The organism is Methanoculleus receptaculi, from assembly GCF_033472595.1.
Taxonomy (GTDB): domain Archaea; phylum Halobacteriota; class Methanomicrobia; order Methanomicrobiales; family Methanoculleaceae; genus Methanoculleus; species Methanoculleus receptaculi.
In genome coordinates this window covers 840,832-952,577 of record NZ_CP137642.1, presented here as the reverse complement: position 1 = coordinate 952,577, position 111,746 = coordinate 840,832, and the positions used below count along the sequence as shown (strand labels likewise).

The 111,746-nt window shown below is 59.8% G+C and carries 114 protein-coding genes, 4 tRNA genes and 3 pseudogenes (2 of these 121 only partly in view); 71 read left to right on the top strand and 50 right to left on the bottom strand.

Features of this window, described 5'->3' with window-relative positions; genetic code table 11:
- A protein-coding gene (locus R6Y96_RS04970) for an OBG GTPase family GTP-binding protein (RefSeq protein WP_318622414.1) crosses the window boundary here: on the bottom strand, positions 1-1,017 show its 5' portion. Its footprint begins 99 nt before the window's first position; 1,017 of the gene's 1,116 nt are visible here — the first part of the coding sequence; the start codon lies at positions 1,015-1,017; the stop codon falls past the left edge of the window.
- A gap of 177 nt (positions 1,018-1,194) precedes the next feature.
- Between R6Y96_RS04970 and R6Y96_RS04965 the strand changes: the two genes are divergently transcribed.
- A tRNA-Glu gene (locus R6Y96_RS04965) sits at positions 1,195-1,269 on the top strand.
- A 97-nt stretch (positions 1,270-1,366) separates the two neighbouring features.
- Positions 1,367-2,293 carry a DUF3883 domain-containing protein gene (locus R6Y96_RS04960; RefSeq protein ID WP_318622413.1) on the top strand — a complete coding sequence of 309 codons (927 nt, stop codon included), beginning with the start codon at positions 1,367-1,369 and terminating at the stop codon, positions 2,291-2,293.
- Positions 2,294-2,298: 5 nt separating this feature from the next.
- Here R6Y96_RS04960 and R6Y96_RS04955 read toward each other — a convergent pair whose 3' ends face one another.
- Together R6Y96_RS04955 and R6Y96_RS04950 are read right to left on the bottom strand one after the other, a co-directional pair.
- Positions 2,299-2,931, bottom strand: coding sequence for a hypothetical protein (locus tag R6Y96_RS04955; protein WP_318622412.1), 633 nt, complete (start codon positions 2,929-2,931; stop codon positions 2,299-2,301).
- 104 nt (positions 2,932-3,035) lie between these two features.
- On the bottom strand, positions 3,036-3,977 hold the full coding sequence (locus R6Y96_RS04950; RefSeq protein WP_318622411.1) for a hypothetical protein: 942 nt from the start codon (positions 3,975-3,977) through the stop codon (positions 3,036-3,038).
- Positions 3,978-4,137: 160 nt separating this feature from the next.
- Between R6Y96_RS04950 and R6Y96_RS04945 the strand changes: the two genes are divergently transcribed.
- Positions 4,138-4,326: a DUF1156 domain-containing protein gene (locus tag R6Y96_RS04945; protein WP_318622410.1), complete on the top strand. Its 189-nt coding sequence runs from the start codon at positions 4,138-4,140 to the stop codon at positions 4,324-4,326.
- 28 nt (positions 4,327-4,354) lie between these two features.
- The gene (locus tag R6Y96_RS04940; RefSeq protein ID WP_318622409.1) at positions 4,355-4,549 is read left to right on the top strand and encodes a hypothetical protein; all 195 of its coding nucleotides are present in this window, start codon (positions 4,355-4,357) and stop codon (positions 4,547-4,549) included.
- A gap of 18 nt (positions 4,550-4,567) precedes the next feature.
- Here R6Y96_RS04940 and R6Y96_RS04935 read toward each other — a convergent pair whose 3' ends face one another.
- The 4 genes from R6Y96_RS04935 to R6Y96_RS04920 form a co-directional block, all read right to left on the bottom strand.
- Complete coding sequence (locus R6Y96_RS04935) at positions 4,568-5,008, bottom strand: fasciclin domain-containing protein (protein ID WP_318622408.1); 441 nt, start codon at positions 5,006-5,008, stop codon at positions 4,568-4,570.
- Positions 5,009-5,146: 138 nt separating this feature from the next.
- A complete protein-coding gene (locus tag R6Y96_RS04930) occupies positions 5,147-5,716 on the bottom strand; it encodes a DUF447 domain-containing protein (protein WP_318622407.1) in 570 nt (189 codons plus the stop codon).
- Positions 5,704-6,528, bottom strand: a complete 825-nt coding sequence (locus tag R6Y96_RS04925) for a triphosphoribosyl-dephospho-CoA synthase (protein WP_318622406.1) — start codon at positions 6,526-6,528, stop codon at positions 5,704-5,706. The genes R6Y96_RS04930 and R6Y96_RS04925 overlap by 13 nt, the downstream gene beginning before the upstream one ends.
- Positions 6,497-7,636 (bottom strand): methanogenesis marker 9 domain-containing protein, encoded by a 1,140-nt coding sequence (locus tag R6Y96_RS04920; RefSeq protein WP_318622405.1) that lies wholly within the window; start codon positions 7,634-7,636, stop codon positions 6,497-6,499. The genes R6Y96_RS04925 and R6Y96_RS04920 overlap by 32 nt, the downstream gene beginning before the upstream one ends.
- A 795-nt stretch (positions 7,637-8,431) precedes the next feature.
- On the opposite strand from R6Y96_RS04920, the gene cfbA reads away from it, so the two are divergent.
- The 9 genes from cfbA to R6Y96_RS04875 all read left to right on the top strand — a co-directional run bounded on the left by cfbA (position 8,432) and on the right by R6Y96_RS04875 (position 16,920).
- On the top strand, positions 8,432-8,839 hold the full coding sequence (gene cfbA / locus R6Y96_RS04915) for a sirohydrochlorin nickelochelatase (RefSeq protein ID WP_214022705.1): 408 nt from the start codon (positions 8,432-8,434) through the stop codon (positions 8,837-8,839).
- 6 nt (positions 8,840-8,845) lie between these two features.
- Positions 8,846-10,000, top strand: coding sequence for a coenzyme F430 synthase (gene cfbE, locus R6Y96_RS04910; RefSeq protein WP_318622404.1), 1,155 nt, complete (start codon positions 8,846-8,848; stop codon positions 9,998-10,000).
- Between the two features lie 4 nt (positions 10,001-10,004).
- Positions 10,005-11,069, top strand: a complete 1,065-nt coding sequence (gene cfbD / locus R6Y96_RS04905; protein WP_318622403.1) for a Ni-sirohydrochlorin a,c-diamide reductive cyclase catalytic subunit — start codon at positions 10,005-10,007, stop codon at positions 11,067-11,069.
- On the top strand, positions 11,066-12,439 hold the full coding sequence (cfbB, locus tag R6Y96_RS04900) for a Ni-sirohydrochlorin a,c-diamide synthase (protein WP_318622402.1): 1,374 nt from the start codon (positions 11,066-11,068) through the stop codon (positions 12,437-12,439). The genes cfbD and cfbB overlap by 4 nt, the downstream gene beginning before the upstream one ends.
- A 55-nt stretch (positions 12,440-12,494) precedes the next feature.
- Positions 12,495-13,364, top strand: a complete 870-nt coding sequence (gene ilvE, locus R6Y96_RS04895; RefSeq protein WP_318622401.1) for a branched-chain-amino-acid transaminase — start codon at positions 12,495-12,497, stop codon at positions 13,362-13,364.
- Between the two features lie 97 nt (positions 13,365-13,461).
- A complete protein-coding gene (locus R6Y96_RS04890; RefSeq protein WP_318622400.1) occupies positions 13,462-14,652 on the top strand; it encodes a nitrogenase component 1 in 1,191 nt (396 codons plus the stop codon).
- A gap of 90 nt (positions 14,653-14,742) precedes the next feature.
- Positions 14,743-14,815 (top strand) — tRNA-Glu (locus tag R6Y96_RS04885).
- Between the two features lie 609 nt (positions 14,816-15,424).
- Positions 15,425-16,522: a transposase gene (locus R6Y96_RS04880; RefSeq protein ID WP_318622399.1), complete on the top strand. Its 1,098-nt coding sequence runs from the start codon at positions 15,425-15,427 to the stop codon at positions 16,520-16,522.
- A 325-nt stretch (positions 16,523-16,847) separates the two neighbouring features.
- Positions 16,848-16,920, top strand: a tRNA-Ile gene (locus tag R6Y96_RS04875).
- A 178-nt stretch (positions 16,921-17,098) separates the two neighbouring features.
- Here R6Y96_RS04875 and R6Y96_RS04870 read toward each other — a convergent pair.
- Positions 17,099-18,385, bottom strand: coding sequence for a uracil-xanthine permease family protein (locus tag R6Y96_RS04870; RefSeq protein WP_318622398.1), 1,287 nt, complete (start codon positions 18,383-18,385; stop codon positions 17,099-17,101).
- A 152-nt stretch (positions 18,386-18,537) separates the two neighbouring features.
- Between R6Y96_RS04870 and R6Y96_RS04865 the strand changes: the two genes are divergently transcribed.
- The gene (locus R6Y96_RS04865; RefSeq protein ID WP_318622397.1) at positions 18,538-19,479 is read left to right on the top strand and encodes an ABC transporter ATP-binding protein; all 942 of its coding nucleotides are present in this window, start codon (positions 18,538-18,540) and stop codon (positions 19,477-19,479) included.
- Positions 19,476-20,177 (top strand): ABC transporter permease, encoded by a 702-nt coding sequence (locus tag R6Y96_RS04860; protein WP_318622396.1) that lies wholly within the window; start codon positions 19,476-19,478, stop codon positions 20,175-20,177. The genes R6Y96_RS04865 and R6Y96_RS04860 overlap by 4 nt, the downstream gene beginning before the upstream one ends.
- A 19-nt stretch (positions 20,178-20,196) precedes the next feature.
- Here R6Y96_RS04860 and serS read toward each other — a convergent pair whose 3' ends face one another.
- Positions 20,197-21,474: a serine--tRNA ligase gene (gene serS, locus R6Y96_RS04855; protein WP_318622395.1), complete on the bottom strand. Its 1,278-nt coding sequence runs from the start codon at positions 21,472-21,474 to the stop codon at positions 20,197-20,199.
- A gap of 88 nt (positions 21,475-21,562) precedes the next feature.
- Here serS and R6Y96_RS04850 point away from each other — a divergent pair, with 88 nt between their 5' ends.
- Positions 21,563-22,015, top strand: coding sequence for a hypothetical protein (locus R6Y96_RS04850; protein WP_318622394.1), 453 nt, complete (start codon positions 21,563-21,565; stop codon positions 22,013-22,015).
- Positions 22,016-22,022: 7 nt separating this feature from the next.
- Here the strand turns inward: R6Y96_RS04850 and R6Y96_RS04845 are convergent, their stop codons facing one another.
- From R6Y96_RS04845 to R6Y96_RS04820, 6 genes are all read right to left on the bottom strand, one after another.
- Positions 22,023-22,550 (bottom strand): hypothetical protein, encoded by a 528-nt coding sequence (locus R6Y96_RS04845; protein WP_318622393.1) that lies wholly within the window; start codon positions 22,548-22,550, stop codon positions 22,023-22,025.
- 4 nt (positions 22,551-22,554) lie between these two features.
- The gene (locus R6Y96_RS04840) at positions 22,555-23,391 is read right to left on the bottom strand and encodes a metal ABC transporter permease (RefSeq protein WP_318622487.1); all 837 of its coding nucleotides are present in this window, start codon (positions 23,389-23,391) and stop codon (positions 22,555-22,557) included.
- The gene (locus R6Y96_RS04835; protein ID WP_318622392.1) at positions 23,384-24,148 is read right to left on the bottom strand and encodes a metal ABC transporter ATP-binding protein; all 765 of its coding nucleotides are present in this window, start codon (positions 24,146-24,148) and stop codon (positions 23,384-23,386) included. Before R6Y96_RS04835 ends, R6Y96_RS04840 begins: the two co-directional genes overlap by 8 nt.
- Positions 24,145-25,026, bottom strand: coding sequence for a metal ABC transporter solute-binding protein, Zn/Mn family (locus tag R6Y96_RS04830; RefSeq protein WP_318622391.1), 882 nt, complete (start codon positions 25,024-25,026; stop codon positions 24,145-24,147). Before R6Y96_RS04830 ends, R6Y96_RS04835 begins: the two co-directional genes overlap by 4 nt.
- Positions 25,027-25,063: 37 nt before the next feature.
- The gene (locus tag R6Y96_RS04825; protein WP_318622390.1) at positions 25,064-25,504 is read right to left on the bottom strand and encodes a metal-dependent transcriptional regulator; all 441 of its coding nucleotides are present in this window, start codon (positions 25,502-25,504) and stop codon (positions 25,064-25,066) included.
- Between the two features lie 1,305 nt (positions 25,505-26,809).
- On the bottom strand, positions 26,810-27,991 hold the full coding sequence (locus R6Y96_RS04820; protein ID WP_404810333.1) for a MiaB/RimO family radical SAM methylthiotransferase: 1,182 nt from the start codon (positions 27,989-27,991) through the stop codon (positions 26,810-26,812).
- A gap of 355 nt (positions 27,992-28,346) precedes the next feature.
- On the opposite strand from R6Y96_RS04820, the gene nadX reads away from it, so the two are divergent.
- The 3 genes from nadX to nadC are packed head-to-tail and all read left to right on the top strand — an operon-like array spanning position 28,347 to position 30,865.
- Positions 28,347-29,105 carry an aspartate dehydrogenase gene (gene nadX, locus R6Y96_RS04815; RefSeq protein ID WP_318622389.1) on the top strand — a complete coding sequence of 253 codons (759 nt, stop codon included), beginning with the start codon at positions 28,347-28,349 and terminating at the stop codon, positions 29,103-29,105.
- A gap of 3 nt (positions 29,106-29,108) precedes the next feature.
- Positions 29,109-30,005 carry a quinolinate synthase NadA gene (nadA, locus tag R6Y96_RS04810; RefSeq protein WP_318622388.1) on the top strand — a complete coding sequence of 299 codons (897 nt, stop codon included), beginning with the start codon at positions 29,109-29,111 and terminating at the stop codon, positions 30,003-30,005.
- The gene (gene nadC / locus R6Y96_RS04805; protein ID WP_318622387.1) at positions 30,005-30,865 is read left to right on the top strand and encodes a carboxylating nicotinate-nucleotide diphosphorylase; all 861 of its coding nucleotides are present in this window, start codon (positions 30,005-30,007) and stop codon (positions 30,863-30,865) included. Before nadA ends, nadC begins: the two co-directional genes overlap by 1 nt.
- A gap of 154 nt (positions 30,866-31,019) precedes the next feature.
- On the opposite strand, the gene R6Y96_RS04800 is transcribed toward nadC, so the two are convergent.
- Entirely contained in the window at positions 31,020-31,463 is a 444-nt protein-coding gene (locus R6Y96_RS04800; RefSeq protein ID WP_318622386.1) for a hypothetical protein, read from the bottom strand.
- Between the two features lie 712 nt (positions 31,464-32,175).
- Here R6Y96_RS04800 and R6Y96_RS04795 point away from each other — a divergent pair.
- The 4 genes from R6Y96_RS04795 to budA all read left to right on the top strand — a co-directional run bounded on the left by R6Y96_RS04795 (position 32,176) and on the right by budA (position 34,073).
- The gene (locus R6Y96_RS04795) at positions 32,176-32,712 is read left to right on the top strand and encodes a HEAT repeat domain-containing protein (RefSeq protein WP_318622385.1); all 537 of its coding nucleotides are present in this window, start codon (positions 32,176-32,178) and stop codon (positions 32,710-32,712) included.
- Between the two features lie 141 nt (positions 32,713-32,853).
- Positions 32,854-33,288, top strand: a complete 435-nt coding sequence (locus R6Y96_RS04790; protein WP_318622384.1) for a nucleoside deaminase — start codon at positions 32,854-32,856, stop codon at positions 33,286-33,288.
- Positions 33,289-33,295: 7 nt separating this feature from the next.
- Positions 33,296-33,481: a hypothetical protein gene (locus tag R6Y96_RS04785; RefSeq protein ID WP_318622383.1), complete on the top strand. Its 186-nt coding sequence runs from the start codon at positions 33,296-33,298 to the stop codon at positions 33,479-33,481.
- On the top strand, positions 33,471-34,073 hold the full coding sequence (budA, locus tag R6Y96_RS04780; protein ID WP_318622382.1) for an acetolactate decarboxylase: 603 nt from the start codon (positions 33,471-33,473) through the stop codon (positions 34,071-34,073). Before R6Y96_RS04785 ends, budA begins: the two co-directional genes overlap by 11 nt.
- 14 nt (positions 34,074-34,087) lie before the next feature.
- Here budA and R6Y96_RS04775 read toward each other — a convergent pair whose 3' ends face one another.
- Positions 34,088-34,627, bottom strand: a complete 540-nt coding sequence (locus R6Y96_RS04775) for an archaemetzincin family Zn-dependent metalloprotease (RefSeq protein WP_318622381.1) — start codon at positions 34,625-34,627, stop codon at positions 34,088-34,090.
- A 17-nt stretch (positions 34,628-34,644) separates the two neighbouring features.
- On the opposite strand from R6Y96_RS04775, the gene R6Y96_RS04770 reads away from it, so the two are divergent.
- Positions 34,645-35,052, top strand: a complete 408-nt coding sequence (locus R6Y96_RS04770; protein WP_318622380.1) for a UPF0146 family protein — start codon at positions 34,645-34,647, stop codon at positions 35,050-35,052.
- Here R6Y96_RS04770 and R6Y96_RS04765 read toward each other — a convergent pair.
- Positions 35,049-36,410 carry a replication factor C large subunit gene (locus tag R6Y96_RS04765; protein ID WP_318622379.1) on the bottom strand — a complete coding sequence of 454 codons (1,362 nt, stop codon included), beginning with the start codon at positions 36,408-36,410 and terminating at the stop codon, positions 35,049-35,051. The genes R6Y96_RS04770 and R6Y96_RS04765 overlap by 4 nt on opposite strands.
- Before the next feature lie 219 nt (positions 36,411-36,629).
- Between R6Y96_RS04765 and R6Y96_RS04760 the strand changes: the two genes are divergently transcribed.
- The 3 genes from R6Y96_RS04760 (at position 36,630) to R6Y96_RS04750 (ending at position 38,784) form a co-directional block, all read left to right on the top strand.
- Entirely contained in the window at positions 36,630-37,640 is a 1,011-nt protein-coding gene (locus R6Y96_RS04760; protein WP_318622378.1) for a methanogenesis marker 2 protein, read from the top strand.
- Positions 37,631-38,392, top strand: a complete 762-nt coding sequence (gene mtxX, locus R6Y96_RS04755; protein ID WP_318622377.1) for a methanogenesis marker protein Mmp4/MtxX — start codon at positions 37,631-37,633, stop codon at positions 38,390-38,392. Before R6Y96_RS04760 ends, mtxX begins: the two co-directional genes overlap by 10 nt.
- Before the next feature lie 185 nt (positions 38,393-38,577).
- Positions 38,578-38,784, top strand: coding sequence for a histone family protein (locus tag R6Y96_RS04750; protein ID WP_214022799.1), 207 nt, complete (start codon positions 38,578-38,580; stop codon positions 38,782-38,784).
- A gap of 369 nt (positions 38,785-39,153) precedes the next feature.
- Here R6Y96_RS04750 and hisB read toward each other — a convergent pair whose 3' ends face one another.
- The 17 genes from hisB to R6Y96_RS04665 form a co-directional block, all read right to left on the bottom strand.
- The gene (gene hisB / locus R6Y96_RS04745) at positions 39,154-39,738 is read right to left on the bottom strand and encodes an imidazoleglycerol-phosphate dehydratase HisB (protein WP_318622376.1); all 585 of its coding nucleotides are present in this window, start codon (positions 39,736-39,738) and stop codon (positions 39,154-39,156) included.
- Complete coding sequence (hisA, locus tag R6Y96_RS04740; protein ID WP_318622375.1) at positions 39,725-40,444, bottom strand: 1-(5-phosphoribosyl)-5-[(5-phosphoribosylamino)methylideneamino]imidazole-4-carboxamide isomerase; 720 nt, start codon at positions 40,442-40,444, stop codon at positions 39,725-39,727. Before hisA ends, hisB begins: the two co-directional genes overlap by 14 nt.
- Positions 40,445-40,448: 4 nt before the next feature.
- Entirely contained in the window at positions 40,449-41,345 is an 897-nt protein-coding gene (gene hisG / locus R6Y96_RS04735; protein WP_318622374.1) for an ATP phosphoribosyltransferase, read from the bottom strand.
- Between the two features lie 33 nt (positions 41,346-41,378).
- Positions 41,379-42,581: a methionine adenosyltransferase gene (locus R6Y96_RS04730; protein WP_318622373.1), complete on the bottom strand. Its 1,203-nt coding sequence runs from the start codon at positions 42,579-42,581 to the stop codon at positions 41,379-41,381.
- Between the two features lie 60 nt (positions 42,582-42,641).
- A complete protein-coding gene (locus R6Y96_RS04725) occupies positions 42,642-43,454 on the bottom strand; it encodes a DNA integrity scanning protein DisA nucleotide-binding domain protein (protein WP_318622372.1) in 813 nt (270 codons plus the stop codon).
- Entirely contained in the window at positions 43,451-44,317 is an 867-nt protein-coding gene (gene sucD / locus R6Y96_RS04720) for a succinate--CoA ligase subunit alpha (RefSeq protein WP_318622371.1), read from the bottom strand. The genes R6Y96_RS04725 and sucD overlap by 4 nt, the downstream gene beginning before the upstream one ends.
- Complete coding sequence (locus R6Y96_RS04715; protein ID WP_318622370.1) at positions 44,314-45,399, bottom strand: succinate--CoA ligase subunit beta; 1,086 nt, start codon at positions 45,397-45,399, stop codon at positions 44,314-44,316. The genes sucD and R6Y96_RS04715 overlap by 4 nt, the downstream gene beginning before the upstream one ends.
- Complete coding sequence (locus R6Y96_RS04710) at positions 45,396-45,935, bottom strand: 2-oxoacid:acceptor oxidoreductase family protein (protein WP_318622369.1); 540 nt, start codon at positions 45,933-45,935, stop codon at positions 45,396-45,398. Before R6Y96_RS04710 ends, R6Y96_RS04715 begins: the two co-directional genes overlap by 4 nt.
- Positions 45,932-46,720, bottom strand: coding sequence for a thiamine pyrophosphate-dependent enzyme (locus R6Y96_RS04705; RefSeq protein WP_318622368.1), 789 nt, complete (start codon positions 46,718-46,720; stop codon positions 45,932-45,934). Before R6Y96_RS04705 ends, R6Y96_RS04710 begins: the two co-directional genes overlap by 4 nt.
- Positions 46,717-47,817, bottom strand: coding sequence for a 2-oxoacid:acceptor oxidoreductase subunit alpha (locus R6Y96_RS04700; RefSeq protein ID WP_318622367.1), 1,101 nt, complete (start codon positions 47,815-47,817; stop codon positions 46,717-46,719). The genes R6Y96_RS04705 and R6Y96_RS04700 overlap by 4 nt, the downstream gene beginning before the upstream one ends.
- Entirely contained in the window at positions 47,814-48,086 is a 273-nt protein-coding gene (locus R6Y96_RS04695; protein ID WP_214023184.1) for a 4Fe-4S dicluster domain-containing protein, read from the bottom strand. The genes R6Y96_RS04700 and R6Y96_RS04695 overlap by 4 nt, the downstream gene beginning before the upstream one ends.
- Positions 48,083-48,679, bottom strand: a complete 597-nt coding sequence (locus R6Y96_RS04690) for a FumA C-terminus/TtdB family hydratase beta subunit (RefSeq protein ID WP_318622366.1) — start codon at positions 48,677-48,679, stop codon at positions 48,083-48,085. Before R6Y96_RS04690 ends, R6Y96_RS04695 begins: the two co-directional genes overlap by 4 nt.
- Positions 48,637-49,476, bottom strand: coding sequence for a fumarate hydratase (locus R6Y96_RS04685; RefSeq protein ID WP_318622365.1), 840 nt, complete (start codon positions 49,474-49,476; stop codon positions 48,637-48,639). Before R6Y96_RS04685 ends, R6Y96_RS04690 begins: the two co-directional genes overlap by 43 nt.
- 96 nt (positions 49,477-49,572) lie before the next feature.
- Positions 49,573-50,085 carry a 50S ribosomal protein L16 gene (locus tag R6Y96_RS04680; protein WP_318622364.1) on the bottom strand — a complete coding sequence of 171 codons (513 nt, stop codon included), beginning with the start codon at positions 50,083-50,085 and terminating at the stop codon, positions 49,573-49,575.
- Between the two features lie 61 nt (positions 50,086-50,146).
- The gene (locus R6Y96_RS04675; protein ID WP_318622363.1) at positions 50,147-50,908 is read right to left on the bottom strand and encodes an ABC transporter ATP-binding protein; all 762 of its coding nucleotides are present in this window, start codon (positions 50,906-50,908) and stop codon (positions 50,147-50,149) included.
- Positions 50,905-51,684 carry an ABC transporter permease gene (locus R6Y96_RS04670; protein ID WP_318622362.1) on the bottom strand — a complete coding sequence of 260 codons (780 nt, stop codon included), beginning with the start codon at positions 51,682-51,684 and terminating at the stop codon, positions 50,905-50,907. The genes R6Y96_RS04675 and R6Y96_RS04670 overlap by 4 nt, the downstream gene beginning before the upstream one ends.
- A gap of 138 nt (positions 51,685-51,822) precedes the next feature.
- A complete protein-coding gene (locus R6Y96_RS04665; RefSeq protein WP_318622361.1) occupies positions 51,823-52,803 on the bottom strand; it encodes an ABC transporter substrate-binding protein in 981 nt (326 codons plus the stop codon).
- A gap of 494 nt (positions 52,804-53,297) precedes the next feature.
- Here R6Y96_RS04665 and argH point away from each other — a divergent pair, with 494 nt between their 5' ends.
- From argH to R6Y96_RS04610, 11 genes are all read left to right on the top strand, one after another.
- Complete coding sequence (gene argH, locus R6Y96_RS04660) at positions 53,298-54,776, top strand: argininosuccinate lyase (RefSeq protein ID WP_318622360.1); 1,479 nt, start codon at positions 53,298-53,300, stop codon at positions 54,774-54,776.
- Positions 54,773-56,011 (top strand): Glu-tRNA(Gln) amidotransferase subunit GatD, encoded by a 1,239-nt coding sequence (gene gatD, locus R6Y96_RS04655; protein WP_318622359.1) that lies wholly within the window; start codon positions 54,773-54,775, stop codon positions 56,009-56,011. Before argH ends, gatD begins: the two co-directional genes overlap by 4 nt.
- On the top strand, positions 56,008-57,870 hold the full coding sequence (gene gatE / locus R6Y96_RS04650) for a Glu-tRNA(Gln) amidotransferase subunit GatE (protein WP_318622358.1): 1,863 nt from the start codon (positions 56,008-56,010) through the stop codon (positions 57,868-57,870). Before gatD ends, gatE begins: the two co-directional genes overlap by 4 nt.
- 55 nt (positions 57,871-57,925) lie before the next feature.
- Entirely contained in the window at positions 57,926-58,234 is a 309-nt protein-coding gene (locus R6Y96_RS04645; RefSeq protein ID WP_318622357.1) for a DUF5350 domain-containing protein, read from the top strand.
- A gap of 51 nt (positions 58,235-58,285) precedes the next feature.
- On the top strand, positions 58,286-58,642 hold the full coding sequence (locus R6Y96_RS04640; RefSeq protein WP_214022316.1) for a hypothetical protein: 357 nt from the start codon (positions 58,286-58,288) through the stop codon (positions 58,640-58,642).
- A complete protein-coding gene (locus R6Y96_RS04635) occupies positions 58,629-59,156 on the top strand; it encodes a nitroreductase family protein (protein ID WP_318622356.1) in 528 nt (175 codons plus the stop codon). Before R6Y96_RS04640 ends, R6Y96_RS04635 begins: the two co-directional genes overlap by 14 nt.
- A gap of 26 nt (positions 59,157-59,182) precedes the next feature.
- A complete protein-coding gene (locus R6Y96_RS04630) occupies positions 59,183-59,521 on the top strand; it encodes a DUF555 domain-containing protein (protein ID WP_214022855.1) in 339 nt (112 codons plus the stop codon).
- Positions 59,518-60,408, top strand: a complete 891-nt coding sequence (locus R6Y96_RS04625) for a carbohydrate kinase family protein (protein ID WP_318622355.1) — start codon at positions 59,518-59,520, stop codon at positions 60,406-60,408. The genes R6Y96_RS04630 and R6Y96_RS04625 overlap by 4 nt, the downstream gene beginning before the upstream one ends.
- 86 nt (positions 60,409-60,494) lie before the next feature.
- Positions 60,495-62,234, top strand: coding sequence for a DUF2070 family protein (locus tag R6Y96_RS04620; RefSeq protein WP_318622354.1), 1,740 nt, complete (start codon positions 60,495-60,497; stop codon positions 62,232-62,234).
- A gap of 278 nt (positions 62,235-62,512) precedes the next feature.
- Positions 62,513-63,691 carry an aminotransferase-like domain-containing protein gene (locus R6Y96_RS04615; protein ID WP_318622353.1) on the top strand — a complete coding sequence of 393 codons (1,179 nt, stop codon included), beginning with the start codon at positions 62,513-62,515 and terminating at the stop codon, positions 63,689-63,691.
- A gap of 66 nt (positions 63,692-63,757) precedes the next feature.
- Positions 63,758-63,842, top strand: a tRNA-Leu gene (locus R6Y96_RS04610).
- A gap of 17 nt (positions 63,843-63,859) precedes the next feature.
- Here R6Y96_RS04610 and tnpC read toward each other — a convergent pair.
- The gene (gene tnpC / locus R6Y96_RS04605; RefSeq protein ID WP_318622352.1) at positions 63,860-65,320 is read right to left on the bottom strand and encodes an IS66 family transposase; all 1,461 of its coding nucleotides are present in this window, start codon (positions 65,318-65,320) and stop codon (positions 63,860-63,862) included.
- Between the two features lie 566 nt (positions 65,321-65,886).
- Here tnpC and R6Y96_RS04600 point away from each other — a divergent pair.
- From R6Y96_RS04600 to R6Y96_RS04585, 4 genes are read left to right on the top strand one after another with little or no spacing between them, the layout of a single operon-like run.
- A complete protein-coding gene (locus R6Y96_RS04600) occupies positions 65,887-67,287 on the top strand; it encodes a polysaccharide deacetylase family protein (protein WP_318622351.1) in 1,401 nt (466 codons plus the stop codon).
- A complete protein-coding gene (locus R6Y96_RS04595; RefSeq protein ID WP_318622350.1) occupies positions 67,284-68,435 on the top strand; it encodes a carboxylate--amine ligase in 1,152 nt (383 codons plus the stop codon). Before R6Y96_RS04600 ends, R6Y96_RS04595 begins: the two co-directional genes overlap by 4 nt.
- On the top strand, positions 68,416-69,081 hold the full coding sequence (locus R6Y96_RS04590) for a PHP domain-containing protein (protein WP_318622349.1): 666 nt from the start codon (positions 68,416-68,418) through the stop codon (positions 69,079-69,081). Before R6Y96_RS04595 ends, R6Y96_RS04590 begins: the two co-directional genes overlap by 20 nt.
- Positions 69,081-70,268: a glycosyltransferase family 4 protein gene (locus R6Y96_RS04585; RefSeq protein ID WP_318622348.1), complete on the top strand. Its 1,188-nt coding sequence runs from the start codon at positions 69,081-69,083 to the stop codon at positions 70,266-70,268. The genes R6Y96_RS04590 and R6Y96_RS04585 overlap by 1 nt, the downstream gene beginning before the upstream one ends.
- Here R6Y96_RS04585 and R6Y96_RS04580 read toward each other — a convergent pair.
- Positions 70,239-71,024, bottom strand: a complete 786-nt coding sequence (locus R6Y96_RS04580) for a class I SAM-dependent methyltransferase (protein WP_318622347.1) — start codon at positions 71,022-71,024, stop codon at positions 70,239-70,241. The genes R6Y96_RS04585 and R6Y96_RS04580 overlap by 30 nt on opposite strands.
- An 864-nt stretch (positions 71,025-71,888) precedes the next feature.
- Here R6Y96_RS04580 and R6Y96_RS04575 point away from each other — a divergent pair.
- From R6Y96_RS04575 to R6Y96_RS04540, 8 genes are all read left to right on the top strand, one after another.
- Positions 71,889-72,176: a hypothetical protein gene (locus R6Y96_RS04575; RefSeq protein ID WP_318622346.1), complete on the top strand. Its 288-nt coding sequence runs from the start codon at positions 71,889-71,891 to the stop codon at positions 72,174-72,176.
- 205 nt (positions 72,177-72,381) lie between these two features.
- A complete protein-coding gene (locus tag R6Y96_RS04570; protein WP_318622345.1) occupies positions 72,382-72,858 on the top strand; it encodes a dTDP-4-dehydrorhamnose 3,5-epimerase family protein in 477 nt (158 codons plus the stop codon).
- Positions 72,859-72,872: 14 nt separating this feature from the next.
- Positions 72,873-73,844, top strand: a complete 972-nt coding sequence (gene rfbB, locus R6Y96_RS04565; protein ID WP_318622344.1) for a dTDP-glucose 4,6-dehydratase — start codon at positions 72,873-72,875, stop codon at positions 73,842-73,844.
- A complete protein-coding gene (gene rfbD / locus R6Y96_RS04560; RefSeq protein WP_318622343.1) occupies positions 73,814-74,650 on the top strand; it encodes a dTDP-4-dehydrorhamnose reductase in 837 nt (278 codons plus the stop codon). Before rfbB ends, rfbD begins: the two co-directional genes overlap by 31 nt.
- Positions 74,647-75,429, top strand: coding sequence for a sugar phosphate nucleotidyltransferase (locus R6Y96_RS04555; RefSeq protein WP_318622342.1), 783 nt, complete (start codon positions 74,647-74,649; stop codon positions 75,427-75,429). The genes rfbD and R6Y96_RS04555 overlap by 4 nt, the downstream gene beginning before the upstream one ends.
- A 47-nt stretch (positions 75,430-75,476) precedes the next feature.
- Positions 75,477-76,169 carry a class I SAM-dependent methyltransferase gene (locus R6Y96_RS04550; RefSeq protein WP_318622341.1) on the top strand — a complete coding sequence of 231 codons (693 nt, stop codon included), beginning with the start codon at positions 75,477-75,479 and terminating at the stop codon, positions 76,167-76,169.
- 159 nt (positions 76,170-76,328) lie between these two features.
- Positions 76,329-77,396: a glycosyltransferase family 2 protein gene (locus R6Y96_RS04545; RefSeq protein ID WP_318622340.1), complete on the top strand. Its 1,068-nt coding sequence runs from the start codon at positions 76,329-76,331 to the stop codon at positions 77,394-77,396.
- The gene (locus R6Y96_RS04540) at positions 77,389-78,096 is read left to right on the top strand and encodes an HAD family hydrolase (RefSeq protein WP_318622339.1); all 708 of its coding nucleotides are present in this window, start codon (positions 77,389-77,391) and stop codon (positions 78,094-78,096) included. The genes R6Y96_RS04545 and R6Y96_RS04540 overlap by 8 nt, the downstream gene beginning before the upstream one ends.
- A gap of 164 nt (positions 78,097-78,260) precedes the next feature.
- Here the strand turns inward: R6Y96_RS04540 and R6Y96_RS04535 are convergent, their stop codons facing one another.
- The 3 genes and pseudogenes from R6Y96_RS04535 to hcp all read right to left on the bottom strand — a co-directional run bounded on the left by R6Y96_RS04535 (position 78,261) and on the right by hcp (position 81,004).
- On the bottom strand, positions 78,261-78,503 hold the full coding sequence (locus tag R6Y96_RS04535; RefSeq protein ID WP_318622338.1) for a hypothetical protein: 243 nt from the start codon (positions 78,501-78,503) through the stop codon (positions 78,261-78,263).
- On the bottom strand, positions 78,487-79,089 hold the full coding sequence (locus R6Y96_RS04530; protein WP_318622337.1) for a hypothetical protein: 603 nt from the start codon (positions 79,087-79,089) through the stop codon (positions 78,487-78,489). Before R6Y96_RS04530 ends, R6Y96_RS04535 begins: the two co-directional genes overlap by 17 nt.
- 314 nt (positions 79,090-79,403) lie before the next feature.
- Positions 79,404-81,004: pseudogene (hcp, locus tag R6Y96_RS04525) on the bottom strand (hydroxylamine reductase).
- A gap of 303 nt (positions 81,005-81,307) precedes the next feature.
- Here hcp and R6Y96_RS04520 point away from each other — a divergent pair.
- The 3 genes from R6Y96_RS04520 (at position 81,308) to R6Y96_RS04510 (ending at position 84,431) form a co-directional block, all read left to right on the top strand.
- Positions 81,308-82,684, top strand: coding sequence for an RNA-guided endonuclease InsQ/TnpB family protein (locus R6Y96_RS04520; RefSeq protein ID WP_318622336.1), 1,377 nt, complete (start codon positions 81,308-81,310; stop codon positions 82,682-82,684).
- The gene (locus R6Y96_RS04515; RefSeq protein WP_318622485.1) at positions 82,569-82,868 is read left to right on the top strand and encodes a winged helix-turn-helix transcriptional regulator; all 300 of its coding nucleotides are present in this window, start codon (positions 82,569-82,571) and stop codon (positions 82,866-82,868) included. Before R6Y96_RS04520 ends, R6Y96_RS04515 begins: the two co-directional genes overlap by 116 nt.
- A gap of 273 nt (positions 82,869-83,141) precedes the next feature.
- Positions 83,142-84,431, top strand: a complete 1,290-nt coding sequence (locus R6Y96_RS04510) for an ATP-binding protein (protein WP_318622335.1) — start codon at positions 83,142-83,144, stop codon at positions 84,429-84,431.
- A 142-nt stretch (positions 84,432-84,573) separates the two neighbouring features.
- Here the strand turns inward: R6Y96_RS04510 and R6Y96_RS04505 are convergent, their stop codons facing one another.
- Entirely contained in the window at positions 84,574-84,885 is a 312-nt protein-coding gene (locus R6Y96_RS04505; RefSeq protein ID WP_318622334.1) for a hypothetical protein, read from the bottom strand.
- A gap of 322 nt (positions 84,886-85,207) precedes the next feature.
- On the opposite strand from R6Y96_RS04505, the gene R6Y96_RS04500 reads away from it, so the two are divergent.
- A complete protein-coding gene (locus R6Y96_RS04500) occupies positions 85,208-86,845 on the top strand; it encodes a DUF6398 domain-containing protein (protein ID WP_318622333.1) in 1,638 nt (545 codons plus the stop codon).
- 212 nt (positions 86,846-87,057) lie between these two features.
- Here the strand turns inward: R6Y96_RS04500 and R6Y96_RS04495 are convergent, their stop codons facing one another.
- Genes R6Y96_RS04495 through R6Y96_RS04475 form a run of 5 tightly spaced genes read right to left on the bottom strand, consistent with a single transcriptional unit; the run spans position 87,058 to position 91,742 of the window.
- Positions 87,058-87,282, bottom strand: coding sequence for a hypothetical protein (locus tag R6Y96_RS04495; RefSeq protein WP_014866701.1), 225 nt, complete (start codon positions 87,280-87,282; stop codon positions 87,058-87,060).
- 8 nt (positions 87,283-87,290) lie between these two features.
- Positions 87,291-88,379, bottom strand: a complete 1,089-nt coding sequence (locus R6Y96_RS04490; protein ID WP_318622332.1) for a DNA topoisomerase IV subunit A — start codon at positions 88,377-88,379, stop codon at positions 87,291-87,293.
- Complete coding sequence (locus tag R6Y96_RS04485) at positions 88,372-90,174, bottom strand: DNA topoisomerase VI subunit B (protein WP_318622331.1); 1,803 nt, start codon at positions 90,172-90,174, stop codon at positions 88,372-88,374. The genes R6Y96_RS04490 and R6Y96_RS04485 overlap by 8 nt, the downstream gene beginning before the upstream one ends.
- Positions 90,161-91,393, bottom strand: a complete 1,233-nt coding sequence (hisS, locus tag R6Y96_RS04480) for a histidine--tRNA ligase (protein WP_214022760.1) — start codon at positions 91,391-91,393, stop codon at positions 90,161-90,163. The genes R6Y96_RS04485 and hisS overlap by 14 nt, the downstream gene beginning before the upstream one ends.
- Before the next feature lie 16 nt (positions 91,394-91,409).
- A complete protein-coding gene (locus tag R6Y96_RS04475) occupies positions 91,410-91,742 on the bottom strand; it encodes an ABC transporter permease (RefSeq protein ID WP_318622330.1) in 333 nt (110 codons plus the stop codon).
- 48 nt (positions 91,743-91,790) lie between these two features.
- Between R6Y96_RS04475 and larB the strand changes: the two genes are divergently transcribed.
- From larB to R6Y96_RS04455, 4 genes are all read left to right on the top strand, one after another.
- The gene (larB, locus tag R6Y96_RS04470; protein ID WP_318622329.1) at positions 91,791-92,564 is read left to right on the top strand and encodes a nickel pincer cofactor biosynthesis protein LarB; all 774 of its coding nucleotides are present in this window, start codon (positions 91,791-91,793) and stop codon (positions 92,562-92,564) included.
- Positions 92,561-93,067 (top strand): nicotinamide-nucleotide adenylyltransferase, encoded by a 507-nt coding sequence (locus R6Y96_RS04465; RefSeq protein WP_318622328.1) that lies wholly within the window; start codon positions 92,561-92,563, stop codon positions 93,065-93,067. Before larB ends, R6Y96_RS04465 begins: the two co-directional genes overlap by 4 nt.
- 43 nt (positions 93,068-93,110) lie before the next feature.
- A complete protein-coding gene (locus R6Y96_RS04460) occupies positions 93,111-94,364 on the top strand; it encodes a hypothetical protein (protein WP_318622327.1) in 1,254 nt (417 codons plus the stop codon).
- A 64-nt stretch (positions 94,365-94,428) separates the two neighbouring features.
- On the top strand, positions 94,429-95,277 hold the full coding sequence (locus tag R6Y96_RS04455; RefSeq protein WP_318622326.1) for a hypothetical protein: 849 nt from the start codon (positions 94,429-94,431) through the stop codon (positions 95,275-95,277).
- 412 nt (positions 95,278-95,689) lie between these two features.
- Here the strand turns inward: R6Y96_RS04455 and R6Y96_RS04450 are convergent, their stop codons facing one another.
- On the bottom strand, positions 95,690-96,460 hold the full coding sequence (locus tag R6Y96_RS04450) for a DUF169 domain-containing protein (RefSeq protein WP_318622325.1): 771 nt from the start codon (positions 96,458-96,460) through the stop codon (positions 95,690-95,692).
- A 424-nt stretch (positions 96,461-96,884) separates the two neighbouring features.
- Here R6Y96_RS04450 and R6Y96_RS04445 point away from each other — a divergent pair, with 424 nt between their 5' ends.
- On the top strand, positions 96,885-97,691 hold the full coding sequence (locus tag R6Y96_RS04445; RefSeq protein WP_318622324.1) for an ABC transporter ATP-binding protein: 807 nt from the start codon (positions 96,885-96,887) through the stop codon (positions 97,689-97,691).
- 109 nt (positions 97,692-97,800) lie between these two features.
- On the top strand, positions 97,801-98,220 hold the full coding sequence (locus R6Y96_RS04440) for a pyridoxamine 5'-phosphate oxidase family protein (RefSeq protein WP_318622322.1): 420 nt from the start codon (positions 97,801-97,803) through the stop codon (positions 98,218-98,220).
- Positions 98,221-98,318: 98 nt separating this feature from the next.
- Here the strand turns inward: R6Y96_RS04440 and R6Y96_RS04435 are convergent.
- Positions 98,319-98,987: pseudogene (locus R6Y96_RS04435) on the bottom strand (DUF169 domain-containing protein); the annotation flags it as partial.
- Between the two features lie 425 nt (positions 98,988-99,412).
- On the opposite strand from R6Y96_RS04435, the gene R6Y96_RS04430 reads away from it, so the two are divergent.
- Both R6Y96_RS04430 and R6Y96_RS04425 read left to right on the top strand, forming a co-directional pair.
- Complete coding sequence (locus tag R6Y96_RS04430) at positions 99,413-100,219, top strand: ABC transporter ATP-binding protein (protein WP_318622323.1); 807 nt, start codon at positions 99,413-99,415, stop codon at positions 100,217-100,219.
- Between the two features lie 109 nt (positions 100,220-100,328).
- Entirely contained in the window at positions 100,329-100,748 is a 420-nt protein-coding gene (locus tag R6Y96_RS04425; RefSeq protein WP_318622322.1) for a pyridoxamine 5'-phosphate oxidase family protein, read from the top strand.
- Between the two features lie 101 nt (positions 100,749-100,849).
- On the opposite strand, the pseudogene R6Y96_RS04420 reads toward R6Y96_RS04425, so the two are convergent.
- Positions 100,850-101,515: pseudogene (locus R6Y96_RS04420) on the bottom strand (DUF169 domain-containing protein); the annotation flags it as partial.
- Between the two features lie 424 nt (positions 101,516-101,939).
- Between R6Y96_RS04420 and R6Y96_RS04415 the strand changes: the two are divergent.
- The 4 genes from R6Y96_RS04415 to R6Y96_RS04400 all read left to right on the top strand — a co-directional run bounded on the left by R6Y96_RS04415 (position 101,940) and on the right by R6Y96_RS04400 (position 105,071).
- Positions 101,940-102,746, top strand: coding sequence for an ABC transporter ATP-binding protein (locus R6Y96_RS04415; RefSeq protein ID WP_318622321.1), 807 nt, complete (start codon positions 101,940-101,942; stop codon positions 102,744-102,746).
- 109 nt (positions 102,747-102,855) lie between these two features.
- The gene (locus R6Y96_RS04410; protein ID WP_318622320.1) at positions 102,856-103,275 is read left to right on the top strand and encodes a pyridoxamine 5'-phosphate oxidase family protein; all 420 of its coding nucleotides are present in this window, start codon (positions 102,856-102,858) and stop codon (positions 103,273-103,275) included.
- Positions 103,276-103,313: 38 nt separating this feature from the next.
- Positions 103,314-104,426, top strand: coding sequence for a TIGR04013 family B12-binding domain/radical SAM domain-containing protein (locus R6Y96_RS04405; protein WP_318622319.1), 1,113 nt, complete (start codon positions 103,314-103,316; stop codon positions 104,424-104,426).
- 3 nt (positions 104,427-104,429) lie between these two features.
- Positions 104,430-105,071 carry a metallophosphoesterase family protein gene (locus R6Y96_RS04400; RefSeq protein ID WP_318622318.1) on the top strand — a complete coding sequence of 214 codons (642 nt, stop codon included), beginning with the start codon at positions 104,430-104,432 and terminating at the stop codon, positions 105,069-105,071.
- On the opposite strand, the gene cyaB is transcribed toward R6Y96_RS04400, so the two are convergent.
- Entirely contained in the window at positions 105,061-105,633 is a 573-nt protein-coding gene (gene cyaB, locus R6Y96_RS04395) for a class IV adenylate cyclase (protein ID WP_318622317.1), read from the bottom strand. The genes R6Y96_RS04400 and cyaB overlap by 11 nt on opposite strands.
- A 105-nt stretch (positions 105,634-105,738) precedes the next feature.
- Between cyaB and R6Y96_RS04390 the strand changes: the two genes are divergently transcribed.
- The 5 genes from R6Y96_RS04390 to R6Y96_RS04370 all read left to right on the top strand — a co-directional run.
- Entirely contained in the window at positions 105,739-106,476 is a 738-nt protein-coding gene (locus tag R6Y96_RS04390) for an FKBP-type peptidyl-prolyl cis-trans isomerase (protein ID WP_318622316.1), read from the top strand.
- A gap of 533 nt (positions 106,477-107,009) precedes the next feature.
- A complete protein-coding gene (rqcH, locus tag R6Y96_RS04385) occupies positions 107,010-108,908 on the top strand; it encodes a ribosome rescue protein RqcH (protein WP_318622315.1) in 1,899 nt (632 codons plus the stop codon).
- Positions 108,905-109,933, top strand: coding sequence for an mRNA surveillance protein pelota (locus R6Y96_RS04380; protein WP_318622313.1), 1,029 nt, complete (start codon positions 108,905-108,907; stop codon positions 109,931-109,933). Before rqcH ends, R6Y96_RS04380 begins: the two co-directional genes overlap by 4 nt.
- A 444-nt stretch (positions 109,934-110,377) precedes the next feature.
- Positions 110,378-110,845, top strand: a complete 468-nt coding sequence (locus R6Y96_RS04375) for an EMC6-like membrane protein (RefSeq protein ID WP_318622311.1) — start codon at positions 110,378-110,380, stop codon at positions 110,843-110,845.
- Positions 110,846-110,851: 6 nt separating this feature from the next.
- Positions 110,852-111,746 carry the 5' portion of a ribosome biogenesis/translation initiation ATPase RLI gene (locus tag R6Y96_RS04370; protein ID WP_318622310.1) on the top strand. It continues 875 nt past the right edge of the window, so the window shows 895 of its 1,770 coding nt (coding positions 1-895); it begins with the start codon at positions 110,852-110,854; the stop codon falls past the right edge of the window.

Genomic DNA, 111,746 nt, shown 5'->3' with positions numbered 1-111,746 from the left:
TGCGTAACGGAACTTATCCGCAAAGTCGCGGTGGAGACGGTTGCAGACGTCCTCGACCGTCGCCGGGCTCCGGATGATCAGCGGCTCGTCCAGGTCGGCGGGGCCGCCGACCGGTTTCAGGTAGACGCGCATGAACCGCAGGCTATCAAAGATGGCGTCCCTGAGTTCTTCGATGTTGTAGCCGCTCTGCGCAGAGACCATGATCGGGGGCTCACCGAACCTCTCGGTAAGGTTCTCCTCGATCTCCTGCCGCATCCTCTCGTCGACCAGGTCGACCTTGTTGACCGCGATGAACGCCGGGACGTAGACTCGGTTTCCAATCATCGCATCGATGAAATCGTCCTGGGTGACTCCTTCACGGATCAGGACCTCGGCGTTCATGATCTTGTTCTCGGCCAGGATCGAGCGGATCTCCTCTATATCGAGGTCAACAGCACCGACGGTGTTCAGCCTTATCCCGCCGTTGCCGGTCTTCTTGATGGTTATATCGGGCCTCTCCCGGTTGATCCGGATACCTGCATCGTGGAGTTCGCGGAGGAGGACGTCTGTGTGCTGCTGGTTGAAGACGTCGACCAGTATCAGGATCAGGTCAGCGCTCCGCACGACAGCGATGACCTCCTTCCCGCGGCCCTTCCCCATGGCTGCGCCGGCTATCAGCCCCGGGATATCCAGGATCTGGATCTTTGCGCCCCGGTGCTCCATCAAGCCCGGTATGACGGAGACTGTCGTGAAGGCGTAGGAGGCTGTCTCGCTCAGGTTCTCACCGGTGAGACTGTTGAGCAGCGTGCTCTTACCGACTGACGGGAACCCAACGAGGACAACGGTGGCGTCTCCCGATTTCCTGACGGAGTAGCCCTCCCCCCCTCCGGCGGAGGCCATCGCCCGGGTCACAGCCTCGTCACGGATCTTCGCGACTTTCGCCTTGAGGCGGCCGATGTGTTTGGAGGTCGCCTTGTTGTAGGGAGTTTTCCTGATTTCGTCCTCGATCTCCCGTATCTGCTCTTCGAGACTGCTCATTGCTGCCGGTATAGGTTAGATGGGAAGCTACTTATGGGTGTCTGTGCCAGAAATTGCAAAGAAAGAAGCCCGGATCAGGCTCAGATCGAGTGGTTGCCGTCAGAAATCGGGAGGAGAATGGCGGGACAGGTTTAAATACCATAACAGACAACGTTTTAAGGCACATTGGTGCACTGCGCTGCTATAGTGTAGACCGGCCAATCATGCAGGACTCTCACTCCTGCGACTGGGGTTCAAATCCCCATAGCAGCATACTGACTTTCGGTCTAAATCCGACATCCTTTTTCCCGCCCCGACCGAAGGCATGCGTATGAAATGTGCGCCAACACTTTCAGACAGCTCTTTTCCATTGCATCAAGAGCACAACTCCATCAACCGTGGTCTCGCCAACGGCAGGCTCACCGCGTGTGACGCCGACCTGATCCGCGAGTTCATCGCCGAATCGCAGTCCTGCAACAACATCAGTGCAGGTCGAACAAACAAGATCGTCTTCACCCTCGTCGGGTGGCGGCGGTTTATCGGGCCATACCTGGAGAACAGCATGGCCGACATCTACCAGGGCATCTCCGCCCTCAAGACCGCCATCAGCGCCCGCGGCAAACCCTTCAAGCAGAACACCATCGCCGACCACATCATCCTCAAACGGTTCTATGGGTGGGCGATCGAGAACGGCCACACCGACCTCCCGGACCGAAAGATCCGGCGCCTCAAGATCCCCACCAAAGACACCATGACCAAGGAGGCCGCCGCCCTGGAGACGGTGGCGGCGATGGGGTTGGAGCAGTTTACGATCAAGATGCTGCAGGAGGCGATCGGGCTCTCATACCAGCAGACCTACCGGATTCTCAACGGTTATGCGAGCTGCGGGGCGACCCACTCGGGGCTGCTGGAAAAGTGTCCGGCGGTGAGTTACTTTGATACGATGGTGACGGAGGACGGGGAGGGGTATGCGGTCGAGAGCGTGGAACTTGAAAACCGCGGTTTTGATCAGATCTCCCGGCGGTTCGATCCCGAGAACCCGGGGGTCTCCGTCGATGTCCGCTTTATCGAGGTGAAGGGGCGTGCCGGTACGGGCGATGTGTTCCTGACAGAGAACGAGTACAGGACGGCGACGCGGTTGAAGAACGATTACTGGTTGTATGTGGTGTACAACTGTGCATCTACGCCTGAGGTTCGTCTGATCCGGGATCCGGTCCGGCTGGGATGGAAGCCGGTGGTGACGGTGGAGCACTATCAGGCGGGGAAAGACGCTATTCTGCGGGCGTCTGAGGGGTGATCTGCTTACCCGGTGAAGAAAGACCCCGGTTCTCGAATGGTGATGCCGGGGAGTGTCTCCTCGATTTTCTTGCGGTTGTTCAGAATATGGGTCTTGTCAGCGGTGACGAGACTGACATCCTCCCTTATCCGATTAATCTGTATGAAATATGCGTCCAGTATCACAAGGATGTCTGGTTCGTAGCCGATGGCGGTGATCAGAGCGCTTTTTTGATCCGGGAGATGTGAGTCATAATTCTCGGGGCAGCAGGTGTAACAGACGACCGGGGCTGAAGGGTCGTCGGGACGGCAATCTCTATCCAGTGAATCCAATGCTCCCTTGATGGCGTCGATGATCTCCTGTCTGAAGGTGTCCCGATCTTGTTCTGTTCCCAGGGCACAGTTGCGGAGATCGTCCATGTTCTGCTGCACAAAAGAACCGAGCACATTCTTCTCTTTCTCGTTTTTTAGTGAGAGGGTATGCCGCTCGGTGAGTTTCTGGATGGTCCGATCGAGGGTGAAGGGGTCAGGAGAGACAGGGAGGGATTTTACAAGATAGTTCAGGTATTTTGTTATCGTTCTCCTGAACAGACCAAATACGCCGGTGCATTCCTTATACACCCGCTCGCTCGTATGCCGGAGGAAGCCGTCCTGCTGCATGTATCGGTGAGTGTGATGGTGCTGTCCATCCCATTCGATCCGGGATCCGACAAGGATGTTTGTGTCGAGAAAATGATGGAGGGGGGGCATCGTGGTCGCTCTCTTCAGGAGAGGTAACCCTCGATCAGAGAGGAGAGGATCCTCTTTGAGCGGTCGTTGGCATTCCGGCGGTTTGTAGGGCGGACCGATTCCCGAATGTTTCGGTTAAATGCGTTCACCTCTGAGATCATATTCGAGATGGCCGAACGGTATTCCACTTCCCATTGTTCAAGTTTATTGTCGTAGTACTCGTCGTGTCCTTCGTCCAGAATGCGCACCCCTTTGACAAAGGTGTACCAGATCTCCACAGCGGTCTTACAGGTCGATTCGGTGATCGTGTAGGCGTTATCCTCATTCTTTCTGATGATGTCGAAGGCCTTTCCGGCTCCTGAGACATATGAGGTGAACTCGTCGTTGAACTCTTCGAAGAGCGGTTCCTCGACGAGTTCGGCCTCGCAGTCGTAGATGAGATTTTCCAGGCGGTCGATCTGGGGATTTGTGTCGTCCTCAATGTACCGGTTGAGGGTGGTTTGGCCGACAGGGTGTAATTTGAGGTATTCTTCGAAGAGGTTCAGAAAATCCACTTTATAGAGGGGCATGAACTCGTAGGGAGCATCTTCCCGGTAGATCTGGTTGACGAAAGGTTCGATGTGATAAGGATCGATATTCCTGACGATGCGCTCGACGATGGCAGAGGCCTCTTCAAGCTCATTGAGGGTATCGGTAAGGTTGGTGGTAAGCATGAGGAGGGAGTTGCCCCTGTGCGTCTCCTCCTCTCTGAGGATGCCGTTGACCTTCAGGGTATCGATAGAGGCCTCGACGACCTCTGAATAAGGGCCGTAGTTGTACCAGTAAAACGGGATATTCTTTCTGACCGGGTCGTCTTCGGGGAGGGCCGTCCGCACCTTGAAGAGGATTTTATGTACCGCTCTTTTTGATAACTTGAGATCGGGGCGAGAGTGATAGATCTGCTGGATCAGGTGAGAGACGACTTCGGACTGAAGCATTGTACCATCATATTCATGAAGTAAATATATAGGGATTTCTTATGCGGGGCGAAATTATCAGATCGAATCGACTATACAATAGAGAATACCAGTCTCTCTTCTGAGAGCACGCACTCATCCCCTGGTCCAGCGAGAACCATCCACCTCCGGAGTTATACGAATGATCCACTACCCAAAACGTCTCATCGAAGTCGATCTCCCGATTAAGAAAATATCCGAGCACGCACGGCGGGAGAAGTCCATCCGCCACGGCCATATCTCGACCCTGCATATCTGGTGGGCGCGCCGGCCTCTGGCGGCCTGCAGGGCGGTGCTGTGTGCGGCGCGGGAGGAGATGGACGCCTTTTAGAACGCCCTCGACCGGACGAACCGGGACTGTGCCGATCTGCTCATGCTCCGCATCCGCCCTGATCAACTGCGCCGGTCTGGTCTTTGGCAGCGCCGGTCTGATTCTGGTCTTCCTTGCCGGAAGCAGCCTGGTGTGGGGTCTGGGGGCGATCAACCTGGCGGTCGGGGCGGTCTGCCTCGCAGCCTGGATGATGATTGGAAAACGGGGAGGGACCAGAGAGTGAGAACGATGTGTCCAGCACTCAACCGGTGCCATACTGCTTCAACCGTGCCTCGAGGGCGCGCGGCAGGAGAACGCGGTCGATGATATGGTATATACCGTTTGTGCACTCGATGTCGGGCTTTATGATGGCGGCTCCGTTCAGCCGTATCCCAGGAGGCGCCCCGGAGATCTCCAGGTGTTCACCCTGCAGCGTCTTGATCGCTTCCATCCCCGCCAGTTCGTATGTGGTGAGTTTGCCCAGGATGACGTGGAACCTGACCAGGTTTGCAACCTTCACCGGGTCGGCCCGGACGGAGTCCAGCAACTCTTCCGAAAAGAGGGAATACGCATCGTTCGTCGGGAACAATACTGTATACTCCCCCGGCCCGAGGAGTGTCTTATCCTGCCCTCCTGCCCGCAGCAACTCAACGGATATGCTCAACTGCGCGTCCTCCCCTGCGGTCTCAACGATGCTCTTCATGGATAACCCTGAATCAGCCTGAGGGGTATATATAACTTGAGTAATTGGGCTTGCCGGCCCTTCCCGGGAGGTAATAAAGGAGGCCGTTTCACGGAATTCAAAAAAAGCATCCCCGGGGACTTACATGGGGAGAACCCCTCACTTCCCCGTCTTCCCGGCGATATACTCCTCAAGCAGCCTGAGCGCCTCATGCTCCCTGGCACCGCCGCACCTCCGGGCAAGGGCGGCGTGGTGCTCGATCAGTTGTAAGAGCCAGGGGTCGTGTTTCCTGACGTAACGGGTTGCATGGACAGTGGCCTCAATAATACTTGCAAACCCCCGGTTCACCGGATGCAGCCGGAGTTCCAGAACCTCTTCCTTCACGGGAGTGAGTCGGACGACAAGCGCCTCGGTGTTCGATCGTTCCACCTCGGCGGTGAACGCAGCCCAGGCCTCCACCTCATGGAGACGGCAGAAGACCTCTCCCCCGACCTTCTCGGTGACAAAATCATCGTCCGGGAGGTCGTCAAACGCCGTCCGGACGTAGATCACCGGGTCAAAGACGAAGTTTGCCACCACCCGGCGGTCCCGGGCGACGTTCCGGGCTGTATGGCTCCCCCGGAAGAGGACCATGTGCATCGAACCGCCGCGGTTGATGATCCCGATGGGCGCAGCGTTGCGGCAGGTGGTCGCGATCACCTCACTGATCCCCTCGCTCAGCAGTCCCACCGCCACCCCTCCCCCAGGGCCACGTAGATCCCGGCTATGGTGATATCGGCGATCGAACCGGGGTTGATCCCGGCTGAGACACAGTCAGAGTCGAAAGCCGCCAGGTCGCGGCTGCCCTCAAGCACCTCGGCCGCCTGCCGCATCGTCCTCTCCGCCGCAGCCACCCCGTGCTTCTTCGCTATGAAGGTGTCCGGCTCCGAGGCCAGGATCTCCATGAACGCCGCAACGATCGCCTTCCTCCCGCAGCCGTGGGCGTGGAGCAGGTCGGCACACCGCCTCGTCAGGGCAAAACCGTTCGTCCACTCCCGGGCAACCATATCCCTCGGCGCCGAGTAGGCCATGATGTCGGCAAGGGTCATACCCCTCTCCCGGATGGCGGCAACCGATGCCGGGTCGTTCACGTCAAGTTCATCGCTCTTTAACACCCTGACGTTCGTGAGTGCGAACGCCGCGTAGAAATCGAGAGCGTCCTGGAGATCCGTCCCGGCGATAACCCGCCGCGCCCCCTCGATATCCCCGCCGAGAACCAGGGGAACGAGGAGGATGAACGCACCGAAATGGGTGTTTCCGCCAGAGTGGCCGTTCGTCCGCATGACCGCATCGCGGATCAGCCTACCGACGCGGCCGCCGGTCTTCTCGGCCTCATCAAAGACCGGGCGGACCATGATGGCCGAGGCCAGGAAGTGTTCGAGCCGGGTATCGGGGTAGTCATGGCAGCGGTCGACGTTCCCGGGCTTCGGGTAGGCGCAGACCTCAAGCATCATCGCCATCTGCGCACGTTCAGCCCGACCCATCACCAGATTCTGTTTCATCGAATATCCTGTGCATGATCGTCTCAGAGAGACGGCGTTTGCAGCGCATGTAATCCTGCGGCGAGAGGTTTATACTCTCCAGGGTCATGTTCCGGAACATGCAGGGGGAACTGGTCTTGCAGCACCATGCAAGACTCCCGAAACATGTGATCGCCCCGCCCTCAAGCGGCGTCCCCTTCACCGCCTCCTGTTTCAGGTTGAGGTAGTCCTCCGGGGAGAGCCCGACCTTCTGGAGGGTCGCAATGAGCGGACAGGGTTTCACCGGCATGCAGCAGAAGGCCAGAGCCCGGATATCCCCGCCCCGGCAGATCTGTTTCGGGGCGTTGTACCAGCCCCCTTCCTCGGCCGCCCGGGTGATCGCGGCATCCAGTCCCGCAAGTGTCCAGGGATCGGACTTCCGGGCAACCGAGACCATATCCGCGCCGTGGGAGAAGGCATCCATCACGCGGTCGAAGGAGGTCATGGAGTTGTTTGCGATCAAAGTCAGGGGGGAGGCGTTTCTGATCTGGCGGACCTTCGAATGCCCAAAGTCCATCAGATCGACGTGTATGATATCCGCCCCCGCCTTCCATATGCTTCGGGCAAGAGCGGCATCGTCTGCGGCGACCCCGGCCCTCATCTTCACCGAGACGGTGACGTCCTCGGCCTTCAGGGCGCGGATGATCTCAAAGAGTTTTGAAGGGTGCTGGAGGAGATGCTCGCCACAGCCGGCCTCAAGCATCGGCTGCTGCCGGCAGTGGGCATCGATCTCGTAGACCACATTGTCCTCAAACGCCTCCGCAACACCGGCGTATGACTCAGGGCTGCTGCCACGGAGGTTGATCCCGAGAACAACGTCGCTGCTCTGGATGGCAGCGATCTCGCGACCCAGCGCTTCCAGGGGGTCATCATATAGAAACTCTTTTCGGCCGGCGTCTGCCATCTGCCGGCTTGCCTCCATCGTGGGGCGGTCGATCGAGTAACCGCCTATGAAAGCCGCACCAACATGCTCCGCCCGCTCAAGAACGTAGGCCGCATCCACGATCCCGGCCATGGAGGCTATTGCTACAGGCGTCCTTACGATCCGATCGTTTATGATGAGTTCAAAACGATCAAAAGCTTCTCTCATACTTCTCCAACCGTTGGCGGTGATAGGGGATATTGATTTGCGTCGCGTCACGGGAAGGGTCATCAAGTCGGTCCGCTCATGGTTTGATGCCCCAGATCACCACCGCGGTGAAACGTCTTATGCGGCTGACCACGCGGCCGCTTGAGGGGGGCAAGTGTATGATGATAGCACCGGATATCGTGCTCTGGGCTGGGGCAGGATCTTTGGGGGGGTGTCAGGTGAGACCGCGAAGAGACTGCCAGATCCCCGGAGACTGTATCCATGGGGAATCGCCCCGCGGGGGGGAGGGGCTCGCCGGGGAGGGGGGAGGCGGAGACGGCTCCCCCCTGTTTCAACGTGTCACCGGGAACGGTATTCGTCGACCACCCCCACCGCCCGGCCGCTCCGCGGTCTCCTCCCGCCCCCTCAATAGGGGGCGGGCAGTCTGTGGCGATAGTCCGGATAGCCGTGCACGGGGAGAGGGAGAGGATTTCGGTGTGGGTGATCGCATCGAACCGCGGATCTGCTCATCCTGGCCGTGGCACTGTATCGATGGGATACCGCCCCCACGGGGGGGATGGAACATCCCCTCCCCTGTCTCCTGCGTTTCATTGAAAACCCCTCCCCCTGGAACACCCCCGCCTCTCCAATCTCTCCGCAACGGCGTCTCGCAAAAAGGTGCACGGCGGTGCCGCCACCCGGAATCCGTCCATGGAGGGGCAGCCTCAACCCCGGATGCGGGCGGGAGCCTGGAAAACCGCTGCTCAATAAGGATCAGTAATTATTTTAATCGAGTATCGTAGTACCTTGTAATATATGGCTAAAAAGGGCATGCTACTGGTCGGCCATGGGAGCAAGCTCCCCTACAACAAGGACCTCGTGGAGACCACCGCAAGACTCATCGCCGAGAAGACGGACGAATACATCGTCAGGGCGGGTTTCATGAGCCTCAACACCCCCACCGTGCAGGAACAGCTCGAGGCGTTCCGGAAAGAGAAGATCGAGATGCTGGTCGTCGTCCCGCTCTTCCTGGCAAGGGGTGTCCACATCGAGAAAGACATCCCTGCGATCCTGGGGCTGCCCGAGGGTGCCCGGGCCGGCACATTCCACATGAACGGAAAGGACGTCCCCCTTGTCTACGCCAGCCCCATCGGGAGCGACCCGCTGCTGGCCGAGTTGATGCTGAAGAACGCGGCTGAGGCGATAGCCGAACTGGAACGCTGACCCGGAATGCGCATACTGGTGCTGGACACCATCCACGGCGGGGCGGACCTCGCCGTGGCGCTCCGGGATGCCGGTCACCGGGTGGACGAGGTGGACGTCTACCGGGGAGAGATCGGTATCCCCGTCGAGGAGGCGCTCGTCCGCACCTACGACCTTGTCACCGCGCCGGTCCACCTCGACCCCGACCACCCGCTCCTCCAGCAGCACGGCCCAGCGGTCTCGCACCACGAGATTGTCGGGCTTCTCATCGCCGGCGACGCGGGGCGGCCGTTCATCGAGATCACCGGGGCACGGGGGAAGACCACCACCGCCCACGCCATCGCCGCGCTGATGCCGGGGCCGGGCGTCCTGCACACCTCGACCGGCACCTACCGCTACCCCGAACGGGAACTCCTCTGGAAGAAGAGCATCACCCCGGCCTCCCTGATACCGGCGGCGCGCGAGGCGGAGCGGATCGGCGGCTGGCTGGTTGCCGAGGAGTCGCTCGGTGTCACCGGCGCCGGGGATGCGGCCGTCCTGACATCGGCGGAGGACTACCCCATCGCCGCAGGGAAGAGACGGGCTCTTGCCGCGAAACTCGGGTTGCTCGCCCGTGCACGGACGGTCGTGCTCCCGCAGGGGGTTGACATCCCCGGCTGCATCCCGGTCGGGAGCGTGGTATCCGTCGAGGGGGAGGCCTGCCGCTACTCGGGCTACGGGATCGCCGGGTCGTTTCAAAACCCGCTCTTAAGCCTTGCGGGCTACCGAACGGCGCTGTCGCTTGCGGCCGCGACCGCCTGCGTCCTCGGGATCGATCCCTCCCCCCTGGGCGGGTTCACACCCATCCCCGGGCGGATGGCCGTCCGCCGGGACGGAAGCCTCCTGGTGGTCGACAACGCAAACAGCGGGACGAACATGGCGACCACGGTTGAAGCCGCCCGCTACGCAAGAGAACTTGCAGGCGACGCCCCCCTGACACTCGTCATCGGCGAAGAGGCCCGCGCCGTCTGCGAGGGTTTCCCCGCAACCGAGATCAGCCGGGCGGTTGCGGCCGTCCGGCCTGATGCAACCGTCTATGTCGGCGACGGAGAGGAGGCGGCGACGCTTGAGGAGGGGTTTGCCGCCGCCCGCGAGATCACGCCGGAGGGCGCGATAGTGCTCGCGGTAAAAACCTGGAGATGAGATCATGGACTACATTCAACCAAGGCCGAGTTCCATCGTTGCGGCTCTTTACACCGCCCGGGACCTCGGCGTCGACGTGGCCATACTCCACGGGCCGTCGGGCTGCTCGTTCAAACACGCCCGGCTCCTTGAGGAGGACGGTATGCATGTCCTGACAACATCGCTTGCAGACAACGAGTTCATCTTCGGCGGCCACGACCTCCTGGTGCGGGTGCTCCGTGAGGCGGAAGAGATGTTTGCGCCCCGGCGGATGGCGGTTGTCGGGACGTGTGTTGCGATGATCATCGGTGAGGACCTCCAGTCGGCTATCCTGGACGCCGGGATAGCCACACCGGCGATAGCGGTGGATATCCATGCCGGGTTCCGGGAGAACATCGAGGGTGTCCTGGCAACCCTGGAGCCCGCGGCAGCGGTGGGCTGGATCAGTGCAGGTGAACTGGAACGGCAGCGTTCACTCCTTCTGAAGGCAAACGAGGTGGAACGGCTGAGGGGAGCGGCTTCCCGGGCCTACATCGAGCCGTCCCGGGGTGACCTCAAACACATCGCGGCGGAGCGTCTCCTCGAACTCGCAGGGAGCGGCGCCACGGGTGCTGCGGTCATGAACGCCAAGAAAGAGACCGCCTACATCTTCGCCGACGAGCTGATAGCACTCCATGATGCCTGCCCGGAGGCCGCGGTCACCTACATGGCAAACCTGGAAGACCGCGGGCTCCCGAAGGTCAGGGAGGACGCCGCACGCATACTCGCCGGGATGAGAGGCCGCGGTCTCGAGCCCGAACTCGTCGGGGCGCTGGACGAGTACGGGGCAAACGGCCAGGCGATCGGGGAGCGGATCCGTGAGATCGACCCGGATTTCGCCCTCCTGGTCGGAGTTCCCCACGCCATCCCCCCGGAATACACGGAGGGGATAGAGGTCTTCTCGATCACGAACGGCCCGCGGCAGGTCGAACCGCTGCGGGAGATGGGGCACCGGCACGTTATGGTCGAGATCGACCTCCACCCAAAGACGCTGGGCGTCCGTGAGATCGTCGAGAGCGAGTTCGGGGCGGTTCTGCGGAGCATGCGATGAAGGCATTCCTGGTTGCCGGCGACCGCTCAGGGAGCGGGAAGACGAGCATCACCCTGGCGCTCTCGGCGCTGCTCTCGACCCGGAGGACTGTCCAGACGTTCAAGGTGGGGATGGACTACATCGACCCCTCGTACCTTGCCGGGGTGACCGGGCGGCCCTGCCGGAACCTGGACGGCTACGTGATGAGCCCGGCGGAGAACCGGGCGGTCTTTGCCCACGGCTGCCGGGGAGCGGAGATCGCCGTCATCGAGGGCGTCCGGGGGCTGTTTGAGGGGGCAGAGGCCCTCTCAGACCTGGGGAGCACTGCGGCGATAGCAAAACTGCTCGACCTTCCCGTGGTGCTGGTGGTGAACGCCCGGAGCATCACCCGGAGCGCGGCAGCGATAGTGAGGGGGTTCCAGGGGTTTGAGAGCGGCATAGATATCCAGGGGGTCATCGCGAACAACGTCACGGGAAGCAGGCACCGGGAGAAGGTCGTATGCGCGATCGAGCACTACTGCGGCATCCCGGTTCTCGGCGCCATCCCCCGTTCACCGGAGATGGAACTCTCGATGCGGCACCTGGGTCTTGTCCCGTACCGCGAGGGCCGGGAGCAGGAAGAGTTCATGGCGCGGATCGAGGCGGTGAAACGGGTGGTTGCCGGGAACGTCGATCTCGAGGCGCTGCTCTCGATTGCCCGTGAGGTTGAACCCCCGGCGGAGGATGATGCGGTGTTTGCGGTTCCAGAGGAGCCGGATGTGAGGATCGGGGTCGCGCTGGATGAGGCATTCAACTTCTACTACGCCGACCTCTTTGACGTCCTGGCATCGCTCGGGGCGGAGGTTGTCCCGTTCTCCCCGGTTCACGACCGTCTGCCGGAGGCGGACGGCTACATCATCGGCGGGGGTTATCCGGAGGTCTTCGGCGCGGAACTCGAGGCGAACACCGCGATGAGGGAGGGGCTCCTCGAGGTCTCCAGGAACGGGACGCCGATCTACGCGGAGTGTGGCGGTCTTATCTACCTGACCGGGAGGATGGTGCTCAAAGCCGGGTTTGCGGGCCGGGAGAGGGAGGAGTCCTGCGACCTTGTCGGGGTGTTCCAGGGCGAGACCCGGATGCCCGCGAGGCGGATGCTCGGCTACGTGGTCGGGAGGAGCGTTGCAGAGAGCCCTATGGGCGAGGCGGGGTTCCGGGGCCACGAGTTCCACTACAGCAGTGTTGACCTGGCGCCGGGGACGCGCTACGCCTACAGGCTGAGCAGGGGGAGCGGGATCCGCGACGGGCTCGACGGCGCCGTCCGCGATCAGACGATCGCGAGCTACACGCATCTCCACCCGGTTGCAAGCCGGGGGATGTTTGAGCACTTCGTTGACGCCTGCCGGGAGGGCTGAGAACGGGGTGCACGAAACACAAGACATACAAAGAAATCGATACCACACTACTCCCATGATAATTTACCTTGACGGCAGATTCGTCCCGGAGGAGGAGGCCAGGGTCTCGGTCTTTGACCACGGGCTCCTCTATGGTGACGGTGTTTTCGAGGGGATACGCGCCTACAACGGTAAAATTTTCCGTCTTGACGAGCACCTTGCACGGCTCTACGACTCGGCAAAGGCAATCGATCTCGCCATCCCGCTCACGAAGGCGGAGATGGCGGAGGTCATCAAGGAGACGCTGCGGCAAAACAGCCTGCGGGACGCCTACATCCGCCCGATCGTGACGCGGGGTAAGGGCGATCTCGGGCTTGACCCGCTGAAATGCGCAAAACCGACCGTCATCGTCATCGCCGTCACCTGGGGGGCGATGTACGGCGACCTCTACGATAATGGGCTCCGGGCGATCTGCGTCTCGGTCCGGCGCACGCCGCCGGAGTCGATGCCGCCGAACGTGAAGAGCCTCAACTACTTAAACAACATCCTGGCAAAGATCGAGGCAAACTACAGGGGGGTCGATGAGGCGATCTTCTTCGATACGAAGGGTCACGTCTCTGAGGGGTCCGGGGACAACATATTTGTCGTCAAGGACGGTGTGATCATCACTCCGCCGACACTGAACAACCTGCGCGGGATCACCCGGATGGTTGTGCTGGAGATCGCGGCATCGATGGGGATCACGGTTCTTGAGCGTGATCTCGGGTATTTCGACCTTTATACGGCCGACGAGGTCTTTGTCACGGGGACGGCGGCGGAGGTTGCGCCGATCCGCGAGATCGACGGGCGGGTGATCGGGAACGGGAAGCCCGGACCCATCACCAGGCAGCTGATGGCCGCCTTCAGGACGGCCACCCAGAAGGATGGCACCCCGATCGAGGGGTAAGGCTTCCACTTTTTTCTCTCCGGCGAGGCTGCAGGTATAACTACCTGAAGGCTGAAGAGTTGATCATCAGGAGGTTTCCTGGAGGTGTGCCGCATTTATGGCGGGCAGTGCGGTTAAGATCCCGAGGGCGACGTGCAAGGTCTTTGGCGCGATAAAAGCGCTTTCTACGGTGAAGCGGTGCGTTGTGCTCGTCCACGGCCCGAAGGGCTGTGTATATCACATCAACTACATCCTGGGGATGCGGGGCGACCGGCCATCGGAGGTCTACTCGACCTGTCTTGATGAGCATGATGTCATCTTCGGCGCCGAGGAGAAGCTCACGGAGGCTATTGAGGAGATCGATGCGAGCCTCCACCCTGACCTGATCGCGGTGCTCTCATGCTGCGTCTCAAGCATCATCGGCGAGGATCTAAACGCCGCGGCGAGGGCCGCCTCGACATCTGCACGGGTTGTCGGTATTGAGGCCGGCGGGTTTGAGGGGGATTTCAGGGAGGGTTACAGCGAGACCCTCTGCCGGCTGGTCGAGGAGTTTGTCCGGGGGCCGCCGGGCGAGGTCAGGGATCGGTCGGTCAACCTGGTCGGTCTTCTCCGGGGCGGGCCGGACCTGAGGGAACTTGTGCGGATACTGGGTCTCATCGGCGTCCGCGTCAACGCGACGCTGACCGCGAACGCAGCGGTCGATGACCTTGAGCGCCTGGGGGAGGCGGTGTTAAACATCGTTCTCTGCGAGCCGGCCGGGCTTGAGGCGGCGAAGTTGCTTGAGCGGGTCTGCGGCACGCCGTTCATCGTCGCCGATATCCCTGTGGGTCATGCCGCCACCATCCGGTTCCTGGACAGCGTTGCCGACACTCTGGGGATTGGGCGTTACCCTCTCCGGGATGAGGAGGGCGACGAACTCTGCCGGGAGGCCCTGGCCGGGAGGCGGGTGGCGATCGTAAGCGGGCCGACGAGGGCGATCGGGATGACCCGGTTCCTGGCGGACCTGGGGCTTGCGCCGTCGCTAATCGTTGTGGACTTCGACCCGGGCAACCTGGAGCGGTTGAGCGGCCTGGCCGGGCCGGGGTGCGCGATCCTGGTCGAGCCGGAGCAGGAGGTGATCCGGGAGAGGCTTTTAGCCGGGAGGATCGACCTGATCTTTGGCGGCATGCTTGAGCGGCCGCTGGCCGCCTCGCTCGGGATCGAGCACCTGGATATGATGCACGGCAGCCAGAGGACGCTCGGGTTTGAAGGCGCAAGGCATATTGTCGAGGCGCTGACGAGAGAGAAGCCGGGTCAGAGCGGCAGGTAGAGGGGGAGCGGTTTTTGAGATCCGGCCCGGGATCGCTGCGGCACAACTTTTTTATTTATCGGTGCCCAAGTTGTATGGCACATTGGATGGGCTGCTATAGTGTAGGGGCCAATCATGTCGGCCTTTCACGCCGACGACTGGGGTTCAAATCCCCATAGCAGCATATATACTTGGGGTTTTTATTCCCGGGCCATTTCTTTGTATGTTTCCAGAGCACCGTCCACGTGTTCCGAATAAAGACGTCTTGAGGTTGCTTGACTATCCCGCTTACTTCAACCTTATGAACATCCCACTGCCGGAGAATCATGATGGAATTCTGCATGCGCTGGCGAGCGACGACCTGATCCGTGCGGTCGATGCTGGCGTCTGGAGCATCACGAACCCTTGGAGTGAGTGGCATCAACAAAGAGAACATATGGAATTTGCTGTTAATCGGCACAAGAAAGAATGCCTGAACCTGCCAATCGAGTTCCCCGGCCATTCGTCCCAGGAGGATCCAGATACAGATGGAGACGAACCCATTTTCCGGCACGGATGTTAGGACGTCCGCGATATCTTTATTCCTGATGCTGGGTCGAACGGCTTTATCGAGCCCATCAAATCAACGATCTGGCTTATAAACTCTTCTCTCTTTTCCGGTAGTATGCGCGCCTCTGGCGCACCGTGCCAGTTTATCTGGTTTTTACCGGAGATTTACCAGGTCTGCTAATTTTTTTTGCGCCTCGGTAAGAGGTGTTCCGTCAGGTATATATACCTGGCCCCAAAATGGCTCATGGCCTTTAACACCGAGTTTTTGGCAAAAGAAGACGGATTTGAAGAGATTGAACCAGGGTTCTCTCTCACGGAGTTCCTCAGTTCGCCCTATCTGGACACCATTGCACAGACTATTGAACGAGAATACTACTCCAGACAGGTCTCTCGGTTCCATTATCCGGTTATTCTTATGATCAAACTACTTGTCATCAAGTGTTTCAGGAAACAGTCCTATGTCCGGACAATTCGTCTCCTGACAGAGGATGATTGTTTCAACCTTGGTGCAGAGAAGACTGAAGCAGGGTATCTATTGCCCAATCCTGCAACACTCCACAGTTTTGTGAAATATCGTCTCGGCGTCGAAGGTGTGGAACGGCTCATGCATCTTGTCGGTGAGGCAATTGTTCTCTGGGCACAGGAGGAGAGGGTTGGGATCATCGATTCAACTCCAATCGAAGCATCCCGGTATGACAGATATGCTCTTTTTCACCCACATTACCAGGTTAAGATGGATAAAGCGCATATCTTCCATCTCGGACCATACCCACTCACCATGGTCTACTCGAATGGGACTGATGCGGATTTAACCCACCTTTTTCCACTTATCGAGAGAGTGGAGGCGCTGAAACCCAAACTCAGTCTTGTGCTGCTTGATGCCGGATACGACTCATACGAGGCACATGCACACCTCTGGTATCATCTGAATGCTCGACCCTGTATTGATACCCGGGATGGGGCAGTGATCCAGGAAGAAGGGACGGAACCACGCATCCGGCATTGGGTCAACAAACTCTGGAGAGCAGGGGGAGATATCCATGCTCCCCTGACTCAACAGTTGCGATTCCTATACCAGCATGGAAGAGTTGAACAGGTCGGGATGCATTTGCGAAACAAGAATCTTCTCGACCCGGAATTCCCAACTCTCATACAAAGCCGCGGTGAGTGTGAACGGATACATGGCCGGATTAAGGCTTCTGTAACCTTTCACCTCAAGGGGATCCGACATGAGAGCCGGAAACTCTATATGACTCTCAACTTCGTTGCATATCAAATTCTCCTTCTGTTCGGGTTGCGCGCGGGACTGAAGAATCCAACGCACCTGAGTGCACTGGTCTGAGGGAATCTGATACTCAGTCGGAGTTGAGGGAACTTCCCCCCCCCGAAATATGGGGGGACATGAAGAGCGGGAGCTGTCTTCAGTTTTCCAGGTTCTGCCACAATTTGCTCTCAAGGCTCGAGGTATCGTCTCTATGAGAGGGTGGGAGATGAGGGGGAGGATTCTAATTATGCAGAGTGAGGGGGATGAGGGAGGGATCTGCGTGGTCGCTGAAAGTTGCCATCAAACCAGTGAGGGCATTGGATTGATGGCCTCTTATCAACGCAACCCCCAACCCAAAACAATTAAGTGCCACCATGGCTTACTATGTAAGGTAAATCCCACCGGGCCCGTAGCATAGCTGGTGGTGCACCCGGCTGATAACCGGGAGGTCGTGCGTTCGAACCGCATCGGGCCCACTGATCCTTATTTTACGTTGTTTACAGTGTTTGTTTTAACGGTGGTGCACCCGGCTGATAGCCGGGAGGCCGGCCGTTCAAGTTATATCAGGTCCGTTCTCCACTCAACCGGTCTCGTTGGGCGGTTTCACCGGCACATAAAACCGCGAATCTGCTCCATGGAACCCGATCGTCTCCCTCACCCCGCCCCTCCCGACCGCCGCCGGTAGACAAGGTGCTCAAGCCCGAGCACCGTGACGATACCAACCACAAACCCGTTTGCAAGCACCGGCCGGAGCACCGCAGGTAGACCCGCAACAGCCTCCGCCGGCAGGAACGCCACCAGCGTCCCGAGCAGGAGGGGGATACCGACGATCAGCCCGCCATCAAACGTCTCCAGCGCCCCGCTCTCCTGGCCAAAGACCAGCCCTGCCGCAATCTGGGTGGCCATGACGTAGGCCAGGACGACGCCTATGACCGGACCCGGTATGCACTCCATGCAGCCGATAGCGCGCGGCGAGAACGCTATCAGCCCCAGCCCCACGGCCGCAGGGACGAGCGCAAACCGCGAGGCACAGCCCGTGGCCGCGATGACACCAGGACTCAGCGAGAAGTTCACCGGCCCTATAACCCCCATCAGCCCCGCAATGACGTTGCCAAGACCGGTGACACCCACCCCCCGGTTAACCCGCTCGTCCATCCCCTCAGCCGCAAGAAGGCTGCCGACCGACTGGATCGACCCGAGATCGTTCGTGGCAAGCGCCAGGTAACAGATCAGGAAGGCCGCAAGCACCCCGGGATCGGGGATGGCAAGCGGTGCAGCCAGATCCCCGGGCAGAGCAAACAGCGCCGTATCGGCAGGGAGAGCGGCGACGCCCCCGAAAAGAGCAATGTAGACCACGGTGCCGAAGACGAGACCCCATACCGCCACCGTCGACCGCCAGAACCCCTCAAGAAGCCCGTACGCCGCAAAGAGGACGAGAGCAAACCCCACGGCAAAGAGGAAGGCCGCTGTCGCCGTAGCCCCATCACCACCCTCCGTGACAAGACCCAGGATGACGGGTGCAAGGGTGAACGCAATGAGCATCAGGACGACCACTATCACACGCGGCGTGAAGAGCCTTTTGAGGTGCCCCACAAACCCCGTCAGCGCGATCGCGCTGAGCAAAAGCCCCCCGATCAGAAGCGAGGCGTTGATGGCGGCTGAACCCGCATCCTGGCTTGCCAGGATGCCGACAAGGAGCACCGTCGCCGGGCCGAGAACGATCGGGAGCCTGTGACCCATGTAGACCTGCACCACCAGCAGCACCGCGGCCAGGAGGAATAGCCTCTGCAGATAGGGGATCGCCGCACCCGCAGGCTCGAGGCCGGCCGCCACCCTCCCGGCGATCAGGATGACAGGGACGCTCACCGCCAGCCACTGGAGCCCGTAGACCAGGAGCAGCCCCGGCCGTGGCCGCTCGTCAATACCGCAGGAAAACTCCATTCACAAACCCCGGGTTCAAGGAGTATGTGGGCGCTCCCCAAAATATAGCCCTTCCTCGACCCAAAAAGTCGGTTATTATTATGTCTCAGCCCGATAACGTTTCACACGATGCATCTACCCTATATCGCGGCCAGAGAGCGGGTCCGCCGGAGATGGCGGCCATGAACGCCGTCGATGTCCGCGGGCTCTCGCGTTCGTTTGACGGCCGGGAGATCCTCCGCGGCGTCACCTTTTCCGTCGCTCACGGTGAGATCTTCGGCTACCTCGGCCCCAACGGCGCCGGGAAGACCACAACCATCCGGATCCTGCTCGGGCTCCTCACCCCCGGCGCCGGCGAGTGCCGGGTTCTCGGCCGCGACCTCGCCCTCGACGACGCTGCCCGCGCAAAGGTCGGCGTCCTCTTCGAGAACAACGGCCTTGCCGACCGGCTGAGCGCCGCAGACAACCTGGCCTACTACGCCGGGCTCTACGATCTCGACGACCCCCGCGACCGGATCGATGAACTCCTGGCGCTCGTAGACCTCGAGGACCGGCGAAACGACCCCGTCGGAACGTTCTCAACCGGCATGAAACGAAGGCTCGGGATCGCCCGGGCAATCCTCCACCGGCCCGAGGTCGTCTTCCTGGACGAACCCTCGTCCGGGCTTGACCCCGGTGCGCAGCGGATGGTCCGCGACCTCATAGTCGACCTCTCACAGCGCGAAGAGATGACCGTCTTCTTAAACTCCCACCACCTCGACGAGGTCCAGCGGATCTGCTCCACCGTCGCGATCCTGGCGGGCGGCAGGATCCGGGCGTTCGACTCGGTGAAGAACCTCACCGCCGCCTCCGGCCGCCCAGAGATGACGGTCGTCCTTGCCGACCCGGGCGATCGTGCCCGCGCCCGCGAAACCGCAATGGCGCTCCCTTACGTCAGCGGCTGCGAGGAGGATGGAGAGGTCCTGCGCTGCACCCTCACCGACCCCGGCGTCATCCCCGACCTCATCGCGGCGCTCGCCGCCGCAGGGTTCAGGCTCCTTGAGGTTCGCCGCTCTTCGCGGTCGCTTGAAGAGATCTACCTCGAAAACGTCGGCCAATCGGAGGGCGGCTCATGAGCACGTTTACCGTCATAGCCGGCCGGGAGATTCATATCGCGCTGCGAAACCGGGGCATCATCATCACCGCCCTCATCTTCGCCGTATGGTTCCCCGCCCTCTCGGCCGTCGGGATGGTGGCGGCTTCCGGCGAGGGCGCCGTTGCCGTCTCCGGCGTCGTTGTCGCGATCACCCTCCCCGTTGCCATCCTCATGGGCTACATCTTCTGCTCCGACGCCTTCCTCCGGGAGAAACGGGACGGCAGCATCGAGACGCTCCTCTGCGCCCCCGTCTCGCTCCGGCACCTCTGGGCGGGAAAGACCGCCGGAGTCGCCATCCCGGCCTACCTGACAACCCTGCTCTCAGCCGTTTTGACGTTCGCGACGGCCTCAGCCATGCTGGAGGCTCCACCCAGCCTCGATCTCCTGCTCATCCCTCACATGCTGGTAGTCGTCCCGGTCTGGATCCTCACCGCCGCCGGGTTCATCGGCGCCGCCCAGCTCGCCCTCGGGATGCGGGAGAACCAGATCCTTGGGTTCCTCTTCATATTCGGGTTCATTTTCCTTATCAGCGCGCTCCAGGGCATCATATCCGGAGGGGCGGAGATCTCGGCCGCGGCCGAAGCGGCTCTCGCGGCAGCAGGGGTTGCGCTCCTCGGTCTTGCCCGCTTCATCGCCGGCAGGGTATCAAAAGAGAGGATCGTTACGACGATCCCGTGAAGGGAGGGGAAAGACCCTCCTACAGCGTCTCCTCGCCGTAGAGGTAGGGCCTCAGGGCCTCCGGCACCGTGACCGAGCCGTCCGGGTTCTGGTAGTTCTCCAGGATCGCCCGGATAGCCCGTGTTGTCGCTATCGCGGTGCTGTTCAGGGTGTGGAGATAGCGTTTCTTCGTGAACTCAACAGGGTCGCGCACCTTGATGTTTAGCCGGACCGCCTGGTATGCCGTGCAGTTCGAGCACGATACCGCCTCGCGGTAGCGCTCCTCCCGCGGCATCCAGACCTCAAGGTCGTACTTCTTCGCGGCGACCGTCCCGATATCCCCGGTACATATCAGGACAACCCGGTAGGGCAGACCGAGCCGCTGGAAGACCTCCTCGGCGTTTGCTATCAGTTCCTCGTGAAGGTCCCAGGACTGTTCCGGGGTGGAGTAGATGAACTGCTCCACCTTGTGGAACTGGTGGACGCGAAACAGCCCCTTTGTATCGATCCCGTGCGCCCCGATCTCGCGCCGGAAACAGGGGCTGATACCTGCAAACCTGAGCGGGAGGTCTTTCTCCTCGAAGATCTCATCGCTGTAGATCGCGGCCATGGGGTGCTCGCTCGTCGCGATCAGGTACTCATCCTCGCCGTCGATCTTATACATCACGTTCTCAAAGTCAGCAAGGTCAGTCACCCCCTCGTATGAGGCCCGGTTCATCATGTAGGGCGGGATGATCGGGGTGTAGCCGCGCCTGATGAGGAGATCCATCGCGAACCGCTGGAGAGCCATATCGAGCAGGGCAAGCCTGCCTTTCAGGAAGTAGAACCCCGCGCCCGCGATCTTTGCTGCGCGTTCGAAGTCCGCCCAACCATGCTCGACGGCAAGCGCCCCGTGGTTCACCAGGTCAAACTCCGGAACTTTCGGCTCCCCCCAGCACCGGATCTCGACGTTCCCCGTCTCGTCACTCCCGATCGGCACGCTCTCGTGGAGGATGTTCGGGAGGCGCATCAGCCGATAGCGCACCGCTTCGGAGAGGCGGCCGCGCTCAGCCTCGGCCTCCCTGATCCGCTCCGGCAGACCCGCCGCCTCGGAGAGGAGCGGCGATATATCCTCTCCGGACCTCCTTGCCCGGCTGATCTCTCGTGAGACAACGTTCCTGCGGTTGCGCAGGTTCCCGATCTCAACCGTGAGTTCACGGACCCGCCGGTCCATCTCCAGCACCTCGTCGACCCAGGGCAGTTTATCGGTATCCCCTCTCTTCATGAGGTCGGCCCTGACGATCTCGGGGTGTTCGCGAACGAACTTCAGATCAAGCATGCTCTTTCTCTCTACTTACTTCGGCGTGACGGTATATGGTCATGTTGTCGGCCAAGAGTTATAATCCCGTGCGGATCAATCCATAATCATGGACAGGAACCAGAAGATCGTTCTGGTGGCCGGCGGCCTCATAACGCTCGTGCTCTTATTCATCGACTACTTCGTCGCCCTGATCGCGCTGGTCTGCCTGCTCACCCTGTTGATGAGCATCCATATCATGGGGGAGACCGCAGACTTCCCGCTTGTCACCGCAGACCTATCAGAAGACGCCCGCAGGATCATCCTCACCAACACCGGCACCGCCGTGGCGAACAACATCCATCTCGCCCTGGTCCCCCTGAATATCGAGTTTGATCACCCCTCGCTCGGCCCTGACGAGAGGTCAAGTCTCGAACTTGAGTCGATGGTCTCAGAAGCAAAAGCGGTCGTCACCTACGAGAACGCCGGGGGAGAGCGGTTCCAGCGCTCCTACATGCTTGCGGCGCTCCGTGCCGGACACGACCCTACTGAACCCTTCTTCCCGATCTTCGGAAAACGCTGAGACGCTCTCACGGAATAGCGATGTACTCCAGCGTCCGCGCGAGGGCCGCCATGAGCTCCTCCTCCTTCTCCGCATACTCGTAGAGCGCCCGGTAGAGCATGAAGAGGATCTCGTAGCCGTAGATCTCAAACGCCTCCTCCGGCGTCAGCACAGACAGGTAGGAGTCTGTCCGGATCTCGGTGTTGGTGTACATCAGTTCGTGGAAGACCCCGTCCTCGTCGAGTACGCAGATCTGCACATCGACCGGCTTTGCCGTATCGTCGGGGCGGTAGGGGAGCGGCTCCCCCTTCCCGAGGAGTATCATCCTCTTCTCGTAAAACTCCTGGTCGTAGAGCTGCCCTGAGGCCTCCCTCCTTGCACGCCGGAGCATCTCAAGCCCGACCTTCTTTACCGCCGGCGCTGCATCGGCGGCCATCCTTGCAAGGAGAGCGGCTGCGTTCTCCCTGACTTTCGCGGCAGCCTCTTCCTTCTCCGCCTCCAGGGTGCCCAGGGTCTCAAGGAGCCGGTTATACCCCTCTTCGATGATTGGATCCATTGCTTCATTCACTTTTTTGCGTATCTCTCCATAAGCGCACCGATCTGCCTCCACGGATCCCGAGCGCGGCCGCGTAGGCCGCTGTGCTCACCAGGATGATCGTCGCACCGGAGGGGACGTTCAGGACGTAGGAGAGGCCGATCCCGATCAGGGTGAATAGGGCGCCTAGACCGGTTGCAAGGAGCATCATGCTCCACAGCCTCCCGGTGCAGAGCCGGCTGATAGCCGCCGGGATGGTGAGGAGAGCGATCACCAGGATGATCCCGACGACCCGGATCAGCATCACCACAGTGAGCGCGACCAGAACCAGGAGGAGGAGCGAGAGCCGTTCCACCGGGAGGTTCATGACCCTTGCGTAGTCCGGATCGAAGGTTACCGCCTGGAACTCAAGGTAGAAGAGGCCGACGATCGCGACGATGATCACCACCAGCACCGCCATCAGGAGGATATCGCCCCGCGGCACCAGCAGGATGTTCCCGAAGAGGTAGGAGAATAGGTCCGGCGCAAACCCGGGCGTCAGGTAGACAAAGAGTATCCCGAGCGCCATTCCGGCCGCCCAGACCGCGCCTATGATGGTATCCATCTGCTGCCGGGCGCGGATCTCAAGCGCCCCCATACCGAGCGCCGTCGCCACGGTGAAGACCGTCGCGCCGAGGAGCGGGTCGATCCCGAGGTAGTAGCCAAGCCCCACACCGCCAAACGCCGCGTGGGATATACCCCCGCTGACAGAGACCATCCGCCGCACCACGACATACGTCCCGATGATCCCGCAGGCGATGCTTGCAAGCACCCCGGCAAGAAGGGCGTTGCGGAAGAACTCGAACCCGAGCACCTCAAGCATCCTCTCCACCCTCCTCCGGGTGGTCTGAGAAGACCCGGTGCGGAACGCCGTGGGCTATCAGGTCCACGGGGCAGTGGTATGCGGCCTCGAGCATATCCGGTGTGATCTCGGCCGAGTCGTGGGTGTAGAGGCGCCGGTTCAGGCAGGCAACACGGGTGATCCGATCCGGGATCACCCCTATATCGTGAGTGACGAGGACGATCGCCATCCGCTCGCGGAGTTGGTCGAGGATCTCGTAGAACTGCAGGGTTGTCGGGGTGTCAACGTAGACCGTCGGTTCGTCCAGAAGGAGGACATTCGGCTCGCCGACGAGCGCACGGGCGATGATCGCGCGCTGCTGCTCCCCGCCAGAGAGGTCGCGGATCTGGCGGTCGGCAAGGTCTGAGATGCCCATCGTCTCGAGCGCTTCATCTGCCCGTTCGCGGTCCAGGCTTCCGTACCGCCGCGGGAGACGGCTGATCCGGCCAAGGCGACCGGAGATCACCATCTCCCGGACGGTGATCGGGTAATCGAAGTCAAACGTCCGGAACTGGGGGACGTAGCCGAGATTGCTCATACCGCCGCGAAACCTGACCTCCCCCCGGCAGGGGCGGAGGAGACCAAGGATCACCCGGAGAAGCGTAGTCTTCCCGCCGCCGTTCGGGCCGATGATGGCGAAGAAGTCGTCAGGGTAGATGCTGAGGTTCACCGCCTCGAGTACGGTATGCCCGCGCATCGTGACCCAGACGTCCCTGACATCGATCAGAGGTTCGCTCATCCGCTGACGCTCCCGGCGAAGGCCGAGGCCACCTGCCGCATGTTATCCATGTAGTCCTTCTTGAGCGGGCTCACAGTCACCACGCTGCCGCCGATCGCCTCCGCGATCACCCCGGCGCTCCGGGTGGAGTGTTCCGGTGAGGCGAAGACCACCCGGACACCCTCCTCCTCTGCCAGGCGGATGAGGTGTTCTATCCTCTTTGGCGAGGGTTCTTTGCCCTCGCTCTCGATCGCCACCTCCTCAAACCCGTAGTCCCGGGCAAGGTAGGCCCAGGAGGGGTGGTCGACCAGCACCACCCTCACACCCGACCCGGCGATCAGAGCGGAGATCTCGGCGTCCAGGGTATCGAGGTCATCCAGGTATGCCGCGGCGTTCCGGCGGTAGTCTTCAGCGTTCTCCGGGTCGGCCTCGATAAGCCCGTCGCGGATATTCTCAACCATGACCTTTGCGTTCCGGGGTGATGTCCAGATATGGGGGTCGGCCGCGATAAACTCGACCCCCTGCGAGCAGTTCACCACGGCCATACCGGGGTTCAGGGCGGCGATCTTATCTCCCCAGGCAATCTCAAACTCGATCCCCGACCCGACCATCGCATACAGATCCGCCTCCGCAACCCCGGCCAGGACCGCCGGCGCGGGTTCGTGGGTGTGGGGGTCGGCACCGGGAGGCACGAGCAGTATCACCCTGACATGATCCCCGCCAACCCGCTCCACGAACTCCTGCTGAGGGGGGATGGTGACGACCACAACAATCCGGCCATCATCCTCCACATCCCCGTCAGCGCCGGTGCACCCCGCCATGGCGGTCATAAGCCCGAGGAGGAGGCATGCGGCGGCAATGAGGGATAATGGTTTGATCCCGGCGGCACCACGCATCATTCTCATCTCCATGATTTGGTACCTATCTAAATCTTGCTCACACCAACCGTCCGCCGGAGGAGCAGCAACCGCGATCGTGCTCGATCTCGCCGCAGACGCTCATCATCGGGTGCCCGAGCGACCTGCAGATCCTGTCGACCAGGTCCTTTGAGAAAGACTGCTCGATCTTCTCCGCCTCGCTGCAGGCCTCCTCGGGCGTAAGCCTGTAGTGGCTCAGCACCAGCGCAACGATCCGGTGGCGGCGGACCAGAAACCGGGCATACTCGACGCCGGGAGGGGTGAGTCTCACGCCGTGGTAGGGCGTGTGCTCGATGTAACCCGCGTTCGCGATCTCCCTCAGGGCCTTTGTGACGGTCGATGGGGCAACGTCAAACCGGGCGGCGATCTCGGTTGTCTTCACGAGATCGCCCCGCATGTAGATGTACTTCAGGTAATCTGCCTTCTTTGAGGAGAGTTCCTGGCCGGTGAACTCCTGCATGAGAGAGTGTCTATTCAAGGTATGAGAAAAAGTTTCCGTGGGGCTAAATCGGGACCGCCGGATCAAATATTCCAGGATATAGGCTCACCACGTTTTGCAGGCAGTGTGCGCGGGGGTGCTTCAAACCGGGTTTGCTGTGAACACCATTCTGTGGGAGACGCTCGAAGGGCGGGGAGGGCCGATTGGCCCGATGGCCGTGTCCGGGGGAGGAGACCGGATCTGCGAGGAGTTTCGCGCCTGAAACCGGCTGAGGTGATGCTCTCCCCGGACACCGTATCTATGGGGAATCGCCCCGTGGGGGAGGGGCTGACGGGGAGGGGGATGGAACATCCCACGCCCCTGTCTCCTGCATATCAACCAGACACTCTTCTTCCGTGGGAGGTAGAGACACCCCCACCGCCCGGCCGCTCCGCGGCCTCCTCCCGCCCCCTCCACAGGGGGCGGGCAAGTGTTTGGCGATTGGCCCGATGGCCGTGTCCGGGGGAGGAGACCGGATCTCAAGGAGTGTCAGGTGAGACCACGAAGTAGTGGTCTCCTCCCCGGACACCGTATCTATGGGGAATCGCCCCGTGGGGGAGGGGCTGACGGGGAGGGGGATGGAACATCCCCCGCCCCTGTCTCCTGCATATCAACCAGACACTCTTCTTCCGTGGGAGGTAGAGACACCCCCACCGCCCGGCCGCTCCGCGGCCTCCTCCCGCCCCCTTCCGAGGGGGCGGGCAGTGCGTGGCGATAGCCCCGATGGCCGTGCCAGGGGACGGAGACCGGATCTCAGGGAGTGTCAGGTGAGACCGCGAAGTAGTGGTCTCCTCCCCGGACACCGTATCTATGGGGAATCGCCCCGTGGGGGAGGGGCTGACGGGGAGGGGGATGGAACATCCCCCGCCCCTGTCTCCTGCATATCAACCAGACACTCTTCTTCCGTGGGAGGTAGAGACACCCCCACCGCCCGGCCGCTCCGCGGCCTCCTCCCGCCCCTTCCACAGGGGGCGAGCAGTGTGGGGCGATAGCACCGGATACCGTGTCCGGGGGAGGAGACCGGATCTCAGGGAGTGTCAGGTGAGACCGCGAAGTAGTGGTCTCCTCCCGGACACCGTATCTATGGAGAATCGCCCCCGTGGGGGAGGGGCTGACGGGGAGGGGGGATGGAGACGTCCCCCGCCCCTGTCGCTCGCGTGTCACCAGAAAGATCTTTCATAGATCACCTCCGCCCTGTAAAACCGTCGCGGCAGAGGTTCCACCAAACCCGGCAGCACGGCTCCGGCAGCACGGCTCGCACCGCCTGACGTCACCGGTCTGGCGGCCTCAAACCAGTTCCCCGATGACGTAGTGGCGGTGGTTTCCGGTTATGAGCGCTCTCCCGGAGAAACCCGGTGGCAGGTCGTCTCTGATGACGACGTTGAGGTAACAGGGGTTACGGCAGACGGTCGAGCCCGGCACTTTCTTCTCTGTCGCGACCACCGGCGTCACCCGTCCCATCCAGCGCTCGTTGTAGCGGTCGTAGATCCGGTTCGCCTCAGCAAGCAGCGCCCGTGACCGCTCCTTCCTCAGCCTCTCCGGGAGGTCTTTCAAGGCGGCAGCGGGGGTGCCGGGCCGCCGGGAGTAGCGTGTGACATTAACCTTCACAAACTCACACCGGCGGAGGAGTTCGAGCGTCTCCTGGAACTCCTCATCCGTCTCGCCCGGAAACCCGGTTATGAAGTCAGAAGAGATCATCATATCCGGGAACTCCTCCCGGAACGCATCCACGATCCGGACGACGTCCGCCGCGGTGTAGCCCCGCTGCATCCGCTCAAGGACGGTGTCCGAGCCTGACTGAACAGGGAGGTGGAGGAACCGGAAGACCTTCTCGCTGTGGAACGCCTCGACCAGATCGTCCAGGATACCGGTGACCGATGCGGGGTGCATCATCCCCACCCGGACGGCAAACCGCCCCGGGATACCCGATATCCCGCGCAGGAGGTCCGGGAACGATTCGCCGCGATCGAGGCCCCAGGCGGCAACGTCCTGCCCGGTAACCTGGATCTCGTATGCTCCTGAGGCGAGAAGACCCCTGACGGCATCAAGGACTGCCTCCGCCGGCGCGCTCCGCAGCCGCCCGCGTGCAAGCCGGGTTATGCAGTAACTGCACCGGCCTGCGCAGCCGGAAGCCACCTGGACGACGCCGGTCGCCCCCGGGCCTCGGGTGCCGATGCTCCCGGACCGCTCCTGGATCTCGTCCGGGTGGATGACACGGGGGTTGCAGACCGACCGGATCTCATCCATCTGAACGAGGGGCATACACCCGGTCACATAGAGATCGCGGTCGGCGAACTCCTCAAGCCGCCGGAGCATCTTTCGCTCGGTTCTGCCTATCACCGTGCAGGTGTTGATGACAACGGCGTCCGCCTCCTCCGGACGCCCTGTTATGGTGCAACCCTGCCCCTCCAGTATCCGTTCCAGCCTCCGGCTATCGGCCTGGTTGTAGGTGCAGCCATAGGTCTCGATGTAGACCCGTCTTCCCCGTAACTCATCAACCGTAATGACTGCTCAACGCTCCTTTTCTGCGCGGTCGGATGCCGGCTCGAAACCCGGGTGGTGTGATGCAGGTGGATTGGTTTAACTTGCGGGGATGAAAGGGGCGAAGCGGGAAGTCCCCGGTCGAGAGGAGCGGGGATGAAAGCGGAGCCACCCTTCGAGCCTGTGGAGCCAAGACCTCTACATCACATCTCTGTGGTGCAAGTGTTGGCCATGATAGCCGGGAAACCCCGCCCGAGAGGCGCAGTGTAGTTCACGCCACCGCCTGCCGGTTTCGTGCCGGGCACAAAACCCTTAACCGCTGACATTACAACTTCTTTATTCGATGATAAAAATAGGGTTGCTCGGCTGCGGCAACGTCGGGCATATCATCGCCGCACACGCCGGGGGTATCCAGATCACCGCCGTATATGATATCATCCCGGAACGGGCGGAGGAACTGGCGGCGCTCTGCGGCGCTCGCGCATGCACCGATTTTGAGACCTTCATGCACGATGAGTTCTCGATCGTCGTTGAAGCCGCCTCGATCAACGCAGTCAGAACCTTCGGCGAGGCGATCCTCCGGTCTGGCCGGGATATCGTCATCCTCTCCGTTGGTGCCCTGGCTGAGGAGGATTTTCGCGAACATCTCGTCGGGGTGGCACGGGAGGTGGGAAAGAGGATCCGGATCCCGAGCGGCGCGATCCTGGGGCTCGATAACCTCAAGATATGCCAGGTTTCGCCGCCACGGCAACTCCTCCTCCGGACGACCAAAAACCCGGTGTCGCTCGGGATGGATGTTGCGGCCAGGACGGAACTATTTAAGGGACTGGCGCACGATTGTATACGACAGTTTCCAAAAAACATCAACGTCGCGGTGGCACTGGGACTTGCCGCCGGCAGGGACGCTGAGGTGGAACTCTGGGTCGACCCGGCGGTGGAGAGGAACATACACGAGGTCTTCGTTGAGGGGGAGTTCGGGGATATCTACATCCGGGTCAGCAACGTCCCGAGCCCCGATAACCCTGCGACGAGTTATATGGCAGCCCTCTCGATCCTGGCGCTCCTGCGGAATCTTGAGAATCCACTGGTGGTGGGAACGTAACTCATGGAAGACGAGATCCGTGTGCTCAAATCCAGGAAGAACGCGGTCATCCTGGCGCATAACTACCAGCCCATGGAGATACAGGCGCTTGCCGACGTTGTCGGCGACAGCCTGGAACTTGCGGTGAAGGCAAAAGAGACAGGGGCTGACCTGATCGTCGTCTGCGGTGTCCGGTTCATGGCTGAGACGGCAAAGATCCTGAACCCCGGCCGGAAGGTGATCATCCCGGTGGAGGATGCCGGTTGCCCGCTTGCCGACCACCTGACCCCGGCGATGATCCTGGAGGCACGCCGGCAGCACCCGGATGCGGCGGTGGTGGTCTACGTCAACAGCAGCGCGGAGTGCAAGGCGCTCGCCGATATAACATGCACATCGGCAAACGCGGTCCGGGTGGTCGCCTCCCTCCAGAACGACGAGATACTCTTTGGACCTGACGCCAACCTTGCGGCATACGTCCAGCGTGAACTCCCCGATAAGAGGATCATCCCCCTCCCGCCGTGGGGGCACTGTTACGTCCATACCGGGTTCTCCCTGGCGGATGTGGAGGCGGCGCGAAAGAGGGGTGGGATCATCGTCTGCCACCCGGAATGTCTGCCTGAGGTCCAGGAAGAGGCCGACATGATAGCATCCACGGGAGGGATGGTTAGGGGCGCAGCAGACGGCGGGAACGAGCCCTGGTGGGTCTTCACTGAGCGGGAGATGGTCTCCCGTCTCCGGTATCTCTGTCCAGGAAGGGTCTTTTACGAGAAGCCGGACGCCGTCTGCAGCGATATGAAGAAGATAAAGCCTGCCGACCTCCTCCGCGCGCTCGACCGCGAGGAGCACGAGATCGTCCTCTCCCCGAGCGTGATGGAGGACGCACGGCGGGCCATCGAGCGGATGCTCGCCGCAGGAGCGTGATGAATGTGATACCGATAGACGACCTGCTCCGGTTCGTCCGGGAGGACGCGCCCTGGGGGGATCTCACCTCCGAGACGGTCGTTCCGGACGATGTCTGCCTGGCGGTGATCCGGGCGAAAGAGGTGGGAGTCATTGCCGGGCTTGAAGAGGCGCGAGCGCTCTTTGAGCACTTCGGGGTCACGGTCTACCCGCATACCGCTGACGGCCGCGAGGTTGCCGCGGGAACCGCCATCATGGACCTGGAGGGGCCTGCCAGGGCGATCCTCCTTCTGGAGCGGACGACACTCAATATCATCGGCAGGATGAGCGGGATTGCGACAGCGACCCGGGAGGCGGTTGAGAGGGTCAGCCGTGTCTCTAAGGGGGTGCGGGTTGCCGCGACCCGGAAGACTGCGCCCGGGCTCCGGGTGCTCGACAAGAAGGCGGTGACCCTGGGCGGTGGCGACCCGCACCGCTGCACGCTCTCGGATATGATCCTGATCAAGGACAACCACCTGGCGCTGGTGCCGCTCCCGGAAGCGATACGCCGGGCAAAGGCGCGGAGCCGCTACCTGATGATCGAGGTTGAGGTCGAGACGGTGGAAGACGCCGTCACGGCGGCGGAGGCCGGCGCCTCGGTCATCATGCTCGACAACATGACGCCGGAGGACGTTAAAGCGGCGGTCGAAGCACTTAAACGGGAGGGGCTGCGGGAGCGGGTGACCCTTGAGGTCTCGGGAGGCGTTGATGGCGCCGACCTCGCTGTGTATGCCGCAACAGGGATCGATATCATCAGCATGGGGGCGCTCACCCACACCGTCAGGAACTTTGATGTGAGCCTGGATATCCTGAGGGGCGTCTTCACCGTCAGGCTCGAGTGAAGAGGGCGCGGGTTTCAGGTCTGGCCGTTCCGTCCACCCCGATGGAGGCGACGAGACCAGAGAGACCGGTGCCGGGGGGGCAGATGTGGAAAGGAGAGCCCTCCCACTCAGTCGAGGACTCACATCACGGGAAAATAAGTTTTGATTGGGTTTCTCAGGATGCGCCGGGAAGTGCATCATCCATATCGAGATCCATATCGAGTTCGTCAAGGAAAGGCATCAGCCCTTTGACGTAGGCCACGGCCTCCCCATCCTCTGCATGAATCTCCCCGCAGGCCAGGATCTCGATCACCAGAGGGAGTTCGTCGAGATAACTGCTGAAGAGCGGGTCTGACCCGGTGGCGAACCGCAAGAACTCATCAAGGTTGACGAACGGACGCTCCACTTCCGGAACGTGGCGGTAGTCTTCCAGGTCCCTGCCAAGCGTGGAGCCCCTGGCAAGGTCCTCCTCAAAGTAGAGGTAAGCCTGGAAGTTGTGGTGCTTTGAGAGTGCATCGAGGTCTCTTATGTCGATCCTTGTTCCGGCAGCGATGCCGAGGCGCTCCAGTTCCGGGGGAAACGCCGTGGCCTCTGGTTTAACCGTCTTTGGACTGTCCATACATATGGAGAGGGCGCGGAGAAGAGAAAAATGCACCCCCGCGGGGGGGTGGGGCTGACGGGGAGGGGAAAGGAACATCCCCCGCCCCTTGTCTCATGCGTCTCCCGTTGAACGGTTTTCGCTGGAACACCCCCGCCGCCCGGCCGCTCACGCGGCCTCCTCCCGCCCCCTTCCGAGGGGGCGGGCAGTGCGTGGCGATAGCCCCCGATGGCCGTGCCAGGGGACAGAGACAGGATTTCGACAGGGTGTTCACATCAAGCCGTGGAGATGCTCTTCCCCGGCAGTGCATCGATGGGATATCACCCCGCGGGGGTGGGGCTGACGGGGAGGGGGATGAAACATCCCCCGCCCCTGTCTCATGCGTCTACCGTTGAACGGTTTTCGCTGGAACACCCCCACATCCCCCGCTGCCTGTCTCCTGTGTCTCCCGTTGAACGGTTTTCGATGGAACACCCCCACATCCCCACTCCCCTGTCTCCTGTGTCTCTGGTTGAACGGTATTCGTGGAAACACCCCCACCGCCCGGCCGCCTCCATCCTGATGGGGGAGGCGGTCTGCGACGATGCGGATATCCGTCCGTACTTCCGTCCACGCCGGAGGTTCATCAGACCAGGGCACAGCCATGAAGAAGACTGGCTTCATGCCCTCCCGGGCTCTCGCCGGCCCGCAGTCCAAAAAACTTATACCCGGATGACCCCCAGATGAGCGTGAGGTGGATCTGCCTGTGCCAGAAGAGGAGGAGACCGGTGAGAAGAGCGTTGAGAGGGCGTTCAACCGCCACATCTCGATGCTGAGGTGGGGAGGGCTCAACGAACGCTGGCGGGCCGCTGATGCGCTTGCGGAATTCGCTGACGATCGCGCCGTGCAACCGCTCATCGAGGCGCTGGACGACGACTACGCCGATGTCCGGTGGAGAGCGGCGACTGCGCTCGGGATCCTGGACGGCCGCGAAGCGGTCACCCCGTTGATACAATGCCTGGAGGATGAGAGTTCCTGGGTACGGATGGCGGCGGCCAGGTCGCTAGGGCTGATCGGCGACCCTCGTGCGGTTGATCCGTTGATCCGGCTGCTCGACGACGAAAAACCCCGGGTCAGGAGGGAGGCAGCCCTGGCGCTCGGCCGTATTGGCAACCCCCGGGCCAGGGATGCCCTCCTTCGTCTCCTGGACGACACCGACCGCGATGTCAGGGAGGCGGCCCGCCAGGCGCTCGCCGAGATAGGAATCAGAGGAGAGGCCTCAACCGCCTAAGAAGGAGGCCGGGCGCAAGCGTATCACGCCCGAACCGGGCGTTTTCGTTTCATATGTGTTTATAAGCCCGGAGCATCTTCATATATCATCAGGTGTTTCTGAGTTGTCATACGCTGGCTCTGGCGCCCCGGGGGGTGTTGTATGGACCTCTTCATGAAATGCTCCATCGAAGAGGCGGAGGCTGGACTTCGTGAAGGGGGAATACCGATCGGCTCCGTCCTGGTCCGTAACGGCCAGATCATCAGCAGGGGGCGCAACCGCCGCGTCCAGGAGAACAACCCCATCCTCCACGCCGAGATCGACTGCCTGATAAACGCCGGCAGGATCCGGAACTACAGCGAATGCACGCTTTACTCCACCCTTATGCCCTGCTACCTCTGTGCCGGGGCGGTCGTCCAGTTCGGGATCGGGAAGGTTGTGGCGGGCGAGTCTGTGAACTTTGCAGGAGCACGGGAGTTCCTGGAGTCGCATGCCGTCGAGGTAATCGATCTTGACCTGGAGGTCTGCAAGGAGATGATGGCCGCGTTCATCAGGGAGCATCCAGACATCTGGTATGAAGATATAGGAGAAACCTGAGAAGCGCATGACCCACGGCAGACTGCCGCGTTTCATCATCGTTGCTGCCATCTTAATCACTCTAGGCGCCTGTATCGGGTTTGCGACCGTTCCACTCCCGTCAACGGCAGAAACTGACCGGGAGACCCTTTTTCAGGTCTCGACCATCGATGCGCTTCTCCAGGGCATATACGATTGGCAGCATGAGTTTTGACGAACTCGCGTCGCGCGGCGAGCGGCTCGACGGGGAACTGATCGGTCTCGACGGCGGGTGGTACCTGATCAGGGTCGATGGTCGGGCTTACCCGGTCGCTGGAAACGCGACAACGCCTTTTGCGGCCACGACCTTCTTTGACCCCGATATCGAGATCGCGGTCGAGAAGCCGATGACCCTTCCTGATCTGGAGAACCGCGTGCGGGATGAGTTCCCCTCTGAGAACTACTTCTATGCGATCAGGGTGGATGGCACCTTCTCGCAGGTGGTGACCAGGAGCGTTCCCGCCAAGGAAAAACCCTACCCACGTCTCGCGCTGGTGACAGCAAACCAGGCGGTCTTTTCCTTCAAGAATATCACCGGGACAGCCGTCGGGTTCTGGTCACCGGGACTGGCAAAAGGTGTCAACGTCCCCGGTTACCACCTGCATTTCATAACCACTGACCGCACCGTTGGCGGTCACATCCTCGATATGACCCTCGCAGAAGGCACCGTCCGTGCCGACACCACAAAAAACTTCAGCGTTGTGCTCCCATCCAGCAGTGATTTCCCGGCGGTAGACCTCACAGTAGACCTTGGATCGGTAGAGTGAGGCCACTTTCCATCTCATCCTTCCTGTAGTGGTGCCAGAGCCTCTCTGCAGACCGGGCAGAGCATCTTCTTCTTCCTGTCGAGTTCGTCAAGAGTCTGCGGCCGGAACATGACACATTCGGGGTTTGAACAGTGGCCGAGCCCCAGGAGGTGGCCGAGTTCATGCGCCCCCTCCTTAGCTGTCCGGTCTATGAGCTCGGTATCGTCCGGCACCCTGCCGTAATAGTCGTTTCCCAGCCGGGCTGTCGAGACGACGGCGACACCGGCTCTCGGACGGGCAAGCCCGAAGACAAAGTCGCACCCCCCGGTGTAGAGGTCGCGTGAGGTTACAAACAGCAGCGGACCATCGATATCATACCTGCGCGTCAGGGTGTCCTGCAGGCGGTCCAGGATCTTCTGAGCATCGTGCTGGTTGCGATCCCTGTCATAACCATCGATGAGGAGCGGGTATTCGACAAGTTCCGCCTCTTCTCCAAGGATCATCGCGATCATCCGGATGACCGGGAGCTCTATACCCGCCGGCGCCTCTGAATCCCAAAGAATATGGATGCCCATCACCTAAACTCTTCGTGATGAGCCAGTATAAACATATTGAACGGAGTATAGGGGAGTACATCGCCAGCCGCTACCGCCGGGCGGTCGAGGTGGGGATCGGGAATAACCCCGTGGCCGCAGGGCTGGTTGCGGCTGCCGGCGCCCTGATGCTCTGCACAGATATAAGACCTGGCATACAGCATGAAGGGCTCACCGTGGTGGCCGACGACATATTCGAACCCGATATCAGGCTCTACCATGGCGCAGACGTGATCTACTCCGTGAGACCGGGCGTGGAGATGGTTCCACCCCTGATCTCGCTTGCCACCCGGATAAACTCCGACCTCCTGGTCTACCACCTGGGGTGCGAGATCTACCGGGACGGGGGAGAGGTCGTGGACGCCGGCGGGGTGCAACTCCACCTCTACCACCGCCGCCGGCCCTAAAACAGCGTCGCCTGGCCCGGCGGAGGGCCGCGCCTAAATTCACCGGGATCGTCCTTCGGTGCGTCTTCTGCGGGTTTCTTCACCCTGCCGCCACCCCTCTTTGCGGGAGGCGTCTTCTTCACCTCTTTCTCCTCCTTTGCCGCCTCCCTGACAACCCTGGCAGCCCGCGGCTTATCGTTGATGAAGAGGTTCAGTTCATCGGCATCGAGCCCGAACTCGCGGACGTATCTTGCGGCGTCCCTCTCGACCAGTATGCTGATCGCCGTGAAGAAACTCGCCCGCAGCGCCTCCTCGGGGATCTTCAGGACGCTGCTCAATCTCCGGTACAGACCTGCGCGGACGGCCTTCTGCCTCTTTGCTGCACCCATCTTCTGCCAGCGCGGCGGCGGCATGATGCGGCCGCGAACTCCCCGGCCGCCCGCAGCCTCAGCTACGCCAAGGAGCATGACCGCGTTTGCGTAGCGCCAGAGGGTGTAGTACTGCCGCTGGTAGGTGCGGCCTATGTACTCATCCGCCCTCGCGAGAGAGGCGTAACCCCTCATCCTGGAGGGCAGATCCGGTATATGGTCGAGGTTCCCCTCCAGCCACTGCTCAACGGTGTCGGGGGTATCCTCGACCTCCATCACCAGCCGGAGGAGGTCGGCGTCCTTCCTGCCGGCAAAGACCGCGCCGACGAGTTCGAATATGGTTGAACGCTCATCCTTTGTTGAGGTGCGGATATCGCTTGCGAGGAGACGATCTTTTCCTATCGCCGCGGCGTAGAGCATATTCATCGCGGCCCGCATATCCCCACCGGCGCGGTTTGCAATCTCCTGGAGCGCGGCGGGGTCGCAATCCACCCCCTCTGCGGCGCAGATCTGGCGGAGGCGGGGGACGATCGACCGGGCCTGGAGCGCCCTGAACTGGACGGGTTCCGTGACCGCCTTGAGTTGTTTAGGGAGGGCGTGGTAGTCGTTTGCTATAAGGGTTATCGGCTGCTGCGAAGCCGCTATGATATCGATGATCGCCTTTGCGCCGCCGCGGTCGGCCTGGCCGTGGAGGTTGTCGGCCTCGTCGAGCAGGATGAGTTTCCGGCTCGCACCGGTGAGGCTGGCCGTGGTTGAACTTGAGCCCGCTATCCGTTCAAGGACGGCTTTTGTCCGCTGGTCGGAGGCGTTCAGTTCCACCACCTCCCAGTTCATGTCGTTTGCAAGGGCGTATGCGCTTGAGGTCTTGCCTATCCCGGGTTTTCCGTATAGGATAAGCGGTTTCTTCTCCGGCGACCAGTCCCGCGCCCACTCATACATCTGCCGGATGGCACTTGAGTTCCCCACGACCTCATTGAGGTGCTGCGGCCTGTACTTCTCCGCCCAGTCCATGCCGATCTATTGGGTTGTGGTGTATCAAAAATGCCACCCCGGTTGCGACGAGGTGGTGAGGCTGCACTGGAGCGCGAATGTCCGCTCCTGAAGGAGTGTCTCCTCCCATCTCCAGCCAGGATCGGTTCAGTCTGGAACGGTATGTATAATGCTGCAGATGAAATAGATTATCTCTTATGAGGCAGAATACCATAAGAAACCGGAGATGTTGGTGTTCTTGTGGTGAAGGATTGCTCCACCGATACGGTAGCACAGGCCGTCAGGGAATATGAGGGTGTTACCCGGAAGAGGGAGATAGGCGACATGATCCGGGCTCTCCGGGTGGACAGCCCCAATGTTGTCGCATCGTTCGGTGAGGACGCCGCGGTCATCCGGCACAATGCAGAGGATGCGCTGCTGCTTGCAGCAGACGGCATCTGGAGCAGGCTGATGGAGGCGGACCCCTTCTGGGCAGGTTACTGTGCAGTGCTCGTGAACATCCACGATATTGCCGCGATGGGTGGGAGACCGGTTGCGATGGTCGATATCCTCTCTGCCGTCAACGACCAGATCCGCGACGAGGTGGTGCGTGGCATGGTCACCGCATCATCGCAGTTCGGCGTTCCCATCGTTGGCGGGCATCTGCACCCGGATACCCCCTACAGCGTCGTGGATGTGGCTATACTGGGGACGGCCAGGATGGATGACCTCATCTTCTCCCATACAGCAAAGGAGGGGGAGATCGTCGTCGCCGCCATAGACCTGGACGGCCGGGTTCACCCCTCCTGGTGGTTCAACTGGGACTCGGTCACGATGAAGTCCGCGGAGGTTGTGCGGGCGCAGATCCGGGTTATGGAGGACCTGGGCAGGGAGCACCTGGTGACGGCCGGGAAGGATATCAGCAACCCCGGCGTCATCGGGACGCTCGGGATGCTCCTTGAGGTGAGCGGGAAGGGCGCGGTAGTCAACCTGGAGTCTATACCGAGGCCCGACCTCGCCGTATTCGGCATCTCATTTGAGCACTGGGTGCGGATGTACCCCGGTATGGGATTCATCCTCACGGTCAAACCGGAGAACGTGGATGAGGTCTGCCGCAGGTTTGCCGACGTCGGTATGGCGGCAGCCGCCATCGGGGAGGTGAACGGGGATCGGCGTTTGACCGTCCGCTACCTGGGCAGGGAGACGCAGGTCTTTGACCTGGACCGCGACGGCATCATGCGGATCTTTGCAGGCGGCGGGGGATGCCGGTAACGATAGGGCTGGGTGCGGCAAAGGCGGAGGCGAAGATCCTCTCGGTCGCCAGGGCTGTCAGAGGAGAGGTAAACCTGGTTTTGTTCGCGCCGCCCGGGACCGCCGACTCGTTCGGTGATGAGGTCACGGTCATCGAGGCCGAGGAGCCGGAGGCCGCCATCGTCGAGGCGCTCTACACCGGCAGGATCGATGCCGCGGTCAGGGGGACGCTTCCCGCTTCCACCACCCTGAAGGCCCTCAAGCAGGCTGCGGGCGTCGACCGCCTGGAGCGGATCGCCCTGCTGGAGACGCCGGACGGCCATCTCTTCCTCCTGGCCCCTGTCGGGGTCGATGAGGGCTGGACTGTCGGGCAGAAGGTCCGGTTTGCCAGTGCCGGTAGGGATATCGCCAGGCGGTTCGGGCTACCGGAGGGTGTGGCCGTCCTCTCCGGCGGAAGGTTCGGTGATCTGGGGCGCCACCCAGCAGTCGACCGGACGATGGCGGATGCCGAACTCGTCGCCCGCCTGAGCGGTGCGGAGCATATAGAAATCCTGGTCGAGGAGGTGCCGGGGCGGTACGGCCTGGTGATCGCCCCGGACGGCATAACCGGGAACCTGATCTTTCGTACACTCGCTCTCCTTGGCGGCGGGAGAGGGCATGGTGCCCCGGTGGTAAATATCGATAGAATATTCGTGGACACCTCGCGCGCCTCAGCAGATTACACCAATGCCATAATGCTTGCTAAATCGCTGGTGCTCCCGGAAAAACCGTGATAAATCACTCTAATTATAGATCAAGGGGTTTATTCTGTTTTTTTTAATCGGCTCGATTCTCTCTCGATTATCGGGATACCCTCTCCGGATGCACCTTAGAAATGAAAGAGAAACCCGGATCTCTGAGATTATCCCGAAATATTTAAATATTAACTGATACACCTCTTTAACGGTGGAGTAAGACTATGGCAGATCTACCCATTGCTGCGGTTGTACGTATCGCAAAGAAGAATGGTGCTGAGAGGGTTGGCAGCGATGCTGCTGCTGCACTTGTTGCCAAAGCAGAGGCCTACATCGCTGAACTGACCCGGGAAGCCAACAGGCTGGCCCAGCACGCTGGACGCAAGACGATCAAGGCAGAAGACGTCGAACTCGCGGTCAAGTCCGCGTAACCCGGCAGTCTTCCCTTTCTCTTTATCGGGGTCCATCTGGGCCCCATTCTCCGATCCGAACCGTCAGCCCGGGCGCCGACCGTCGGCCGGAGGTGTGACTGGTTCCGGTTTCAAAACTTCGATTGCACTGTCGGTCAGTTACATGGCGGCAGCGCTTTTCTGGCCCAATTCTGGAGTAGCCATCCCGGATGGAGCAGCAGAGGGTGGGGGTGTCCTGCAAAGGGCATATAATCCCGGGAGATTACGCTCTCCAGTCTCAGACGCCCACACCCGCAATCTCAGCCGGGTTGCACCCCCCGCCCAGAGATTCCCCCGGAAGATCAAGGAGATGCTTATTTATGAGCCGATGCGCGGCTTACCCGGCGGGTCTCAGAACGTCCCCTTCGTGCTCGGCACCTCGCCGCCCATAGCCGGATCGATGGCCACCGCTGCCCGGAGCGCACGCCCAAACGCCTTGAACGCCGCCTCGCATACATGGTGATCGCTCCTGCCCGTAAGGCTGATGTGCGCGGTTAACCCCGCGTTTGTGCAGAGACTGTAGAAGAAGTGCTCGATGAGGTCGCCCGGTATACCGCCCGGCCCTGCAGGCGAGAAACCCCCCTCGAAGACCAGGTAGCCCCGTCCACCAAGATCGAGCGCCACCCGTGCAAGAGCCTCGTCCATCGGCACGGCCGCGTCGGCAAACCGGGTTATCCCCTTCCCATCACCGACGGCCGCAGCCAGGGCTTTGCCCAGGGCTATCCCGGTATCCTCGATTGTGTGGTGCGCATCCACCCCAAGGTCACCCTCAGCCTTGACGCCGAGATCGAACCGGCCGTGCCGGGCAAACGACTCCAGCATGTGGTCAAAGAAAGGTATGCCGGTCTCGATTCTCGCCGTCCCGGTGCCGTCAAGGCCGAGGGAGAGCCTGATATCGGTCTCCCGCGTTGCGCGGTGAACTTCAGCTCTTCGCATGCGCAGCCTCCATCGCCTCAGAGAGCCCGATCCTGCCGGAGTAGAGAGCCGAGCCCAGGACCGCCGCTGCCGCCCCCGCCTCCCGGAGGGCGCGGACGTCCCGGGCGCTCGATATGCCCCCGGAGACCACCACCGGGACGCTCACCCGGGCAAGGAGAGCCTCGATCGGGGCTATATCTATCCCCTGCTGGAGACCCTCTACATCCACATTCGTGTAGAGGAGAGACCCCGCGCCGAGAGACTCAAACCGTTCCGCCCAGGAGAGGTAATCACCCGCCGGGCGCTCCCAGCCCTCGATCACCACCTCGGCGCCCCGGGCATCGATCCCGACCACCACACGCTCGCTCCCGAACTCATCGGCAAGCCTACGGACAACCTCCGGCTCCCGGACGGCAAGGGTCGAGACTATCACACGGTCGACGCCGGCATCAAGCCACCCCGCGGCGTCTTCCACGCTCCGTATACCCCCGCCGAGTTCGATAAACGTCTCCGTCTCGCCGGCGAGCCGGCGGATCAGGTCGGCGTTCCTCTTTGCCCTCCCGAACGCCCCGTCCAGGTTGATAACGTGCAGACCGTCAGCTCCCAGATCGAGCCACCGGCACGCCCAGGCGAGCGGGTCGCCGTAGACCGTAGCCGCGTCCTGGCGCCCCTGCACAAGCTGCACGCACCGACCCTCCAGGATATCGACTGCAGGATATATCTCCATGCTCTCAACGTATGATCCGTTCGATGGGCATGACTAATATGTCTTTTGCGCCGGCGCGTTTTAACTGGTTGATCAGTTGATAGACCCGTTCCTCGTTTACAACAGCATGAACGGCGACCAGATTCTCATCGGACGCCACATCCATCACCGTCGGCCCCGAGAGGCCGGGCAGGATCTCCCTCACGCCCGCAAGAGCGCTCCTGTGGACGTTCATCATCAGGTAACACTGCCCCTTTGCCTGGAGGACGCTGTCAAGCGCCAGGACAACCTCATCGATCTTCTCGTGACGGATCTCTAGCGATCTCGGGTTTGCCACAAGGATCGTGGTTGAGGTCAGGATCTCCCGAACAACGCGGAGATGGTTTGTCCGGAGCGTCGTCCCCGATGAGGTGAGATCGACTATGGCGTCGGCGATCCCGAGGTGCGGCGTCGCCTCGCATGCACCGCCCACCGTCACCACCGTCACCGCAACCCCGTGCTCCGCAAAGAAAGCGCGGGTTATCCCTGGAAACTCGGTCGCCACCCTTGCCCCATCGAGATCGGTGATGCTCTCGACAGCAGACTCCTCCGGCACAGCCACAACCAGTGTCGCCCTGCCGGTCTGGAGGTCGAGCAACTCCTTGACCTCCGAACCCCGCTCCAGGACCATATCCTTCCCGGTGATCCCTAGATCGGCAACACCTGTTGCCACGTACTCCGGTATATCGATCGGCCGGGCAAAGAGGATCTCAACATGGGGGTCGCGCGTCCGGGCGATGAGCCTGCGCTCACCCCCGCCGTCGGCCAGGTGAAGCCCGCTCTTCTCGATCAACTCGTGGACCGGACCGGCGATCCGGCCTTTGTTCGGGATGGCAAGACGGATAAACGCCGGATCCGGGTTCCTGGATACTGGTTTACTCATGGATTGCAGACTCCAGAAAGTTATAGGGGATGGCTAAAAAGTAGAGAGTTCTCCCCTGATAACCTTCTCGGTGATGGTGGCGGTCTTCTCCAGCCAGGTGTCGACGACCCCCTCGACCTCCGGCCTGAGAGCACTCACCTCAAACCCGGGTTTCGGGAGGATCTGGGCGCTTGCGATGTGCGGCTGGTCGATGGGGTGGCCGATCTGTGAGAGGAGGCGGACGTAGATCTCCTCTATGCCATCGACCCTTGCAACACAGTCCTTCGCGATCTCTGTTGCCAGGAGGTTGTAGATCTTCCCGATATGGTTGATCGGGTTCTTTCCGCTCGTCGCCTCCATGCTCATCGGACGGTTCGGCGTGATCAGCCCGTTTGCGCGGTTACCCCGGCCGACCGAGCCGTCGTCCCCCATCTCGGCCGAGGTGCCGGAGACAGTCAGGAAGATGCTGCCGCTATCCAGGTCATCAGCGGTGTTGATGGCAACGTTGACCCTCCTGCTGGTGAACTTCCCCGCAACCGACGCTATCTGATCCGTCAGGAAGTTCTTCTCCTCAATGTAGTCGGCGATGCCCGAACAGTAGCGGTCCACAAACGCCATCGCGAGGGTGAGGTTGATTGTATCACCGTCACGAAGGCACATGATCTTGCAGTCCTGGCCGATGACAGGGTGTTTCGGACGGAGCGTCCTGTCCACAAACTCAGAAATGCCAAGAACTATACTCTCCGCCTCGCTGAACGGCGCGTGCCCGACACCAAACGAGGTGTCGTTCGCCCGCGGGGCCTTGCCCGAGCACGACCAGAAGACGTCCTGAAGGTCTGTCGAACCCCGGCCCATCCGGCAGTCAACAATGACGTCGCGCTCCATGTTGAGCATGGGGAGGGTCTTTTTTATGTAGTCCCTTGCCGCCTCGATTGCAATCGCGTCCGCCGGGATGTTGACGCCGTTGAAGGTCTTCGTCGCCCGCCCCGAGATCAGGAAGTAGATCGGTCTTGTGATGATGCCGCCGCCAAACTTCGGGAGCGACTCGCCCGCAACGACCTCCCCCTGGTCTGTGTTGTGGTGGAGGACGCTCCCGCACTCCTCCAGGTAAGACCTGCTGAGTGCGCGGCTGATCGACTCCGCGATACCGTCCGCCAGGCTGTCGGGGTGCCCCAGGCACTTACGCTCCACCAGTTCTATCCGCTGCTTCTCGATCGGGATCTGCTCAAGCCCTTCTACGCTGATGTTCCTGATCATCAAATCCACCGTAGTTCTAAAGTATGATAAGAAAGATGATTGCAATTCATATAACCGTTTCTAACCCTTGCATCGAAGGCGGATATCAGAACGGATGCTGAGCTTGCACTCCCCGCCCCTGAAGATGCGCACCACCCCCCCGCTCTCGGATACCGTGACGCCGATGGCCGGGATCTCCCGTGTGATTGACGCGGTCGCGCGGTGCCGGCCGCCAAGACCGCCGGGTAGGGATATGTCCCGCCCCGTCACATCCAGGTAGCGGCCGGCCGCCTGGATCTCGCCGCTCCTGTCGATGACAAAGACGCCGTCGAGCTGGGCGAACTCTTTTACGCTCTCCCAGTTATCCCGGTTCTTTATGTCCCGGAGAGAGGCCGGATGCCCCTGGTAGGGGTTCAGGATCGCCTGGTGCGAGTGGAGGAATACCTCATCGGGGTCGCCGATGATGAACGCCGTGCCTATGGCGCGCCCCTCCCTCCCCTCGACCGCTATCTCGAGGGCCAGAGTGAGGACGGCGTGGAGCACCTCACGGGAGACGATATCCGAGAAATCCTTGAGGCTTATGAAGTTCTTCCCCTCGACGATATCGTAGATGAGGATGGCGTAGGGGAAGACCCCGACCACGAGCCCGGTCTCAAAGTTCCGGCGGAGGTAGAGGTGGACGGCAGCATCGAGCAGATGGCGTTCGCTCACCTCCAGTATATCATGCATCGTGAGGTCTTTGAGGACATCGAGCTGGAGTTCCTGCACCTTTATTATCGGGATCTCCGGCTCACCCTCAATGACCGGCGCAGGTTCGATGAATGAGACAACCGCCCTTGCCCCGATCTTCTTTGCAACCTCACAGGCGGTTGCAAGCATCAGTTCGCCGTTCATAAAAACTCCCGGACCAGCCCCGGTATCTCCGAGGGTCTGGCCGCGACAGGAACCCCCATCTCAGAGAGCCGCCTCACCTTTGACCGCGCGTCGCCCTCTCCGCCCTCAATGATCGCGCCGGCATGACCCATCCGCTTCTCTGGCGGGGCGCTCACTCCTGCGATGTAGGCGACAACCGGCAGATCGGTCGACCGCGCACCCTCCTCCTCCAGGCTGCCGCCAACCTCGCCGATTAGAACGACGGCCTTTGTGTGCGGGTCCTCCTCAAACCGTGCAAGCACGTCCACAAAAGTCTGCCCTATCACCGGGTCGCCGCCTATCCCGACCACCGTGCTCTGGCCTATACCGGCACGGCTGAGTTCATCGACCACCTCGTAGGTCAGGGTGCCGCTCCGCGAGACCACTCCAACATCTCCGCGGGTGGCAAGGTGCGCCGGCATGATTCCGAGTTTGCACTCCCCCGGCGAGAGGAGGCCCGGGCAGTTCGGGCCGATGACCGCACAGTCGTGGAGTTTCGCGTAGGCGATCGCCTTCATCGTGTCATGGACGGGGATGAGCTCGGTTATAACGACGGCAAGTTCTATCCCCGCATATGCCGCCTCCATGATGGCATCCGCGGCGGCGGGTGCCGGGACAAATATGACGCTTGCGGCGGCATCGTGCTCTGCGAGCGCCTCCTTCACGGTGTTGTAGACCGGGACGCCGTCGACCTCCATCCCGGCCTTCCCAGGGGCGACACCGGCAACAATCCCCTTCCAGCCTGTCTCACGGGCGTAGGCGTTCATGAGTTCCGTGTGGAACCGCCCCTGTCTCCCGGTGATGTTCTGGACTATCACACCCAGGTTTCGGTCACCGTAGATCATTCTCCAGCCTCCAGCGCCGCTCTCACTGCCGCTTCCATGCTATCGACCATCCTGTAGCCGTGCTCCGCAAGCAGCCGCCGGCCCTCCTCCTCGTTCGTCCCGGCCATACGGACGATCACGGGCACGCCGACGTCGGTGGCGATGATCCCGTGCGCGACCTCATCGCACCGGGTGATGCCGCCGAGCAGGTTTACAAGGATAACCTTCACGGACGGGAGGCCTGCAACCAGCCGGACGGCATGCATCACCCGTTCCCGGTCGGCACCGCCGCCGACGTCAAGGAAGTTTGCCGCGCGGCCTCTGTAGTAGTCGATGAGGTCGATCGTCGACATGGTTAACCCGGCACCGTTCCCGATGACCCCGATCGTCCCGTCGAGCTCCACGTAGGAGAACCCGTGCCTCCCGGCCTCGCGCTCGCGCTCCGAGAGGTCGCGGTTGACCTCGATCCCCTGGCGGCCGAGGGCGTTGTCGTCTATGATAAGTTTTGCATCGGCAGCATAAACCCCGTCCGGGGTCGTCACAAGAGGGTTGATCTCGGCGAGCATGGCGTCCCTCTCCTGAAACACGCGGTAGAGGCTGTTGATGACGGGGGCTATATCCCGGGGCGCGCTCCCAAGGAGCTCCCGCATAAGAAACGCCGGTACCTCCCGGAGGAGGGGGGAGACCACAGCCCTCCGTATGGCGGACCCGTCCTCCTGTGCAGTCCTCTCGATCTCGACGCCGCCGGTGTCGCCGAAGAGCACCACCGGCTGTCTGGTCGAGCGGTCGACGGCGATGCTGAGGTAGTACTCATGCTCTATCTCAAGCCGCTCCTCAACCAGGATCTCCCTCACAGGGACGCCCCGGATCTCCCGCGAAAACAGTTCACGCGCTCTATCGACCGCCGACGCCGAATCTACAACCAGAACGCCGCCGGCCTTCCCCCGGCCGCCGACGTCCACCTGCGCCTTCAGCACCACGGCATCCCCGAACTCCGAGAGATGCGCCTCGATCTCTCCGGGTTCGCGTATGAGAACCCCTTTCGGGACGGGTATCCTGTAGTCCGAGAAGACCCTTTTTGCCTCGTATTCAAGCAGTTTCATGGATTACACGCTCGCTCTCCAAGTTCAAATCCACGTTTCAAAGCACGCTGGTTCAGGCCCTCCGTGCCCTTTGGCACGCTGTCGAGCACCGCACGCTCGATCGCCTCCCTGCTCACGACCCCGGTTGCGACCACAAGGGCGCCGATCATAACGATGTTTGCCACGATCTCCCTGCCCAGGTTGGTCTTTGCCTCCGACGTTGCCGGGATCTCACAGCAGCGGCAGAGGGGACGCGACCTGACCAGGTCGGAATCGATAAGCATGAACGCGTCCTTCCGTGCATGGACGCCGTACTTCTCAAACCCTTGCCGGGACATGATGACGTAGATATCGGGGTCGGTCACCTCGGGAAAGAGGATAGGTTCGTCATCGATAACCACCTGCCCCATCGACGCCCCCCCACGGGCCTCCGGGCCGTAGACCTGCGTCTGGACGGCGTACTTGCCGTCGTAGAGCGCCGCCGCCCGCCCAAGGATGACAGAGGAGAGGATTATCCCCTGGCCGCCGTATCCCGAGAGCCTGACCTCGTGCCTCATGGCTGCACCCCCATCGCCGGCCGGTTCCGCCGAACCAGTTCCCCGATGGTGAACGTCCCCTCCGGGATCGGTTTACCCTCGGCGATCAACCGTTCATACTTCTGGACGAGCATCGCGTGGCTCCGGAGGTACTCGATCATATCGGAAACCTCTCTCAGCCTGTTGGAGCGGCCGTAGTTCGTCGGGCACTGTGTCCGCACCTCGATGAACGCAAGCCCCGGCGTCTGGAGGCCTGTGGTGATGGCCTTTGTGAGTTCCGTGACGTGGTAGGACGTCCAGCGGGCGACATAATTTGCGCCGGCAGCGATGGCGAGATCCGCAAGATCGAACGCCGGTTCGCTCGCACCGTATGGGGTTGTCGTCGAGATCGCTCCCGGCGGCGTCGTCGGGCTCCCTTGACCGCCGGTCATCCCGTAGATCTGGTTGTTCATGCAGACCACGGTCATGTCCACGTTCCGGCGGCAGGCGTGGATGAAGTGGTTCCCGCCGATAGCGGCAAGATCGCCGTCCCCTGTGAAGACGACAACTTTCAGGTCGGGTCGCGCCAGTTTCACCCCGGTGGCAAACGCGAGCGCCCGGCCGTGCGTGGTATGGAGCGAGTCGGTGTTGATGTAGCCTGGAGCCCGTGAGGAACAGCCGATCCCGGAGAGGAAGACCGTCTCATCGCGTCTCCACCCCACCTCGTCGATCGCGGCCAGGGTGCAGTTGATGACCGTTCCGTTCCCGCAACCGCTGCAGTAGATGTGCGGCAACCGGTCCTCCCGGAGCCATTCGGCCCTGCTCATAGATACGCCTCCAGGGCGCGAAGCAGGTCGGCAGGTGTGTGGAGGTCACCGCCGAGTTTTGGGATCGGGACTACCGGCTGGCCGACGTGACGCTCGACCTCCCGTGAGATCTGGCCCATGTTCAGTTCAGGCATCAGGAAAACCCTGGCATCTGGAAACTCAGCCAGCGCAAACTCCGGGAACGGCCATACAACCCGGAGGCGCAGGTGCCCGATACCCTTATCGGGATGATCGTGGATCACCTGCTGCACCGTCCGGGAGGGGGCGCCGTAGGTGACAAAGACCACACGTGCATCCGGATTCACAACCTCGTAGTCGGCGATCTCCCTGCGCGCCGACTCGACCTTTGCGACCAGTCGCCTCACAAGCCGTTCGTGCGCCTCAGGATCGGTTGTGTCCGGGTAGCCGCGCTCGTCGTGGGTGAGCCCGGTCACATGTATAGCCCTCCCCGAACCGAACGGCGCAAACCCCGGCACCCCGTCTTCCCCGGCCTCGAACGGGAGCCTGGCCTCGGGGAGGGGCGGTCTGCTGGCGATCTCGACCTTGTCGGGGATGGTCATACGCTCACGCATGTGGCCGATGATCTCATCGGCCATCAGGAAGGTGGGAACCCTGAACCGGTCGGCCAGGTTGAAGGCCTTTGCGGTCAGGTCAAACATCTCCTGGACGGAGGAGGGGGAGAGAGCGATGGTGCTGTAGTCGCCGTGCGACCCGAACCGGCACTGGAGCATGTCGCCCTGCGACGCCCGCGTGGGCTGGCCGGTGCTCGGGCCGCCGCGCTGGATGTTGACGATGACACATGGCGTCTCGGTCATGGCCGCGTAACCTATGTTCTCCATCATCAGCGAGAACCCGGGGCCGCTTGTCGCCGTCATCGCCCGGGCGCCCGTCCATGCGGCGCCGATAACCGCGGCGATACTCCCGAGTTCGTCCTCCATCGATATGAAGACCCCGCCGACCTTCGGGAGCCTTCGTGCCATCGTCTCGGCTATCTCGGTCGACGGCGTGATCGGGTAGCCGCCAAAGAACCGGCATCCGGCGGCGAGCGCCCCTTCGGCGCAGGCAACGTTCCCCTGCATGAACTCGGTTCTGCTCAAAACTCCACCTCCACCTTATGCGGTTCAAACGGCCTCTCATCGACCCAGGCGATCGCCTGGTCAGGGCAGATCATCTGGCAGACGCCGCAGAGCAGCCGGCCGTAGAGGGGCTGTAGCCTGCAGTTTGTGCACCGTTCCGGCCGGTCAAGGACCGGTGTTACGATCCCGCGGTCGTTGAGTTCCGTCCCTTCCTTGAATATCCTGTAGGGGCAGACCAGCACGCAGAGGTTGCACCCTTTGCAGCGGGTTTCATCGATGACAAGTTTCATGAGATGATATCCTGCTTTATATTGAATCGCTGTTGAAATTTTGTTTTCGCTTTCTCTTGTGCGGCCGCGAAGAGGTCGCCGCCGTGGGCGTCGATCCCGACCGTCAACGGGAGAGAATCAGCCTCGATCACCCAGACCGCCTCGGCCATACCGAGTTCCTCAAAATAAACGCCGGTGATCCGCATACGGGCTGCGGCGAGCGCGGCGCATCCCCCCGTGAACGCGAGGTAGACGCCGCGGCCGCGGAGACGCTCCACCACCTCCTGTCCCATCCCGCCCTTGCCGATAAGGGCGCGGACACCGGCATCGATCAGAAACCAGGTGAGCGAGTTCATCCGGGCGGAGGTGGTGGGTCCTGCAGCGAGAAGGCGGCCGTCCTGCACGACGGGGCCGCAGTGGTAGACCGCGGCGCCCTCCGGGTCGAATGGTATACCCTCTTCCATCATCCGGAGGTGCGCCTCGTCACGCGCGGTGTAGATGGTCCCCGAGAGGCTGACCCGGTCGCCAGCCCGGAGGTCGAGCACCTCATCACCGAGGGGTGTCTTCAGGTTCAGAGTCTCACCTCCACGCTCGCCCGGCGGGACGCCCAGCACTGGACGTTCACCGCCACCGGGAGGGAGGCGGTGTGGCAGGCGGCGCGCTTCACCTTAACCGCGAGCGCGGTCACGTCGCCGCCAAGCCCCATCGGCCCGATCCCGAGCGCGTTGACGGCGTCGCAGAGTTCCTGCTCATATTTGTCCATGGTATCGGCCGGGAGGAGGAGAGCCTCCTTGGCAAGCGCTGCCGCTGCATCAAACGTTCCGCCGATGCCGACGCCAAGGATCACCGGCGGGCAGGGTCTTCCCCCCGCGATGAGCATCGTCTCTGCGACAAACTCCGGGATCCCGGCCGCCTGCGAGGGAAGGAGCATTCCGATCCTGGAGACGTTCTCAGAGCCCGCACCTTTCGGGAGCACCGTCACCGTGAACCGCTCGCCCGGAACCACGTGGATGGGGGGCATTCCGGCGCCGGTGTTGTCCCCGGTGTTTTGCCGGGTAATGGGATCGACTGCGTTTGGACGGAGCGGTATCGCGGCAGTCGCCCGGCGCACGCCTTCCCGCACCCCCTCAAAGAGCGCGGGCGAGAAAGGAATCTCGGGGGGTAGGCTCAGGTAGACCACCGGCACACCGGTGTCCTGGCAGATAGGCAGACCGCGTTCCCCGGCAAGCGCGATGTTCTCCAGGATGTTCCCCAACTCCTGCCGCGCTATCCCGTTCGTCTCGGCCGCTGCAGCCCGCCGGAGTGCGGCAAGCACGTCGGGGGGGAGCCGGGTCTCAGCCTCACGGAGCGCCCGCTCTGTTGCGTCTGCCAGCGCTTCCACAAGCCCCGGATCTGCCTGATTGACCATCATCTATACTGGTGGGAAGAGACTATAAAAACCTATATTCCCCGCAGGCAAGGATCTCCTCCCTGCAGGGAGAAACTCAGAAACAGGTGGATATGGGGGTTATGCCGTCTGAACCCGCTCTTCGATGATTCTTGCAGGGGCCGGGAGTTTGTAGGTTCCGCCCTTGAGTGAGGCCTTGGCCTTCTCGGCAAACTGCGGGCTCGTCCAGACGGAGAAGATCTTCTGGCCTGCCCTCACCCGTGCCGCCGTCCCGACGGGTTTGCCGAAGGCGAGGCGCATACCTTCCGAGACACGGTCGGCTCCTGCGCCGGTTGCCTGCTTGTTCTCGCGCAGGACGTGGTGGGGGTATGTCCGCAGTTTCAGCCGGAAGTTCGCCCTCCCGACATCCTTGACCAGCCGCCGGTTGATGCTGATACGGACGGCTTCGAGCGCCGTGTGCCGGATCTGACAGGCCTCGTCGACGATGATGGAGAGTTCGACCGGATAGTTCTCGGATAGGTTGCCCATATCAAACTGCACCACCTTGCTGCCAGGCACGCCGCCCATGTATTCCCTGCGTGTATATGCTTTCTTTGCGAGATTCCGATACATCCTCGCTGGTTTTCGTACCATCGCTAAAAACTCCTGCCGATCTCTGGGTGCTCTATAAAATGGAGATATCTTCTTATAAACCTTACTGGGTCTCTTCTCGCTCCTCGATCATCCGGAGCACCTTCCGGCGAACCTCAGCAAACTCGCTGCTGGTGCGGTCGCGCGGTCGCGGCCAGGGGATCTCGACTATCTCCTGGATCGACCCGGGGCGGGGTGTGAGGACTACGATCCGGTCGGAGAGGTAGACCGCCTCATCCACGCTGTGGGTGATGAAGATGATCGTCTTCTTTGTCTTCTCCCAGATGGAGAGGAGTTCTCCCTGCATCCGGTTCCGGGTCTGGGCATCCAGCGCCCCGAACGGTTCGTCCATCAGAAGAACGTCGGGGTCGTTTGCAAGCGCCCGCGCTATCGCCACACGCTGCCGCATCCCGCCGGAGAGTTCGTAGGGGTAGGCGTCCCGGAACTGCGAGAGCCCGACCATCTCAAGGTAGCGTTCCGCTGTCTTCCGCCGTTCCTCCTTTTCCACGCCCCTCATCTCAAGGCCGAAGGCGATGTTGTCGATTACCTTACGCCAGGGGAAGAGCGAGTACTCCTGGAATACCATGCCACGCCGGGGGTCAGGGCCGGTGACCTCGTTGCCGTCGACGATAACCCTCCCGGTGGTCGGGGTCTCGAGCCCAGCGATGATCCGCAGAAGCGTCGTTTTCCCGCAGCCTGACGGCCCAACAAGGCAGAAAAACTCCTTATCCTGGATCTCCAGGTTGATATTCTTTAGCGCCCATATGACGCCGCCGTCCTCCTTCGGGAAGGACTTGCTGAGGTTCTCTATGATGACTCCACTCATGAGGCCACCTCGCCTTCATGCCACCGCAGGAGCCGCTGGTCAACGTAGTGCCTGAAGATGTGGTCTATGATGAGCCCGGCAAACCCGAGGATCAGCATGTAAACAACGACCTCCGGCATCTGGTGAAGGTAGTAGTTGTGCCAGAGCTGGTAGCCGAGGCCGTTTCTGGAGACTCCAAACATCTCTGCCGCCACAAGACACATCCAGCCAACCCCCATCGATATCCGGATCCCGGAGGCTATGGAGGGGATCGCCGATGGGAGGGCGATGTGACGGATTAACTCAAACGATGTGTCGCAGCCGAGCACCTTGCCCGCCTCAACATACACCTTCGGGACCGACCGAAACGCTGTGTAGGTCGCTGTCAGGATGGGGAAGAACGCCCCCACAAAGATGACAAAACCGGCTGCCCCGGCGGTCAGCCCGAACCATATGATGGCAAACGGGATCCAGGCAAGCGGCGGGATGGGTCGGAGGATCTCGATGATCGGGTCAAGCAGGTGGTCAGCCACCCGAAACCACCCCATCAGGATCCCGATGGGGACGCCAAGGAAGATCGCCGCAAGGAGGCCTATTCCAAAATGCTTCAAACTCACCCCGATGTCAACCAGGAGCGTCCCGGAGGCGAGGAGGTTTACGAACGCCGCAGCGACATCGGTGACGCTTGGAAGGATGAACGATCGCCCCACGATGTACTCGGCGACAAACTGCCAGATCGCCACAGCGACGATGAGCGCTGCGATGCCGAGGAGTTGTTTCCGTATCTGTCGTTTCATGGCTCTGTTCCGCCTCGCAGGATGGTCGTGCCGGCGGGGCCGCAAATGGCGGCCCGCTCAGACGTCTTTATCCCTCATCCTATCGGCGCGTCGATAGAAGATACTTTTGGAAGGAAAAAAAGCGGGAGTGGGCCGGGTTTATGCCACGGCCTCATCGTAGAACGTGAAGTCGAAGAGGTCATCCTCTGTGAGCGCTCCATTGATGTAGCCGAGTTCATACTGGAGTTCCGTGTACTCGACAACCGAGGATGCGATCAGGTGCGGGTCGGCCGTCCATGTGCCGTCCCAGTCCTCAAAGGACGCCTTCACTATATCGACGTTCTGTCCGCTCCTTGCCGCGTAGATGGCTGCAGCCTCATCCTGGTGTTCGAGGTTGTATTCAGTCGCCCTGATGTGTGTCTTTACGACCTGCTCGACGATCTCGGGGTGATCCCGGATCAGGGAGCCGCTTGCAACCAGGACACAGCATGCATGGTCCTTTCGCATCTCGCCCGACTTCACCACGGTTCTCCCCGTGCCGCTTGCCACTATGATCGATGGTGAGGGGTGGGGCAGGAAGACACCGTCAACCCGGCCGGCGGAGATGGCGGTGGTGGCAGGACCCGGGTCCATGGGAACAATCTCGACACTCTCGGGGTCGACGCCGTTCTCTTCAAGCCAGGTCCGCAGAAGGGTGTCCTGGATCGTTCCTGGTGGGAAGGTGGCAATCTTCCTGCCGACAAGGTCGGCGGGGCCAGAGTAGGGGACCTCGTTCCTGAGCACGAGGTCAGAGCCCTGGGTCTGGACAGCGGCAACGATCTTTGCGTCAAGCCCGCTGCTGACGGCGGCAACAAACGGGGCGGCGCCAACGTATGCGATATCCAGGTCGCCGGAAAGCATCGCCTGCATCTCGGGTGCGCCTGTCCCGAACTCGTAGTCGGTCACCTCTGTGATGCCAAGCGGTGCCAGGTCTTCCTGCCACCATCCCTTCTCCATCGCGGTGATGTGGGCGATCTGGTGGGTGCTCGGCTGGTAGCCTATACGAAGGTGCGTTGCGTCGCCGGTATCGGTGCACCCGGCGATAAGCGCGAAAGCCGCAACCATGGTCACGGCCAGGATAACTGCTGCATGAGATCTCATATCAACCTCCATCCGTATACTGGATGAGTACTCTTCACGCTGTCTGTATATAGTATTGTCGAAAATCGCACAAATTTTTATATCATAGTAGAATTTTATATCATAAAATCTTTCCTATAAGATAGGCATTCTGTAAAATCCGCAGTCCGGGGATAGAACTCTTCAGGCAGCGCGGGCATGCTACGGCGATTGTGAGGGGGAGGCGGCCGGGGCCGGGAACCGATGAGAGATCTTGCACTGAACTGATGGAGAATCATCCAGCGGGGCGGGCAGTGCGTGGTGGTTGAGCCGGATACCGTGCCAGGGGGACAGGAACGGGATCTCGGCAGGGCGTCTCAGATTGACGGCAGAAAAAGGATCTCTCCCTGGCACCGTATCTATGGAGAATCGCCACGGGGGGGGAGGGGTTGACGACCTCCGGACGGCCACGACAGAAGAAACGTGGTCTTAATCTTTTACCGTAACCAAACGCTACAGACAGGACTGTTGATAGGATGCGGACGGATCAGATTCGAGAGGGTCGTCTTGCAGGCGAACGGTCGCACGATATCGAGCGCTTCCTTGCATCGATGGACGCCGACCGCTGGATAGCAAGGGCAGACCTACTTGTGGATATGGCGCACCTGCTCGGGCTGCAGCGGCAGGGGATCATCGAGGACGCCCCGGCGCGTGCGCTGATGGCGGCGCTCCTGGATTTCTATGACCACGGTCTCCCGGAGGCGGCGTTCGACGAACGGTTCGAGGACGTCCATGCCGGCAAAGAGGCCTGCCTCATCGAGCGCGTGGGCGAGGATGTCGGCGGGCGTCTCCACATCGGCCGGTCTCGAAACGACGAGGTCGCCACCTGCATAAGGATTCGGCTCAAAGAGGAGATCCTGGGCCTTCTCTCCTCTCTCACCGACCTGCGGCGGACCCTGCTCGATATTGCCGCCGCTCACACCGAGAGCGTGATGCCGGGGTTCACCCACCTCCAGCACGCCCAGCCCACCACCCTCGCCCACCACCTCCTCGGCTACGAGCAGGGTTTCTCCAGGGACACCTCCAGGCTCCGGGAGGCGTATGCCCGGCTGGACGTCTCGCCGCTCGGTTCAGCGGCGTTTGCATCGACCGGCTACCCCCTTGACCGCGAATACACCGCCGGACTCCTGGGGTTCTCGCGCCCCGCGCCAAACAGCATGGACGCCGTCGCCTCCCGGGACTTCGTGATCGAGGTTCTCGCCGACGCTGCCACCTGCATGACGACGGTAAGCCGTCTCTGCGAGGAACTCGTCCTCTGGAGCACCTCGTTTGCAGGATTCGTACGGCTCGACGATGCCTACTGCTCCTCCTCATCGATCATGCCACAGAAGAAGAACCCTGATGTCGCCGAGATCATGCGGGCAAAGGCCGGAACGGTCGCGGGTTCGCTTGCAGCGGCGATCACGATCACAAAGGCCCTCCCAATGAGTTACAACCGCGACCTCCAGGAGGTGACGCCGCACCTCTGGCGCGGTATTGAGGCCACGAGGGAGAGCGTCCCGCTCCTCTCCGGGATGATAGCCACCGCCGTCTTTGATACAGAGAGGATGGCAGCGGAGGCGGGGAGAGGGTTCTCCACCGCCACAGACCTTGCCGACGCCCTGGTCCGGGACTACGGCCTCCCGTTCAGGACCGCCCACCGGATCATCGGCCGGGCGGTCAGGCACGGTTCGCTCGACCTCGATACGCTCGAGACCGCCGCAAGGGAAGCGGCCGGGATATCGGTTCTGGAGATGGGGCTCACGCAGGAGAAGATCGATACCGTCCTCGATCCCCGCCACGCCGTTGCAGCCAGAAAGATCATCGGCGGCCCGGCGCCGGAGACCGCCGCGGCTCAGATAGAGGTGCAGCGTGGGACCCTGGCCGGGGAGACGGCGTGGGTGAATGAGAGAGAGACGGCGTTATCGCGTGCTTTTGAGGCCCTCGTCATCGAGGCGCGGAGGTTTGCAGAATGATCGATACTCTCAGGACAGGAGACGTGGTGCGGTATACGGTAAACGGCAAAACCGCGCTCACAGGGATCTACATCACCGAAAGGGACGGTATGGCCGTCATAAAACTGGAGAGCGGCTACAACATAGGAGCGTCGCCCGAAAGGATCGAGTTTATCGAGCGCCCGGCCGCCAGGCCTCCGGCAGCCGCCGTGGCCGTCGCGCAGAACCCCGATCTCCCGGAACTTGCCATCCTCTCCACCGGCGGGACGATCGCAAGCAGGGTGGACTACCGGACTGGCGCGGTGATGAGCCAGTTCTCAGCAGCCGATATACTGCGCGCTATCCCCGAACTCGGCGGGATCGCACGCTACCGCGACCGCCAGATCGCAAGCATACTCTCCGAGGATATGCAGCCGGCGCTCTGGCAGAACCTTGCCCGCGCGATCTACGACGAGATCCGGGCCGGAGTTGAAGGGGTGATCGTCACCCACGGCACCGACACGATGGCCTACTCGGCCGCCGCGGTCAGGTTCATGCTCAGGACACCGGTGCCGATCGTCTTTGTCGGCGCGCAGCGGTCGGCCGACCGCCCGAGCTCCGATAACGCCATGAACGCCCTCTGCAGCGCCGCCGCTGCCACAAGCGACCTTGGCGAGGTGGCGGTTGTGATGCACGCGACCACAAACGATGACCGCTGCGCCATCCACCGGGCAACCAGGGTCAGGAAGATGCATACCTCCCGGCGCGACGCCTTCCAGAGCATCGGGATAGAACCGCTCGGCTGCGTCGACTACCCCTCGCTCGCCGTCAGCCTCTCTGGCGAGGCTGTACGGAGGGGGGCGCAGGAGCCCGAACTCCAGGACAGTCTCGAGGAGCGATGCGCCCTCCTCCAGTTCTACCCCGGTATGCCGGCGTCCATCCTCGAGGCCTTCGAGGGTTACGCAGGTCTTGTCATCTCCGGGACGGGACTCGGCCACGTCTCAAGCGGTCTCGTCCCGGGGCTCCGTGAGATGATAGAGGGTGGGACGACCGTCGTCATGACATCCCAGTGTCTCAACGGCCGGGTCTGCGACCGTGTCTACAACACCGGCAGAGACCTCCTCGCAGCCGGTGTCATAGAGGGTGAGGACATGCTCCCCGAGGTTGCGCTTGTGAAACTGATGTGGGTGCTCGGGAACGAGTCCGACCCCGAACGCGTCCGGAGGCTGGTTCAGACCGACCTTGCCGGGGAGATGCAGCGGAGGTCGATCCCATGAGGGATTACGACGCCCTGGGCCTCAAGGCCGGGATCGAGATCCACCAGCAGCTCGACACCGCCGAGAAGCTCTTCTGCCACTGTCCGACGGTTCTCAGGGACGTCTCTGAACGGACAGGAGAGTTCCAGCGCTACCTCCGGGCAACCGGGAGCGAACTTGGCGAGATCGACCGTGCGGCGCGTGAGGAGATGCGGCTCGTCCGGAAGTTCTGCTACTACACATACGATACGGTCTGCCTGGTGGAGCACGACGAAGAGCCCCCCACCCCGATGAACCCCGAAGCGCTCGAGATCGCCCTCACGATCGCGAAGATGCTCGGCATGACCCCGGTCGAGCATGTTCATACCATGAGAAAGGTCGTCATCGACGGTTCGAACACCAGCGGGTTCCAGCGAACGGCGCTAATTGCGCTCTCCGGCGCGCTTCCCGGGGGTTGCAGGGTCGAGACGATATGCCTGGAGGAGGAGGCAGCGCAGCGGGTGGAGGGGGATACCTTCTCACTCGACCGTCTGGGGATCCCGCTCGTTGAGATCACCACCGCCCCCTGCATGCGCAACCCCGAGGAGGTTGCGAGAGTCGCGGCTTACATCGGGATGGTCCTTCGCTCTACAGGGCGGGTGAAGCGCGGTCTCGGAACGATAAGGCAGGACATCAACGTCTCGATCGCGAATGGCGCCCGGGTGGAGATCAAGGGCGTCCAGGACCTCGATCTCATCATCGAGGTGGTGCGGCGAGAGGTCGAGCGGCAGACAAACCTCCTTGAGATCCGCGACGCCCTGCGGGAGCGGGGCGCCCGGGTTGACCAGAACGTCGTCGATGTGACAGACCTCTTCTCCGGCACGAACTCCTCCATCCTGAAGAAGGCAAGATCCATCCTTGCCCTCCGGCTCTGCGGGTTTGCGGGGCTTGTCGGCCGGGAGATCCAGCCAGACCGGCGGCTTGGAAGCGAGTTCTCCGACTACGCAAAGAAGTGCGGGGTGGGCGGGATCTTCCACACCGACGAACTCCCGGCCTACGGCGTAACCGCGGAGGAGGTGGCACGGCTGCGCGAACATCTCGGGGCCGCGGATGAGGACTGTATCGTCATAGTGGCCGCCGGGAAGGAGCGTGCCGGGTGCGCGATCGAGCAGGTGATGACCCGCGCCAGGATGGCCTTGGAAGGAGTGCCCGAGGAGACCCGGAAGATGCTTGAGGGCGGAAGCACCGCCTACATGCGCCCGCTCCCCGGCGCCGCCAGGATGTACCCCGAGACCGATGTCTTCCCGGTCACGATCGAACCGGGCTTCTGGGAGAGCATCCCGGTTCCAGAACTCCTCACCGATCGGGCTGCGCGGTTTGTAAGCGAGTTCGGGCTCTCCGAGGATCTGGCACGCCAGGTGGCGTTCTCCGAGCGCCTCCCGCTCTTTGAGAGGGCCGTCGCCGCCGGTGTCCGGCCTGCCCTTGCGGCACGGACGCTCCTTGCCACATGCAGGGAACTTGCACGCGACGGCGTCGAGGTGGACCGCGTCACCGGAGACGAGATGCTTGCGCTGCTATCGGCGGTGGAGGCCGGCCGGGCAGCAAAAGAGGCGATCCCTGAGATCCTCACAGAACTTGCACTTACACCGCAGGAGAGCGGGGTGACGCCGGAAGAACGGGTGGATGCAGCCATACAGAGGGTTGCGCCCGCGGTCTCAGCGGCCGATGTTGAGGCGGTCGTCCGCAGGGTTGTGGCCGAACGCGATGGGTTCGCCCGCGAGAGGGGTATGGCCGCGCTCGGACCCCTTATGGGTGTGGTCATGAAAGAACTGCGTGGCAGCGTCGATGGGAAGGTGGTCAGCGAGGCCCTCCGACGGGAGCTGGAGCGGTTGATATCCTGATCCTGCGGGTTACTTTTATCAGCGGATCAGGTCATAAATATAAAGGAGTTTTATCATGGGAAAGACAGGAAGCGTTAAGTGGGCCCAGGTTAAGGGTGTGAAGGGGCAGATCCGGCTCGTCCCTGCAAGTGAAGCCACCGTCAAGAAGCCCGGCCCGAACCAGCGGTTCAAGTCGGCAGCGGTTATCCAGAAGCGGGCGAGCAGGGAAGGGCAGGACCCGAGGCGAGGCGGCCGCGGCGGCCGTGGCGGCCGCGGCGGCCGCGGCAGCAGAGGTGTGGGCGGTCCTACGGCAGATCCGCGGGTCCGCCGGGCAATCCACCGCTCGAAGGCCTCGATACTTGGAACCAAACAGAAATCAAGATAAACCTGCCCTCTCCTTTCAATACTTTTTATAACTGCGAGTGCCAGTATTGGTATGGATCTTAAAACCGCTATAAGGACGTACCAGTTTGCCGAACGGGCAAAATCCGAGTTGATCATCGGGTCGCACCTGACGACAGCCCTGGTAGAGTTCCCGATCCAGGAGAAGCCTGGCGGAAAAAGGATGCTTCTGATGCTGCTTGAGGCTGTCCGCACAGAACTCGAGTTCGCGCAGCGGGACACCGGGCATAAGGAGTTTAAGAAGGCTATCGATCACCTCAACGAAGCGATCAGTCTGGTTGAGAGTATGGACCTGGGCGCCGCTGCGGAGCGGGTCGGCAGGGCGATCAGCGCCGCAACGACCGCGGCCCAGGAAGCATGGGACACGCTCAAAGGGCATGGACTCCTCTGAGTTTCTCCGTTTTCTGAGGACGCGCTCTTCGGTGCGGGATTACTACGGGCAGCCGCTCGAGGCGGAGGATATCGACTACATCCTGGCCTGCGCAAGCACCGCGCCGAGCGCGGGCAACCGTGAGGCCTGGGACGTTGTCGTCGTCACAGACGACGATATAAGGCTGGAACTTTCATCGGCGGCCCTCGATCAGGTTCATGTCACTGAGGCGCCAGCGGTGTTTGTGGTCTGCGCAAACTACGTCCGCTCGATCTCGCGCTACGGGGAGCGGGGGATCCTATACGCCGTCCAGGATGCAACGATCGCCTGCACCTACATGATGCTTGCCGCCCACGCGCGTGGCCTTCATTCCTGCTGGACGGGGGCGTTTGAGGAGGAGAGTGTGCGCGAGATCCTCGATCTCCCGCAGCACATCCGTCCAATAGTCCTCCTCACCGTTGGGAAGGGGAGACCGCCGCTTGAACCGATGGAGCGGATGCCGGTAGAGGAGCATCTGCACCGCGAGACCTGGTAGATAAATACTGCATTTTGGGAGAGAGTATGCCTGATTATTTGGTTACGCTTGAATCTGCCTGGATAATTAAGGATGTCAGGTCGATGGAGGATGCCGTGAGCATCGCGATCAGCGAGGCGGGGAAGCGGCTCAACCCCTCGGCCAAGTTCGTGGAGATCGAGGCCGGGGTGACCGAGTGCCCCTTCTGCGAGGGTGAGTTGAACACAGCGCTTGTGGTTGCCGGTACCGCGCTTGTTGGGCTTGTGCTGGATATGAAGGTCTTCCGTGCTGAGTCTGAAGAGCATGCGGCCAGGATAGCAAAATCGGTCGTCGGGAAGGCGCTCCACGATGTGCCGCTCCAGGTTGTGGAAGTGCAGGAGATATGATCGCCGTTGTCGGGCATACCGCAATCGATCACCTCTTCCGGGTGCCTAAACTCCCGGGGCGGCATAACTCAACCTACATAACCGAACACTCGGTCTACTTCGGCGGCGGGGCGGCAAACATAGCGGCAGGGATTGCGACGCTCGGGGAGAGATGCCAGCTGGTCTCCCTCGTGGGTGACGACTTTCCGGGCAGCGATTACGACCTCTGGCTGCAGCGCCTCGGTGTCGAGCAGGACGCTGCCGTGGTGAAAGGCGCCAGGACGGCGACCGCCTACGTCTTCACCGACGATGCCGGCGACCAGGAGACCTTCTTTGAGTGGGGCGCGTCAGCCGCGTTCAGCGGCCTGGAGGCTCCCGCTCTCGATTTTGTCCACATGGCAACCGCTGACCCGGACTTTAACGTTCGGGTGGCGCAGAAGAGCAGGTTTGCCTCTTTCGACCCGGGGCAGGATCTACTCCGCTACACGCCGGAACAGCTTGGGATCATCCTTGCAGACATAGATATCCTCTTCTCGAACAACCACGAGATGGACCGGATGTGCGGTATGCTGGGGCTGGAACGCGAAGATCTTATTGCGTCTGTCCCGATGACGGTCATAACCCGTGGGGCTGAGGGAAGCATCCTCTGCATGGACGGCGAGGAGTATCACGTCCCGGCCGTCCGTGTGGAGGCTGTTGACCCGACCGGTGCCGGTGACGGTTACCGTGCTGGTTTCCTCACGGCGTTCAGGAGGGGCGTCGCCCCGCTCGACTGCTGCCGGGTGGGCGCGGTGGTTGCGTCCTTTGTCGTTGAGCGGCCGGGCACCCAGACAAACCTTCCGGACCGGGACCGGATGCTTGCACGCTACCGGAAGGTCTTTGGCGAACCGGGAGAGATTTTTGTCTGAGATATGGGGAACGCTCTGCAGGTTGCCGAGACAAGGCTGTCTGCTTTTAACTCTGCTCCGGGAGCGGCACCCGGTGGTGCATCCTGATGGAGTCCAGCCAGTACGTGCGGTTTGAGGGGCTCACCCGCTACCTCTTCTCAGCTCCTTCCTGGCCGCGGTCGCTTGCCATCACCGTGGTGCTCGGGCTCCTCATCGATGGGGCGGCCTACCGGGCTGGCAGCGGGTTTTTTCCTGTCGGCACCATGGGTTTCACGATTCCAGCGCTGGTTGCATTCCTGCTGACACCGCCGCTGGTGCGGATCTCCGGCAGGCAGATCACATGGAACCGGTCGGCTCTTCTGGCACTTGCCTGCACGGTTCTTGGGGTGATCGTGAGCCTCTCACCGACGCTGGTTGCCGGCCCATCGCTCTTTCCCACACTGTATGCGATAGCGCTCGGGCTGACATTCTCTATCCGGCTGCTCGTCCTTGTTGCCGTGGCTGATTACCGGCAGAGCCGGATGGCTCTTCCCGCATTAACCCAGGGTGCTGCTGGCATAGCGGTGGGGGCACGGCTATTTACACCGGGGTTCGTTCCCTACGCCCTGCTGCTCCAGGTGGTCTTTGGGCTGGTTGCCATCGTTCTGATCTGGTTGATCGAGCGGCCGTTGAAACGGGGGTTCCATGTCAGCGGGCTAAACTTCCTCAATACCTTCATTGCGCACCTCACAGACGGCTCAAAGAGGATGGAGGACTTCTTCCGCGAGATCGGCGAGGAGGTCTACGTCCCGCAGGTCTCGCTCTTCTTCTCCCGCGATGAGGGGGAGGATGCCCTCTTTACCGTCCCGAACGTCCACCCCGGGCCGATGGGCGATGTCGGCGGCGGAAACCTCTCCCGGAACCTGCATGACTCGTTTCCGGAGGAGACGCTGGTTGCCCACGGCTGCGCCACCCATGATTTCAACCTGGTCTCGGAGAGTGAGATAGAGAAGATCGTCCACGCTGTGGAGGAGTCGCGGAAGGGGGTTGTATTCTCCGATACAGCGAGCCGCCCCATCAGGGTTGCCTCGGGCTCGGTCTCGATACTCTGCCAGAGGTTCGGGGACGCCCTCCTGATGGTGAGCACAAGGTCGCCGGAGCGAACGGAGGACCTTGACTCTGCGATAGGGATGATGATCATGGCCGAGGGCCGTTGCTGGTTCTCGGAGGTTGCGTTCGTCGACGCCCACAACTGCATGACCGGCGTGGGGTCGCCGGTACTCCTTGCAACCCGGATTGCAACGGAGTACCTGGATGCCGCACGCGAGGGGTTCAGGGCGGCGCGGGATCTGCCGCTGGAGCCTCTTTCAGTGGGGGTGTCACACATCCGGGTTCCGTTTACACGGGAGCAGGGGTTCGGGTCGCTCGGGGTGCAGGCGCTGGTGACGGAGGTCGCGGGGGTGCGGGCGGCCTACGTCCTGATCGATGGGAACAATGTGGCAGAGGGCGTCCGGGAGCGCCTGCGCGGGGTTGCGCTTGGGCATGTGGATGAGGCGGAGATCATGACGACGGATACGCACACGGTGAACACGGTCAGCGGGAAGAACCCGGTCGGATACGCGGTGCCGGCGGATGAGATCGTCCCCTACATCGAGCAGGCGGTGCGGGAGGCGGTCTCTGATCTCGCGCCCGCCCGCGTGGGGGCGGCAACGGCCTGGTGTGAGGGGATAACGGTCTTTGGGTCGCAGCGGGTCTCGCAGCTTGCAAGCACGGTGAACACGATGCTCTCGTACATCGCACCGCTGAGTTTCATGATACTTGTCCTGGCGTTCCTGCTCTCGATCCTGGCCTACATCGTGCTGCATTAAGTTGTTACTCAGGGGTTTTTCCACCTCTCTCTTGCGCGTTGTCAGCCGGAACGTCTTTTTCAGGGGGGGTGATGGTCCCAAAAGACCGTATCAGGGGAACGGGAACCGGGAGTGACCGCCGGATAGGTCTCCCTCGAACCGTATCGATGGAGAATCACCGTCAGGGGGGCGGGGCATCGCCCTCCCCTGTCCCGGCGCTTCAACCAGGCACACTCTCCTCCTCCAGCCCGCCGCCGGCCGGCGGGTGGGTTTTTCTCTCTGCACGTCCAGGAATTGTCATGAACTATCGGTTCGCCGGCCGGATGAAACGCGTCCCGGAGTCGTTCCTCGGGGAGCTCTTCCGGGTCTCGGCTGTTCCCGGCGTGATATCGTTTGCCGGAGGTCTCCCGGCTTCGGACTGCATCGATGTTGATGGGATCGCGGAGGCTGCCCGTCAGGTCTTTGCCGAAGAGGGGCGGACGGCGCTTCAGTACAGCACGACGGACGGTTACCTCCCCCTCCGGGAGTTCATCGCCGATCGCTACCGGAGAAGGCTCGGCCTCCCGGCAACCGCGGACGAGATCCAGATCGTGAACGGTTCGCAGCAGTCTCTTGACCTGGCCGCAAAGATCTTCATCGACCCGGGGGATGCCGTCGGGATGGAGCGCCCAGGCTACCTCGGCGCGATCGAGGCCTTCTCGTTCTACGAGCCGGTCTTTCACGCGGTTCCCCTGGAGGAGGACGGGCCGGATCTCGCTGTGTTCGAGTCGGTCATCCGCGACCACGCCCCGGGACTCTTCTACGGTATCCCCAACTCGCAGAACCCTTCCGGGACGACGTACTCTGACCGGAAACGGCGGGCGGTCGCGGAGATCCTTGAGGGGAGTGAGACTGTCTTCTACGAGGACGATGCCTTCGGGGAACTCTTCTTCGACGGCAGGCCGCGGGTGCCGGTGAAACGCTACATCCCGGAGCAGACGCTTATCTCGGGCTCGTTCTCAAAGATCATCGCCCCGGGGATGCGGATAGGCTGGATATACGCCCCGGCACCCATCCTTCGCGAGTTCAACCTGGCAAAACAGGCTGCCGATCTCCACTCAAACCTCCTCTGCCAGGCGATACTCAACCGCTACCTGAGAACCCACGACCTGGACGGCCACGTCCGGAGGGTTGCAGCGGTCTACGGCGAGCACTGCCGGCTGATGTGCGACCTCCTCGACGACCTGATGCCGGCGGGGATGACGCACACCAGACCGGAGGGCGGGATCTTCCTGACAGCCGCCCTGCCCCGGGGCGTCTCCTCTATGGAGGTCTTCCACGATGGGGTGCGGGAGGGTGTTGCGGTTCTGCCGGGGGTGCCGTTCTACGTCGACGGCGGCGGCAAAGAGACGATACGGCTGAACTTCTCGGCGGTGGGAGCGGAAGAGATCGTTGAGGGGATGCACCGGCTGGCACGGGTGATGCACCGGCTGGTGTGAGGGTGGCGACCGGCGGCGGGCTTAATACATCTCCTCTTCAAATACCATATGGACGATTTTGGGACAGCGAGGGTAGGCAAGCCTGGCCAAAACCGGCGGACTTAAGATCCGTTCTCGCAGGAGTTCGTGGGTTCGAATCCCACCCCTCGCATCTAATTCCGTAACAGGTCAGGTATACCTGTAAGCCGCAGTTGGTATGAAGGGTTCTCCCTCGAATGCCTTCCTGATGGCCGTGATTACCGACCCTCCATTCTTCCTCACCGTTGAGATATACCCCCGAACCCTGCAGAAGTTAGATGCCCCCTCCACACTTCTAAACGTCCCTGAGATCTTCTGCTGAACCTTCACCATCCTGATATCGCGCTCTGCAAGGTTGTTTGTAAAGGGCACCCTGAAATCGGTCATGAACCGGAGGATCTCTACACGATATCTCTGACACCGGTCAATGAGGTTCTCAGCAGGAGTTCGTCTCTTCCGACTACGTCTCCCTCCTTGAACCGGCAGAGGAGAAGAGGGGTTCTCTGCCTTCCCGCTCTCGAGGATCAGATCAAATCGTCTTTGAAACTCTTCGATCTCAATCGGTGTGAGAGAACCCGCTGATTCCGGGGCTCCATCAACAGCGGCGTAGATCTCAAGGAGGAGATCATGCATCTCATCAGACCAATGCTGGCCGGTATTCTCCGATATACCTTTGAGATCGCGGAGGATATGGGCATTACAGACCGCATGCTCGCATGCATACCCGAAGTAGGGCGACCAGCAGTCATGGACCATGATCCCCTTGAACGCAGGAAGTACACCGATCGCATCCATCGCCGCCGATCCTCTTTTCGGATGATGACCATAAAGCGTGAGGAGATCCGTACTGGCTGTATGCAGCCATTCTCGTTTGCCGTTCACCCGGAATCCGGTTTCATCAGCATGCAGAACAGGTGCTCCCTGCAGAAGGTGTTTCACCTCTTCTTCAAAACCGTCAAGGTTTGCTGCACAGGCTGAAACGGACTGCATCAGGGTTGCCTTGACCGGGGAACACCCAAAGATGTCCGTGAAGATCTCCGCTGAACGTTCATACGGAAGCAACTGGTAGATGCAGAAGTAAACCATCAACGCCCGGATGTTGTAGCCGTATTGGAGGTAAGCCGGAACCTCCTCGGGGAATGACCCTTCATGTATCCGACCACAGTGTGGGCAGACGACCGTTTCAGCGTGATGTTCGGTAACAACTACCTGGAGTGGGGGAATGTCATGAACCTGTCTCTTCTGAACAGAGGATGCCGGGACGAGAGCAAGGTATGCACCACATTCTTCACAGACATCTGCGCGGTGTGTCTGGATGATGTCTGGAGTCTCACACCATTCAATCGTCCGACCTTCATGTCCTTTCTGACCACCCGGACGTTTCCCGGTCTTTTTACGCTCTTTCTGAGGCCGTTTGAAGCCATCGGTGGATGGGGGACGACTGCTGTTTTGACTGTTCATGTTGAGACGTCGTTCGAGTTCAGCGATCCGGGTCTGCTGAAGTGAGCAGAGTTCTTGAAGTTGCTTGACTTCTTCTTCCAGACGCTGGATGATCGTGACGATCGCTTCAGGGTCGTTCTGTATCAGTGCAAGAATATCGTCACGTTCCATGATGACATAACCTGAATATCTATTTATCTCTCATTATATAAAGATCTAACGGTTGTATGGGCGTATTTTCAGAAAAGGGGGATTGTGATATGATGGGTAAGAGCAAGGCGGGGTGAAGGGGTGTCCTGACCTGTTACCTAATTCCTTTGTCGTGAAGCCACAGTGAACCTGCTTCCTGCTTTCGCGAGGAGACTTTCTCGCATGTGGAACTCCCTTAGCGCTCCTTTTCCCTGATCTGCCGCCATTTGCTTTCAAGGCTCGATGCATTATCTCTATGGGATATGTGGGAAATGGAGGGTGGAGGATTCAAATTGTGCAGAGTGAGCGGAATGAGGGATTGAGATCTGCATGGTCGCTGAGGGTTGCCATCAAACCGGTGGCGGCTATTGTTTTGAGGGGCTCCGATCAAACTACCATATCAACCGATATTGGCTTACTCTATAATTCGGTAAGTTATAAGGTTGTATCTATCAAACTGATCCATATAAATCATCAGCTCTCTCAAGCGCCATTGAACCCTGGCAAACCTGCAAGAAACGGTGTGCCCTGAAAGAGACATAAATGATATGATCGGGGTAGAATACGATGATGAGTATGCGGTCCAGGAAGTGTTTCAGTTACTCAAGGTTCCATGGGAATGGTACAACCCTGCATCAACATACGATGTTGTCATATCAAAAAATGATCATTCTCCAAAAAACTGTGACGTGATTGACCTCGCCGGCAACGACCTTCTCAAAAAGATCGTTGATACACTCAACGAAGGACTTCCCTCAAGCCGAAGACCGATCTGTGAAGAGTATCTGGATGTACTGCGCCGGCAGCTTAAACGCTTTACTCTGTTGATCGAGATCCCGCCAATACCCTGGGGTTATAACTACTCGCTCGCGCTCACACACGACGTCGATATAACCTCTGTCAGGGAGAGATCCGTTCCTTCAGCCCTCTACGCAGCCTACAACTGTTTTCGTCAACGAAGATTCCTCGAGGGGGCCAGGATCATCCTTGCAAAACTCAGACTTGCAGAGGATCCATGGGATCTCTTCGAGGCCTGGAGAGCGCTGGAAGAGAAGCACGAGGTGAGATCCACGTTCTACTTCCTGCCCCGCAAAGACTATGCAGGAATCGTCTCCCCTGAGATTCGCGCCGGAGGTTACCTAATCGACGATGTTCCGATCGAGGAATTGACTGCAGGCGGCTGGGAGATCGGAGTTCACGGCATCGATAACTGGATCGACAAAGCAAGTGCCGTCGCTGAACGCATATCGCTATCGAGCGATGAAAGGGTCAGGGTGGGCACACGGGTGCACTGGTTGCATTTCGGTAAGAGCACATGGCAGATCCTAGATGACGCTGGCTATGAGTATGACTCAACATTCGGCTACAATGAGAACGTTGGATTCCGCGCCGGGACGCTGCAGGTCTACAAGCCCCGCGGGGTTGAGCGGCTGCTCGAACTCCCGCTCCACATCCAGGATGTCAGCCTGTTTGAGGGGTATTGCTGGCTTATGGCGGATGGGGAGTACAGGCGGGTGGATTGTCTGGGTCTGGATAAAGATGGGGCGCTCCTGACCTGCAACGAGATCCTCGATCAGGCGTTGCGATACGGTGGTGTTGTCACAATCCTCTGGCACAGCGACTGTCTGGCCGCACCCCGCGACTGGGGTGATGTGTATACGGGTATCATCAAAAGGGCAAAATCGGACAATGCCTGGATCACCCGTGCGATCGATATCGTCGATTGGTTCAGGATGCGCCGCAACGTCCGGCTGGCCTACTCGAGGTCTGGGGATCTCCTCAGGATTAAGGTTGTGGGCCTTGAACCAGCCAGGTCGCTGCCGCCGCTGCGCCTCCGGGTTCATGTCGACCCGGAACAGGTCAGGCATATCGATGCGGAGTACGTCTGCGGCGACGGGTATGTGGATATCAGGTGCGACAGAGAGCGGGTGAACGTGGTTTTAGCATGAGGGTTCTGATCACTGACGGGAACTTTAAACACGCACTAGCATCAGTCAGATCTCTTGGAAAGAAAGGGATTGATGTTACAGCGCTTTCCCACATGCGCCTTAGCACATCATTTCACTCAAAATACTGTTCAAAGGGTATTCTTGCCCCAAACCCGGAACATGACCCCACATTCGCTGAGTTTGTGCATGAACTGGTAAAGCGGGAGCGCTTCGATGTAGTTTTGCCGATCAGCTACGCAGCAGTTGATCAGATCTCCAGTATCCAGGACAGGTTAGAGCCTTACGTCAGGGTACCCCTGGCGGATCGAGCCTCGATCGAACTCGCCGGAAATAAAGACCGAACCATGCAATTTGCAGATAGGATCGGTATTGCAATCCCAAAAACCTTCTATCCGAAGTCGCTAGAGGATCTGCAACAGATCGCAGATACGCTCTCCTACCCTGTGGTAGTGAAAGGGGCACGAGAAAACGGCAACGTCGGCTACGCGAACTCGCCAGAGGAACTCACATCACAGTACAAAAGGATATTAACGTTCTCCCCCATCGTCCAGGAGTATATCACCGGCGAGGGGTACGGATTTTTTGCACTATATAACCATGGAGAGGCGAGAGCAATCTTCATGCATCGGCGGATACGAGAATACCCGATCACAGGCGGACCAAGCGCCCTTGCTGAGAGCATATACGACCCCACCTTGATGGAGCAGGGTCTGAAAATCCTTGATAGCTTGCACTGGCACGGTGTGGCGATGGTAGAGTTCAAGAAAGAAGAACAGACCGGGAGGTACGTTCTGATGGAGATTAACCCTAAATTCTGGGGTTCTCTTGAACTCGCCATAGCATCCGGTGTAGATTTTCCGTACCTGACCTGTAAGATGGCATGCGATGGAGATATAGAACCGGTTTTCTCTTATCAAACAGGTGTAAAGTTCAGGTGGCTCTTCCCTCAGGATCTGTTCCATGCTATGACAAACCCAAGAGCCATACCCAGGTTCTTCTCAGATTTTACAGATAGGACTATCTGTTATGATATTGATCCTCATGATATCGTGCCCAACATCCTGCAACTGGGGATGACTGTGGGTGAGTTTGCATTACGTCTAAAACAGAGGAGATTCTGGAGGGCACATGGAAGACCTCTACTTTGACTGCCACATTCACTCCAAATATTCGCACGATTCGTTGATGAAGCCACGCAAGATACTTAAGCGGGCAAAGAGAGTTGGCTTAACCGGCGTTGCAATAACAGATCACGATGCAATCCAGGGATCTTTAGAAGCTAAGAAACTGGAAAAGGAAGTGGGGGTGACTGTCATTCCTGGCGTGGAGATCCTGACAGATTCTGGAGATATCATCGGTCTATTTATCGAAGAGGAGATCCAATCCCACAGGTGGGATGAGGTTATCGATGAGATCAGGGATCAGGGTGGTGTTGCTGTCCTGCCTCACCCATATCGGTCGCACCGGAATATCCTCGATCTGGCAAAAGCGGTAGACCTCATCGAGGTATGGAACGCACGAAGCACGGTGGAGCAGAACGAGAAGGCGCTGAAACTGGCGAGGAGTTTTCGGAAGCCAGGGATGTATGGGAGCGACGCGCACACCTATGCTGAGATCGGGAATGTGAACGCGCTGGTTGACCCCGGCACATGGGAGGTAAAGGAGGTTATACACGCCGAGTACTCTCCACGGTCTGCGGTTATCGGGTCTCAGATAACCCATTACCTGAGACGACGGGAATTCCTGCAGTTGATACAATCCGGGTGGCGTTACCTTTGGAAGATCGTAGACTGATGGTTCTCTCTGACCATTACCTCACGTTTATCAAGGACCAGGTGGAACTGCTCGCGAAGACGTTTGCGCACACCGATGTCTACGTCAGGTACCATCCGGCAACTGAGATTTCCAGGATAGTTCCATATCCACGCCTCAAAGCCTTCCGGAAAGAGTCTCTTATTGACCTGACGAATCTGCCGGAGAATGTATCTATCCATCCAATATCACTCTTCTATCTACCCTGTGACGGTCAGTTTAGAAGGGTTGGAGATCGTTACTATAAAACTGTCAAAGACCTGCTCCAGAAGTCTGAAGCGTTCCCAGATCTCGTTCACGCGCATTTTGTCTGGCCAAACGGCTTTGTAGGTGCGAAGTTGAAGGAAGAATACGCTACTCCCTTCGTTGTCACCGCGCATGGGTACGATATCTATGATCTGCCATTCAGGGATGCGGAATGGAAAGAACAAATTGAAGCAATTCTCAACGCAGCCGACGCGGTTATAACCGTCAGTAACAGCAACCGAAAATGTGTAGAGAGACTGAATGTGACTGCTCCGGTAAAAGTTGTTCCGAATGGATTCAGGCAAGATCAATTCTACCCGATGGAAACAGAGATCTGCAGGAGAACGCTCAACCTCCCTATAGACCGAAAGATAATTCTCAGCGTCGGAAATCTGATGGAGGTCAAGGGCCACACGTACCTGATTGATGCGATGTCTGAAGTCGTTCGGGAAAGAGAGGATATCCTTTGTCTTATTGTCGGTAGGGGAGAGTTAAAGCACAAATTGGAGAAGAAAATATCATCGGTGGGACTTGAGCAATATGTGCGTCTTGTCGGAGGGAGACACCATGGCGAGATCCCGCTATGGATGAACGCCTGCGATCTTTTTGTCCTGCCGAGTCTCAGGGAAAGTTTTGGTATTGTACAGGTAGAGGCGATGGCCTGCGGGAAACCAGTCGTTGCCACAAGAAACGGCGGAAGCGAAGAGATCGTGATACCTGGTAAAACTGGCCTGCTCTCTGATGCTGCAGATCCATTCAGTCTCGCAGAAAATATCGTAAGAGCGCTAGATACATCGTGGGACACTGATGCGATTGTGAAGTACTCCACAGTCTATTCATGGAGCAACGTCGTAAAAGAGGTTTTACGGGTGTATAACAGCATCCGAAACTATTCACCCGTCGAGCATGTCACTCTTCTTTAGCACTGCAAAATAATTTGCTCCAAAACCTTTGAGAATTTCAGATAATGACAAATCTAGGTCAGTTATAAATTGAGTAGAGAATATTTCCAGTATTTTCTCTAATTTATTTGAGAAGATCGGAAAAACACCGTTCGTATACCAGTTTATAATCTCAAGATTCTGTGATGCAAACATTTGGTTATAATATTGGCAAGGAATCCTGTAGTGCCAGTCTATCTCGTCCACGCAACCAAATACCTTTTTAATACTGTCTTTAACATATCCTGCACCATAATACATCGAATGGCAATTTGGGCCACTAAAAAGTAATACCCCACTAGGATTTAGCAGATTGACAATTTTTTCAATAAACATTTGCCGTTTATTTTGGGGTATATGCTCATAAACTTCGAAGGTCATTATAAGATCATACTTTCGAGGTGGGACCCAATTCAGGAAATCCTCCTCAAAATAGGTTACATTTGGATTACGTATTAGTTGATACGAATTCAAATTGAGATCCACTGCATCTACAGTTAAGCCCAAACACCCTAACTTTGCAGAATAATATCCCCTATTACAGCCAATATCTAATGCGACTTTGGCATCAGGTTTTATATTTTTAAAAATAAAATCGATGTAATCAAGGACAGATTTCCATCTAAGATAATGATAATACCTTGTTATAAACGAGTCGGTGTCGTTAATCTTATCGAGATAATAGTCCCAAGATAAGGCTTTATTACGGGCGATAATATCTCCATCATTTCCTTTCATGGTATCACAACATGTAGATCTCTGATCTAAACCTAGAGAGGGCACCCTTCACAATGCATATTTCTCACTGTGGTCTTAAATAATGCCATCAACGGTGTGAAACTCCCTTCTATCAACAGTGTCAACGACAGTGTGAAATTCCCTTCTACTGGCAGCGTACTTTCCATGAAAAAGGAGACCTCAATTTTGTTCACCTATCTCTCTTAACTTGTCAACCCCTACCTCACTTCCAGGCGAAATGTAGTTATATCCACTCCAGCACATATCCTGTAAACCATATTCGATTCCCAAAAATCTCAGTTCCCGGAAGGTTTGGGATAACCAAGAGAGAGCATTCGCTCATTCGCCTGAGCCGCTTGCGGCTCTGGGGTTCTTGGATATTGTAGTAACTAGATCCCAAACACCGCATGATTTAGGGACCATACTCTCCACCCCGTCCTCCTTTTTTCAATCCCACCGCTCAAACCGCAAGATCAATATGCGTATAATTCTCTAATATTACACCGTATAGAAAACCGGGTTTGTACCTGGCTGGAAGAACAGCGCCGAAAGGGTAAGACGGGCATGGAGATCAAGTATATCCAGAACAAACCCTACGTCTACAACTCAACGAGCGTCTACGACAGGGCCACAGATCGCCAAAAAAGATGAGCACATACATCGGCCGTCTAACAAAAGACGCCGGTCTCATCCCGAAAGGATCGCGCGACAGTCGCCCTATCTCCTCCCTGGACGGTCAGGGAGTAGTACATATGAAACCCACAGATCCACCTAACCGATCACTTCTTCTACCACAAACAACTGATCCATACGGGGAAACGGGAGGCGGAGGGGGCGACGCTCTACCTCTACGAGGATGTGGACGTGGCGGCAGAGGAGGAGATGACACTATATCAACTGCAGGAAGAGGGGGAGATCGATCGGGAGACACTTAACCAGCGGCTGAAACGCGCCAGCAGGATCCTGGTTGTCTCCTCACTTAAGACAGAACGACGGCAGGTCTACGGCCTCTGCAGGATCCTGAACCGTATCAAGAAAGCGGGGATGACCGCCCATCTCTCGCCGCACGGGTTACTGCTGAAACTCTCAAAGGTCTATGCAGTGAAAAGCAGGGAGGAGAGAGTGCTCACCGGAGTTCCAGAGCAGGTATAAAAGATCGCGGAGAGACCTGGACCGGGGATATTCCTGATGCATGAGGAGTTTGGGTACCTAATACCGGAACTTTAACTTATAGAAAGGATTACTAAAACTTGGGTCAGGGAATAAACTCCTACAAGATTGCAGGTCCTGCTCGGAGAATAACCCTTCCCAGACATAACCCCCCTGCAAACCCTGGCATTTCAGTGCGGTGACAGCAATGAAAAACGATATCGACGGCGCCAAGATCAAGAAACTCAACGTCATCCCCGACGAGCGCGGCTGGCTGATGGAGATCCTCCGCTGCGACGACGAGATCTTTGAGCGGTTCGGTCAGGTCTACTGCACGACAGCCTACCCTGGCGTCGTCAAGGCCTGGCACTACCACAAGAAACAGACCGACAACTTCACCTGCGTCCACGGAATGATGAAGGTCGCGCTCTACGACGCCCGCGAGGACTCCCCTACCTACAAGAGCCTCATGGAACTCTTCGTCGGCGAGAAGAACCCGATCCTCGTCAGCGTCCCGGCCGGTGTCTATCACGGGTTTAAGGCCATCGGCACAGAGACAGCGTTCTTCGTGAGCATCCCGACCCTGCCCTACAACTACAACGAGCCCGACGAGTTCCGGCTGCCGCCGGACACCCCCGAGATCCCCTACGACTGGGGGCTTGCCCCGGGACTTAAACACGGATGAAGGAGATGGCGGAAATGACGATGCTTGTCACCGGCGGCGCGGGGTTCATAGGCAGCAACTTCATCCGCCACATGTTAACCGAGCACCCCGATACAAGAATCGTCAACCTTGACGCACTGACCTACGCCGGGAATCTGGAGAATCTCCGGGACGTTGCTGGCAACCCGAACTACACCTTTGTCCATGGCGACATCTGCGACCCCGGCGCGGTAGCGGCCGTCTTCCAGAATCACCCGATCGAGACCGTCGTCCACTTCGCCGCGGAGAGCCACGTCGACCGCTCAATCTCGGACGGCTCCACCTTTGTGCGGACGAATGTCCTCGGGACATTCACCCTGCTCGACTGCGCGCGCAAACACGGCGTCCGGCGGTTCATCCATATCTCGACCGACGAGGTCTATGGAAGCACCCGCGAGGGCTCGTTTGCAGAGACCGACAACCTGAACCCCTCCAGCCCCTACTCCTCGAGCAAGGCTGCATCCGACCTCCTTGCCCGGTCGTTCTTCATCACTCATGGCCTTCCTGTGATCGTCACCCGCTGCACCAACAACTATGGCCCCTACCAGTTCCCAGAGAAGCTGATCCCGTTCTTTACGACCAACCTCCTTCAGGGCAAGAAGGTCCCCGTCTACGGAACCGGCAGAAACGTCCGTGACTGGCTATACGTCATCGACCACTGCCGGGCGATCGACTTCATCCTCCAGCACGGTGAACCGGGTGAGATCTACAACATCGGCGGCGGTGCCGAGATGACGAACCTCGAGATCACCCGGAAGATCCTCGAACTCCTCGGTGAAGACGAGTCGATGATCGAGTATGTCCCTGACCGGAAAGGCCATGACTTCCGCTACTCGCTTGACTTCGGGAAACTCCGTAAACTCGGCTGGAAACCGGCGTATCGGTTCGACGACGCCCTCGAGGCGACGGTCAAGTGGTACGTGGAGAACGAGTGGTGGTGGCGGCCGCTGAAGGGGCGGTCGCCATGACCTTCTCGAATATCCTGATCCTCGGTGCCGGCGGCATGCTGGGGCACGACCTCGCGGCGGTCTTCCCCGGCGCCCGGCTCTGTGGGCATAAGGACCTCGACATAACCGACGAGGCTGCGGTAAAGGCCTATATCCTTGATGCGAAGCCTGACCTCGTCATCAACGCCGCCGCATACACCGACGTTGACGGCTGCGAGGACGACCCCGGGAGGGCTTTTGCCGTCAACGGCGACGCGCCGGGATACATCGCCGCAGCATGTCATGAGGTGGGCGCCAGGCTGATCCACTACAGCACCGATTACGTCTTTGACGGCTCAAAGACGGAGTACGTCGAGTCCGACGAACCAAGACCCATCAACGTCTACGGTGCATCAAAACTCCTCGGAGAACAGAATATCGCACGGGAGATGGACAACTACCTTATCATCCGGACCTCCTGGCTCTTCGGCCGGCACGGGAAGAACTTCGTCGAGACGATCCGGCACCTCTCGCGGACGAACGAGACCATCCGGGTGGTGACCGACCAGGTGGGTAAGCCTACCTACACGATGGACCTGGCCCGGAAGACGGCCGAGATCGCCGAGTGCCCGCCCGGGATCTACCATGTGACGAACGACGGCGTCTGCTCGTGGTATGAGTTTGCCCGGGCCTTCGCCCCGAACGTCGTCCCCTGCTCCAGCGACGAGTTCCCGCGAAAGGCGAAACGCCCCGCATACTCGGTGCTCGTGAACACAAAAACGAGCCCCCTGCGCCACTGGAAAGAGGCGCTGGAAGAATACCTGAACACTACGGTGAATGTCCCATGAAAGGCATCATACTTGCAGGCGGGACAGGCTCCCGCCTCTACCCCTTAACGAAGGTAACAAACAAACACCTCCTCCCGGTCTACGACAAGCCGATGATCTACTACCCAATCAATACGCTCATCTCCGCCGGGATCAAGGATATCATGATAGTCTCAGGGCGTGGCCACGTTGGCCATTTCCTGGAGTTGCTGGGCTCGGGAAAGGAGTTTGGTGTCCGGTTTGCCTACGAGATCCAGGAGGGCGCCGGCGGGATCGCCGAGGCACTCTGGCTGGCAGAGGAGTGGGCCGGGCCGGAGAACGTCACGGTGATCCTCGGTGACAACATCTTCCAGGACAACATCAGGAAGGATGTTGAGTCATTCGAGTCCGGGGCGAAGATCTTCTTAAAAGATGTCCCTGACGCTCACCGGTTCGGGGTCGCCGAGGTGAAGGGGAATAAGGTGCTCGGGATCGAGGAGAAGCCGAAGGCCCCGAAGTCGAACCTCGCGGTGACCGGGCTCTATCTCTACGACGCCGGGGTCTTTGATATTATTAAGACACTCAAACCGTCCGGGCGGGGCGAACTCGAGATCACGGATGTGAACAACGCCTACATCCGGCGGGGCGCGATGGAGTTCTCGGTGCTGGAAGGGTTCTGGAGCGATGCCGGGACGTTTGAGAGTTTGTTGCGGGCGAGTGTGATGGTGCAGAGATATGGTATCTGTCGGGGAGATGCCCGGGTATCCGGGTCGGGAATTGACCGCCCCTGCGAGATCTTTAAGGCAGGTAAAATCAACTGATCTAACCCATCTCTGGGTTTTTATAACAATATCGTCCAATGAGAACTATGTCTAAAAAAGAGCTGTATATGGATAAGGAGGCTGGTTATTTTTCCAATGTACGCTGGGATGTCATCTCTTTAATCCCGAAGGGCGAACATAGAATTCTCGAAGTGGGGTGTGGGGAGGGAAACACACTGATCAAACTGCGGGAACTACAGAAAGCTGGAGAGATCGTTGGGATGGAGTTAAACGAAGAGATCTTACAGGATAATATTAACATGCTTGACGCTGCTCTGATCGGAGACGTAGAAGAGATTGAACTAACATTCGAAGAGGGTTACTTTGATTACATTATCTTTGCTGACGTTCTGGAGCACCTTGTGAACCCTGCAGACGTCCTGAAAAGATATGCCCCCTATCTCAAGGACACAGGATACGTAATTGCGAGTATACCCAACGTTAAGAATTACCGGGTGCTGCTGGATCTGGTATTGTATGACAAGTTTGAGTACGCTGATAGTGGGATACTGGATCGTTCACACCTTCGCTTTTTCACGCGAAGGGAGATACGTAACCTGTTTACCCGGGCCGGTTTGAATATCGTATCGATACAATCCGGATTCGGGGGTGGACACCTTGGCAATCTTGACAGGCGCCTGAATAACTCACTGGGTAAATACCTGCCTGGAGCATCGTTCCTGACTGTCCAGTACCTTGTCAGGGCTACCATGGGGAAGAACAGCGCAGCGTTATCCTGATACGCCAGTTGTGTCGCGTGTTTCTGATGTCCCCAGCTGGTCCCGTCGAATGTTTACTCAAACCTATACTATCTCCCGGACGTCTTTGCTGCAGCTGGGTATTCCTGCCGGCAGCGCCCAAATATATAATGGCAGGTATAATCTATATCAATTAACATAATGCCTCATGTTGCAATCGTAATTTTAAATTGGAACGGATGGGCGGATACGATTCAATGCATTGAATCCATTCGCCGACTATCCACCTCCAGCTACGATATCATAGTGGTCGATAACAACTCGAGCGATAGTTCGATCGAGAATATTCGACGCTACTGTGAGGGGGCAGGCATGTCTGGAAATACTCCAATCCATCTATTCGAGGTCTTCGAAGATGAGATAAACCAGACAGGACTGGATCCTTCGTCTTACTATGGAGAGGAACCAGGGCGGAGGATGATCCTGATTAAAAACCATGACAATTATGGTTATGCTCGGGGCAACAACATAGGCATTCGATTTGCCCTGAACGCCCTCAAACCCGATTATATCCTCGTCCTGAACAACGATGTGATTATTGAAGACACAGAGATGCTTAACAAACTCCTCGACACTATGAATAAAGATGGCCGTATCGGGGCCGTGAGTCCGATTCTCATGTCCACAAATGGTGAGGTGCAGAGGGCGTGTACAAGGAATTTGCCTGATTTTCTTGATTTCATATTTGTCCACACGTTTATCGGTCAGCGGTTAATAAAGGAGAACCGGATCTGGAAACGACACTTCGACTACGACTATCCTTTTGATCGACCGGCTGAGTTCGGCGTTCTGCCAGGTTCATGCATTCTCTTCAGACGTCAGGCAATTACCGAGATAGGTCTCTTTGATGAGAATACCTTCCTTTACTGGGAGGAGTTTATCATCGGATGTAAACTTGCCACTCGTGGCTGGAAGTCGGTGTTATGTCCCGATGCCGAAGCCATTCACAAGGGTGAATCCTGCATAAAGAACCTGAACTTGAAGAGCTGGGCAAGATACTGGTCGATCAAGAGCGAACTTTACTACCTGAAGAACTACACATCACAAAATCAATTCAAAATGGCCGTTATTAAAGCGGTTCTCTTCCTGGAGTCAACTTTAGCCATCATCGATACGATACTTAAGGGCAAGAGGAGCAAATTTGACCGGGAGTATGAACTGAAAATTATCTCAACCATATGTGGGAATACAGGTAACAAAAATGGGTAACAACAATGCACCGCAGCCTAACCCCCTCACCACCCTCATCCTGGACTTCGACGGCGTCATCGTCGAGTCCATCCCCATGAAGACCGCGGCGTTCAGGAAGGTCTTCTCCTTCGCGCCCCCCGGACACCTCGACGAGATCATCGCATTCCACCTCGATAACGGCGGGATGCCACGCTACGACAAGTTCCGCCACATCTACGCAAACATCCTCCACGAGGAACTGACTCCCGAGCAGGAGGAGCGGCTCGCAGCCGAGTACTCCGGGCTGACCTTTGATGCAATGCTCACCGTCCCATACGTCGAGGGAGCGGAGGAACTCCTGCAGGACTGCTCCCGGAGGCTCCCGCTCTACATCGTCTCCGCAACCCCGGAGCCCGAGATGCAGGAGATCGCCAGCCGCAGAGGGCTCACAGGATACTTCAGGCGGATATACGGCTCACCGAAGACGAAGGCCGAGTGCATCCGCGAGATCCTGGCCGAGACCGGCGCCTCGCCCGGTGAAACTCTCTTCGTCGGCGACGCCCCAAACGACTGGGAGGCGGCCTGCGAGACCGGGGTGCGGTTTGTGGCCCGCATCCGGCCCGGCGACCCGAACCGGTTTGCCGGGCGACCGGGGGTGGAGGTGATCGTGGAGAACCTTCATCAACTCCGGGAGTATCTACGGGGGAGCGTATGCTCATCCCGATCTCGTACCCCCTGAACCGGGGAACACCGTTCTATCCCGGCACGGAACCGCTTGCGATAACCCCCACAAGATCCCTCAATGGGGGAGATGCGGAAGAGATGAACCTGATCTCGTTCTCCAGCCACGCCGGGACGCACATCGACCTCCCCCGGAGAGCACGGGTGCGAAGTCATCGGGGATCATGCGAAACCGTGTTTATCCACCGATCCGGGGCGCCGCCGTTTCGCAAGAGCCTGGTGCATCTCGAGGTACCGGGCGCGTGAGAGGGCGTAACTCCCGGCATTCGCAAGGAACGCATCGATCAGATCGGCCTGCTCGCGGCTCCAGACCTCGTTTGGGACCCGCCTGACCCAGAGAGCATGTTTCCGGACAAAGGCCAGCCTCTCCTGCCGGTTCTTCTCCTGATCAAACCCCAATTCCATATGGTTCCCCCCGGACATGCAGGCGCTCCATGAACGATCGCATGAGATCCGCGTCCAGCATCTCGCGGAACAACACCCAGAGGTAGACGGCATCCTCAATATCCTTGTCGCTCCCAAGGTAGAGTTTATAGGGGATCTGCAGTTCGATGGGCGATATACAAAACCGGATATCGTCGAACGCTACTGTCCTTGCCATGGCCATCGCGTAACGGTCGAAGTCGTCCTTCTTGAACTTCATCTCGACGTTTGGGATGATCCTCTCCTCCTCGGCAATCCGCACGGCAAACCCGTCGCGGAGCATCGAGTAGATCTCGCCGAGGTCATCCGAGTTCAGGAAGTAGAACCCTCGTGCCACGAGTTCATCGGCAAACGATCGAAACGTATCGCGGTCCATATAGTCGACGAAGAGATCGATATCTTCCGTGCCCCTGGCCCTGCCAAAAAGAATCGCAACATACCCGCTGACGATCACGTAGTTGGTGTACCGCTCGATGATCCCCGTCACTGAAGCCACAAAACGATCGAGTGCGGTCACAACCTTACCGTCGATGAGGATGGTCCCATCAGGAGCACTCGTGATCTGCATTCCCTCTCCTCTGGTAGAGTCATACCGGGTACTATATTAATTGCACGTGCCCCGTCAGGACGTCGGAGCGATCAATCGCGAGGCCAGGCACTGTGCATCCGGTGACGGAAGTGCGAACCTCCAGCAAGAAACACCCCTGCGACACCTCCGAGTTCAAACATCTCCAACGTGAGAGGTGGAAGTCGTTCGAAGTAGGGGAGTGTTGAGGTCGCACCTGCACAAAATTAGCACGCCCAACCAGCAAAGCTCCCTGGTCAACTAATAAAGGCCCGCACCCGGGTTCACGAAATCCAACTCTTGGGGGAAAGAGGTATTCAGTTCCCCGGCACTATCCGGCGAAGGTCCTCCTCGACCGTCGTGTTCCCCCGGATCCCGAAGCGCTCGACGAGCACCTTCAGAATGCCGGGCGAGATGAAGGCCTGGAGGCGGGGGCCGAGAGTAATGTCCCGAACGCCGAGCGAGAGGAGACTGAGGAGGACGAGCACCGCCTTCTGCTCGTACCAGGCGATGTTATACGAAATCGGGAGCTCGTTGATCCCGACGCCGAACGCTTCGGCGAGGGCCTGGGCGATGAGCACCAGGGAGTAGCAGTCGTTGCACTGCCCGGCGTCGAGGACGCGGGGGATGCCGCCGATATCCCCGAGACCAAGGCTGTTGTAGCGGTACTTCGCGCACCCGGCGGTGAGGATGACAGTATCCGCCGGGAGAGCCTTCGCGAACCGGGTGTAGTAGTCCCGCTCGGCGTGCCGTTTGTCGCAGCCCGCCATCACGACAAACCGCCGAATGGCGCCGGACTTCACCGCGCCGACAACCGTATCGGCGATGGCGAGGACCGGAGCGTGGGCGCATCCGGTGACCAGGTCGCCGCGGGAGAGGTCCTCCGGGGGCTTGCAACGTTTTGCGTGCTCGATCAGGGCCGAGAAATCCTTCCTCCCGTCCTCCGACGCACCGATGTGTTTCAGCCCCGCATACCCGACGAGCCCGGTGGTGTAGACCCGGTCGCGGTATGAGTCCTTCGGGGGGACGAGGCGGTTGGTGGTGACGAGGACCGGGCCGTTGAACCGCTCGAACTCCTCCCGCTGGAAGAGCCAGGACCCGCCGTAGTTCCCGATGAGGTGGTCATACTTCGCAAGACCGGGGTAGGCGTGCGCCGGGAGCATCTCGCCGTGAGTGTAGACGTCCACCCCCGTCCCTGCGGTCTGTTCGAGGAGGTCGGAGAGGTCTTTGAGGTCGTGGCCGGTGACGAGGATACCCGGACGCGTGCCTGCTGCGGTGCCGACCGTCGTGATCTCCGGTATCCCGTAGGCGACGGTGTTCGCCGTATCGAGGAGGGCGAGGACCTTCACACCGACTTCGCCGCACCTGAGCACGTAGCCGACCATCTCATCAACGGTGAGGTCCTGCAGCGTGGCGGCGAGCCCCTCCTGCAGGAAGGTCATGACCTCCTCATCCTCGTAGCCGAGGACCTCGGCATGGTGAAAGTAGGCGCCGACCCCTTTGAGTCCGTAGACGAGGAGTTCGCGGAGCGACTGCAGGTCTTCGTCGACGGTCTCCCGCGCTGCGATGATCTCCTGGGTCTTTGCCGTGATCGCCGCCGGGCTCTCCGGGGTCCAGGTGCAGGCATCTGGCTCCATGCTCCCGGCCGGCGGGAGGGCGTCGCGGATACGGGCCGCCTTCTGGATAGCCTCCTCGAAACGTGCAGGGTTGAAGTTCACGTTGGTCAGGGTGGCAAAGAGGCAGCGGCATCCGAGTTCCCGCCGCCCTTCTTCATCGCCACGAGGTTCCGGACCGAGAGCCCTTTGAGGGTGTAGATCAGGACGTCCTGGAGCCCGGCAGTCTCCGCATCCTTGCCGCAGACGCCGCGTACGGTGCATCCAAAACCCTTTGCTGTTTCTTCACACTGGTTGCAGAACACTCATGCTCACTCTATAGTATCTTTAGGATACAAAGTATCCATTAGATACTAAAATACAAGTAGGAGAAGGTTTCTTTAACTTGCGGGGGTGAAGGGGGCGGAGCGGGAAGTCCCCACCGTTCACGATGGGGATGAAAGCGGAGCCGCCCTTCCTTCCTGCGATAGATATATTCCTCTTGAGTATTCTATTATCATTCACCCAACATGAGGTATAAACTTGATAGGTCTGCACATTCGGTACATCAGGACAGGTAAGCCTCGATGCGCTGAAGGAGTATGTCGACCCGCAGATGGAGGAAGTAAATGATCGTTTCCTACAAGTACCGAGCGTATCCCGATGCAACCACTGAAGTTCGGCTGAATGCCGCGCTCGATACCTGTAGGTGGCTCTACAACAAACTTCTCGAAGAATGCAACACGGCACGAGAGAATGGAATCTCTCCGACGATGCAAGGAATGCAGGCGCGGATCGTCACGCTGAAAGAGGAGAATCCTGCACTCAAGGACGTGTACTCTAAAGTGCTCCAGATGGTCAACTATACCCTCTGGAGCAACATCGCTGCACTCTCGCAGACAAAGAAGAGAGGACGGAAGATCGGCAAACTCCGATTCAAGAGTGCAGCCCGATACCGGACGCTCAATTATAATCAGTCGGGTTTCAAGATCGATCGCGAGCATAGTTCGATTACGTTCTCGAAGATCGGAACGATTCCGTTCAACATGCACCGACCCTACACCGGGAAGGTGAAGGGTGTCCTGATCACCCGTTCCGGCGATAGATGGTATGTGATCATTCAGACAGAGCAGGAGGTCTACAAGTCAAAGCGTGAAGGGCAGTCTGTCGGTATCGATCTCGGGTTGGATTCGTTTGCGGTCGATAGTGACGGTGCAGTGATCGAGAACCCCAGGTTCTATGAACATTCTCTGGGCAGGATCAAGAAGATCCAGCGGAGTCTTGCCCGGAAACAACGGTTCTCGAAAAACTGGAAGAAGGCAAAAAGGAAACTGGAGAAGGTCTATGATCATGTCACCAACCAGAAGAACGATTTCCTGCACAAACTCTCCCGTCAGTACGTTGACACCTATGCGACGATCTGTGTTGAAGACCTGAATATCAAGTATTTGAAAGAGAACGGCAAATCTCGTGGGCTCCGGAGAAGTATCCACAGTGCGTCGTGGGGACGATTTTATTCTTACCTCTCGTACAAGGCTGAAAGTGCTGGTACGGAACTCGTCAAAGTCGATCCCCGCGACACGACACAGATGTGTTCGAACTGTGGAAGCATCGTGAAAAAGACGCTCTCCGAGAGAGTCCACGAATGCCCATACTGTGGGTTTGTTGCCGATAGAGATTACAATGCTGCGGTAAATATCCACCGCGTGGGGATGGAACAGCCCTTTGAGCCTGTGGAGCCAAGACCTCTACATCACATCTCTGTGGTGCAAGTGTTGGCCATGAAGCAGGAAGCCCCGCCCGAGAGGCGCGGGGTAGTTCACCTATACCATGCACGCCGAGTGTACGGTCAATCAGACCGTCAAATACCTGGGAAGAAAGTGGACGCTCCTGATCATCCTCGAACTCTACAAGGGGGAGAACTACACCCGCCGGTTCACCGAGGTGAAGGAGCATCTCCCAGGGATCACAGCGAAGGTTCTCTCGGCCAGGTTGAAGGAACTTGAGGAGGAAGGTCTCGTTGAGAAGATGGTCGACGCAGGATCTGTCCCCGTCAGAAGCGAGTACACGCTCACCGGGAGCGGGCTTGGGCTCGTTGAGGTGATCAGGGAGATCAAGCGGTGGGCGCTCAGGTGGAAGATCGATAACCTTGCGTGTGGGGCACAGGACTGTCATGATTGTGTGCTGTGAACTACACCGTCCGCGAGGGCGGGGCTTTGGCGGCAATCATTCCCCCAACAGATCCACAGGCTCAAGCAGCGCTGATCCACACCTGCAAGTATCGTGTCTGACCACCTCTGGCGTGTAGATTCGCCATGGGGGGAATTGTGAACCAGACGAAAGGGCACCGCTTCCATTCCCCGGCGTGCGCAGGGGGAGTTCTCCGGACGCTCTTTCCGGGACAGGGTGAATCATAGATCATAATCGACACTTTTATCGATTACCGTCGACTATAATCGATAAATGGATGAAAAACTGCAGATCGCACTCGAGAGCCAGAACCCCTGGTGGTTCGGAAAAGAGTTCGAAACCGGCGTTGAACGGCTTTCTTTCTTTCCCTCCCTGATGCAGTATCTTGATGCACCGGAGGTGCTCCTCCTCATCGGCGCGCGCAGGACAGGGAAGTCGACGCTACTGTACCAGATCATCAGTTCCCTTCTCGGAAGAGGTGTGCCTGGCAGGGCTATCCTCTTCATCACCATGGACGAACCACTCCTCCTCTCGATGGCAGACGACCCCTGGCTGATCCGTCGCATCGTCGAGGACCATCTCGCACGTCATCCCGGTCTCGAACGGCTCTATCTCTGCATCGACGAGGTCCAGCACTACCCCTCCTGGGTGCCTACCATCAAGACCCTCTATGACACGAAGAGTACGGTCAAATGCATCCTGACCGGCTCCACATCCTCGCTGCTCAGGCAGGATAGCAGTCGCCTCCTCTCCGGCAGGTATTTTTCCTGTACCGTGTACCCTCTCTCGTTCCCTGAATTTCTCCGCATTCAGGGCATTCTAAACCCGACAATCATCGAGAAGAGGCATTATTTTGAGATGTACCTGAAATACGGCGGTTTCCCCCGGGTGGTCCTTGAAAAAGACGAAGACCTGAAGATGCAGATCCTCAAAAACTACTACGAGACGATCTATCTCAAGGACATCATCTATCCAAACAGGGTGCGGAAGAACAGTGAGGTTACAGACCTGCTCTATTACCTCATATCAAATGCCGGGAACGCCGTCTCGTACAACCAGATTGCCAGGACTCTCAATATCGCACCAGATACGGTGAGGGAGTACATCGAGTACGCCGGGAACGCGTTTCTCCTCTACCCTCTGATGAAGTTCGATTATTCCGTTAAAAAACAGGTTGCAAACCCAAAAAAGATCTATTTCGTGGATCCCGGCCTGATAAACGCAGTTGCATTTGCATTCTCCGAAAATCGTGGAAGACTCCTGGAAAACATCGTCTTCATCGCCCTGATGAAGAAGTACGGCGACATCTTCTACCACCGGGACCGCTACGAGTGCGACTTCCTGGTCAGGTCAGGCCGGACGATTGTCCAGGCCGTCCAGGTGACGCAGTCCCTGCAGGACGACGCTACGAGGCAGCGGGAGATGCGCGGCCTTCTCGAGGCGATGGACGCACACGGCCTTGACGAAGGAACGATCGTCACTGCGTCGGAATCGGCGGAGACGACCGTCGACGGGCGGGCCGTCCACACTGTCCCGATCGCTGAATGGCTGGAAGAACTGTGACGCCTTTCTGGAACCTCTGTGTGCGCCCAGGTAACATGAGCTGCCGGGCCGCTACAGGGTTGCCGACCGCTCGCAGCACCACTCCTCCGGATTCGGGATGCTGTGTCGTTCCGATAGACCGTGCAGAGGGATTCGTGGGGGGTCAGAGGTCCAGCAGGAGGTCCGGGTCGGGATCGGTTGATACAAGAGTGACGTTTGTTATCTTGTGGTAGAACCGCTGGGGATAACTGTAGGTTGTCTTCCCGCTCCGGCTTTTCTGCACGAAGGGTTTGAGGATATCCTCCGTCTCATACTCAAGCGAGTACGCCGCCCCGGTTTTGAGGGGAGTCACCTCCTTCGCCCGGAACATAACCTTCCTGAAACCCTCCATCGAATGGTCGCAGTCCGAGTAGTCAGAGGCGAAAACAAGTCCATCCTTCCGGACCCTGTCGATCACAATCCTGGTTCGTAGCATGGATTTGCTATCGCCCTGGTCAGGCATTAAAGTGTGCCGTGCGGGGCGAAAGTAATCCTGACGAAAGAGCCCCACCCATAAGGGGTAGTTGCCGGGGCCCCCCGGAGCGGTCATGCAGACGCGCGGAAGATCCGTTGTGGACCGCTTCGTCTTCGCGACCTTCTGGGTGAGGTAGTGATCACTCCCATGCCTCTGGACCCACACAATACGGTGACATGCCCCAGTAGTCCGGGCATGCGGAGTGGCGTCCTGATCGCGTTCCCGGAGAAGACAACAGACCACGATCATTCATTATCTTATGGCAATCATACCATTCTGGTGAATGACATCAAAGGTCTCACCCGGTACCTGCCTGCTCTGCAGGGCTCCCGTAACAAAACGGAAGGCCCTTAAACACGGCACGGAATGCCTTCAGGCGTCGGGCTGGCCCATCGGAGAGGAACCTTCGCTCCTCATCATGATACAGGGGCGGTACCATAAGGAATACTGGCTGGTGGTTCTCGCACGACACGACGCCCGGCTTGGAGATCTCGACCAGCTGATCCGCGATGTGTGGGTGGAGTGTTGCGAGCATCTCAGTTCCTTCCGGATCGGCGGGGCCACATACGACTCGGACGCCGAGCGTTTTACAAACGACATGAATGTCCCTCTCTCGCACCTCATCGCTCCGGGCAGCACGTTCACCTATGACTACGACTTCGGCTCCCCCACATCGCTGGACCTGAAGGTGATCGGGGAGACGTCCGTTGCCCCGAGGGACGGCCCGCTCTGCCTGATCGCGCGGAACGACCGGCCAATTATCCCCTGCGACCTCTGCGGCGGCGAGGCCGAACTTGCCCTGAACGATTTTGACGAGGATTTCCAACATTATTACTGCCGTGAATGCCTCTCATCGACCGAATACGATCCCGACCGTGTAGACCTCATTGCCAACTCTCCGAGAAACGGCGTCTGTGGCTATGCCGAGGACGCCATCACCGCACTCCACTGGTATCCCCCGGGATGGAGCGCGGATGAGATCGTTCCCGAAGAACCGGGTGAGCTCCTGGATGAGATCCCGCTTGATGACGAAACCGAGGTGAACGCCGCGATGGCTGCCGTCATCCAGGATATCGGACCTGATATCAACGAGTTTGTTGAGGCGGAGAGGGCCGCATACGGAGAAGGAATTGCCTGTATGGCCGGGGATACCGTCATGGCCTTCTGTAGTTTCATGTATATCGTCTACAAAGTGAAGATCGATGCATGGGATGCCTTGTCCGTGCAGAGGTGCCTGGTCGATGAACTGTCGCAAAACCCGATCTTCCCGGAAGACTGGCCGGAGAACGCCGTCCCGATCCTCTGCCGGTTCCTGACGCATATGGAAGCATCCGGCCACCTCATAAACGCTTCTGAACTCATCGCCGCCCTCAAAGAAGCGGAACCCGCCTTTCAGAAAGCAGCCACGAGCCCGGAGAAAGGCCAGGCCATCTTCAAGTTTATCCTCATGAAAGCGGAGGAGGCAGGCGTCGACACGGACGACCTCGATGCATTCTTCAATTTCGCGGTGAGAGAACTCGTCGAGATGGCCGGGTTTGACCTCGACAACGAAGAGGTCCAGAAGGAACTCTCCAACCTGCTTGAGGGCAGAACACCGGAAGCGCTCGCCGGCAATATACGCGCCGCCATGATCTTTGAGAGGTGCGAGGACTTCTGCCAACGTTTTCCGGATAACACCATTCTGGAGCATTGCAGAAGGATCGTCAAGGACCTCTTCGATCATCCGGCCGCACCGCTCGCGCGAGGAGACGCGGTTCTCTGGAGTGCGGCGATCGTGTATGCAGCCTGCCAGGATGAGGATCTTATCCGGCCGGGAAGGGGTGCCCCTCCCCTCGGGCAGGAGATCAGTTCTTTCTTCGGCGTTGAGCGACCATCGATCCGGAACAAGGCGAGGGCGATGAGAGCGTTCCTTCCCGACTGAAGAGCGCCGGGAATGAGGGGGCATCGACCAGAAAGGATGGGGGAGAGGCCCGGATCTCCCGGCAAAGAAGGTTGTTCCCCGGTCACTAACCCTTTCACCGCGACAGAGACCAACGCTCCTTCGCGGGGTACTCAATCGCTATCTGCACCAATCCTCATCACCGCGCAGTAAGATGATCGCGCCGGAGAACACCGCCATGAGGTCTTTGGGGATCACGAAGATCCAGGGTGCCGCCGTTTCGCGAGAGCCTGGTGCATCTCGAGGTACCGGGCACGGGAAAGGGCGTAACTCCCGGCGTTCGCCAGGAACGCATCGATCAGATCGGCCTGCTCGCGGCTCCAGACCTCGTTTGGGACACGCCTGACCCAGAGAGCATGTCTCCGGACAAAGGCCAGCCGCTCCTGCCGGTTCTTCTCCCGGTCAAACCCCAATTCCATGGCCCCCTCTAGATAACCCCCATCTCCGACAGCCTTGTCGGCAGGTATTCCTTCGTCACAAAGTCAAGCCCCCTGCTTGCAAACGCCTGCTGCTCCGACTTCAGCCTCATATCGAGCTGCAGGCGGATCTGGTTACGCCAGTATTCGGTCGCAAACCTCGGATCGGTGAGTTCCGCTTTAAGGGCATTGATATCCTGTTCTGTGAGCCTGTCTGCGGGGAGGTTGTAGTCCGAGATGTCTGAGGGTTGAACCCCCACAAACTGCGCCTGAGGCGTCGCCAGGAGTTCCGATATGTGGGCGCTCTTGATCGAACCGTAGGCAACGCTTGCATATATCCTGTATGACCACGGATCGCCGTCGGTGAAGACCACCACCGGCAGACCAAGCGACTCGTTGAGACGCCGCAGCACCCTGCGCGTCGAACGCGCCGGCTGACCCTTCAGGTGGACAAGGATCGCCCCGTAGTCCTGGTCAAACCCGTTCTCCATCAACCGGGCATACATACCCCCGGTCTCTATGGCGATGACAAACTTCGCGTCGTGATCGGTGAACTCGAGGTTGTCGACGTTGTTCGGGATGGGGTATCCCGCCTCCCCGACATCCTCCTGGCAGTGGATCTCCTTCACCCCCCGGCGGGTGGTCTCCCGAAGCCTGAGCGGCCCGAATATCGAGGCCCCGTCCTCCTCCGGACGGAGGTGGAACGCCTCCCGCTGCATCTCGGTGATGATCTCCAGGTCCTCTATAAGGAGGTTGCTCTCGTCCTGGGCCGCAAACTTCGCCTTCTTCCAGCCTTCGGAGATGTAATAGAGCTCTCTCAGCGTCGACGACCGGTTCTCCACGAGCTGCTGCTTCAGGAACCCGATGACGTAGGCCATCTTCAGGAGATGGATGGCGCTCTTCTCCGTTGCCGCCGACCGCGTGCTCTCCCGGTCGCCGTACTTCCAGACCTCGCTATCGTCATCATACTCAAGATTTCGCTTCGTCCGCGTCGGCAGCCGGATATACGGCACAACGCCGTCCCGCATCTGTTCATACCACTCGCGTGCGATACCTACAAGCCGCTCCTTTGCACGCGCATCCATCTCTTCCCTAGACATCGAGATCCACCACCACCTTCATCCCGTCATCAACCCCCCGCAGGTCAAACGTCCCCTCACCCGTCCCGGTGTAGAGGACGCGCCAGGCCTCGCCGGCACCGAGGGCGCACCGCCATACCTTGTTGTATTCGCCGTCGATGCTGTCCACAAAATCCGGCCGGGGCACCGCGTCCTCCGCCGTATCGCGGGAGAGGCTGTAGATAACGATCTCAACCTCCTTTCCGGTGTAGTTGTTCACCTCGATAGAGACCTTCCCATCGACCGTCCTTTTCTTTGCAACGACTTTTCGCATAATTTTGCCCTCGATCGGGGTGGTATCGACCGGCGGGAGTTCAACGATCTCGCTAACCTTTGCTGCTATCTCCGGGATGATCGAGCAGACCGCACGGGCACGGTCGTCCTGCAGTTTCTTCTTCTCCCGCCGGGAAAGATACCGCTTCAGTTCCCGCCCCAGTTCCTGGAGGACAAGGACTATCTCGCGCTCGATCTCCGGGATTGACGCGATCGCGTCCTTGCTCTCGCTCGTGAAGGGAACGTTTGTGGAGGCCACATGGACCATGATCAGAACCGGGCCCATCGGTAGACCCTGCTGTGCGAGCCCGTAGTTCTTCCAGTTCACCTGGGATACGCAGTCTGTGATGGCGCAGGCGCCCTGCTGGTAGAGGAGGGGGACGCGGTTTGCAAACCGGAGGATCCTGGCGTTCCCTTCCGGCGGGATCCTGCCTCCATAGCCTATCGCCGCCTCGACTATGAACGAGTGCCCGCCGTAGACCGCGCTCGGCCGCGTCCGCGCCTTGATGAAATCGAGGTGGATCTCCTTCTCAAGCCCCCTGCAGATCAGGTCCTCGCCTATCGGTGAGAGGCACTGCTGCGCCGGCGGGGCCGGCACCCTCACGGCCTGCATCGCCTCCAGGAGGCGCTTGAGTTCGTTTGAGTCGAGTTTGTTTGCCTTCCGGGAGGGTTTGAGCCCGGCAAGGCTGATCATCTCCTCTGCGGTCTTCTTCCCGACACGTGAGAAACTGCCGACCAGGAACTCCTCCACAGTCCCCCTGCTCGCGGCCGCCAGCCTTTTCAGCGCACCGAACTCGATCCCGTGCGGGTGGGGGAGGACGGGTTTCGGGCACGGCGGGACCTCGTCGCTTGCCCGCTCAAAGACCGTGATCTCACCGTCGATATCCGCGGTGATCCTTGCATGCGGGTTTACGATCGCCGTCAGCCTCAGGTAGTCGAGCAGCCGTTTCTTCGCGGCAAGGGTGCTCCTGAACTGGATCTCGATCCTTGTCCCGTGCGTCCGGTCCCACTCGATCTTCTCGTGGCTGATGACCTCGGGCTCGTTCGTCTCCGTCCTGATCATCACCTCGAACCGGTGGGCAGGCGTCTTTGCCCCCGTCCGGGAGGTGATCCGGGCCGGGGTGCCGGTGGTGAGCTGCGCATACAGCACCGCAGCCGATATCCCGATACCCTGCTGCCCGCGGCTCTGGCGGATCTGGTGGAACCTGGAACCGTAGAGGAGTTTCCCAAAGACCGGGGGGACGTTCTCCGGCACGATCCCGGGACCGTTGTCCTCGACGGTTATACGGTAGACCTCGTCCTCGACCCTCTTTACTCCGACAAATATGTCCGGCAGGACTTCAGCCTCCTCGCAGGCGTCGAGGGCGTTGTCCACCGCCTCTTTGACGGTGGTTATGATCCCGCGTGTCGGGGAGTCAAAACCCAGGAGGTGTTTGTTCTTCTCGAAGAACTCCGCAACGCTGATGCTTCGCTGCTCTCTGGCCAGGTCCTCAGCGATGACCATGCCCTGCCACCCCGGCGATGGCGTCCTCGAGTCCCATCTCCTGCTGCTCCCCGGTGCGGAGGTCCTTCAGGGTCACCGTGCCGGCCTCAACCTCGCGTTCGCCGATGATCACGACAAACTCCGCGGTCTTTGCGGCGTGAGCAACCTGGGCGGCGAGCCCCCGCTCCATAAGGTCGGCCTCAGCCCGGATCCCGGCCTCCCGGAAGGCGCGGGCAACCTGGAGCGCCCGGCCGCGGGCCCCGGGCGTGCAGACAACCCCGACAACGGACTCGTGGGGGAGTTCAACCCCGCCGAGCGAGACCATGACACGGTCAAACCCTATCGCAAACCCGCACGAGGCGACATCGTCGCCGCCAAAAAGGTGGGCGAGCCTGTAGGCGCCGCCGCCAAGTATCTGGTTCTCCGCCCCAAGGTTCCTGGCAAACCCCTCAAAGACCGTCCCGGTGTAGTAGTCAAGCCCGCGGGCGATCCCGAAGTCCGGCCGGTAGCGGATCTCCTGGGAGTCAAGGATCGCAAACATCTCCTCGATCCGGGCGCGTTCGGGAACGTCCCCCGCGACCTCAAACACCTCCTCCACGCTGCTGCAATCGGAGAGAGCGGCAAGCGGTTCGGCAAGGTGGGTGAGACGCCGGGCGGCGAGCGCCGCCTCAAGCCCCTCCCGGTCATGCTTATCGAGACAGGCCATGATCACCCCCTGGTCAGCGGGGTCAAGCCCGGAGAGGATGTGCTTCATCGGGGCAAGATGGCCGACGTGGAGGTCGAATGCGACACCGGTTGACCTGAGTATATCGTCGGCAAGCATGATCACCTCGGCTTCGGCAAGCGCGGTGTCCGCACCTATGAGTTCGGCGCCGAACTGCCAGAACTGCCTGTAGCGGCCTTTCTGGGGGCGCTCGTAGCGGAAACAGTCGGCAAAGTAGCACCAGCGGATGGGTTTTGGGAGAACCCTGCCCTCGTTGACATACATCCGGAGCACCGCTGCCGTCACCTCAGGCCGGAGAGTCATCTTCCTGCCGCTCTTGTCCTCAAAGACATACATCTCCTGGATTATCCCTTCGCCGGACTTCATCGTGAAGAGTTCGAGGTGCTCAAAATCGGGTGTGCAGACCTCCCGGTAACCCCACCGCCGGGCCACCTCCCGCATCCGCTGCTCGATCGATCGCCGCTGTTCCATCTCTTCGGGCAAAAAGTCCCGTGTGCCCCGTGGTTTCTGAAGCATTCAGTATTCTCCCTTGTTATGGTCTCTTCTGCGAACCCTTAACATTTCTGCGCTCCGCCCGGCCGAAGAACCGCTCGACGGCACTTTTTCCATGCCATATGTTCTCCCGTTCAACCCTGTCCTGGAGGTAGAGTGCGAGCAGGATCAGCGCAAGACCGAGAAGGTCCCAGCCTTCTGCATACACCGTGATGAACGCCCCAAGGAGCGCAAGCGCCGTATATGGAACCCCATGATACGCCGCTTTCCGGTAACTGGGAAGACCCGTACGGTAGAATATCCGCAGGTCGCGCAGCCATAGAAAAACGGTGACGGCAACGCCGAACCATGCAATATAGACGAAGTAGGACATGATGTGATGTAATATTATACCTCCACCCCATATTTTTGTTATCAAAGTATGCTGCCGAATGCCACAATCAGGGAGATCCTCCGGATGTATCGTGATGGCGAGGTTTCCGAGGACGAAGCGGCTGACGCTATCGAGGGGCTCAGGATCGATATGATCGACGGCATTGCCCGGTTCGATACGGGGCGGGGTGTGCGCTGCGGGGTGCCCGAGGTTGTGCTTGCCGAGGGCAAGGATCCGGAAGCGTTTGCGGGGATCATGATTGCGCAGGTGAGGGCGGCGGGCCGGTGCATCGCGACAAGGGTCTCGCCGGCACACCTTGAGGCGCTCCGGGCCCGGCTGCCGCCGGGTGTCCGGCTGGAGCACCGGGAGGCTGCACGCGGCGTCATCCTCTCGACGGGTGATGACCCCGCCCCCCGCGGGGGGACGGTCGCCATCCTCACGGCAGGGACGTCCGATATCCCTGCCGCCGAGGAGGCGAGGCTGATGGCCGAGGAGATGGGATGCAGTGTCAAGACCGCCTACGATGTCGGGGTGGCGGGGATCCACCGCCTCTTCTCGGCTCTCCGCGACCTTATACCTGCGGACGTCTTCATCGTGGCCGCAGGCCGGGAGGGGACGCTCCCGGCGATCGTGGCGGGGCTGGTCGACAGCCCGGTGATCGGTCTTCCTGTGAGCACCGGTTACGGCTACATGGGCGGCGGCGAGGCGGCTCTTGCAAGCATGCTCCAGGCGTGCTCGGTTCTGGCGGTCGTGAACATAGATGCCGGGTTTACGGCGGGAGCGTTTGCCGCTCAGGTCGCACGCGGGAGGGCGCGGGAATGAGCCGCGGGTTCTACATCGGCCGGTTCCAGCCCTACCACAACGGTCATCACTCGGTGCTGGAGAGGATTGCCCGCTCCGTGGACGAGATTGTCATAGGGGTGGGGAGCGCCCAGCTCTCCCATACGCTGGACAACCCCTTTACGGCCGGTGAACGGGTGCTGATGCTGACGCGGTCGCTCACGGATCTCGATTGCCCATTCTACGTGATACCGATCGAGGATATCCAGCGCAACGCCCTCTGGGTGGCCCATGTCCGGTCGATGACACCGCCGTTTGAGACGGTCTACTCGAGCAACCCGCTGGTCATGCAACTCTTTGCCGAGGCCGGGATGGCGGTTCAGTCTCCGGATATGTATGAACGGCTGACGCACTCGGGCACCGCCATCCGTCGGAGGATGCTTGATGGCGAGCCCTGGGAGCACCTTGTCCCTCCTGCGGTCGTGGAGGTCATCCGGGAGATCCGGGGTGTTGAGCGCCTCCAGCGGATCGCAAGGAGCGATTGAAGAAAAGACTGATGGTGACCGGGATCATAGTCTTAGAAGAGAAATGTTCAAACAACTGCGCGACATCTTTCGCCGGGCCGAACCGGAGGAAGAGCACCCGGAACTCTCGTTTGACGGCATCCCGTCCTGGCTGGACTCCCGCGAGGAGGAGATCGCCCGCGGCCTTGAGGCTGCGACGGCATCGTCACGGGACGCCATCTCCGCCACGCTGGTCTCGCTCCGGGAGGCGGTCGCCAGGATGGAGACGGCAGAGACCGATGATGATACCCACCCCCGGCTCAGGGATATATCCCGGAAGACGCTCCCCGGGTTCACCAGGTCGATGTCACAGATCCTTTCACGCGAGCCGTCCGGCGACCCGGAGACCTTCTACGCGACGGCCGCGGAGATCCTGAAGGGGGTGCTCAAGACGATGAAGGGGCAGGGGAAGTATCTCTCGTCCGTTTACCCCGGGGAGGTCAGGGAGTTGAGGGATGCTGTCCGCGACCTTGGGCGCGAGGTCAACGCGATGACGGAGGCGATCGGGCGGGCGCGTGAGCGCCGGAAGCAGGTGGAGGGGGTGCGGGAGGCGTATGAGGCCATTGTCCGGATCCGGGATGATTATGCTGCCGTAAGCGCAAATCTCCGAGACCAAGCCGCTGCGATTGGAGAACTGGAAGACGCGATCCGGAAGGCCGGGGAAGGGCTTGCCGCCCTGAGAGATCACCCGGATTACGCCCGGAAGATAGAACTGGAGGAGAGGATCCGCGAGATCAGGGCGAAAGAGGAGATGGTCGGAAGAGAGATCGGGTCGCTCCGGTCCACGGCCGCCCATCTTCTGCGAAAGGCCGGGAAGGTGGCAGAGAGGAGCGGAGACCGGGCTGCTGTTGCGGCGATCTCCCTGGCGGTTGAGGCGGAGGAGGGGATCGAGGCGGCGATGCCGGTGGTCCTGGATATGGTCCGGCGGGGCGACCTCGCCCTCAAGAACCAGGAGGAGATCCGTCTCTTCTCCGACCCGGAGACTCTGCCCGCCGCGTTGAGGGACGCTATTGAACGCGGGCGTGACCTTGAAATGGAGCGAAAGAAGGAGGAGGCGGCCCTGGCGGCGCTGCAGGTTGTGGTTGAGGAGGAGCGTCTCAGAGCGGCGCTCCCGGACCTGCAGAAGAGACGCGAGGTCGCGATCGCGGCGAAGGCGCGGGCGGAGACCCGCCTGGAGAGCCTGCGGGCTGAGTATGCGCGGGAGTGCGAGAACCTGCGGTCACGAATGATGGGATTTGAGGCAAGGGTTACGATCGTCGACCTTCCGCCTCAACCCTGAGCACGCGGTAGAGAATGGAAACCATGTTTATCTCCGGCGGCGAACTGACTTGTGAGAGGAGTCGATGACCACAAACACCATAACACCCGGGCCGGCGTCACGTCTCTGGATGGCGGTTCCTGCAGTCTCATTTGGGGGTATCGGGATCGGTCTGCTCTTGATGGAGGTTGTGGAGTTTTCCTACGGTTTCTGGGCGGGGATTGCCGGCTGTGTGATCGCTTCGTGCCTTCTCTTTTACCAGGCCTACTCCAAGCCGCGGCGGGATCTTGTCTCGCTCTTTACGCCACTTTACGCTGTCCTCATCTTTCTTCTTCCAAATGAGGTTGGGTCGATGGTGATCGTGCAGGTGGTCTTTGCGGCGACGATCAGCCTTCTTTCTGTCCGGGTGGAGAAGTTGTTTAACGTCAAAAAAACGGAGAAGAAGACGATGAAACAGATGTTGAATGAGTATATCATGCGGATCGAGCCGCTCCTTTCGCGGGTCGATGAGGAGACCGGTCACCTTGTTGCGCAGGCTCTGTTGAGATTTAAGTTTGGACTGTATGAGTCCGCGACTGACAACTGCAACAAAGCGCTTGACCGGCTCAAGGCGATCGAGCCATACCCCGGGGTGCTTGAGCGTGCGCTCCTGATCCTGCGTGAGCGTGCGTCGGGTCTTGCCATCTCACGGGTGGTGACATACCCCGAGCACGTCTTCACGGAGGAGGACAGCGAGTATCTTGCCATCCACCTCCCCGAGAACCTGATCGACGACCCTGCCACGCTTGACCTGGACAACACTCTCATCCTGCTCTACGCAGTCGGGATCGAGACATCACCCCTTGATGAGCAGGCGCTGGAGGAGCACCAGCGGTTTATCATCCAGATCCTTGAGTCATACAAGGAGAAGCTGGCCAAAGCGGCCGCGACGTGAGCGGGGGGCTGGCGGCGGTCACCGGATCCCCCGGCCGGCATGCGGCCGCCGGAGGTGATCCGCTCTCATTCCAACGCCGGAGCGGGAGCATACCTTCTGGTTCTATCTTCTGCGCCCACCGGCACGGATTCCCCACCGGAACACTACCTCCTCCAGAAACTGCAACCGTGGAGGAAGAGGTTGCCGGCATGGCCGGGTTAGTGAGGGTGTGGCACAACCTGGCGGGCACACCGGTTGTCCTGGATTCAGACGATCTCGTGAGACCGGCCGCCAATGAAAAGGGGGATCGAGGAGCCGGCTTGCCGCTACCGCGCCCTGGCCAGACCACATCGACAGCATCGTCGTGGTTCCGAAGAGTGCCATGTTAGAGGAGATCCGGGAACTTGCCTGGCAGCATCACCATGCCAGATCATCAGGGTGAGTGGAGCGCGTTGCTCCGTGCGATCTTCTTCATCACCTTCTCCCAGGTGCCCGTGATCAGGAAACTCTCCTCCATGAACCCGATGACCTTCTCAAACTTCTTCATGGGAAACGCCATCGTCAGGACATCAACCGGCACGCAGGGCCGTGCCGAAGGGTCAAACAGCCCGAGAACGGCCTTTGGGTCATCGCTCTGCTGCTCAAGCCAGGGGTAGTGAAAGACCGAGCTGCACCCGGCGCCGAACGGACAGATAACCCCGCAGGGGTCGGGCCGATCGAAGTTTGCAAGCGTAAAGAGCCCGGAGATCACCTCGGGCCGGACGAAGAAGACCACGGCGTCAGGGTTGTCTGCAGCGGTCAGGTTGTCCCAGCGCTTGAAGACGATGCTCTTTCCCTTCGTCGGTATCCGGGCTGTCCCCCGGTCGAGTTCGTCAACCAGTTCGGGAGTCTGCCGGTATCGCTCTCCCTCAACGACGCCTGGCTTGCCGTATGAGAGGAAGTAGCGGAAGTCGGGAGCTCTTTCGGTGTCGTAACCGAGGTAAAACCTCCCGCCGCGGCAGCCGATCGAGTCTTCAGAGAAGGCGAGGCTCTGGCCCTTCCGCACCCTGGCGACGTCACAGACGAAGCATCTCCAGCCTTTAGGGGGAGGGATCTTCTCCACACCCTCCGTCGCTCCCCCGACCTCAAAGGCGATCGGGAGTTCGGCTCCCGGGAAGCAGGTCCCGTGAAGCCTGATGTAGGTGTCGCGCAGTTCTGTGTCCATATGGCTCTGTTCCAGGGGAGGGGGGATTAATCTTATGATCTGCACGATGGGCGAGTAGAGGCCATCAGATCAACGATTCTGTGACACAAACCCGGCCAGCGTCTCCTGGTTGTATGCGGGGGGCTATCAAGCCGGTTCACCGATGCCATCGAGTCGTTCGCGTTGGCAGGAATGGGATTTCGGTGAGGGCGTTCACATTGACACCAGAGAAGAGGTCTCCACGGTGGCACTGTATCTATGGAGGGGAAAGGAAACTTTCCCTCCCTCGTCTCTGCATACCCCGGAACGGTATATACTTGCAGAACACCCCGCCGCCCCGCGCCACGAGAGAAGGTTACCTTTTGAAGAGAGCCGTCCAACATACAGAGCGGCGAGGTTCGATGGAATCCCTCTACCAGAACACCCACGCGACGGAGCGGTCAAGATGACGGCTGAAGACCACTCTCCCCACCACCCGCTCATCGAGTTTCGAAACGTCACCATTGTCCGGGGCGGCCATAGACTCCTTGACTCCATCTCGCTCACGATACAGGAGGGCGAGCATCTCGCCATTCTCGGGCCAAACGGCGCCGGGAAATCGTCGCTCATCCGGGCGGTCACCCGGGAATACTACCCCTCCTCGCCGGGCTCGGAGACTGTCTTTCGGTTCTGCGGGCTTGATACATGGGATGCCTTTGACCTCCGATCGCACATCGGGCTCGTCTCCGGCGACCTCCAGTATACCTTCACCCGCGGGATCTCGGGGCGCGAGGTTGTGCTCTCCGGGTTCTTCTCGAGCATCGGGCTCTTCTACCATGAGGTGACACCGGCGATGGAGCAGAAGGCGGACGATATCCTCGAGTTCCTGGATGTCGCCCACCTCGCCGACCGGCCGATGACGGAGGTCTCCTCGGGTGAGGCCCGCAGGCTTCTGATCGGAAGGGCGCTCGTCCACGACCCGGGCACTCTCGTACTCGACGAACCCACAAACAGTCTCGACCTGCACGCGCTCCACTCCTTCCGAAAGACCCTTAGAAAGATTGCCAGGTCGGGGACGGGAATCATCCTGGTGACGCACAACCTCCATGATATCATCCCGGAAATCTCGCGGGTCGTCCTGATGCGGGATGGTGCGATCGTGATGGACGGCGAAAAGGCTGAGGTGCTGACTGAGAGAAATATCGGCGAACTCTTCCGCGTTCAGGTTCATATCCACAGAGAAAACGGCTACTACTACGCCACAGGCTACTGAAATTGGGCGGACGCGGCTGAAAATGTTTCATTTGCGCGCCGGAAGGGCACTCAACCATACCTTTTTTACCCAGAAGTGACAATTTTCGGATCGATAGGAGGAAAGAATTATGTCATCCAGATTGATGGACTACTTCAACAAACAGCCAAGGATAGGCATCCTGAGCACCGCTAACAGAGAGGGAAAGGTAAACGCGGCTCTCTTCGGCTCGCCGCGGATGGTCGACGAGAAGACCGTCGTTATGGGGCTTGGAAAGAACCGCACTCTCGACTACCTGCAGCAGAATCCCCATGCCGTCTACACCATCCTCGAACCGGGGGAGACCCTCATGGACTGGAAGGGTCTGCGGGTCTACCTGAAACTGAAGGACTGCGCAACCTCGGGTAAGAAACTTGAGGACTACAAGAGAGAGGTTGCAGCGGCACTGGGCGAGGATGCGGCGAAGATGATGCACGCCACGCTGACGTTTGAGGTCACGGAGGTCCGCCCGATCGTTGACATGGGCCAGGGCTGGGAGAAGTCGGTCTGAACGCTTTGAGCACCCGGCACGCCAGCAAAACCCGTGATATGAGGGTATACTGGCGATACATCCCCCAGGCGAGGAACACCCTCGCCGATGACCTTCTCAAACTTCTTCATGGGGAACGCCATCGTCAGGACATCAACCGGCACGCAGGGCCGTGCCGAAGGGTCAAACAGCCCGAGAACGGCCTTTGGGTCATCGCTCTGCTGCTCAAGCCAGGGGTAGTGAAAGACCGAGCTGCACCCGGCGCCGAACGGACAGATAACCCCGCAGGGATCGGGCCGATCGAAGTTTGCAAGCGTAAAGAGCCCGGAGATCACCTCGGGCCGGACGAAGAAGACCACGGCGTCAGGGTTGTCTGCAGCGGTCAGGTTGTCCCAGCGCTTGAAGACGATGCTCTTTCCCTTCGTCGGTATCCGGGCTGTCCCCCGGTCGAGTTCGTCAACCAGTTCGGGAGTCTGCCGGTATCGCTCTCCCTCAACGACGCCGGGCTTGCCGTATGAGAGGAAGTAGCGGAAGTCGGGAGCTCTTTCGGTGTCGTAACCGAGGTAAAACCTCCCGCCGCGGCAGCCGATCGAGTCTTCAGAGAATGCGAGGCTCTGGCCCCTCCGCACCCTGGCGACGTCACAGACGAAGCATCTCCAGCCTTTAGGGGGAGGGATCTCCTCCACACCCTCCGTCGCTCCCCCGACCTCAAAGGTGATCGGGAGTTCGGCTCCCGGGAAGCAGGTCCCGTGAAGCCTGATGTAGGTGTCGCGCAGTTCTGTGTCCATATGGCTCTGTTCCAGGGGAGGGGGGATTAATCTTATGGTCTGCACGATGGGCGAGTAGAGGCCATCAGATCAACGATTCTGTGACACAAACCCGGCCAGCATCTCCTGGTTGTATGCGGGGGGCTATCAAGCCGGTTCACCGATGCCATCGAGTCGTTCGCGTTGGCAGGAATGGGATTTCGGTGAGGTTGTTCACATTGACACCAGAGAAGAGGTCTCCACGGTGGCACTGTATCTATGGAGGGGAAAGGAAACTTTCCCTCCCTCGTCTCTGCATACCCCGGAACGGTATATACTTGCAGAACACCTCGCCGCCCGGCGCCACGAGAGAAGGTTACCTTTTGAAGAGAGCCGTCCAACAATACAGAGCGGCGAGGTTCGATGGAATCCCTCTACCAGAACACCCACGCGACGGAGCGGTCAAGATGACGGCTGAAGACCACTCTCCCCCCCACCCGCTCATCGAGTTTCGAAACGTCACCATTGTCCGGGGCGGCCATAGACTCCTTGACGCCGTCTCGCTCACGATACAGGAGGGCGAGCATCTCGCCATTCTCGGGCCAAACGGCGCCGGGAAATCGTCGCTCATCCGGGCGATCACGCGGGAATACTACCCCTCCTCGCCGGGCTCGGAGACTGTCTTTCGGTTCCGCGGGCTTGATACATGGGATGCCTTTGACCTCCGGTCCCACATCGGGCTCGTCTCCGGCGACCTCCAGTATACCTTCACCCGCGGGATCTCGGGCCGCGAGGTTGTGCTCTCCGGGTTCTTCTCGAGCATCGGGCTCTTCTACCATGAGGTGACACCGGCGATGGAGCAGAAGGCGGACGATATCCTCGAGTTCCTGGATGTCGCCCACCTCGCCGACCGGCCGATGACGGAGGTCTCCTCGGGCGAGGCCCGCAGGCTTCTGATCGGAAGGGCGCTCGTCCACGACCCGGGCACTCTCGTACTCGACGAACCCACAAACAGTCTCGACCTGCACGCGCTCCACTCCTTCCGAAAGACCCTTAGAAAGATTGCCAGGTCGGGGACGGGAATCATCCTGGTGACGCACAACCTCCATGATATCATCCCGGAAATCTCGCGGGTCGTCCTGATGCGGGATGGTGCGATCGTGATGGACGGCGAAAAGGCTGAGGTGCTGACTGAGAGAAATATCGGCGAACTCTTCCGCGTTCAGGTTCATATCCACAGAGAAAACGGCTACTACTACGCCACAGGCTACTGAAATTGGGCGGACGCGGCTGAAAATGTTTCATTTGCGCGCCGGAAGGGCACTCACCCATACCTTTTTTACCCAGAAGTGACAATTTTCGGATCGATAGGAGGAAAGAATTATGTCATCCAGATTGATGGACTACTTCAACAAACAGCCAAGGATAGGCATCCTGAGCACCGCTAACAGAGAGGGAAAGGTAAACGCGGCTCTCTTCGGCTCGCCGCGGATGGTCGACGAGAAGACCGTCGTTATGGGGCTTGGAAAGAACCGCACTCTCGACTACCTGCAGCAGAATCCCCATGCCGTCTACACCATCCTCGAACCGGGGGAGACCCTCATGGACTGGAAGGGTCTGCGGGTCTACCTGAAACTGAAGGACTGCGCAACCTCGGGTAAGAAACTTGAGGACTACAAGAGAGAGGTTGCAGCGGCACTGGGCGAGGATGCGGCGAAGATGATGCACGCCACGCTGACGTTTGAGGTCACGGAGGTCCGCCCGATCGTTGACATGGGCCAGGGCTGGGAGAAGTCGGTCTGAACGCTTTGAGCACCCGGCACGCCAGCAAAACCCGTGATATGAGGGTATACTGGCGATACATCCCCCAGGCGAGGAACACCCTCGCCGCTGACCTTCTCAAACTTCTTCATGGGGAACGCCATCGTCAGGACATCAACCGGCACGCAGGGCCGTGCCGAAGGGTCAAACAGCCCGAGAACGGCCTTTGGGTCATCGCTCTGCTGCTCAAGCCAGGGGTAGTGAAAGACCGAGCTGCACCCGGCGCCGAACGGACAGATAACCCCGCAGGGGTCGGGCCGATCGAAGTTTGCAAGCGTAAAGAGCCCGGAGATCACCTCGGGCCGGACGAAGAAGACCACGGCGTCAGGGTTGTCTGCAGCGGTCAGGTTGTCCCAGCGCTTGAAGACGATGCTCTTTCCCTTCGTCGGTATCCGGGCTGTCCCCCGGTCGAGTTCGTCAACCAGTTCGGGAGTCTGCCGGTATCGCTCTCCCTCAACGACGCCTGGCTTGCCGTATGAGAGGAAGTAGCGGAAGTCGGGAGCTCTTTCGGTGTCGTAACCGAGGTAAAACCTCCCGCCGCGGCAGCCGATCGAGTCTTCAGAGAAGGCGAGGCTCTGGCCCTTCCGCACCCTGGCGACGTCACAGACGAAGCATCTCCAGCCTTTAGGGGGAGGGATCTCCTCCACACCCTCCGTCGCTCCCCCGACCTCAAAGGTGATCGGGAGTTCGGCTCCCGGGAAGCAGGTCCCGTGAAGCCTGATGTAGGTGTCGCGCAGTTCTGTGTCCATATGGCTCTGTTCCAGGGGAGGGGGGATTAATCTTATGGTCTGCACGATGGGCGAGTAGAGGCCATCAGATCAACGATTCTGTGACACAAACCCGGCCAGCGTCTCCTGGTTGTATGCGGGGGGCTATCAAGCCGGTTCACCGATGCCATCGAGTCGTTCGCGTTGGCAGGAATGGGATTTCGGTGAGGGCGTTCACATTGACACCAGAGAAGAGGTCTCCACGGTGGCACTGTATCTATGGAGGGGAAAGGAAACTTTCCCTCCCTCGTCTCTGCATACCCCGGAACGGTATATACTTGCAGAACACCCCGCCGCCCCGCGCCACGAGAGAAGGTTACCTTTTGAAGAGAGCCGTCCAACATACAGAGCGGCGAGGTTCGATGGAATCCCTCTACCAGAACACCCACGCGACGGAGCGGTCAAGATGACGGCTGAAGACCACTCTCCCCACCACCCGCTCATCGAGTTTCGAAACGTCACCATTGTCCGGGGCGGCCATAGACTCCTTGACTCCATCTCGCTCACGATACAGGAGGGCGAGCATCTCGCCATTCTCGGGCCAAACGGCGCCGGGAAATCGTCGCTCATCCGGGCGGTCACCCGGGAATACTACCCCTCCTCGCCGGGCTCGGAGACTGTCTTTCGGTTCTGCGGGCTTGATACATGGGATGCCTTTGACCTCCGATCGCACATCGGGCTCGTCTCCGGCGACCTCCAGTATACCTTCACCCGCGGGATCTCGGGGCGCGAGGTTGTGCTCTCCGGGTTCTTCTCGAGCATCGGGCTCTTCTACCATGAGGTGACACCGGCGATGGAGCAGAAGGCGGACGATATCCTCGAGTTCCTGGATGTCGCCCACCTCGCCGACCGGCCGATGACGGAGGTCTCCTCGGGTGAGGCCCGCAGGCTTCTGATCGGAAGGGCGCTCGTCCACGACCCGGGCACTCTCGTACTCGACGAACCCACAAACAGTCTCGACCTGCACGCGCTCCACTCCTTCCGAAAGACCCTTAGAAAGATTGCCAGGTCGGGGACGGGAATCGTCCTGGTGACGCACAACCTCCATGATATCATCCCGGAAATCTCGCGGGTGGTTCTGATGCGGGATGGTGCGATCGTGATGGACCGCGAAAAGGCCGAGGTGCTGACTGAGAGAAATATCGGCGAACTCTTCCGCGTTCCGGTTCATATCCACAGAGAAAACGGCTACTACTACGCCACAGGCTACTGAAACTGGGCGGACGCGGCTGAAAATGTTTCATTTGCGCGCCGGAAGGGCACTCAACCATACCTTTTTTACCCAGAAGTGACAATTTTCGAATCGATAGGAGGAAAGAATTATGTCATCCAGATTGATGGACTACTTCAACAAACAGCCAAGGATAGGCATCCTGAGCACCGCTAACAGAGAGGGAAAGGTAAACGCAGCTCTCTTCGGCTCGCCGCAGATGGTCGACGAGAAGACCGTCGTTATGGGGCTTGGAAAGAACCGCACTCTCGACTACCTGCAGCAGAATCCCCATGCCGTCTACACCATCCTCGAACCAGGGGAGACCCTCATGGACTGGAAGGGTCTGCGGGTCTACCTGAAACTGAAGGACTGCGCGACCTCGGGTAAGAAACTTGAGGACTACAAGAGAGAGGTTGCAGCGGCACTGGGCGAGGATGCGGCGAAGATGATGCACGCCACGCTGACATTTGAGGTCACGGAGGTCCGCCCGATCGTTGACATGGGCCAGGGCTGGGAGAAGTCAGTCTGAACGCTTTGAGCACCCGGCACGCCCGCAAAACCCGTGATATGAGGGTATACTGGCGATACATCCCCCAGGCGAGGAACACCCTCGCCGCGCTTGCTGCGGCGTGCGAGGTGCACGGCTACGAACTCGATGTGGCGGACGGCCCCCGGCCGGACGTCACCATCTACAGCCTGAACTCTATCAACGAGCGCGTCTACCGTGATGAGATCGCCGGCGCAGACTGTATAACGATTGTCGGCGGGCCTCATGCCTCCGCCTGCTACCGTGAGGTGGCCGAATACGCCGATTACGTCGTCGTCGGGGAGGGCGAGTACACCCTCCCGGCGCTTCTTGCCGCCATCGAGGATGGGCGGAACGCTCCTCCAGGGGTTGCCACCTCTGCGGGCTACACCCCTGCACAACACACCGTTCTCCTCGACGGTTACCCGCCCTTCTCGCGTATCAAGGGTTTTGTCGAGATAACGAGGGGATGCCCATTCTCCTGCGGCTACTGCCAGACGCCGCGCCTCTTCGGGCGGTGTATGCGCCACCGCTCCATCGACGAGATCGTCCGCTACGCCTCGCGCTACCGGGATATCCGGTTCGTAGCCCCGAACGCCTTTGCCTACGGCTCTGACGGCATCCATCTGCGGCTTGACAGGGTAGAACGGCTCCTCCGGCAACTCGATGGTCGGCGGGTCTTCTTTGGCACATTTCCGGGCGAGGTGCGCCCGGAGTGCGTCTCGCGAGAGTCCCTTGAACTCGTGACCGGCCACTGCGCCAACACCCGTCTTCACTTTGGGGCGCAGTCGGGGAGTGATGCGGTGCTGCGCCGTCTGCACCGGGGGCATACGGTCCAGGACGTCCTTTCCGCCGTCGACCTCTGCCGCGAATACGGGCTCGTTCCGGTCGTCGATTTCATCCTGGGGCTGCCATTTGAGACCGATGATGACCAGCGCGCAACGCTCGACCTGGTGAGGGAGGTGACGCGGGCCGGGAAGGCGCATATCCACTACTTCATGCCGCTGCCGGGGACACCGCTCTCAAACGCCCGCCCCCGGCCGCTCCTTCCGGAGACCGAGAGCGTCCTTGGAAAACTGGCGCTCGATGGCAGAATAACCGGCTCGTGGATGGATCATGAGATAAGGTTTTTTAGACACACTCCTCATCTATAGAGCATGATGGATGTGCTCCTCCTAGCAGATCTGCACGGAAACTACGGAAAAGTTGACGCTTTTCTTGGCTACGACTACGATGCGGTCATAATCGCTGGTGACATAACCAATTTCGGTCCACTTGAACCTGTAGAGTCATTACTCTCCTCCTTCGAGGTGCCATGTTTTGCAATACCAGGCAACTGCGATCCCCGCGAGATCGTCGACGTGCTCGAGCGTTCGGATGCGGTCTGTCTGCATAACTCCTGGATCTCCCTTGGCAAGGTAACATTCGCCGGGCTGGGGGGCTCGAACAAGACCCCCTTTGACACACCGTTTGAACTGACGGAAGAAGAGATCGATAAAGAACTGGGGCGGATTGTCAGGTACATGGAGCGGAACGTTCACAACGTCCTGATCAGCCATGCGCCGCCATACAAGACGCTGGACACCGTCGGCGCGAACCACGTCGGCAGCCAGAGCATAAGAAAGCACATGACCGGTTTCGACCTGGTCTGCTGCGCCCACATCCATGAGGCACGGGGGATCACCACGGCAGACGGTGTCACCATCGTCAACCCGGGACCTGCATCGGATGGATACGGCGCTCTCATCCGTTTCGGGAATGAGCCAAAAGAGATCCGTATTGATCTGATCAGCGTTTGAACAGCAGCATCTCAAGATACGAGGTGTAGATCGGTGGACCATCTACACCCACCTCTTTTGCAATCGCACCAATCCTTGCGGCGGCATCGTCTCTACCGTCTTCGGTCAGGATCTCGATCTCGATGAACGTCCCGAGTCCCTCGACGGTGTCGAGTGTTATGGTCACACCTCCCATATAGTAGAACTCGCGCGTCTTGGAGACAGTGGCTGCGCGCCGGAATCCAAGGCTGGAGAGCATCGTCTCGAGGGTCTCGCCGGAGTTCACCACCAGGTTATGCTCTTCCCGGGCCTTTGCGCCGCCAACACGAACCTTCGGGCCTTTGTAGGTCAGGGTGACTCCGGTATCATCGTACCGGACCCGCAGCGCTTCATCGGTCTCTCCGAAATCGCGGTGCGGAGCGTTGTAATAGACGTCCCGCTCCTGTTCTCTCCTGCCCTTTCGCGCTCCCATCGCCTCCAGCCGGGACCTGATGGCATCGAGACCCCTGACCGCAAACTTTGCCTCCACCTCTAGCATAACCCTCGCATCAGGTTTGCTCTCTGGAATGATGATATATACCATTCCATCCTAATGAAATGGAACAATGTGACAGGAGTGCGCGGTGCACCGCTGCGGGAATGCCGCAGCGGGAGGCTGCTGTGCACCAACTAACCATGGTGAATGGAAATGGCAGTTCAGGAAGGAGATTTTGTCAGGATCAGATACACCGGGCGTATCGGTGGAGACGTTTTTGATACTACAGATGAGGAGATTGCAAAGGAAGAGGATATCTACAATCAGATGGCGGAATACGGCCCGGTAACCATCCGCCTTGGAAGCCGCCACATCCTTGCCGGTCTTGAAGAGGAACTGATCGGAAAGGAGGTTGGCACGGAAGGGGAGGTCGAGATCCCGCCCGAGAAGGCGTTCGGAGAGCACGACGAGAACGAGGTGAGGTCTTTCCCGGTCACGCAGTTCCGCGAGAAGCCCGAACCCGGGATGCGGGTCAGCATCGAAGGCAGGGAGGGTGTGGTCATCAGCGTCATAGGGAGGCGCGCGGTCGTTGACTTCAACCATCCCTTCGCCGGGAAGAGCGTGCACTACACCTACAGCATACTCGAGAAGGTCGAGGATCAGGCGGAGCAGATCAGGGGTCTCATCAGGATCTTCGCCCGCCGGAACGATATCGATCTCAGGATCACCGATGGGACGGTCGAACTCGAGCTGCCTCATGATATCATCTATGACCGGCGCTGGATGGTCTGGCGGGGGAATCTGATCAGCCAGGTCTTCGAATACTATCCTGAGGTCAGCAAGGTCGTCATGAAGGAGACGTTCACCCGCCCGCCCTCGACCGAGCTGGAGCCAGAGATAGAAAAGACTGAGACTGCTGAGATGGAAGAGAGCAGGGAGTCGGAGGAGTAAATTCTCCGCTCCTGTAATTTGCTTTTTTGAAGGGTTTTGCACTGGTGGGTAACTGTCCCGGCGATGGCGCCGCTCATCCCCTGCCCCCGGGAAGCCATCAAATCAACGATTACTCTCCACGTTTCCAGGTATTGAGGGGGGGAGTTGCCAAACCAGTTCCCCGGCGCCCCGGATCACTCGTGTTGAACCTCTTTCGCCGACCACAGTGCGAGGGGGGTTTTGGCAAGTGCGCGGTGATCGGCGATGGCGCCGTGCCTGGAACAGGAATGAGACGATCCAGGGTTTGTCGCCTCCACGGACGCTGCGTCGATGGGGTATCGCCAGCGGGGGAGGGGACGCCCCCGCCCACGTTTCACCCTGTCCACAGGAGACTCTCTTCGCCGGGAGGGGGTAGACCCCCGAACCCGTAAGCCCGTCCATGGCAAGGTTCATCAAACCTGAGCCCGGCCTGAGGGCATGGGTTTTGGCAACCCCTGCCTCCCCGGCCCGGCCGTGTCCTTATTTAGGTGGCGGGCCGTACCTATTCTGAATCAATGGCGACACTACAGGGTATGAGCGGGATCGACCTCCGGGCTCTCGTTGGGGAGGCCTCCGAACGCCTCCCTCTCTGGGTCGGCAAGATCTACCAGTTCGACGCAAAGACCCTGGGCATCAGGTTGAACGGCGAGGACCGGGCAAAATACCTGCTGATCGTGGAGGCCGGGAGACGGGCTCATTTCACCGCGGAGTTCCCGACACCCCCAAAACACCCTCCAGGGTTTGCGATGCTGCTTCGAAAGCACCTGAACGGCGGAAAGGTGCTTGGCATACATCAGTTCGGGCTTGAACGCGCGATATGCCTCGATATAGGGAAGAGGGAGACGACCTATCACCTCATCTTTGAGTTGTTTGATGAGGGGAACGTCGTCCTCTGCGACGAGGGGTATACCATCATCAAACCGCTATGGCACCACCGGTTCAGGAGCCGGGAGGTGGTCCCCGGCGCGGTATATGCCACCGGAGGACCTGACTGCTCAACCCTCTCCCCCGATGAGTTCCAGGCGATGCTTGCTGCGTCCGACCGCGATATTGTCCGGACGCTCGCCGTCGACTGTCTCCTCGGCGGCGCATACGCCGAAGCGGTCTGCCGGATGGCAGGGGTGGATAAGAGCGCCCCTGCCGCGGATGTCGATGCCGGGGCTGTCAGGGAGGCGCTCGCCCATCTCATAGCCGATGCTGAAGGCCACCGGGAGCCGGTGATCACGGCCACGGGATGCTGGCCGGTGATACTACCAGGAGAAGAGGTTATCGAGAGGTTCTCGACATTCAGCGAGGCGCTGGATGAGTTCTACCCGCCGGCAGCCGGCGAGAAAGAAGAGACTGCACCTGGAAAACCCCGCCTCTCCCGGGAAGAGGTGATCCGGCAGCGCCAGGCCGAGGCGATCAGGGGGTTTGAGAAGAAGATTGAGCGCTACGAACGCGTAGTGGAGGCGATCTACGAGAACTACACAACGGTTGCCGGGATCCTGGCGGCGCTCGATGAGGCAAGCAGAACCCGTTCCTGGCAGGAGATCGAGGCTATACTCAGGTCAAACCGCGACAACCCGGCAGCGAAGATGGTCTGCGCGGTGCATCCCGCCGAGGCAGCGGTGGAACTCGACCTCCAGGGGGAGCGGGTGAAGGTCTACGTCCACGAGAGTATCGAGCAGAACATCGGCCGCTGCTACGACCAGATCAAGAAGTTCAAGAAGAAGAGGGCAGGTGCAGTTGCGGCGATGGAGCGGGCGGTCCCGGAGAGACCGCGGCCAAAACGGGATACTCCCCTCCAGAAGAAGCGGTGGTACCACCGGTTCCGCTGGTTCGTCACCAGCGACGGTGTCCTTGTCATCGGCGGCCGGGACGCCTCCCAGAACGAGGAACTCGTCAGGAAGTACATGGAGGGCGGCGACCTCTTCGTCCACGCCGATGTCCATGGCGGGAGCGTGGTCATCGTGAAGGGCAGGACAGAACGCATGGACGAGGCCGCGCAGTTCGCCGCATCCTACTCCAACGCCTGGAAGGCCGGGCATTTCACCGCCGACGTCTATGCCGCCAGGCCCGAACAGGTGAGCAAGACCGCCGAGTCCGGGGAGTACGTGGCACGAGGCGCTTTCGTCGTCAGGGGTGAACGGCAGTACTTCAGGGACGTCCCCCTGGCCGTAGCCATCGGTCTTCAGGTCTCGCCGGAGGTCGCCGTCATCGGCGGTCCGCCTGCTGCCGTCGCCGGGCGTGCCAGTGTCTGGGTCGAACTCCGTCCGGGGCAGTTTGAGCCAAACGACACGGCAAAGAAGGTTGTCCGGGCGCTCAGGGACAAACTCCCGGAGGACGAGTGGAAAGGGCTCAAGAACGCCCTGAACACCGAGGCGGTTGCTGCTTTCGTCCCGCCGGGGGGATCCGATCTCATAGAGTCATGAAGGCCGAAGTCCGTGAGATGAAGAACCAGTTTGGCGAGATCCGTCTCTTCCCTGAGACACTCGACGACCTCTGGCACCTCTCCCACCTTATCCGGCCGGGGGATCTCGTCTTTGCGACGACATTCCGCGGCGTGGAGATGGCGACCGATAAGATCCGTCCCGAGAAGGTCGAGAAACGACCGGTCAGGCTCGGAATCCGCGTCGAGAAAGTGGAGTTCCACCAGCACACAAACCGTCTCCGGGTCTCCGGCATCATCGAGAGCGGGGTGGACGTCTCCGCACACCACACCCTGAATCTCGAGACAGGGTTTGAGATCTCGGTCATAAAACGCTGGCGCACCGTCGACTGTGAACGGATCCGGCGCGCCGTCGCCGCCTCCGAGTACGGTGTGGTTCACGTCGTGAGCATCGAGGAGGGCGAGGCCCAGGTCTACCGCCTCCGCCAGTTCGGCCCGGAGTGGGTGACCACCGTAACAGTCGGCAGCAGCAAGGGCGCCGGAACCGGCAGCAGCCGATCGGCGCTCTTTGAGAAGACGCTCGAGGCGGTAGCGGGGGTAACCGGGCCTCTCGTCGTCGCGGGGCCCGGGTTTGTGAAGGACGAGTTCGTGGGTTACGTAAAGACCCGCGACCCCGACCTCGCCGGGCGGACGGCCGCCGTCGAGACGCGCCGGGTCGGGCGGGGCGCTGTGCAGGAGGTCATCGGCCAGGGCGTCATCGAGAGGCTGCTCGGTGATCTCCACCTTGGAAGGGAGGTCACGCTTATGGAGGAGGTCCTGCTCCGGATCGCCACCGGGGGTGCCGTTGCATACGGTATCAGGGATGTCCGCAAAGCGGTCACATACGGCGCCGCGGAGACGGTGCTGGTCACCGACACCCTGCTCCGGGATGAGGAGGCCGCAACACTCATCGAGCAGGCCGAGGAGATCAACACCACGATAGTGGTGATGAGCACCGAGTTCGAGCCTGGAGAGCGCCTGGAGGCGATCGGTGGTATGGCGGCGCTCCTGCGCTACAGGATCGAGTGATGCCCGGATAACGGCATGGCGGAGGAGGTCGGGGCGGTTTGAGGGAAAAGGTGGAGGCAGACAGGCCATAAAACTCTCCACCCCGACAGTATGCGCGGAGACCGCCGGACGTGTTTGCTCATGGTTTGATCTGCCCCGTCTCTCCTGGATGATGAATGCCCACGCAGCGGCTGCTCCACGATGGCGGTGCAGGGAACTGGAAACAGGATTTTGCTGGAGGGTGTTTACATTGGCGGCAGAGAACTGCTCATACCCTGCGGCACGGTTTCGATGGAGAATCGCCGTCCCCTCTCTTCTTCCGCGTCTCAGAGTACAGTCTCTCTCCCCGTGCCGGGAGGGGGTTTTATCAAACCACGGAGGTGTGTGGTGGTTTGATGCCCTCCGCCTCAGCCGGCAAGGTGGTACCTACTTTTATAACCGGAGAACTCCCAGTACTGTAATAATTTGCCAATCCAGGAGAGTGACCCGGAAAGGCGGTTTTCCATCGTCAGCCCGCCGTCACGGGAGGAGTCTCATCTCCAGGAGCGGCGCAGCACGGGTGTCACGATGAGCGAGAAACCGGGAGGAGATGAGGTCGATAAGACACGGCCGAAGACCCGTATCGAGAAACAGGTCGAGCACAGGAATCGGATAAAAAGGACGCTTGTAGCCTGCTTCATGGGCATCCTGGTCGGAGGTCTCTCATTCTACCTCTCAGGCACACCTGACCCGGCAACAGGTCTTCAGGAGAACGCTATTATCGGTATACTTCTCCTTGCTGCGGGCGTTGTCTTCCAGAAATATGTCTTCATGTTCATCGGCGTCGATTACATGGAACTCTCCACCAAAGACTGGTTCTACCAGAGTTTTGTGACGTTTGCACTCTGGTTTATGACCTGGACGATCTTCCTCACGACAACCGTCCTTATGTGATCATCCATGCGTATTGCCGTTGTACACCGCGATAGATGCCATCCCGTCAAGTGCGGAACAGAGTGCATCATCTACTGCCCGCGCGTCAGGACGGGCGATGAGACCGTCATCATAGGCGATGACCAGAAAGCCGTCATATCCGAGGAGCTATGTGTTGGCTGCGGCATCTGCGTGAAGAAGTGCCCTTTTGATGCCATCGATATAGTCAACCTCCCCGAGCACCTTGACCAGCCTGTCCACCGCTACGGAAGGAACGGTTTTGTTCTCTATGGTCTTCCGATCCCGATCGAGGGTAAGGTCACGGGCATCCTCGGGCCAAACGGTATAGGAAAGAGCACATCGGTCAAGATACTCTCCGGGATGCTGGTTCCAAACCTCGGGAGGAACGAAGAAGAGATCTCCTGGGACGACGTCCTCGACCTCTACCAGGGGACCGAACTCTTCGACTACCTCAAACTGCTATCGCAGAAGAGTGTGAAGGTTGCGGTGAAACCGCAGTACGTTGACCAGATCCCGAAGGTCTTCTCGGGTTCGGTTCGTGAACTCCTGGCGACGACCGATGAGCGCGGCAGACTTGGCTACTATCTCGGGCGGCTGTCGCTCACGAATCTCCTCGACCGGCCGATCACGACCCTCTCCGGCGGCGAACTCCAGCGGGTGGCGCTTGCCGCCTGTTTCGCCCGCGATGCTGATTTCTACTTCCTGGATGAGATCACACCGTATCTTGACGTCTACCAGCGGATGGCTGCCGCAAACCTGGTCCGGGAGCTCGCGATGGAGCGCCCGGTTGTGATAGTCGAGCACGACCTTGCCATACTCGATATGCTCGCCGACACCGTGCACATCGCCTACGGTGAGCCGGCGGTCTTTGGCGTCATCACACACCCGAAGGGTGTCCGGG

Coding starts and splice junctions, on each gene's coding strand:
- R6Y96_RS04945 (WP_318622410.1), top strand. CDS start 4,138: ATGATCCACTACCCAAAACGTCTCATCGAAGTCGATCTCCCGATTAAG.
- R6Y96_RS04400 (WP_318622318.1), top strand. CDS start 104,430: ATGATGGATGTGCTCCTCCTAGCAGATCTGCACGGAAACTACGGAAAA.
- R6Y96_RS04710 (WP_318622369.1), bottom strand. CDS start 45,935: ATGAGGCACGAGGTCAGGCTCTCGGGATACGGCGGCCAGGGGATAATC.
- R6Y96_RS04705 (WP_318622368.1), bottom strand. CDS start 46,720: ATGAGCAGGGCCGAATGGCTCCGGGAGGACCGGTTGCCGCACATCTAC.
- nadX (WP_318622389.1), top strand. CDS start 28,347: ATGATAAAAATAGGGTTGCTCGGCTGCGGCAACGTCGGGCATATCATC.
- hisG (WP_318622374.1), bottom strand. CDS start 41,345: ATGAGTAAACCAGTATCCAGGAACCCGGATCCGGCGTTTATCCGTCTT.
- R6Y96_RS04665 (WP_318622361.1), bottom strand. CDS start 52,803: ATGAGATCTCATGCAGCAGTTATCCTGGCCGTGACCATGGTTGCGGCT.
- R6Y96_RS04415 (WP_318622321.1), top strand. CDS start 101,940: ATGACGGCTGAAGACCACTCTCCCCACCACCCGCTCATCGAGTTTCGA.
- R6Y96_RS04840 (WP_318622487.1), bottom strand. CDS start 23,391: ATGCTTGAGGTGCTCGGGTTCGAGTTCTTCCGCAACGCCCTTCTTGCC.
- R6Y96_RS04635 (WP_318622356.1), top strand. CDS start 58,629: ATGGACTCCTCTGAGTTTCTCCGTTTTCTGAGGACGCGCTCTTCGGTG.
- R6Y96_RS04580 (WP_318622347.1), bottom strand. CDS start 71,024: ATGAAAGGAAATGATGGAGATATTATCGCCCGTAATAAAGCCTTATCT.
- R6Y96_RS04835 (WP_318622392.1), bottom strand. CDS start 24,148: ATGAGCGAACCTCTGATCGATGTCAGGGACGTCTGGGTCACGATGCGC.
- R6Y96_RS04630 (WP_214022855.1), top strand. CDS start 59,183: ATGCCTGATTATTTGGTTACGCTTGAATCTGCCTGGATAATTAAGGAT.
- R6Y96_RS04390 (WP_318622316.1), top strand. CDS start 105,739: ATGGCAGTTCAGGAAGGAGATTTTGTCAGGATCAGATACACCGGGCGT.
- cfbE (WP_318622404.1), top strand. CDS start 8,846: ATGCGCATACTGGTGCTGGACACCATCCACGGCGGGGCGGACCTCGCC.
- R6Y96_RS04475 (WP_318622330.1), bottom strand. CDS start 91,742: ATGTCCTACTTCGTCTATATTGCATGGTTCGGCGTTGCCGTCACCGTT.
- R6Y96_RS04555 (WP_318622342.1), top strand. CDS start 74,647: ATGAAAGGCATCATACTTGCAGGCGGGACAGGCTCCCGCCTCTACCCC.
- R6Y96_RS04850 (WP_318622394.1), top strand. CDS start 21,563: ATGGACAGGAACCAGAAGATCGTTCTGGTGGCCGGCGGCCTCATAACG.
- R6Y96_RS04685 (WP_318622365.1), bottom strand. CDS start 49,476: ATGATGGTCAATCAGGCAGATCCGGGGCTTGTGGAAGCGCTGGCAGAC.
- R6Y96_RS04950 (WP_318622411.1), bottom strand. CDS start 3,977: ATGCTTCAGTCCGAAGTCGTCTCTCACCTGATCCAGCAGATCTATCAC.
- R6Y96_RS04790 (WP_318622384.1), top strand. CDS start 32,854: ATGGACCTCTTCATGAAATGCTCCATCGAAGAGGCGGAGGCTGGACTT.
- R6Y96_RS04485 (WP_318622331.1), bottom strand. CDS start 90,174: ATGGTCATCGCTGAGGACCTGGCCAGAGAGCAGCGAAGCATCAGCGTT.
- R6Y96_RS04550 (WP_318622341.1), top strand. CDS start 75,477: ATGTCTAAAAAAGAGCTGTATATGGATAAGGAGGCTGGTTATTTTTCC.
- R6Y96_RS04715 (WP_318622370.1), bottom strand. CDS start 45,399: ATGAAACTGCTTGAATACGAGGCAAAAAGGGTCTTCTCGGACTACAGG.
- cfbD (WP_318622403.1), top strand. CDS start 10,005: ATGGACTACATTCAACCAAGGCCGAGTTCCATCGTTGCGGCTCTTTAC.
- rqcH (WP_318622315.1), top strand. CDS start 107,010: ATGGCGACACTACAGGGTATGAGCGGGATCGACCTCCGGGCTCTCGTT.
- R6Y96_RS04500 (WP_318622333.1), top strand. CDS start 85,208: ATGACATCAAAGGTCTCACCCGGTACCTGCCTGCTCTGCAGGGCTCCC.
- R6Y96_RS04750 (WP_214022799.1), top strand. CDS start 38,578: ATGGCAGATCTACCCATTGCTGCGGTTGTACGTATCGCAAAGAAGAAT.
- cyaB (WP_318622317.1), bottom strand. CDS start 105,633: ATGGTATATATCATCATTCCAGAGAGCAAACCTGATGCGAGGGTTATG.
- R6Y96_RS04675 (WP_318622363.1), bottom strand. CDS start 50,908: ATGAGTGGAGTCATCATAGAGAACCTCAGCAAGTCCTTCCCGAAGGAG.
- rfbB (WP_318622344.1), top strand. CDS start 72,873: ATGACGATGCTTGTCACCGGCGGCGCGGGGTTCATAGGCAGCAACTTC.
- R6Y96_RS04870 (WP_318622398.1), bottom strand. CDS start 18,385: ATGGAGTTTTCCTGCGGTATTGACGAGCGGCCACGGCCGGGGCTGCTC.
- gatE (WP_318622358.1), top strand. CDS start 56,008: ATGAGGGATTACGACGCCCTGGGCCTCAAGGCCGGGATCGAGATCCAC.
- serS (WP_318622395.1), bottom strand. CDS start 21,474: ATGCTTGATCTGAAGTTCGTTCGCGAACACCCCGAGATCGTCAGGGCC.
- R6Y96_RS04440 (WP_318622322.1), top strand. CDS start 97,801: ATGTCATCCAGATTGATGGACTACTTCAACAAACAGCCAAGGATAGGC.
- R6Y96_RS04505 (WP_318622334.1), bottom strand. CDS start 84,885: ATGCTACGAACCAGGATTGTGATCGACAGGGTCCGGAAGGATGGACTT.
- R6Y96_RS04535 (WP_318622338.1), bottom strand. CDS start 78,503: ATGGAATTGGGGTTTGATCAGGAGAAGAACCGGCAGGAGAGGCTGGCC.
- R6Y96_RS04645 (WP_318622357.1), top strand. CDS start 57,926: ATGGGAAAGACAGGAAGCGTTAAGTGGGCCCAGGTTAAGGGTGTGAAG.
- nadC (WP_318622387.1), top strand. CDS start 30,005: ATGAATGTGATACCGATAGACGACCTGCTCCGGTTCGTCCGGGAGGAC.
- R6Y96_RS04770 (WP_318622380.1), top strand. CDS start 34,645: ATGAGCCAGTATAAACATATTGAACGGAGTATAGGGGAGTACATCGCC.
- R6Y96_RS04920 (WP_318622405.1), bottom strand. CDS start 7,636: ATGAGAGAAGCTTTTGATCGTTTTGAACTCATCATAAACGATCGGATC.
- R6Y96_RS04845 (WP_318622393.1), bottom strand. CDS start 22,550: ATGGATCCAATCATCGAAGAGGGGTATAACCGGCTCCTTGAGACCCTG.
- ilvE (WP_318622401.1), top strand. CDS start 12,495: ATGATAATTTACCTTGACGGCAGATTCGTCCCGGAGGAGGAGGCCAGG.
- R6Y96_RS04695 (WP_214023184.1), bottom strand. CDS start 48,086: ATGAAACTTGTCATCGATGAAACCCGCTGCAAAGGGTGCAACCTCTGC.
- R6Y96_RS04380 (WP_318622313.1), top strand. CDS start 108,905: ATGAAGGCCGAAGTCCGTGAGATGAAGAACCAGTTTGGCGAGATCCGT.
- R6Y96_RS04530 (WP_318622337.1), bottom strand. CDS start 79,089: ATGCAGATCACGAGTGCTCCTGATGGGACCATCCTCATCGACGGTAAG.
- R6Y96_RS04425 (WP_318622322.1), top strand. CDS start 100,329: ATGTCATCCAGATTGATGGACTACTTCAACAAACAGCCAAGGATAGGC.
- hisS (WP_214022760.1), bottom strand. CDS start 91,393: ATGCTTCAGAAACCACGGGGCACACGGGACTTTTTGCCCGAAGAGATG.
- R6Y96_RS04520 (WP_318622336.1), top strand. CDS start 81,308: ATGATCGTTTCCTACAAGTACCGAGCGTATCCCGATGCAACCACTGAA.
- R6Y96_RS04670 (WP_318622362.1), bottom strand. CDS start 51,684: ATGAAACGACAGATACGGAAACAACTCCTCGGCATCGCAGCGCTCATC.
- hisA (WP_318622375.1), bottom strand. CDS start 40,444: ATGGAGATATATCCTGCAGTCGATATCCTGGAGGGTCGGTGCGTGCAG.
- cfbB (WP_318622402.1), top strand. CDS start 11,066: ATGAAGGCATTCCTGGTTGCCGGCGACCGCTCAGGGAGCGGGAAGACG.
- R6Y96_RS04955 (WP_318622412.1), bottom strand. CDS start 2,931: ATGCAGCAGGACGGCTTCCTCCGGCATACGAGCGAGCGGGTGTATAAG.
- R6Y96_RS04725 (WP_318622372.1), bottom strand. CDS start 43,454: ATGAACGGCGAACTGATGCTTGCAACCGCCTGTGAGGTTGCAAAGAAG.
- R6Y96_RS04405 (WP_318622319.1), top strand. CDS start 103,314: ATGAGGGTATACTGGCGATACATCCCCCAGGCGAGGAACACCCTCGCC.
- R6Y96_RS04890 (WP_318622400.1), top strand. CDS start 13,462: ATGGCGGGCAGTGCGGTTAAGATCCCGAGGGCGACGTGCAAGGTCTTT.
- R6Y96_RS04450 (WP_318622325.1), bottom strand. CDS start 96,460: ATGGACACAGAACTGCGCGACACCTACATCAGGCTTCACGGGACCTGC.
- R6Y96_RS04600 (WP_318622351.1), top strand. CDS start 65,887: ATGATCGGGGTAGAATACGATGATGAGTATGCGGTCCAGGAAGTGTTT.
- larB (WP_318622329.1), top strand. CDS start 91,791: ATGCTGCCGAATGCCACAATCAGGGAGATCCTCCGGATGTATCGTGAT.
- R6Y96_RS04825 (WP_318622390.1), bottom strand. CDS start 25,504: ATGCAGGAGTTCACCGGCCAGGAACTCTCCTCAAAGAAGGCAGATTAC.
- R6Y96_RS04510 (WP_318622335.1), top strand. CDS start 83,142: ATGGATGAAAAACTGCAGATCGCACTCGAGAGCCAGAACCCCTGGTGG.
- R6Y96_RS04570 (WP_318622345.1), top strand. CDS start 72,382: ATGAAAAACGATATCGACGGCGCCAAGATCAAGAAACTCAACGTCATC.
- R6Y96_RS04620 (WP_318622354.1), top strand. CDS start 60,495: ATGGAGTCCAGCCAGTACGTGCGGTTTGAGGGGCTCACCCGCTACCTC.
- argH (WP_318622360.1), top strand. CDS start 53,298: ATGCGGACGGATCAGATTCGAGAGGGTCGTCTTGCAGGCGAACGGTCG.
- hisB (WP_318622376.1), bottom strand. CDS start 39,738: ATGCGAAGAGCTGAAGTTCACCGCGCAACGCGGGAGACCGATATCAGG.
- R6Y96_RS04860 (WP_318622396.1), top strand. CDS start 19,476: ATGAGCACGTTTACCGTCATAGCCGGCCGGGAGATTCATATCGCGCTG.
- R6Y96_RS04585 (WP_318622348.1), top strand. CDS start 69,081: ATGGTTCTCTCTGACCATTACCTCACGTTTATCAAGGACCAGGTGGAA.
- cfbA (WP_214022705.1), top strand. CDS start 8,432: ATGGCTAAAAAGGGCATGCTACTGGTCGGCCATGGGAGCAAGCTCCCC.
- R6Y96_RS04925 (WP_318622406.1), bottom strand. CDS start 6,528: ATGAAACAGAATCTGGTGATGGGTCGGGCTGAACGTGCGCAGATGGCG.
- R6Y96_RS04465 (WP_318622328.1), top strand. CDS start 92,561: ATGAGCCGCGGGTTCTACATCGGCCGGTTCCAGCCCTACCACAACGGT.
- R6Y96_RS04460 (WP_318622327.1), top strand. CDS start 93,111: ATGTTCAAACAACTGCGCGACATCTTTCGCCGGGCCGAACCGGAGGAA.
- mtxX (WP_318622377.1), top strand. CDS start 37,631: ATGCCGGTAACGATAGGGCTGGGTGCGGCAAAGGCGGAGGCGAAGATC.
- R6Y96_RS04680 (WP_318622364.1), bottom strand. CDS start 50,085: ATGGTACGAAAACCAGCGAGGATGTATCGGAATCTCGCAAAGAAAGCA.
- R6Y96_RS04545 (WP_318622340.1), top strand. CDS start 76,329: ATGCCTCATGTTGCAATCGTAATTTTAAATTGGAACGGATGGGCGGAT.
- R6Y96_RS04865 (WP_318622397.1), top strand. CDS start 18,538: ATGGCGGCCATGAACGCCGTCGATGTCCGCGGGCTCTCGCGTTCGTTT.
- R6Y96_RS04730 (WP_318622373.1), bottom strand. CDS start 42,581: ATGATCAGGAACATCAGCGTAGAAGGGCTTGAGCAGATCCCGATCGAG.
- R6Y96_RS04410 (WP_318622320.1), top strand. CDS start 102,856: ATGTCATCCAGATTGATGGACTACTTCAACAAACAGCCAAGGATAGGC.
- R6Y96_RS04830 (WP_318622391.1), bottom strand. CDS start 25,026: ATGATGCGTGGTGCCGCCGGGATCAAACCATTATCCCTCATTGCCGCC.
- R6Y96_RS04540 (WP_318622339.1), top strand. CDS start 77,389: ATGGGTAACAACAATGCACCGCAGCCTAACCCCCTCACCACCCTCATC.
- R6Y96_RS04490 (WP_318622332.1), bottom strand. CDS start 88,379: ATGTCTAGGGAAGAGATGGATGCGCGTGCAAAGGAGCGGCTTGTAGGT.
- R6Y96_RS04445 (WP_318622324.1), top strand. CDS start 96,885: ATGACGGCTGAAGACCACTCTCCCCACCACCCGCTCATCGAGTTTCGA.
- budA (WP_318622382.1), top strand. CDS start 33,471: ATGAGTTTTGACGAACTCGCGTCGCGCGGCGAGCGGCTCGACGGGGAA.
- R6Y96_RS04590 (WP_318622349.1), top strand. CDS start 68,416: ATGGAAGACCTCTACTTTGACTGCCACATTCACTCCAAATATTCGCAC.
- R6Y96_RS04595 (WP_318622350.1), top strand. CDS start 67,284: ATGAGGGTTCTGATCACTGACGGGAACTTTAAACACGCACTAGCATCA.
- R6Y96_RS04765 (WP_318622379.1), bottom strand. CDS start 36,410: ATGGACTGGGCGGAGAAGTACAGGCCGCAGCACCTCAATGAGGTCGTG.
- R6Y96_RS04785 (WP_318622383.1), top strand. CDS start 33,296: ATGACCCACGGCAGACTGCCGCGTTTCATCATCGTTGCTGCCATCTTA.
- R6Y96_RS04880 (WP_318622399.1), top strand. CDS start 15,425: ATGGCCTTTAACACCGAGTTTTTGGCAAAAGAAGACGGATTTGAAGAG.
- R6Y96_RS04935 (WP_318622408.1), bottom strand. CDS start 5,008: ATGAAGAGCATCGTTGAGACCGCAGGGGAGGACGCGCAGTTGAGCATA.
- tnpC (WP_318622352.1), bottom strand. CDS start 65,320: ATGGAACGTGACGATATTCTTGCACTGATACAGAACGACCCTGAAGCG.
- gatD (WP_318622359.1), top strand. CDS start 54,773: ATGATCGATACTCTCAGGACAGGAGACGTGGTGCGGTATACGGTAAAC.
- R6Y96_RS04615 (WP_318622353.1), top strand. CDS start 62,513: ATGAACTATCGGTTCGCCGGCCGGATGAAACGCGTCCCGGAGTCGTTC.
- R6Y96_RS04430 (WP_318622323.1), top strand. CDS start 99,413: ATGACGGCTGAAGACCACTCTCCCCCCCACCCGCTCATCGAGTTTCGA.
- R6Y96_RS04495 (WP_014866701.1), bottom strand. CDS start 87,282: ATGGAATTGGGGTTTGACCGGGAGAAGAACCGGCAGGAGCGGCTGGCC.
- sucD (WP_318622371.1), bottom strand. CDS start 44,317: ATGATCTACGGTGACCGAAACCTGGGTGTGATAGTCCAGAACATCACC.
- R6Y96_RS04625 (WP_318622355.1), top strand. CDS start 59,518: ATGATCGCCGTTGTCGGGCATACCGCAATCGATCACCTCTTCCGGGTG.
- R6Y96_RS04455 (WP_318622326.1), top strand. CDS start 94,429: ATGACCACAAACACCATAACACCCGGGCCGGCGTCACGTCTCTGGATG.
- R6Y96_RS04640 (WP_214022316.1), top strand. CDS start 58,286: ATGGATCTTAAAACCGCTATAAGGACGTACCAGTTTGCCGAACGGGCA.
- R6Y96_RS04800 (WP_318622386.1), bottom strand. CDS start 31,463: ATGGACAGTCCAAAGACGGTTAAACCAGAGGCCACGGCGTTTCCCCCG.
- nadA (WP_318622388.1), top strand. CDS start 29,109: ATGGAAGACGAGATCCGTGTGCTCAAATCCAGGAAGAACGCGGTCATC.
- R6Y96_RS04775 (WP_318622381.1), bottom strand. CDS start 34,627: ATGGGCATCCATATTCTTTGGGATTCAGAGGCGCCGGCGGGTATAGAG.